This is a genomic window from Aeromonas sp. S2(2024), from assembly GCF_041402505.1.
Lineage (GTDB): Bacteria > Pseudomonadota > Gammaproteobacteria > Enterobacterales > Aeromonadaceae > Aeromonas > Aeromonas media.
Genome location: NZ_JBGLRL010000017.1, coordinates 1 through 92,878 on the forward strand (window position 1 = coordinate 1; position 92,878 = coordinate 92,878).

Here is a 92,878-nt window from a genome sequence, read left to right on the forward strand (position 1 = left end):
TGATGGATTACTACAACTGGCGGCGTCCACATCAACACAATGACGGGATCGCGCCAGCAAAAGCCGAGGATCGGCCTAACCAAGTGTCCGGATTTAGTTGACCACTACAGGTGCTGACAGCCGCGGCCCTGTCTGACAGTGTCGGTGGCGTGGATCCTGAGCTGCTGATCCTGGACGATATCAGCAGCAAATGATGACCCTCTGCTAGTCAACTGACTCGCAACCTGACCCAGACTGAGCCCTTCAGTTTGGGTCTTTTTATGGCAGGAGATCTGGGAGGCGGAAGTCCGGGTCTCCCATCTTTTTGAACAGGAAATCTGGGACACCCATCTTGTTGTGCGTGTCGCAGTGGTTGGCGGTCGAGCTCAAAAAGGTGGGTGTCCCAAGATGAAGAGTGTCGGCGAGGCGTTCGCCGACAGGTCAGTCAACGGCAAACTGCCCAGTCACCGGCGAGATCAGGCCCCCCGCCAGCGCTTGAACAGCACGCTGGCATTCACACCGCCAAAGCCAAACCCATTGGAGATGGCGTGCTCGATCCCCATGTCACGGGCCGTGCCCCGCACTATGTCCACGCCGTCGGCGAACGGGTCGGGTTGCTGCAGGTTGCGGGTGGCAGGCACTCTCTGGTCGCGAATGGCCAGGGCGGTGAAGATGGCCTCTATCCCCCCGGCGGCCCCCAGCAGATGGCCGGTGGCGGACTTGGTGGAGGTCACCGCTATCTGGTTGTTGTCACCAAATACGCGCTTGATGGCGGCGAGCTCCCCCCTGTCACCCACCGGGGTCGAGGTGGCATGGGCATTGAGGTGCTGGACATCCGCCGCCTGAATGCCGGCCTGAGCCAGGGCCGCCATCATGGCGCGGCGTGCGCCGTCGCCATCTTCGGGACCGGCGGTGAGGTGATAGGCGTCGGCACTGGTGCCATAGCCCACCAGCTCCACTATGGGGGTGGCGCCCCGGGCCAGGGCGTGTTCCAGGGATTCAATCACCAGGATCCCGGCCCCTTCGCCCATGACAAACCCATCGCGGTCGACATCGAAGGGGCGGGAGGCCGCTTCGGGGTCATCGGCATAGGCTGAGGACAGCGCGCGAGCAGCGGCAAACCCGCCCAGACTGACGCGGTCAATGGTGGCTTCGGCCCCGCCACAGATGGCGATGTCGGCCTCACCGCAGCGAATGAGGCGGGCGGCGTCGCCAATGGCCTGCACCCCTGCGGCGCAGGCCGTGACCGGTGCCCCGAGCGGCCCTTTGAAGCCGAAGTTGATGGAGACATGGCCCGCCGCCATGTTGACCAGGAAGGAGGGGATGGTGAACGGGGACAGGCGGCGCGGTCCCCGTTCATCCGTGGTGCGCACCGCATCGACGATGGCGGGGAAGCCGCCGATGCCCGAGGCGATGATGGTGGCGGTGCGCTCCTGCTCAGCCGCCGTCCTGGGGACCCAGTTGGCCTGCAGCAGGGCCTCCTTGGCCGCGGCAATGGCAAAGAGGATGAAGCGATCCATCTTCTTCTGCTCCTTACTCGGGACCACAGCATCAGGATCAAACCCGGCCAGGGGATCTTCTGTCAGGGAGGGCACCATGGCGCCCACCTTGGCGGCCAGCCCTTCGGTGAAGGCCTCCGGCAGGCGGCGCAAGCCGGACTGGCCCGCCAGCAGCCGCTGCCACACTGTTTCCACCCCATATCCAAGCGGAGTCACCGCTCCCATTCCTGTCACCACGATGCGAGTTGAGCTCATGATTCTGATTCCTGTTTTGAAGGGTTATCGCCGCTCATCACGCCATTGGCATGGCACAGACGCTGCTTCATGCCGTCACTGGCGGCCGGTCCCGGCACCAGGGTGTGGCGCGAGGGTGAAATCTCCTGACCCGTGCGCTTGTCCACCAGCATGGGCTCGACCAGTTCGCCCGTCTGGGCATCTCTCAGCTGGATGCTGGCCCCCTCGGGCGCCAGGTGGTTGTTGCCCCAGGTGAGCAGCGCGATCAGCACGGCGCTGAGATCCTGGCCGCGGGGGGTGAGTGCATATTGATAGCGAGGGGGGCGCTCGGAGTAGAGCCGCTTCTCCATCAGGCCCCCCTCGACCAGGGCGGTCAGGCGTCGGGTCAGTATGTTGGGGGAGATGCCAAGGCTCTTTTGAAATTCATCGAAGCGCGACAGGCCATGCATGGCATCGCGGATAATCAGCAGACTCCACCATTCGCCGACGTGATCCAGGCTGCGGGCGATGGGGCACTGCTGTTCACTCAGACTCTTCTTGCGCATGTTGTGCCATCAGGTTACTTGCATAATGGAAGTAACCATACGACCCTTACTTCTATTATGCAAGTGACTCGTGCCGTCCGGTGGCGGGCGACATCTTGGGGAGCGGGGAAGCTGGGGCCTCCACTCTGTTGGATAAGCCATCGACGCCAGATAACGGGGAGATGACGCGAGCACATCTCGAAGAAACAGATGGGAGTCAGAAACCCGGCCACAGACAGAGCGCGGCGGCCGGGTGAATTGTAAAGAGTAGGGTGACGGAAAGCGGGATCAGCCTAGTCTAATCAACTCGATGGGGGCGTAACGCTCCTGGTTGTTCGCCAGCAGCACGCACTTCTCATGCTCCGCCTCATAGGGGGTCAGGTTGTCGGTGTGCGCCTCCTTCAGGGTGTCGACCGCACCGGTGGCGGCAATCATCACCCGTTGGCCCAGGGTCAGCACATTGCGGTTTCGATCGTAGATCTTCATGGCATTCTCCTTGTGGGATTGGCGCCCCGGCCCGTGCCGGGGCAACGGGCTCCAGACTACGCCCATCGAAAAACGAGATGCCTGTCACAGATCAAAAAAAGGGGAAAGAGGGACTCGGGGTGGCGGGCAGCCCGGGTGCGCTGGCAACGGGTGCCTCGCCGAGGCCGCCACTGCCTGTCGCAGGGCGGGGAGGGGGCCCCCGCTTTTCATCTCTCCGGGCTCGAACTGCAAGGGGGATGCGCTATAGTGGAGCCGCTCGTTTTACCGCCTTCAACCAACCGAGAGTGCATTATGAATCGTGATATCGCCGCCCAGTTCATCAAGATGCTGACCAACCTGGACCAGTGTCTGGCCAAGGCCGAGGCCCACGCCGAGGCGAAGAAATTCAATGTGGACAACTTCTTCAATGAGCGCCTCATCGTCGACATGCTGCCGCTGGCCAAGCAGGTGCTGATCTGCTGTGATAGCGCTCGCGCCGTGGTCGCCACCGCCAGCCTGAGCGAGCCGCCGGTGCTGGGGGATGATCCCAAAACCATGGCGGATCTGCGCGCCCACGTGGCCAAGACCATCGTCTATCTGCAGAGCAAGCTGGACGCCGATTTCAGCCAGTATGCAAGCGGTCACTACTACCCCTACTGGGCCGGTGGCAAGGGGATGGACGGCCACACCTGCGTCCATGAATACGGCATTCCGAACTTCTACTTCCACCTGACCATGACCTATGCCCTGCTGCGCCAGGCCGGGGTGGATCTGGGCAAGCGGGATTACCTGGGTGGCCTGAACCTGCAATGAGTGCTGGGCATTGCACATGAAAAGAGCCTGCCATCCGGCAGGCTCTTTGCTTTTTCGCGGGCCCGGCATCCCCGGGATGGTGCCGGGTTATTCGTTCGGGATCTCGGGTTCGACCAGGGCGGCGAGCTGGGTCAGGGACTCCTGCCAGCCGAGGTAGCACATCTCGACCGGGATGGCTGCCGGGATCCCTGCCTGTTCGATGGCGAGATCGGTGCCGCACAGCACCTGGGTGAGGGTGATGGTGACGTGCATCTCCCCCGGCAGATTGGGGTCGTCGAAGCGATCCGTATAGCGGATGCGCTTGCCCGGTTCCAGCTCGAGATACTCGCCGCCGAAGGCATGGCTGTGGCCGTTGCCGAAATTGAAGAACGCCATCCTGAAGGTGCCGCCGACGCGGGCCTCCAGCTGCTCTACCCGGCAGGTGAAGCCATGGGGCGGCAGCCACTTGGCCAGGGCGTCCGCCTCGATAAAGGCTCTGTACACCCGCATCGGCGGGGCCTTGAGTACGCGGTGCAGGGTCACAATTCCTGTCGTCATGAGGGGCTCCTCCTCGGTTGGTCCGCAGCAAGAATAGTCGCCCATGCCGAAGTTGGCCGCTGGCCGGATGGGGAACAAGGGGCAAGCCTCCCGCCGCGCGTCTCCTCAACCGCCCAGGGCGATGGTGAGCAGTACGATGGCGACGCCCGCGACTGCGAAGATCACGCCGATAAGCCAAGGGCGTGGTGAACCGGCATAGCGGGCCAGCCCGTAGCCAATTCCCATCAGCATCAGCAGGGCGATGGTGTGTGAGAGGCGCAGGGCCGGAACGGGATCCTGCATGAAGAAGAAGGGCAGCAGCACGGGGAAGGTGGAGAGGAACACCATGAAGAAGACCCCCAGGCTGTTGAGCAGGTCATTCCAGCGCCAGATGCCCCCCTGGCCCAGTTCGGGGTGTTGCTGCAGACGCACCTGCCAGTCCCTGAGCTCAGGGTCGCGGCAGATCGCCGCCAGCGGGCCGGGCAGGGCGTCTCGCAGTGCCGTTATACCCCTCTCATCACCGGGTGTCAGCAGGCGCAACTGTTGCAACAACCGCAGGGCTCGGCCCCGCTCGGTCAGGGTGGTGATGAGGTAGACGATGGCATCGATAATGCCCCAGGCGATGTTGCAGCCGATGCCGGCGATCAGCAGATCCCTGACCTCGGCGCGCCCCGCCTCGAACGCATTGAAGCAACCGGTGAAGGTGAGCACCATCAGCAGGCCGAACAGGATCTCCGAGTAGCGGGAGATGGGATCTATGGGGGAAAAACGGGGTGAGTTCATAGGGGGTTCTCTGGATGCACGTTGAGACATGAGCATGGAAGCGGCCCAGGGCAAGATCAAGGAGACCCGATGCGCCAGTCAGCCACCGTCAAGTCTGGCACAGCGGAGCGTTCTCAGCGGGGACAAACGGCGTAAGGTGACAGGGGGAGGGGGACGTTTCGGGCTCTGGCCTTGCCGTGGCCATGATCGCGGTCCTGCGTCGCACTTCTTCGCTAACACAGTGATTTTTCAGCGTATTGGCAAGGAGTTGATCAAGGTTGAGGTTATTGTCGCCGTTCGCTCATATAATCGCCGCCATGCAAGCGACTCGGAAGGATTCGATGACAAAGCTGATGGTGGCCCTGCTGGGGTTGTTTTACGCCTGCCTGGTGTGGGCCAACCCCGTTCCCTTCGTGGCCAGTTCGTCGCCGGTGCAGGGGAAGATGGAGCCGCTGCTCTCCTGGTTCACCGGCGAGTTCTCCAGCCAGGAGCAGGCCGGTTACGACCCGCGTTTCACCAGCGCCGAGCTGCGTCTGGTGGAGATCTGGCCCGGAGAAGGCCCCTTTCGCTGGGTCTATGCCGAGCAGTTCCTGAGCGAGCGGGCGGTGCGCCCGTTCCGTCAGCGCATCTACCGTTTCACCCCGCTGCCCGATGGCCGCATCCTGATGGCCGAGCTGACCATGCCGAGGGCCACCGACTTTGCCGGCGCCTGGCGTCAACCCGAACTGCTCGACTCCCTCACCCCGCAACAACTCTCCCTGCGCCAGGGCTGCGAGATCTGGCTGACCCGCCAGGCCAGCGGAGAGTACGCGGGCCACAGCAAGGTCGGCAGCTGTGCCACCGACTTTGGCGGCGCCACTACCCTGGTGCAATACCTCTGGATAGGCCCCAACAGCGTCAGGCTGCTGGACAGGGCCTATGACAACGGCGCCCGCCAGCGCTGGGGCAGCCCGGGAGAGGGGTATCTCTACCTGCGCAAGGTGAAGCAACGGGGGGAGTGAGCAGGGCGGCGTGTCCAGCGTCTGGCGGTGCAATTGGCGGGATAAAGGGGAGGGAGATTGACGGGATGGCGTCTACCGCGCCATCCCGTTACTGCATCAGAGTTTGAACAGCGGCCGCAGACGTATGCCTATGATGCTGCCCGCCAGGGCCATCAGCATCCAGACCCAGCCGTGCAGGCTGCCCGACGCCGTGCCGTCGAAGAAGCCGCCCAGGTTGCAGGCGCTGTACATGGCCCCCATCCCCATCAACAGACCACCTATGATGGCCGCCAGGCTGTTGCCTATGCGGATCGGGGTGTGATTGCCGCCGCCGCTCAGGCAACGGGCCAGCGCCGCCCCCAGGATCCCCAGCCAGAACATGCCGACCATGGGGTTGATGAACAGCGGTTGGGCCAGCTTGGGGTTACCCTCGAACAGGCCGAACAGGGAGGCGCCGCATAGCGCCATGTCATAGACGGCGCCCGTGATGGTCCAGGCCGAACCGTGCAGGGCCACCACGGCAGAGTTGAGCAGGGCGATAAGGATGCCGCCGGTCAGCACTGTGAAGCGGCCATCGCGCCAGAACAGGTTGCTGCCGCTGAAGATGGGCTTCACCTCACCGGTGCGATTGAGTTCGCTCTTGCGAAACAGCAGGAAGAGCAGGGCGACCAGCGCCAGGTTGAGCAGCATGCCGCTCCAGAGATTGCCGGTCAGATCCCGGGCCAGCACCACCTGGCTGGAGAAGCTGGCCTCCAGCTCGGGACGAAACTGGTTGCTGATGAGGGTGCCTATGCCGTAGCAGACCAGCACCAGCCAGAAACGGGGTTGCCCCTCGCCACAGCAGTAGAGGGTGCCGGTGGCGCAGACCCCCGCCAGTTGCATGCCGATGCCGAACAGGAAGGCACCGACGATGAAGGGGACGCCAATGGCCATGACGTTGCCCACCATGGCATCGCCAAAGAGGGCGTGAGTGAAGGAGAGGAAGGTGGTGAACAGCAGGATCTCGATGGCGATGGTGAGCAGGTGCACCCGCACGTAGTAGCTGTTGCGCCTGGTCAGCATCTCGCGCCAACCGAAGACGATGCCGAAGCGGCTGAAGGAGAGGGTGAAGCCGAAGCCGAATCCGATCAGGGCCATCAGGGCCCACTTCATGCCGAAGGTGGTGCCGAGCCAGAGCAAGGCTCCCCCCGCGAGTGCCACTATGGGGAGCGACCATTGTCGAGTCATGCCGATACATCCGTAACGTTATTGTGGTGAAGGCGTGCATCCTAATCCCACAATGAGTCCGATACCACCCCGCTTGACGGCGGGCTTGGCCCGCATGGCTCAGATGTAGGCGCTCGCCTACCCGGCCAGTTCTTCCAGGATGGAGAGACTGGGCCGGTGATACCGAACAGCAGGCCGTTGTACTCGGCCGAGCCGCTGCTGGGCCCGCTCGGGGATGGGTGTGGCTTGCATTGCTGCTCAGATGTAGGCGCTCGCCTCCCCGGCCAGCTCCACCAGGATGGAGAGGCTGACGGCGCCGAACAGCAGCCCAGTGACCAGGTTCAGGGGCCGTTGCACCCGGCTTAACAGGTGCTGGGCCCGGGCGGTGGAGAGGCTCCAGGCCAGCAACCCGAACCAGGCCAGGGAGAGCAGGAAAAGCTCCAGGATCAGCAGGCCCCGGGTCAGGCCATCCACCTGGGGCGTCACCATGGCCGCCAGCAACCCCATGAAGAACAGCAGCGCCTTGGGGTTGAGCAGGTTGGTGGCGATCCCGGCTCTGAGCCCCCGGTTCCAGCCCTGCAACTCACCGCCAGCCCGCAGTGCCTGGGTGGCGGAGCCGCGGCGCGCCGCCTTGATAGCCCCCCAGCCGAGCCAGCCCAGATAGAGGGCACCCACCACCTTCACCGCCAGGAACAGCCAGGGTTGGCTCGCGATCAGCAGGCTGATGCCGGTGAGGCTGAGGGTGGCGTGCAGCAGGATGGCAATGGCGATGCCAAGCGCGGCCCCGAGCGCCGTGGGCCTGTGCAGGCTGGTGCGCAGGATGAGCGCGAAATCCGGGCCCGGGCTCGCCAGAGCGATCAGGTGGATGAGACCTATGGTCAGAAACAGGCTGGTGAACATGGCATACCTCGCTACAAAGATGAGGCAGCAGCATGGGGGATGGGGGCAGGGTCTGGCTTGTAAAAGATTGCAGTGGGGTTGGTCAGCTGGGGAGCATCTGCTGACGGTAGTCCGCCGGGGTCAGCCCGAACGCCTGGCGAAAACCATGGTGGAAGTGGCTCTGATCGAAGAAACCGACCGCCAGCGCCACCTCGCTCACCGGCAGGCCACGGGCGAGCAGGAGCTTGCCGCGCTCGAGACGCAGCCGCTTGAGCCAGGCGTAGGGGGTCATGCCGGTCTTTTTCTTGAACTGACGCAGGAAGGCGAAGCGATCCAGCCCGAACAGGGCGGCCAGATCCTCCAGGCTGTGGTGCCCGTCCAGCTGGCCCAGCAGATGGTCGCGCAGGAACCTTATCTGGGGATCCGCCAGGGCATGGCGCTCCGGTGCCAGGTGCAGCAGCTCGCCGAGCAGGGCCAAGAGTTGGCTCTCCGCCAGCAGGGCATCGGGCTCGGGTTGATCCAGATACATGTGCAGCCGGGCGAAGCCCTGATAGAGGTCGGGTCGGCGCTGCAAGCCCTGGTCGAAGAAGGGCTCCGGGCTGTCCGGCAGCCAGCGGGCCAGCTGCTCCGGGGCGATGGCGAACACCCGTACCTCGTACCCTTCCGGCAGCAGGCTGAGGCCGTCGTGCATCTCGTCAGGGTTGACGGTGGAGAGCTGGCCGCGCACCAGGTTGTGGCTGCTGCCCTTGTGGATGAACTTCTGGCCGCCCTGCTGCACCAGACCTATGTGGTAGTCCAGGTGCACGTGGCGGCCATAGCTGAACTCCCTGTGATGGGAGTGGGAGAGTTCAACTCCCGGCAGCAGCCGGGATTGCCAGTAATGGATGCGGGATGGAGAGGCGCTCATGGCCTATTGATAACCCGAAAGCCGACTCCTGGCTTGTAGATTATTGCAGTGGCCGGGCATTCGGCTGCTCAACCGGCCCCCTGACGCCGCTTGCCGCTGCGCAATCCGTCCAGGCTGAACAGCACCAGAGCGCTCCAGATGCAGCCGAAGGTGATCATCTTGTCCAGCGCCAGCGCCTCCCCGTAGAGGGTGACCGCCAGGATGAACATCAGGCTGGGGCCTATGTACTGGAAGAAGCCCAGGGTGGAGAGCTTGAGCCGGGTGGCGGCGGCGGTGAAGCAGAGCAGGGGCGCCGTGGTGACGGCCCCGGCGGCGATCAGCAGCAGGTTCAGGTGCCAGTCGTTTTGCGTGAGGTGGCTGGTGGGACTGTCGGCGAATCCCCAGAGGTAGATGGCGGCCGGCGGCAACATTATCATGGTCTCGATCAGCAGGCCGGTGAGGGCATCCAGGGCCAGCTTCTTGCGGATCAGGCCATAGATGGCGAAGCTCGAGGCCAGCACCAGGGCTATCCAGGGCAGGGAGCCGAAGGCGATGAGCTGGACGGCAACCCCTATCACCGCCAGTCCCACCGCCCACCACTGCAGGCGGCGTAGCTTCTCGCTCAGAAACACCATGCCGAGCAGCACGTTGAACAGGGGGTTGATGTAGTAGCCGAGGCTGGCATCCAGCATGTGACCGTTGTTGATGGCCCAGATGAACAGCAGCCAGTTGCCACCGACTGTGACCGAGGTGAAGGTCAGGGTGAGCAGCACCCTGGGTTGGCGCAACACCGTCTGCACCTTGTGCCACTGGCGGCCGATCAGGGTCAGCACCATCAGCAGGGCGCAGGACCAGATCATGCGGTGGGTCAGGATCTCGGCGGCCGGGACGGCGGAAATGGTCTTGAAGTAGATGGGTGCCAGGCCCCAAAGGGTATAGGCGCACAGGGCATAGATGATGCCCTGGCGCTGGATCTGTTGCTGCATGCGGATAACCTTCACTGGAGAGTCGGATGTTGGAAAACATCGCAAAAGTGCAGTGTAGCCATCCTTTTGGGGGGAAAGAAGTTAATAAATGCCGTTTGGCGAGATTTTTACAGCATGGAATCGACTCAGCGCCGACCGCCGCGACGGATCTTCTCTACATCCATGAGCAGCCACAGCATGAGTGCGATGGCGGAGATCCAGGGACCCCAGGTCACATAGGCCTCACCCTCGCCCAGCATGAAGAAGAGCAGCGGCAGGCCCACCACCAGAAACAGTACACTTCCCAGAAAAAACAGCATTTTTATCTTTATATTTAAGGGCTTGTCTATTTGATGATTATATCGATTGAGGCTGTTGAGGAAAGGGTAAAAATGAAAAAGGGGGATTTCTCCCCCTTTATTGCCTGATCTCGTCATATTCGACGTTAATCGAGCTGGATCCAGGTACTTTTCAGCTCGGTATATTTCTCCAGCGCGTGCAATGACTTGTCGCGCCCGTTGCCGGACTGCTTGAAGCCGCCGAACGGCATCGTCATGTCGCCCCCATCCCAGTTGTTGACGAACACGGTGCCGGCGCGCAGGGCGCGGGAGCCCTTGACCGCCTTGTTGAGATCCGCCGTCCAGATCGCCGCCGCCAGGCCGTAGTCGGTGTCGTTGCCGAGGGCGATGGCCTCTTCGAGGGTGTCGAAACCGGTCACCGCCAGCACAGGGCCGAAGATCTCCTCCCGGAAGATGCGCATCTGCGGGGTTACGTCGTCGAAGATGGTGGGCTCGATATAGAAGCCGCCGCTCTCTGTGTGGGTGCGTTTGCCCCCCAGCAGCAGCTTGGCGCCCTCCTGCTGGCCGATGGCGATGTAGTTCAGCACCTGCTCCATCTGGATGCCGTCCACCATGGCGCCGATGCGGGTGGCGGGATCCAGCGGGTTGGCGGCTATCCACTCGCGGGCATGGGCCAGCAGGCGCTCCATGAACTGCGGCTTGATGCTGTTTTGCACCAGCAGGCGGGAGGCAGCGGTGCACACCTCGCCCTGGTTGTAGAAGATGGCGCCCACGGCACTCCTGGCGGCGGCGTCCAGATCCGGCGCGTCCGCCAGTACTATGTTGGGGCTCTTGCCGCCACACTCCATAAAGGCGCGCTTGAGGTTCGACTTGCCGGAGCACTGTACCAGATGCTTGCCGATTTTTGTGGAACCGGTGAAGGTGATGCAGTCCACGTCCATGTGCATGGCCAGCGCCTCGCCCACTGTGTGGCCAAAGCCCGGCAGCACGTTGAAGACGCCGTCCGGGATGCCCGCCTCTTTGGCCAGACCCGCGATGCGCAGGGCGGTGAGGGGGGATTTCTCGGAGGGCTTGAGGATGACGGAGTTGCCGGTGGCGAGCGCCGGGCCCAGCTTCCAGCAGGCCATCACCAGCGGGAAGTTCCAGGGCACTATGGCCGCCACAACCCCGAGCGCCTCCCGGGTCACCAGGGCCAGGGCGGACTCTTCCACCGGGGCGACCTGATCGTAGATCTTGTCGATGGCTTCGGCGTTCCAGGCGATGCAGTTGGCGGCGGCCGGGGCGTCATAGCCCATGGCATCGCCGATGGGTTTGCCCATGTCCAGGGACTCCAGCAGGGCCAGCTCCACCTGGTTGAGGCGCATCAACTCGGCGAAGCGCTGCATGATCAGTTTGCGCTGTTTCGGGGAGAGCCCGCTCCAGCGCTTGTCATCGAAGGCGGCGCGGGCGGCCTGCACCGCCAGCTCGGCGTCGGCGGCGTCGCAGGAGGCCACCTTGGTCAGCAACTGGCCGTTGGCCGGGTTGATGCAATCGAAGGTGGCGCCGTTGATGGCATCCCGGTAATTGCCATCGATAAAGGCTTGCGAGGGCAGGGTCAGATGGGCGGCCTTGTGTTGCCACTGGGCCAGGGTCAGGTCACTCATGTTCACTCCTTGAACCGGCAAAAAACGTCTTCGCGTATCAATATGCTAAACATCCTGCCGCTTGTAAATCCATCTTGTAACAATTCATTAAACACTTGCCGCTCCGTGCCCGAGTCCAGACCCCGATCTGCGGCTGACCTTAACCAGGCTGCAGGGCCGCTTCGTGGAGGAGCGAGCGGCCCTGGCCACCCATGGGGATCAGAAGCTGGCCGGCGTGTTGGCAGAGATCAGCACGCACTCCTGCTCCCCCACGTTGCGGAAGCGGTGCGGGGTGCGGCTGTCGAAGTAGTAGCCATCCCCTGGGGCCAGCAGATGTACCTGCTCGCCGACGGTGACTTCTACCTGACCCCGGATGACGATGCCGCACTCTTCCCCTTCGTGACTCAGCATGTCGTCACCGGTGTCGGCACCCGGGGGCAGTATCTCCTGCATCATGCCGATGGCGCGGTTGGCGCGGCTGTGGCCCACCAGACGGTAACTGATGGGGTGGGTGCCGAGATCTGGCATGTCATCCGCGCGGAAGATCACCTCGGAATCCATCTCCGTCTCATCGGTGAAGAAGCTGGCGAGCGACATGGGGATGCCTTCCAGCACCTTGCGCAGCGACGCGACCGAGGGGCTCACCTGATTTTTCTCGATCTGGGAGATAAAACCGTTGGTCACACCGGAGCGCTTGGCCAGCTCGCGCTGGGAGAGGGCCGCCTTGGTGCGAACCGCCTTGAGGCGGTGACCGATATCCATCGATAGACACTCCTTGACTGTTTACTATTATTAAAATTGTGTTAAATATCTTATACCACCCCGAGGGGGTGACACCAAGCAGGGGCGATAAACCGCCCCTTTTTAGGAACTCAGGTGTTTAATTTAATAGGCATCAGCCAAGTGTTACTAAACGCCTTAAGGATGAGGTGACCATGAAACCGATTAGCGACATCAATACCCCCGACATGTCCGCCTTCTGGATGCCCTTCACCGCCAACCAGCAGTTCAAGGCGGCGCCGCGCATCCTGAAGTCGGCAGAGGGGATGTATTATCACTCAGAGGATGGCCGCAAGATACTGGATGGCACTGCCGGGCTCTGGTGTTGCAACGCGGGCCATGGTCGACGCGAGATTGCCGAGGCGGTCTCCCAGCAGATCTCCCACCTCGATTTCGCCCCCACATTCCAGATGGGACACCCTCTGCCGTTCGAGCTGGCCAACCGGCTGGTGGAGATAGCCCCCAAGGGTTTCGGCCACGTCTTCTATACCAACTCTGGCTCCGAATCTGTCGACACGGCGCTCAAGATAGCGCTGGCCTGGCAGCGGGCCCGCGGTCAGGGCACCCGCACCCGGCTGATCGGTCGTGAGCGCGGTTACCACGGGGTCGGCTTCGGCGGCATCTCGGTGGGGGGCATTCCCGGCAACCGCAAGTGGTTTGGCTCCCTGCTTGGGGGGGTGGATCACCTGCCCCACACCCTCAACATAGGGAAAAATGCCTTCACCAGGGGCTTGCCCGAGGAAGATCTCACCCTGGCCGACGAGCTGGAGAAGATCGTCTTCCTCCATGATGCCAGCAACATAGCGGCCGTCATCGTCGAACCCATCGCCGGCAGCACCGGCGTCATCATGCCGCCAAAGGGCTACCTCAAGCGGCTGAGGGAGATCTGCACCAAACACGGCATCCTGCTGATCTTCGACGAGGTGATCACAGGCTTCGGTCGCCTGGGCTCCGCCTTTGCCGCCCAGGAGTTCGACGTCATCCCCGACCTTATCACCTGCGCCAAGGGGCTCACCAACGGCGCCATTCCCATGGGCGCGGTGTTGGTCCAGAACCACATCTATGACGACATGATGGCCGCAGGCAAGGGGGCCATCGAGCTGTTCCACGGATACACCTATTCCGGTCACCCTGTGGCCGCCGCCGCGGGTCTGGCGACGCTCGAGATCTACCGCAACGAGAATCTGCTGACTCGCGCCGCCGATCTGGCCGGCTACTGGGAGGAGGCGGCCCATTCCCTCAGGGGCTGCAAGCATGTGAAGGATGTGCGCAACTACGGTCTGGTGGCGGGCATAGAGCTCGAATCCCTGCCAGACGCGCCGGGCAAGCGGGCCTACGAGGTGTTCGTACGCTGCTTCGAGAAGGGGGCACTTATCCGGGTGACCGGCGACATCATCGCCCTGTCACCCCCCCTCATCATCGAGCGCAGCCAGATTGACGACCTCTTCACTCTGCTGCAGGACGTGTTGCAGACCCAGGAATAACGTTTCACCCGATTGCATGGCGCCCGTCGGGCGCCCTCTTCCTGTGCCTGATGCCCACGGCCGCGCGCAGGAATGACGCGAATGACCCATCACGGAGGATTTATGAGTTACAGGATCGACAACTTCATCGACGGTGAAACCACAGAGAGCCGCAGCGAGCGTTTCGGCGCCATCTTCGATCCGGCCACCGGCCAGCAGCAGGGCACTGTGGCCCTCTCCACCGCTGCCGAGTGCCTCGATGCCATCGCCAGCGCCGAGCGCGCCTTCGCCGATTGGTCCCAGACCCCGCCGCTGGTGCGGGCACGGGTGATGTTCCGCTTCAAGGAGCTGATGGAGCAGCACAGGGACGAGTTGGCCCGCCTCATCAGCCGCGAGCACGGCAAGGTGTTCTCCGACGCCCAGGGGGAACTGACCCGGGGGCTGGAGGTGGTGGAGTTTGCCTGCGGCATTCCCCATCTGCTCAAGGGGGAGCACTCCCTCAACGTGGGCCGGGGGGTGGACAGCCACTCCATGATGCAGCCGGTGGGGGTCTGCGCCGGCATCACGCCGTTCAACTTCCCGGCCATGGTGCCGCTCTGGATGTTCCCGGTGGCGCTGGCTTGCGGCAACAGCTTCATCCTCAAGCCGTCCGAGAAGGATCCCTCTCTGGCCCTGCGCATGGCCGAACTGCTCAAGCAGGCGGGTCTGCCGGACGGGGTGCTTAACGTGGTCAACGGCGACAAGGAGGTGGTGGATGTGCTGCTGACCGACCCGCGGGTACAGGCGGTGTCTTTCGTCGGCTCCACCCCCATAGCCCAGTACATCTATGCCACCGCCTCGGCCCACGGCAAGCGGGTGCAGGCCCTGGGCGGTGCCAAGAACCACATGCTGGTGATGCCGGATGCGGATCTCGATCAGGCGGTCTCTGCCCTGATGGGAGCGGCCTACGGCGCGGCCGGCGAGCGCTGCATGGCGATCTCGGTGGCTCTGGTGGTCGGCGATGCCACCGCAGATGCGCTGGTCGCGAAACTCTCGCCCCTGGTGGCGGCGCTGCGGGTCGGGCCCGGTCTGGGTCAGAGCCCGGAGAACGAGATGGGGCCGCTCATCAGCCGCGAACACCTGGCCAAGGTGCGCGGCTACGTGGATCAGGGGGTGGCAGAGGGGGCCGAACTGGTGGTCGATGGTCGCGGTGTCAGCCACGGTGAGGGCTACTTCATCGGGGGCAGCCTGTTCGACCGGGTCGGCCCCGAGATGCGTATCTACCGGGAGGAGATCTTCGGCCCCGTGCTCGCCATCGTGCGGGCGCCGGACTACGAGACGGCCCTGCGCCTCATCAACGAACACGAGTACGGCAACGGCACCGCCATCTTTACCTGCGACGGGGATACCGCAAGGGACTTCACCACGAGGGTTCAGGTCGGTATGGTAGGGGTGAACGTACCCATCCCTGTGCCCATGGCGTTTCACAGCTTCGGTGGCTGGAAGCGATCCATCTTCGGGCCGCTCAACATACACGGGCCGGACGGGGTACGCTTCTATACCCGGATGAAGACGGTGACTGCGCGCTGGCCCCAGAGCTTGCGGGCCGGCGCCGAGTTCTCCATGCCGACCATGAAATGATCAACATGCAGCAGCTAGCCCTGGCATGGCCCGGCGGAAGGAGTCCGCCGGCGTGTCCCGCTATCCCTGTGAAGGAGTAACAGATGCGACTGGGAATTCTCGATTGTGACCGGCTGGACCCCGACTTGGTTGGGAGTTTTGGCCCCGTTTACTCCGAGATGTTTATCAAGGGATTCCGGGCCCTGGCCCCGGCGTTGGAATACAGGGTCTGGTCGGCGCTCGACGGCGAGCTGCCGAGCGACTTGAACGAGTGCGATGCCTGGCTCATCACAGGCTCGCGCCACGATGCCTACAGCGACATCCCCTGGATCCTGGCGCTGCGCGACTGGATCCGGCGGGCCCACGATGCCAACGTCAAGCTGGCCGGCATCTGCTTCGGCCATCAGGTGATCGCCCAGGCGCTGGGGGGAGAGGTGGTGAAATCCACCAAGGGCTGGGGGCTGGGGGTCTCGGTTCACCCCATGCAGGAGGCGAAACCCTGGATGCAGCCGGGGCTCGAGACCATACGGATCCTGGCCAGTCACCAGGATCAGGTGGAGCAGTTGCCCCCGGGGGCGACCCTGCTGGCGGGCAACGACTTCTGCCCGAACTTCATGTTCCTGCAGGGGGATCACATAGTCGCCATCCAGGGTCATCCGGAGTTTTCTGTGGAGTACAACCGGGCACTGATCGAGCGGCGGCGGGATCGGTTGCCCGACGAGGACTACCAGAGCAGCCTCTCCTCCCTGGAGGGGGAAGTGGACTCGGCCACCATGATGCAGTGGCTGCTGCAGTTCCTCGGCATGCTGCCGGTCGGGCCTGCCGTGCGCTGAGCGTCCGTTTGTCATATCCACCCTGCAGATGCTAGATTTTGTAGCAAAATTAAGGATCAAGCGGTGATATGCCGAGTTCGGATGGTACACTGGCCGCCATTTGTGGCGGCCTTGTCCATCTGACGACAGCCGCGCCAGCCTGTGAGGGTGCAACCTTGAAACTACAGCAGTTGAAGTATCTGATCGCGGTGCGGGACCACAATCTCAACGTCTCCGTCGCTTCCGATGCGCTCTATACCAGCCAGCCTGGGGTGAGCAAGCAGATCGGCTTGCTGGAGAGCGAGCTGGGGGTACGCATCTTCGAGCGTCGCGGCAAGCACCTGCACAGGATCACCCCTGTGGGGGAGGAGATCATCAAGTGTGCCGAGGCCATGCTCAACATAGAGAGCAAGATCAAGGCCATCTCCCGGGAGTACCTGGACCCGACGGTGGGCACCCTCAACATCCACACCACCCACACCATAGCCCGCTACCTGCTGCCGAAAAGCGTCACCTATTTCACCAAGAAGTACCCCAAGATCTCGTTCCACCTGCACCCCGTGATGTCGGCTACCAAGGAGCAGATCAGCAAGGGTTACTCGGATTTTTCCATCGTGGCCCACGAGATAGGCTTCGACAAGGAGCTGATCGCGCTGCCCGCCTACCTCTGGACCCTGTCGCTGGTGGTGCCCCAGGATCACCCCCTGGCCAAGGTGAAGAAACCGACCCTGGAGCAGCTCTGCCAGTACCCCATCCTCAGCTACGAGAGTGGCGCCACCGGGCGTCAGGTGCAGGACCGGGTGTTCCAGGCGGCCGGCCTCAGCCCCAACTACTACATGACGGTGATGGATGCGGGCGTCATCAAGCGCTACGTGGAGCTGGGCTTTGGCATCGGCATCATCTCGTCGCTGGTGGCCAACGACACCGATGCCCCCGGCCTGGTGGCCATCAATCTGGAGCACCTGTTCGAGCCCTGCCCGGCCCAGCTCTGCTTCAGCAAGAGCATACTCTTGCAGAACTACATGTATGACTTCATCAGTTCCTTCTCCCCCCATCTTACCAAGGAGATGATCCAGAACGTGATGCAGCAGCCGACCCAGGCGCGCATCGACGAACTGCTGGTCGGGGTGGAGCTGCCCGTCTACTGAGTCGTCTTCCGTGACAGATCCGGTGCCGCTGGGTGCCGGATCCTGCCCGCCCTGCCGAGGTCCCCATGTCCCGCATCCTGCTGCTTGCCAATCTCAACTGTGATCATGTGCTCTCCCTGGCCGAACCCCTGGTGGCCGGGGCGCGCCTGCAATACGTGGATCAGGGGCGCAGGCTCGGCGGCGGTGCCGCCAACACCGGCATAGGGCTGGTGTGGGCGGGGCACGAGGTCATCATTGCCTCCCGCATCGGGCTGGACGAGACCGGCGACTGGCTGCTGGAGCAGGCGGCGGGCCATGGGCTGGACTGCTCCCACGTGGAGCGCTTCGGCGGCGAGACGGGGGAGCTGCTGGTGCTGGTGGATTCCACCGGGGAGCGCACCATTCTGAGACGGCCACGTCGCCCGGATCTGCCCGGCGATCTGCCGCTGGAGGGGGTGGACTGCCTCTATGTGAACTACCCCGGCACCGCCATCATCGGCTACATGCGCCAGATGCTGGGCAAGAGTTTCGTGGTGGCCCAGTATCCCAAGGGCGGGCAGGCTCGCCGCCCCTGCCACGTGCTGGTGGCCTCCCGCGCCGATCTCGCCGAGGTGGGCGACCCCTGGCAGCATGCCCGCCAACTCGCAGGGGATCAGCTCGAATGGCTGGTGCTGACCGAGGGCAAGGCGGGGGCTGTGGCCATCCACGGTGAGGAGCAGGTGCGGGTGGCGGCGCGGCCTGTGTCCGTGGTCGACACCACGGGGGCGGGGGATGCCTTCGCCGGCGGCCTTATCCACGGTCTGGCCCGCGGCATGGCGATGAGGGATGCCCTGCAGTGCGCGGTGGACTGGGGCGCCTTCGCGGTCGCCTCCGAGAGTTCCATCCCCTCCCAGGCCCTGAAAACCTGGCTGAAGCATCCCCACTGACAGCCGCAAACCGTCCCGTTCGCCGGACTGTAGCCCTGTGCCTGCCAATGGAATTTAGCCGCCGGAAATGGCCAAAACCCCGCCCCGAGCCGGCAAGTTTGCGATCAATCAAAGAAAGTGTCGATTTATGTACATCTTCGTCGACACCCGCCAGAGCTGCTCTTAACCTTGTCACTCCACGACCCGGCTGAAGAAGCGACACCTGTGCGGGCGCACGTGCAGTCTCACCTCTCTGGCCACTGGCTGTCGTCCTGATTTCTGGCTTGTAGTAAGAGGCAAGTGCGACCATGCAACTGACACGATTTACCGACTATGCCCTGCGTACCCTGACGTTTCTGGCGATCCAGCCCGGTGATCGCCTGTCGACCATCACGGAAGTGGCCGACACCTTCGCCATCTCCCGCAACCACGTGGTCAAGATAGTGCATCAGCTCGGCATCAAGGGGTACATCGAAACGGTTCGTGGCAAGCATGGCGGCATCCGTCTCGGCCGCTCCGCCGTCTCCATCAACCTGCGCGATGTGGTGATGGACATGGAGCACGTGCTCTGCCCGGTGGACTGCAAGCGCGAGAACTGCCGCCTCTCCGGCGGCTGCCGCATTCAGGGCATCTTGCGCCGCGCCATGAACGCCTTCCTCGAAGTGCTGGGGGAATACACCCTGGCGGATGCGGTGCGGGATCCGACCCGGCTGTGCCACCTGCTGGGGATAGAGCAGGATAATATCCTGACCATGGCCTGAGGGTCATGACGGTGAAAGGGCCCCGAGGGGCCTTTTTGCTGTCTGGCATGCATGCTGGGGACGGATGTGGGGGCGTCGGGATGCCGGAGCCGTCAGAGCTGGGGGATCAGAGTGATGGCGCCGTGCAGGCAGGCGAGGCCGCAGGCACCGCAACCGTCGCAGGCCGCCATGTTGACGCTCACCCCCTCGCTGCTGGCCTTGATCGCCTGCTGGGGGCAGGCATCCTCGCACAGCAGGCAGTAGAAGCCTTTACGGGCCTGACAGCTCGCCTCGATCCGCACTCGGGTCTGCACCTGGCGGCCGAGGCGCAGATCCAGCGCCCCGGTGGGGCAGGCTCTGGCGCAGCTGCCACAGTAGCTGCACTGGCCACAGGCGAGATCCAGCACAGGGGTGCCGGCGATGGGGGTGCCTGCATATTCGGGCTGGTCGGCAGGCTTGAGCAGGCCGTTGGGGCAGGCCTTGAAACACTCGCCGCAGCGGCGGCAGAGAGAGAGGAATTGCGACTCTTCGATGGCCCAGGGCGGGCGCGCCTCGTGGCAAACCATGTCCGGTTTGCGGGAGCCCCCCAGTGCGTGCGTCAGCCAGCGACAGAAAAAATGAGTCATGCCCACCCCTATACCTATTAGGGGTTAATTTTAGCCAGTTTTCCGCCAGCAAGCCAGAGAATAGCGCTGGCCAGGATCGCAAGCCGGGTTGCCCTTGTGTAAGCTAGGCGAGTCTTTTTGCGGGATCTGATGAACTCATGTGGTTATTTCTGTGGCGTGCTTCTCTGCTCTATGTCTTCCCCCTGCTGATGTGGGCCTACTGCCGCATCAAGGAGATCGAGTTCGCCGAGCTCGACACCGGGGTCAATAGTCACAAGTGGGTGGTGCTGGCCGCCTATCTCATCTATGTCCTGTTCTGGTTGCTGCTCAACCGTTACCTCGAACTCTTTCTGCGTCAGCGGAGCCGGCGATGATCCCGATGACGACCTGGCTGCCTGCGTTGCTGGCGGGTCTGCTCGCCCTGCTCCTCGGCTGGCTGGCGGGGCGTCGCGCAGCCCGTGAGGAGACCCTGCTGACCGAGGAGCGTCATCAGGCGCTGCAGGACAGGTTCGACGAACTGCAGGATGAGAAGATGCTGGGCCAGCAGAAGCTGGAGCAGCAGCAGGCCTTGCTGCTCAAGCTCACCGCCCGCCTCAAGGATGCCGAAGCCACCCTGCGCAGCGAGCGCATCGCCAGCGCCGAGAAGCTGCAACTACAGCAGCAGGCGGAGGCTCGCCTCAGCCAGCAATTCGAGAACCTCGCCAACCGTATCTTCGAACAAAACTCAGGTAACTTCCGCGAACTGAACCAGAACAGCCTGGATTTGTTGCTGACACCGCTGAAAGAGCAGCTCGAGGGCTTTCGTCGCCAGGTGGGGGAGACCCATGCCCAGGAGACGGCCCAGCGTCACAGCCTCAAGTTCGAGCTGGAGCGCCTCGCCGAGCTTAACGCCCGCATGACCGAAGAGGCGGCGGCCCTGACCCGGGCGCTCAAGGGGGACAGCAAGCAGCAGGGCAACTGGGGGGAGGTGGTACTGGCGCGGATCCTCAGCGAATGCGGCCTGCGGGAGGGTCACGAGTATCACACCCAGGTCAACATCGAGGTGGACAAGGGCAAGCGCTATCAGCCGGACGTCATCGTCCACCTGCCCCAGGACAAGGACATCATCATAGACGCCAAAGTGTCGCTGACCGCCTATGAGCGCTGGTACAACTCGGATGACGAGCTTGAGAAGGCGGTGGCGCTCAAGGAGCACGTCACCTCGGTGCGAAACCACATCCGCGAGCTGGGCCGCAAGGATTACCAGCAACTGCCCGGGGTGCGCACCCTGGACTATGTGTTGATGTTCGTGGCGGTGGAGCCTGCCTTCCTCACCGCCCTCGAAGCGGACCCCTCCCTGGTGCGCTATGGGCTGGATCACAACATCCTGCTGGTGAGCCCCACCAACCTGATGGTGGCGCTGCGCACCATAGAGAACCTGTGGCGTTACGAGCGGCAGAACCAGAACTCGCGCCAGATAGCGGAGCGGGCCAGTCGCCTCTACGAGAAGCTGCGGCTGTTCGTGGAGGAGATGCAGCAGATGGGGGGCAGCCTGCACAAGGCGCAGGAGAGCTACGACAAGGCGATGGGGCGACTGGTCAACGGCCGTGGCAACCTGATCGCCCAGGCCGAGCGTTTTCGCGAGCTGGGAGTCGAGGTCACCAAGCCCCTGCCTGAGTCCTTGGTCAACCGTGCGCTGGAGCGGGAAGAGTCCGCCGATTGAGGTGGTCGAAAGCAGACAAAAAGGGCAGCCTGCGGGCTGCCCTTTTTGTCGTCCCGTACCGGTGAGGTCCTACTGCTTCCAGAAGGAGGGGAAGAAGATCACCGCCACGGTCAGGATCTCGAGTCGTCCCAACAGCATGCCGAACGACAGTATCCACTTGGCCGAATCCGGCAGGCTGGCGAAGTTGGTGCTGGGACCGATGACCGGTCCCATGCCGGGGCCCACGTTGGCCACCGCCGTGATGGAGCCCGAGATGGCGGTGAGGGGATCCAGGCCGATGGCGGCCAGCAGGGCGGCGATCAGCAAGATGATGGCGAAGTAGGCCAGCACGAAGGAGATCATGGAGCGGATGATGGCGTCGTTGACCGGGCGGCCGTTGTATTTTTGCGGGAACACGGCTGAGGGGTGCATCAGCTGGCGCATCTGCTTCTTGAACAGGGCGAAGGCCACCTGCACCCGGAAAATCTTGAGGCCGCCGGAGGTGGAGCCGGAGCAGGCACCGAGCGCCAGCAGGATCATGAAGATGATACTGGTGAGGGGCCCCCAGGTGCCGAAGTCGCCGAGGCCATAGCCCGTGGTGGTGAGCACGGAGACTATGTTGAAACTGCTGATGCGCAAGGCATCCATGAAGCCGTAAATATCCCTTACCCAGAGATAGAAGGTGACGACGACCGTCACCCAGACGATGAGCCAGAAGAAGCCCTGCACCTGTGCATCCCGCAGCAGGCTGTTGTCACGGCGCGACAGCGCCTGCACATAGAGCAGGAAGGGCAGGCCGCCGAGGAACATGAAGAGGGTGCCGATCCAGTGCGCCGAGTTGGAGAAGTGGGACATGGACTGATCCGAAGTGGAGTATCCCCCGGTGCTCAGCGTCGTCATGGCGTGGTTGACCGCCTCGAACAGCGTCATGCCGCTCACCCAGTAGGCGAGAAAGCAGAGCATGGAGAGCACCAGATAGACCACCACTATGTTGTTGGCGACCGTCTTGGCGCGCGGCGCGCTCTTGTCGGACCAATCGGAGCTCTCGGTCTGGAACAGCTTCATGCCGCCGACGTTTAAGTAGGGCAGCACGGCCACCGCCATCACGATGAAGCCCACGCCCCCCAGCCACTGCAGGATGGAGCGCCACAGCAGTATGCTGTGGGCCATGCCGTCCAGCCCTGACAGTACGGTAGATCCCGTGGTGGTGACGCCGGACATGGTCTCGAAGTAGGCGTCGGCAAAGTTGATGTGCGTGATGAAGACGAACGGCAGAGCGCCGAAGATGCAGGCAACCACCCAGACCGAGGTGGTGAGCAGGAACATCTCCCGTACCCCGAGATGAAACTCCACCTTGCGCCCGTAGTGCAGGCAGATCAGGGCGGCGCCATGGGTGATCAGCACGGATTTGAGAAACTCGACGAAGCCTTCTGAGCCGGTGAGCAGTGCCAGCAGGGTGGGCAGCCACATGAACAGGGCCAGTTTGGAGAGCACCAGCCCGAGGGTGAAGACGATGGGACGCAGCTTGATCATGCAAGATAACCTGGTCGTTGATTGAAAAAAGACCCGGACCTTCCCTCTGGGAAATGTCCGGGTCTGAATGTCGTTGCCTGTTGCATGTAGGGCTTACAGGAAGAAAGGGCTGGGTTGGAACAGGCGTTCCACTTCCGGGATGTACTTCTTGTCCACCAGGAACATCACCACATGGTCATCCTGCTGGATCTGGGTGCGATCGTGGGCGATCAATACCTCATCTCCGCGCACGACGGCACCTATGGTAGTGCCGGGCGGCAGTTTGAGCTCACCCACCGTCTTGCCCACTACCTTGGAGGTGTTCTCGTCACCGTGGGCGATGGCCTCGATGGCCTCGGCGGCGCCGCGGCGCAGACTGTAGACGTTGGCGATGTCGGCACGGCGCACGTGGGTCAGCAGGGCCGAGATGGTGGCCTGCTGGGGCGAGATGGCGATGTCGATGGAGCCTCCCTGCACCAGGTCAACGTAGGCGCCGCGCTGGATCAGCACCATTGTCTTCTTGGCACCCATCTTCTTGGCGAGCAGGGCCGACATGATGTTGGCCTCGTCCTCGTTGGTCACCGCGATGAAGACGTCGATCTGGTCGATATGCTCCTCCGCCAGCAGCTCCTGATCCGCCGCGTCGCCACAGAAGACGATGGTGTTCTCCAGGATCTCCGAGAGCTGCTCCGCCCGTTTCTGGTTGCGCTCTATCAGCTTGACGCTGTAGCGCTTCTCCAGCTGGCGGGCGAGGCCGGCACCGATATTGCCGCCACCGACGATCATGATGCGACGGTAGGGGCTCTCGAGGCGTTGCAGCTCGGACATCACGGCGCGGATGTGACCGGCGGCGGCGACGAAGAACACCTCGTCATCCGCTTCGATGATGGTGGTGCCCTGGGGGCGGATGGAGCGGCCCTGGCGGAAGATGGCGGCCACCCGGGTCTCGATGTTTGGCATGTGATCCCGCAGGGTGGAGAGGGCATTGCCCACCAGCGGGCCGCCGTAGTAGGCCTTGACGGCCACCAGACCCACCTTGCCACCAGCAAAGTCAACTACCTGCAGCGCGCCCGGATACTCGATGAGGCGACGCACATAGTCGGTCACCAGCTGCTCGGGGGCGATCAGGTGATCTACCGGCACGGATTCCGGCAGGAACAGGCGATCCCGTTCCACCAGATAGGCGGGGGAGCGGATGCGAGCCACCTTGTTCGGGGTGTTGAACAGGGAGTAGGCCACCTGACAGGCGATCATGTTGGTCTCGTCACTGTTGGTGACGGCGACCAGCATGTCCGCATCCTGGGCCCCCGCCTCGCGCAGCACCCTGGGGTGGGCGCCGTGGCCGTTCACCACCCGCAGGTCGAACTTGTCCTGCAGCTCCCGCAGGCGGTCGCTGTCGGTGTCGACTATGGTGATGTCGTTGTTCTCGCCGGCGAGGTTTTCCGCCAGGGTGCCACCCACCTGACCTGCGCCAAGAATGATGATTTTCATAGAGAAATCTTGCCCAAGGTTGCTTCGAAACGAGGGCGCCCGATACGGCGTCCCGACCCCTTATCTGCAGCTTACTGCTTGATCAGCTTGGCATAATAGAAGCCGTCCATCTCCGCCTCGCCTGGCAGGAACTGGCGACCCGGGCAATCCGGGTTGTCTTGCTGGTGCAGCGGCACCAGACGGGCATCCTTGGTGTCAGCCAGGAAGGCGCGGATCTGGTCGCGGTTCTCTTCCGGCAGCACCGAGCAGGTGGCATAGAGCAGGGTGCCGCCGCTTTTGAGCTTCGCCCAGAGGGCGTTCAGAATGCGGCGCTGGAGCTCAGCCAGCTCGCGGATGTCCTGATCCCGGCGCAGCCACTTGATGTCGGGGTGGCGGCGGATGACGCCGGTGGCGGAGCAGGGGGCATCCAGCAGGATGCGGTCGAACTGGCCCTCGGGCCACCACAGATCCGGTGTACTGGCATCCCCGTGGATCACCCGGGCGGTGAGGCCGATGCGATCCAGGTTCTCCTGCACCCGCTTGAGGCGGTTCTCGTCGGCATCCACGGCGACCACACCGGCGAGGGCGGGTTGCAGCTCAAGCAGGTGGGCGGTCTTGCCACCGGGGGCGGCGCAGGCATCCAGCACCCACTCACCCGGCTGGGGATCGAGCAGGCGGGCGGCCTGCTGGGCGGCGCCGTCCTGTACCGAGCAGTCACCGGTTTCGAAACCGGGCAGCTTGGCCACATCGCAGGGGCGCTCCAGCAGGATGCAATCCTCCCCCTCTTCGCCTGCCACCGCATTGATGCCCACTTCGGCCATGCGGGCCAGCATCTGTTCGCGGCTCTGGCGTTGGCTATTGTTGCGGATCCACATGGGAGGGCGCTGGTTGTTGGCCTCCATAATGAACTCCCAATCCTCGGGATAGGCCTGACGCAGGCGCTTGGTGAGCCACTCGGGGTGACCAAGACGAATGCTGGGAACCCGGTCGATGCGCAGCAGTATGACTTCGGCGCTGCGCTGGAAGTTGCGCAGCACGCCGTTGATGAGGCCGCGCAGTGAGGTGCCCTTGAGCAGCTTGACGGCATTGACGGTCTCGGCCACGGCGGCATGAGCCGGAATGCGGGTGTAGATGAGCTGATAGAGACCGACCAGGATCAGATAGTGAAAGATGCGACTCTTGTTCTTGAGCGGCTTGTCCATCATCTCGCTCACCGCCGCATCGAGGCGGGGCAGCCAGCGCAGGGTGCCGTAGCAGAGTTCTTGCAGGAGGGCGCGATCGCGAGGCGCCACCTTCTCCTGGGCAGCAGGCAGAACAGCGGAGAGGGATTGGCCCTGATCCAGCACCTGTTGAATAACGAGAGCAGCCTGTGCACGTGTTTTCATAGCGTTACCTTAGATGCGCAAGTCGGGACCTGGGCCCCGCTTGTGTCAATTCAATCCAGTTCAATGCAATTGCGTGCCGGGTTCAAACCAGTCGCGGCGAGAGTTGAGCAGATCCGGGACGGACATGGCCTTCTTGCCGGGCGGTTGCAGGGTCAGCAGACGCAGCACCCCCTTGCCGGTGGCGACGTCGATCCCCTGCTTGTCGGCCTTGAGCAGGGTGCCGACGGGTTGGCCATGGTCGCTGTCGATGACGGTGGCTTGCCATACCTTGATGGTCTGTTCCGCGACCTCGAACCAGCTGATGGGCCAGGGATTGAAGGCGCGAATGCAGCGTTCGATGGCGACGGCCTCCATGGACCAGTCGATGCGGGCCTCTTCCTTGGAGAGCTTCTGGGCGTAGTTGGCCAGCGCGTCGTCCTGCACCTCGGCCGCGGTGTTGCCGGCGGCCATGGCATCGAGGGTGTCGACCAGCGCCTGCGGGCCCAGCTCGGCCAGCTTGTCATAGAGGCTGGCGGAGGTTTCATCACTGGCGATGGTGCAGCTCACCTTGCGGATCATGGCGCCGGTATCCAGCCCCACATCCATCTGCATGATGGTGACGCCGGTTTCGGCATCGCCCGCCCAGATGGCGCGCTGAATAGGTGCGGCACCACGCCAGCGTGGCAGCAGGGAGCCGTGCACGTTGAGACAGCCCAGCCGCGGGGTGTCGAGTACCGCCTTGGGCAGGATCAGGCCGTAGGCCACCACCACCATGAGGTCGGCGCCGAGGGCGGCCAGCTCGACCTGCGCCTCTTCATTGCGCAGGGACGCCGGCTGGTAGACAGGCAGAGCGTGGGCCAGCGCCAGTTCCTTGACCGGGCTGGCGGTCAGTTTCTGGCCACGGCCAGCCGGCTTGTCGGGCTGGGTGTAAACGGCAACGACCTCATGGTCGGAAGACAACAACGCCGCCAGGTGACGGGCGGCGAAGTCGGGGGTGCCGGCAAAAATCAGTTTCAGCTTGTTCAATGGTGCAGATCCTCAGAGGACTTTGCGATCTTCACGGGCCATTTTTTCCAGCTTCTGACGGATGCGCTGGCGCTTGAGCGGGGACAAGTAATCCACAAACAGCTTGCCGACCAGATGATCCATCTCATGCTGTATGCAGATGGCGAGCAGATCGTCCGCTTCCAGCTCGAATGGCTTGCCGTGGCGATCCAGCGCCCGTACCTTGACCCACTCGGCGCGTGGCACCAGTGCGCGGCTGCCGGGCACGGAGAGGCAACCCTCTTCGATACCGGTGCTGCCTGACTGCTCCAGAATCTCGGGGTTGATCAGCACCAGCTGATCTTCACGGTCTTCAGAGATGTCGATGACGATGATGCGTTGATGAATGTCGACCTGAGTCGCGGCCAGGCCGATGCCTTCCTCCGCGTACATGGTTTCGAACATATCATCTACAATCTGTTGTAACTCGGGTGTAATGGTCTCGACAGGGGCTGCGACTGTACGCAGGCGCTCATCGGGGAAACGCAATACATCTAGAATGGCCATAGTTTTTTCTTTAGTTTCATATAAACGCAGTCAATATTGACGTAATTCTAGTCATTTACGTCGACAAAAAACAGCAACACTTTGCGTGCAGAAGTAACAGGGAGTGTTATGCATCTGAAGCAAATCATCCTCGCCTGCCTGGCGACAGCCTTGGCCAATGGTGCCATGGCACAGCAGTTGACACTGAAATCCGGCTATCCCGAGAGTTATGTGGTGCAGAAGGGGGATACTCTCTGGGATATTTCGGGTCAGTATCTGGCCGAACCCTGGCTCTGGCCACGGCTATGGAACATCAATCCCCAGATTGCCAATCCACACTGGATTTACCCAGGTGACGTGCTGCAACTGAGCTGGGTCAATGGCGAGCCGCGTCTGGGCAAGGCCAACCAAGGCGGCAAGCAGGTCATTCACCTGTCTCCCAAGAATCGCTACGAGAACAAGGCCAACCCCATTCCGACCCTGCCTCTCAGCGAGATAGTGCCCTTCCTGCAGACCGATCACATTCTGGCCGACAGCCAGCAGAGCAAGGATCTGCCCTATGTGCTTGGCAATAACGACAAGCATATCGGCATGCTGGAGGGGGACACCCTCTATGTGCAGGGGGCGCTGAATCCGGGTCAGAGTTACGGCATCTATCGCCCTGGGGTGACTTACAAGGACAAACTGACCGGCGAGCAGCTCGGTCAGGAGGCGATTTTCGTCGGTACTGTGCGAGCGGAGGACCGCTTGGCGAACGACAGCACCAGAGTCACTCTGACGCACAGCAGGCGCGAGGTGTATCAGGGAGACAAGGTCATCCCGTTGCCACCGCAGGAGAGCCTCTCTGCAGTCTTTATGCCAAAGGCGGCGCCGGTTATTTCCCCCGGTTATGTGATCGAGTTGCCGAGCAAGGTGCGTGGGGGAGGCAAGTTTGACATTGTCCTCATCAACAAGGGGTCGCGCGATCAGATAGCTCCTGGCGATGTGCTCGAGATCCTGCGTCCCGGTGCCGAGATGGTGGACAAGAATGGCAAGGTTTCATATCGGGAATATGCTTCCGTCTATGACAAGGCGTTTCACTCAGCTGGCAAATCGACCCTGCCTGCCGAAGCGATTGCCCGGGTCATGTTGTTCAAGGTGTATGACAAGCTGAGTTATGGCCTCATCCTGCAGAGCCAGGATCTGGTCAGCTCGGGTTATCAGGTCAGCAATTTCTGACGTGCCACTTCCACTCGGGCGGCTGTCGCTGTCGCTGTGGCTGACGCTGGATGCGGTGACCGGCATAGGTCCGGTTACCGCCGCGCGTCTGCTAGCGCATTTCCACGGCGACATCGACGCCCTGTTTGGCTGTGATGATGGTGTACTGAGATCGCTTGGCCTGCAATCTGCCCAACTCCGGCAGCTGAGATGGCCGTCACCCATGGTGGAGCAGGGGCTGAACTGGGCCGAAGCGCCTGGCAATCACCTCCTTTGTCTCGATGACCCCGCCTATCCTGCTTTGCTCAAAGAGATCCCCGCCGCCCCCTTGCTGCTCTATTGCCGTGGGGATCTCGCAGCCCTTTCCCTGCCACAGTTGGCGATGGTAGGTACCCGTCATCCTACCTATGCAGGCAAGGACAACGCCGCCCGTTTGTGCGCCAAACTGGTGGAAAACGGCCTGGCGATCACCTCCGGATTGGCACTGGGCATTGATGGAATCTGTCACCAGCAGGCCTTGGCATCGGGCGGTGTGACGTTGGCGGTGCTGGGCTCCGGGCTTGACTGTCTCTATCCAAAACGCCATCAGGGCCTGGCGATGCAGATCCTCGAGCATGGCGGTCTGCTTGTCTCCGAGCTGGCGCCTGACCAGGGACCGCTGGCTGAACATTTCCCTCGCCGCAATCGCATCATCAGTGGCCTGTCGCTGGGCACGCTGGTGGTGGAGGCGGCCGAACAAAGCGGCTCACTCATCACGGCCCGCTATGCGTTGGAGCAGGGCCGTGAGGTCTTTGCCGTACCGGGTGCGCCGCAAAATACCCAGGCCGCGGGGTGCAATCGTCTGCTTCAGCAAGGGGCCAAGCTGGTATTGAATGCGGCTGATGTCATGGAAGAGCTGCCTGCCCTTGTGCCATTAAAGAGGCTGGCGAACCCTTCTCCCGAGCCATTGCATAATAGCGAATTGCCTTATGCCGATTTGTTGGATAACGTAGATTATGAGACCACGAGCGTGGATACCGTTGCCGAGCGGGCCCAGCTTCCTGTCGAAGTGGTATTGGGCAGGTTGGTAGAGCTGGAGCTGGCCGGTGCAGTGATGGCGGTAGCCGGTGGATACGTCAGAGCGAGGAGGGCGAATCATGTTTGATGTATTGATGTACCTTTTCGAGACCTACATCCACAGCGATGCAGATGTGATGGTCGAGCAGGATGAACTCACCGACGAACTCAGCCGGGCCGGATTCAATCAGGAGGAGATTGAAAAGGCGCTCAACTGGCTGGAACGACTGGCCAATCTGCATGATAGCGAGCGGGAGGTGTATGTCACCGCCAGTGCGCAAGGTTCGATGCGGATCTACGCCCCGCAAGAGCTGGCTCGCCTCAGCACCGAGTGCCGTGGTTTCCTGCTGTTCCTGGAACAGGCCCAGGTGCTTAACGCCGAAACTCGCGAGATCTGTATCGAGCGCTTGCTGGAGCTGGACAAGCCGGATATCGAGCTGGATGACCTGAAGTGGGTCGTCATGATGGTGCTGTTCAACGTCCCGGGCAGTGAGAATGCCTACCAGCAGATGGAGGAGCTGGTGTTTGACGAGTCAGACGGTGTCATTCACTGACAGTCCGGTGCCGCGCTGGTAGAATTCAGGCCATCTGGATTCCAAGGCGCGGCCCATGTCAAAAATCGATCATCACCTCTTTTCTGCCCACGAACATGAATTCGAGCGCGAGCCGTGCCCGCAGTGTGGTGCCGAGCTGGTGATCCGTCAGGGCAAGCATGGCCCCTTCCTGGGCTGTTCGGCCTACCCCTCCTGTGATTTTATTCGTTCCCTGACGTCCTCCGGCCGCGACATCGAAAAGGTGCTCGAAGGATCGGCCTGCCCAGATTGTGGCCAGCCACTGGCAATCAAGAAGGGGCGCTACGGCCTGTTCGTGGGCTGTACCCAGTATCCGGCCTGCCAGCATATCGAGTCCCTGCAGGAGAGCGACGATACCCAGATCCTCTGCCCAGAGTGTGGCAAGGGCCATCTGGTGAGCCGCACCTCCCGTTATGGCAAACAGTTTTACTCCTGTGATGGCTATCCCCATTGCAAATATGTGGTGAACGACAAGCCGATCCCTATGCCCTGTCCCGCATGTGGCTGGGGCATCATGATCGAGAAGAAAGTGAGAGGGAGTCTGCGCTGGGTCTGCCCGCAAAAGAAATGCTGTCATCAGATTGAGCGGGTATAATCCTGCCGCCATAAGCCCGCAGGCAGCTTGCTGGCAAGGGAGTGTTTCATCTGGATTTATCACCTTGCCGTGAACCGCCCCTTTACGGCCGTGTCGTTGGGCGCCGATCCTCGCCGCCAGCCTCTTGGCCTGCGCATGTGGCTCGGTATCACAGGCGTTGCAGTGGCCGGTGATGAGCTGGCGCTCTGGCGGGTCAGACGTCCGAATGTACTGAAGAGGTGAGGGCACCAGGGTGCCCTCATGTCGGTTCAACTTACAACCCAGTGATGAGAGGTGGCAGCCCGGCTGTCGCATTTTTTCTATGCCAAACGAATTTGAACAAGCGATGGCCGCCCTGCACCGCGAAGGGGTGATCGCCTATGCCACCGAGGCCGTCTTTGGTCTGGGATGTGATCCCGACTCCGAGGCTGCGGTACGGCGCCTGCTGGCCATCAAGCAGCGTCCAGTGGAGAAGGGCCTGATCCTGATCGCCGCCGATCTGACCCAACTGCAGGATTACATCGATCTGAGCCAGATCAGCAACGAGCAACTTGCTCGTGTGCAGGCGAGCTGGCCCGGCCCCTTCACCTGGATCATGCCTGCCCGTGCGACCACGCCGGCCTGGCTGACCGGGCAGTTCGATACCCTGGCTGTGCGCGTCACGGCCCATCCTCAGGTGCAGGCCCTGTGCCGTGCCTTTGGCAAACCACTGGTTTCTACCAGTGCCAACCTGACCGGCGAGGAGCCTGCCCGTCGGGTAGCCGAGATAGGTGAGCTGCTGGCAAGCCAGCTGGCCTATATCCTGCCTGGTGAAGTCGGGGGACAAGCCAATCCATCCGAGATCAAGGACGCCCGTACCGGCGCCATCATTCGTCCCTCCTGAGGGGCGGCAAGTACCTGATTTGCAGTCATGACGGGCGATGTGCTCATGGCGTGACACCACAATATAAAATGGACGGGACGATCAAGATCCTGCCTGACTGGAGACAAGATGAGCAAACCGGATGTAGCCCAGGTCAAGGCCTTCCTGCTGCAGTTGCAGGACGAGATCTGTCGGGGACTGGAGCAGGCTGACGGCGCCGGACACTTTGTGGAGGATGCCTGGCGCCGCGAAGGCGGTGGTGGAGGCCGTACCAGGGTGCTACGCCATGGTGCTGTGATCGAGCAGGGCGGGGTCAACTTCTCCCATGTCTATGGCGATGCCATGCCGGCGTCGGCGACCGCTCACCGCCCCGAACTGGCTGGCCGCAAGTTCGAGGCCATGGGGGTCTCGCTGGTGATCCATCCACACAACCCCTATGTGCCGACCAGCCATGCCAACGTCCGTTTCTTCATCGCCGAGAAAGAGGGCGAGGCGCCCATCTGGTGGTTTGGCGGCGGTTTCGATTTGACACCCTTCTATCCGTTTGCCGAGGATGTGCAGCACTGGCATCAGGTCTCCCGTGATCTCTGCCATCCCTTTGGTGCGGAGATCTATCCCGAGTTCAAATCCTGGTGCGATCGCTACTTCTTCCTCAAGCATCGCAACGAGACCCGGGGGGTGGGTGGCCTCTTCTTCGATGATCTGAACCGCTGGCCCTTTGCCGACTGCTTCGCCTTTATGCAGGCAGTAGGTCGGGGTTATCTCGATGCCTATCTGCCCATCGTCGAGCAACGCAGGGCGCTGCCCTATGGCGAGCGAGAGCGGGCGTTCCAGCTCTATCGCCGCGGTCGTTACGTGGAGTTCAATCTGGTGTATGACAGGGGCACCCTGTTCGGGCTACAGACTGGTGGACGCACCGAGTCGATCCTGATGTCGATGCCACCCCTGGCCCGCTGGGAGTATGACTGGCAGCCGGAGGCGGGCAGCCCCGAGGCCTTGCTCTATACCGACTACCTCACACCACGAGAGTGGCTGTGACTCAAGGGGCCATGACGGGCCCCTTTTTACTGGCCGATATTCGGCTTGTTCCCGACTGAGAAAACCCGTTAAATCGGGTGATGACCCTCTGATGGAACTCTTTGATGGATCGTTATCTGGTTTTTGGCCACCCGGTGCGCCACAGCAAGTCCCCCTTCATTCATACCCTGTTCGCCAGACAGACCCAGCAAGAGCTGGAGTATGGGCTGGCCGAGCCCGCCGTCGACGAGTTTGCTGCTACCCTGCGCAGCTTCTTTGCCCAGGGAGGCAAGGGGTGCAATGTCACAGTGCCCTTCAAGGAGCAGGCATTCGCCCTGGTCGATCGACTCAGTCCAAGGGCCAAGCGGGCAGGAGCGGTCAATACCATCAAGCTGACGGATGATGGTGTGCTGCTGGGGGACAACACCGATGGCGCCGGGCTGGTAGCCGATCTCAAATCCCATGGGGTGACGCTGGCAGGCAGCCGGATCCTGTTGCTGGGGGCCGGCGGTGCGACTCGCGGTGCACTGGCGCCACTGCTGGCGGAGAGGCCGGGCGAGTTGGTCATCGCCAACCGCACGCACGCAAAAGCGGAGCAGCTGGCTGCCGAATTTCACGATCTGGGGCCCGTGACCGCCCAGACCTATGAGCAGTTGACTGGGCCGTTCGATCTCATCATCAATTCCACCTCCGCCAGTCTGCAAGGGGAGCTGCCACCGCTGGCGCCTGCCCTGATCCACGTTGATATCGCCATTTACGACATGATGTACGGTGCGACGGACACGGCCTTCATCGGTTGGGCCAAGCAGCATGGTGCCCGTCAGACCATGGATGGGCTCGGCATGCTGGTGGAACAGGCCGCCGAAGCCTTTACCGTGTGGCGCGGCATCCGGCCTGGTACCAAGCAGGTGTTGAGAGAGCTGAAGCGCAACCTGGGCACCTTGTAGGTCGGTTCGCTTATCAATCCGGTGGGGAGTGGAACAACCGTGAATGTGCAGTCCGGCAGACGGGCTCTGGCAACTTCACCCTCTGGTTTCTGAACAGAACATCTCTCTTCCTCGGGGAGAGTGCTCCCCGCAGGTAGGGGCGTGAAGTTGTCACCATTTTAAGTGGGATTTAAATCGATAAATAACAATGGGTTACTGTGCTTTCAAGCTTGCATCGTTCGCGGTTATCAAGTTTTTTCTCAAAGCAGCGGAACTTGTGCGAAATGGTGCTGACTAACTAGATAGTTGAGGAAGTGCTAGCTAGTCACCTTTATAACTCCCCGGTATTTATACTGGGGATTTTTTTATCCATTTGAAAAATATAGAAATTTACCCCGCCCATTTTAAGTGAAACTAAATTACATAAATTACTTTCACTTTCTGCTGCTTTGCTGTACAGTTATCAGCGTAGGGTACAGAGGTAAGATGTTCTATCTTTCAGACCTTTTATTTCACGTAATTGAATGTGGCTGAATAGCAGCCCCGATGAGTCATCGTCGGGGTGTTTTTTTATGCAAATCTTTTAGAGTAAATGCTTTAAATTGAGTAATCTTTTGTTAGAATAGGGATGTTTCTTGAGGGAAACCAATCGTCTTTGTTCTCGAGAACTCGCTTTTTCCCAATTTTTTGAACTCATTTCTTCAGGCCGGCCCGCGACAGCGAGACTGGCCTCATTTTTATCCCTTCCTATTCCTTTCTTGTAATAAATTTTCAGTTTTGTTGATGCTCGGTATTATTCCCGGCTTGTCTGGCGGGAACAAAGAAAACGGTGTCAAGGAGGGGGAAAGTTAATTTTTACAACAGCCTAATTTCTATCTCTCTGATTAAAAAGACTTATAAGCTATAGGGATGGGTTGTAACAGAAGGGGACGTGGGGGCTAGCCCGGGCAGGAGAAAACTGAAAGTCTTTCAATCAGCGGAGGGCCAACTCCGCTCATTGCAGCAAGAAGAGGAGTGACTTACTCCTCGATCTGGTGGTCTTCTTCTATGTCGGTCTGAGTGGTTTCGGCATTGGACAGATACCAGCCGCTCAGAGTCTGGGCCAACTTCTCGACACCTATGTTGTTGAGGGAGGAGAAAGCTTCAACCTGGATCTGCGGACCCAGTTCGGCTACTGCCTGGCGCACCTTTATCACCTGATTGTTGCGGGGACCCGGGCTCAGTTTGTCTGCCTTGGTCAGCAGCAGCATCACCGGCAATTCGCGGTGTGAGCTCCATTCCAGCATGTTCATGTCGGTCTCTTTGAGCGGATGGCGAATGTCCATCAGGATCACCAGACCTTTCAAGGATTCGCGGCGCTGCAGGTATTCAGCCAGTGACTTCTGCCACTTGAGCTTCATTTCCAGCGGAACCTGCGCATAACCGTAGCCCGGCAAGTCGACCAGGCGCTTGCCCGGCTCCAGTTCAAACAGGTTGATCAGCTGGGTACGACCCGGTGTCTTACTGGTCCGTGCCAGGTTCTTGTGTTTGGTCAAGGTATTCAATGCAGATGATTTACCGGCGTTGGAACGCCCGGCAAACGCAATCTCGACACCCCCATCATTTGGCAGGTGACGGATGTCGGGTGCGCTGGTCACAAAATGCACCTTATTGAAATTCAGAGTTTGTGTATCCAACGTAAATTCCCCATAGAGATAGAGGGTTATAGAGTTACTTTTTTGTGAAATCGTGTAAAATGGCGTCGCTTAAACGCGTTTATTTTAACATGCCTTCAGCGGCATGGGATCTGGAAGTCTAATAACGAGAAAGTTGGAACGCCATGAAGAACCTAGTCATTACACTTGCTCTGATGGTTGGCGTAACTGGGATGGCACAAGCCAAGGGCGATGCCGCTGCGGGACAAACCAAGGCTGCCGTCTGTGCGGCCTGTCATGGACCGGACGGCAACAGCCCAGTCGACATGTATCCCAAGATTGCTGGTCAGCACGCATCATATATCAAAAAACAATTAGTTGAACTGAAGGCTGCAGCTTCTGGCCAAACTGGTCGGGTTGCTCCCATCATGGGACCCATGGCGTTGCCTCTGTCCGATCAGGACATGGACGACCTGGCCGCCTACTTCTCCAGCCAGAAGGTGACTCCGGTTGCCGTGCCCGATGACGTGGTTGCCGCAGGCAAGGCGCTCTATATGGGAGGCGACATGGAACGTGGTCTGGCCGCTTGTACCGCCTGCCATGGTCCGCGCGGTTCCGGCGTCGAGCAGGCCAAGTATCCCAGCTTGTCGGGGCAGCACCCTGCGTATATCAAGGCGCAGCTCACTGCCTTCCGTGCGGCAGCCCGTGACAATGACCCCAATGGCATGATGCGGGATGTGGCCAAGAAGCTGACGGATCAGGACATCGAGGCGCTCTCCAAATACGTGGCGGGTCTGCACTGATAGGGTCCTGAATCTATCTTGTTGAAAATAACAGGGAACTATCAAGGTTCCCTGTTCTTTTTTGGGGCTTCCGGCGCCATGTCTGCAAATGCCCTGCATTGTTGTAAGAGATCCCCCATTTTCGAGTCCGGTCGGGGCTGAAACAGCGTTCAGCCTTCGATGCGGAAGCTATAACTTTCAATACGTTAAAAATGAGATGGCCACTTATCTTCGTTTGAAAGAATGCCGAGTGGATTGAGCCCCGCAGCGAAATTGTTACAGTGAGCCCATGGAATGACCGGGCGAGCTGTTGGCGTTCGGGTGGACAGGGAGTCGGCTCAGCAGGCAAGTGATGAGCAGGAGAGTCAAAGACCAGGATGGTGACCGCCAGGGATGAGCGGGGCTGCGGGAGGCAACCACCCCAGAAAGATGACCGGATGTTGTCAGCATGGGTTAGACAAGCACACGCACATTCAGGATCGAGCAACAAGGGTCAGGAAGACCCAACGACATGATGCGCAGAGTTAGGCCAAGGGATAAGGCGATTTGCAGCCAGGGAATGGGACTCGCATGACAGGATCAAGGCAGCTTAGGCTGCCTTTTTTCTGTTGAGTCATTAACCCGCCAAGGCATTCTGTGTCAAAATACCAGCAACATGCCCAGAGGATGCCGATCCTGCGGTGTTCAGCGACCCAATATGGTCGAATTGGTGCGGGATCCCACGCTTGTTCCAGATTTACTGTTCCCCGCTTCAGCATCCTCCCCGGACGAAACAATCCCGGGGGTTTCAATCCAGTTATTTGTCGGAGTCATTCATGTCGGCCAAACAACCCACCCGCAAGCCTACCGGCAAGCGCAAAGAATCAGATGCCAGTGCCCTGGAAGGTCGTGAGCGCAAACGCGCCGCCAAGCGCAAGGGCTTGAAGGCGGGTTCCCGTCAGCAGGTCGAGCAGGGCAGCAAGGGCGGCAATGGCAAGCAGGCCAAGGATCCGCGTATCGGCTCCCGCAAGCCGGTTGTGCTGATCGTGGAAGAGAAGCAGAGCAAACCGGTGGCGCCCAAGCCGCAAAAAGAGAAGAAGTTGGTGATGACACCCGAGCAGGAGCTGGCCTCCATCGAGAATGATGATCGCCTGAACGACCTGCTGGATCGACTGGATGCCGGTGAAACCCTGGAAGCGGCCGAGCAGGCCTGGGTCGATCAGCGTGTCGATCGCTATCAGGAGCTGATGGACGAGCTCGGCATCATAGACACCGACGAAGATGACGACGGTGATTTTGATGACGTCGAGTATGAAGAGCCGAGACAGCCGGCCTCCGAGGAGGAGCTGTGGGAGCGTTTCAGCCAGGTTGACTATCAGCCTGAACCCAAGCCCGAGCCGAAGAAGAAGTGATGAGTGGATGGATGCTGGCCGCCCTGCTGGGGGGCCTTGTCTTGCTGGGGCTGGCTGTCTATGCCGGCACCCTGCTGGCGCGTCTCAAGCGTCAGCACGACATGCAGCGACAGGCCATTGCGGCCCGCAACGAGCGCATCCTCGACAGCGTCAGGGTGATCGCCCATGCGGTACGGGATGGTCAGTGCGACTACTCGGAGGGGGCCATCCGGCTGACCAACCTGCTGGATGCCTTGCAGATCAAGGAAGGGCGAGCCTTCGCCAGTGAATTCCCCGGTCTCTATGGCCTCTACGAGAAGGTGAAGGAGATGCCGACTCACGAGGCGAGGCGAGCCCTCAAGCGCAACGAAGTGATGAAGATGGATCTCGAGCGCAGCGGCTACGAGGCCGAGCTGGAGGCGCAGATCCTCAAGGATGTCGCCCGACTGAAGGACTTTCAGTTAAGCCGGTGAGCCCTGGATAACTAAGAAAGAGGAAGCAAGCGTGCAAGCAGAACAGATTGTGTGGGATCAGGCCCTGATCGAGAAATATAACTACAGCGGCCCACGTTACACCTCCTATCCCACCGCATTGGAGTTCAACGAGGGCTTCGGTTATCCGGACTTCGTCCAGGCCGCGGGCCAGTATCCGGCGCGCAATTTGTCGCTCTACGTGCACATCCCCTTCTGCCACAAGCTGTGCTACTACTGCGGCTGCAACAAGGTGATCACCCGTCACCAGCACAAGGCCGATCAATACCTCGATTACCTCGAGCAGGAGATCAAGGCACAGGCCCCCCTGTTCAAGGACCGGCTGGTGACCCAGCTGCACTGGGGCGGCGGTACCCCCACCTACCTGAACGAGGGGCAAACCCGTCGCCTGATGGCCATCTTGCGGGAGCACTTCCAGTTTGCGGACGCAGGGGAGATCAGCATCGAGGTCGACCCGCGCGAGATCGAACTCTCCATGCTGGATGTGCTGCGGGAGCTCGGTTTCAACCGCATCAGCCTCGGCGTGCAGGATTTCAACAAGGCGGTCCAGGTCGCGGTCAACCGTGAGCAGGACAACGACTTCATCCGCGCCATGCTGGAGCGCGCCCGATCATTGGGGTTTCGCTCCACCAATCTCGACCTCATCTACGGCCTGCCGCACCAGAACCGGGAGAGCTTCCACCACACCCTGGAGGAAGTTCTCAAGACGGATCCAGCCCGTCTCTCCATCTTCAACTATGCGCACCTGCCGAGCCGCTTTGCCGCCCAGCACAAGCTGAAGGAGGAAGACATGCCGGCCCCTCGGGAGAAGCTGGCCATGCTGCAGGACACCATCGCCTTCCTCACCGGTCAGGGTTATCAGTTCATCGGCATGGATCACTTCGCCAAGCCCGATGACGAACTGGCGGTGGCCCAGCGCGAGGGCAAGCTGCATCGCAACTTCCAGGGCTATACCACCCAGGGGGATTGCGATCTGCTGGGGTTGGGGGTCTCTTCCATCAGCATGATGGGGGATGCCTACTCCCAGAATCAGAAGGATCTCAAGACCTATTACGCCCAGGTGGAGACGCTCGGTCATGCCCAGTGGAAGGGGTGCTCCCTCAACCGGGACGATCTGATCCGCCGCGAGGTGATCAAGCGCCTCATCTGCGACTTCTCCCTGAACTTCGCCGCCGTCGAGCAGGCCCATGGTCTGGTCTTCAAGGAGTATTTCGCCGAGGACCTCAAGCTGCTGCAGACCTTCATCGATGATGGCCTGGTGCGTATGAACGACGACGGGCTGGAGGTGGTCTCCACCGGTCAGCTGCTCATTCGCAACATCTGCATGTGCTTCGACGTCTACCTGCGCAGCAAGGCGCGTCAGCAGCAGTTCTCCCGGGTGATCTGAGCCGTCGGTCGGCGCTGAACATAAAAAAACCGCCTCTCGGCGGTTTTTTTATTTGGCTTGCCAGCACTCAGCGCTGAGCCGCGCGGGCGCTCAGTTCGGCCTTCTCGGCCTCGCTCAGGAAGGCCAGCATCAGACCATTGCGCTGTGCGGTGCGGATTTCATCCGCAGTCATACCGGCGGCCGGGGCGGCCACCTCGTATTCGTGGGGCAGGTCGATGCCTTCCACTGCGGGATCGTCTGTGTTGAGGCAGGCCAGCACGCCGGCGGCCAGGAACTGGCGGATCGGGTGATCGCTGAGGCTGGCGACCGTGGTGGTCTGGATGTTGGAGGTGAGGCAGGACTCGATGCCGATGCGGTGCTCCGCCAGATAGGCCATCAGAGCCGGATCCTGGATCGCCTTGACGCCGTGACCGATACGCTCGGCGCCGAGATCGCGAATGGCCTGCCACATGCTTTCGGGGCCGGCCGCTTCACCGGCGTGCACCGTCACTCGCATGCCCGCATCCCGCACCTTGCGGAAGTGGTCGGTGAACAGTTCCCCCGGGAAGCCCAGCTCGTCACCGGCCAGATCGATGGCGACCAGCTTGTCGCGATGGGCCAGGCAGGCTGCCAGCTCCTTGTTGCACTGCTCGGTGCCGAAGGTGCGACTCATGATGCCGATCAGGTTGGTCTTGATGCCGAAGTCGCGGCTGCCAGCGGCCACGCCGTCTATGATGGCTTCCACCACCCCCTGCGGGTGCAGTTTGTGGGCCATCGCCATGTAGGCGGGGCTGAAGCGCAGCTCGGCATAGTCGATACCCGCATGCAGCAGATCTTCCACGTTCTCGTATGCGACTCGGCGGCAGGCTTCGTAATCGGCCAGCACGGCCACGCCCCAGTCCAGTTTCTTCAGGAAGGCCACCAGACTCGGCTCGTTCTCGACGATCTGCACGTGAGGGCGCAGGGCTTCCAGCTCATCGGCTGGCAGCGGGATGTTGTGCAGGCGACCCAGCTCGAGAATGGTCTGCGGACGGATGTTGCCATCCAGATGGCGGTGCAGGTCGGTCAGGGGGAGGGATCTGTCAATCATGGTGGCGCCTTCTGCGAGTCGGGTTGGAAAGCCTGTCATTCTAGGCGGGGATCTTGAAAAAGATACCCCGTTTGCGGGCAAACGGGGTGTGATTGGTCAGGCTTTCCCTCAAGGCGTGATGGGAATCGTTTTTCCCGAGAACTCAGGGAATGTCGAGTTCCTTGAGCTTGCGGGTCAGGGTATTGCGACCCCAGCCGAGCAGGCGGGCGGCCTCCTGCTTGTGGCCATGGGTGTGCTCCAGCGCCGTCTCCAGCATGATCCGCTCGAATTGGGGCATGGCATCGGCCAGGATGTCGGTCTCCCCCAGCGCCAGCTTGGCGCCCACCCAGTCTTGCAGTTGTTGCTGCCAGCCACCGGTCAGCGCGGGCTGGCCGGGCTCCGCCGTGCTGGTGATGGGGGTCAGCAACTCGGTGGGCAGATCGCCGACCAGCACCTCCTGGCCCGACGCCATCACGGTCAGCCAGCGGCAGACGTTCTCCAGCTGGCGCACGTTGCCCGGCCAGGGCAGGCGGCTGATGTAGGTCTGGGTATCGGGGTGCAGGCTCTTGGCCTCCACGTTCAGCTCCTTGGCGGCTCTGAGCAGGAAGTGCTGGGCCAGCTGAGGTATGTCCTCCCGTCGCTCCTTGAGAGCGGGGATATGGATGCGGATGACGTTGAGGCGGTGGAACAGATCCTCCCGAAATTCGCCGTCGGCGACCCGTTTCTCCAGATTCTGGTGGGTGGCGGCGATGATCCGCACATCCACCTGCACCGGCTGATGGCCGCCGACCCGGTAGAACTGGCCGTCGGCCAGTACCCGCAGCAGCCGGGTCTGCACATCCAGCGGCATGTCGCCTATTTCGTCGAGAAACAGGGTGCCGCCGTCGGCCTGCTCGAAGCGGCCGTGACGTATGTTGTTGGCGCCGGTGAAGGCCCCCTTCTCATGGCCGAACAGTTCGGATTCGATAAGATCCTTCGGGATGGCGGCCATGTTGAGGGCGATGAAATTCTTGTGGGCGCGCGGGCTGTGCTTGTGCAGAGCATGGGCGACCAGCTCCTTGCCGGTGCCGCTCTGGCCGTTGATCAGCACCGAGATACTGGAGCGCGACAGTCGGCCGATGGCGCGAAACACCTCCTGCATGGCGGGGGCCTCACCGATGATCTCCGGGGTGGTGGTGGCCTCCTGCTGGCGCGCCTTGCGCTTGGTGCGCTGCTCTTTCAGATGATTCTCGGCGCGGCGCACCAGGGTGACCGCCTCGTCGATGTCGAACGGCTTGGGCAGGTATTCGAAGGCGCCGCGCTGGTAGGCGTTGACCGCGCTGTCGAGATCCGAGTGGGCCGTCATGATGATGATGGGCAGATCGGCCTGGCGGCGATGGATCTGCTCCAGTAGGCTGAGGCCGTCTATGCCCGGCATGCGGATATCGGAGAGGATCACGTCCGGTGAGCGCATCTCCAGCGAGCTCAGCAGGGCTTCGCCGTCGGCAAAGCTCTCGCATTCGAAGCCTTCGCTGCCAAGGGTGCGCTCCAGGACCCACCGGATGGAGCTGTCGTCATCGACGATCCACACTTTTGCTGTCATGAGGTTCCCTTACTTGCGAAGTGGTAGATAGATGGTGAATTCGGTGTGGCCGGGCCAGCTGATGCAGTCGATGCGTCCCTTGTGTTGATCGATCAGATTCTGGGCGATGGAGAGGCCAAGGCCGGTGCCACCCTCCTTGCCAGTGATCATGGGGTAGAAGAGGGTGTCGCGAATGGCATCGGGAATGCCGGGACCGTTGTCGATGATCTTGATCTCGGCGGCCAGGCGGTAGCGCTGACCGTGGATGGTGATCTGGAAGGCGGTGCGGGTCTTGATGCGGATGAGCCCGGTCTGATCGCCGAGGGCCTCGGCGGCATTGCGGACTATGTTGAGAAACGCCTGCTGCAGCTGGTCCGGCTCCATTTCGAACTCGGGAATGCTGGGGTCGTAATCCCGCTCGATGCGGATCTGGGGCGGCAGTTCCAGATCCACCAGGCGGCGCACCTGCTCCAGCACCGAATGCACATTGTGCATCTGATGGCGTCCCGGCCGCTGGGGGCCGAGCAGACGATCGACCAGCACCCGCAGGCGGTCGGCCTGCTCTATGATGATGCCGGTGTATTCGCGCAGAGCGGGGTCCGGCAACTCCTTTTGCAGCAACTGGGCGGCGCCGCGCAGGCCCCCGAGGGGGTTCTTGATCTCGTGGGCCAGCCCGCGCACCAGCTCCTTGGCGGCTTGCTGCTGGGCATGTTGCTGCAGCTCCTGGCTGATCTTCTTCTGCTGATCGATCTTGCGCAGCTCCACCACCATCAACCGCTGCTCGTGGTCGGCCATGGGGCTTACGCTGATCTCCACCAGCCTGGGCTCTCCCTCCACCACCAGGGTGACTTCGCTGTCGGTGAAGCCCTGCCCTGAAATGAGGCACTGCTTGAATCGTTGCAGGTCGAGGGAGATGTGCTCCAGCAGATGGGGCAGTTCGATCCCGATCAGTCGCCGTTCGCTGAGAGAAAGCAGCTGTTCGGCCGCCGGGTTGACGAATTGAATGCAGAGCCGTTCATCCATCAGGATGACGGCGGTCAGCAGGTTGTCCAAGAGTGTCTTGGCGTGATCCAGGCGGGTTGGCACAGGTTTCTCCCTAAAACGGTGCTTTACACCTATTGTGCACCGATATGGTGCATTGAGTTTACCCGCATCGGTGCGTCACATCACCCCTAATTGGCCTTGGGGGTGGCTTTGGGAGCCTGATTCACAGTCGTTCTATGCAGGTAAAAGGTGGCTGCTTTGGATTTAGCAAGGATCGTACCGTCTTTGGCGAGCAGCTCGAGCCGCGCCTCGTAGGCGCCACGATCCAGGTTCTCCACCCGGATGGCCAGGCTGTTGTGAACGAGGGGAATGGCCTTGTCGTTCAGCAGCAGGCGTACGTCATATTGCACCGGCGCCTGGGGATGGACCTGTGCCTGGAAGACGATGTTGCCCGTGTTGTCGCGCAGTGTGCTGCCCGGCTCGGGGGAGAGCAGCTCTATCTCCAGAGGGGCGGCTTCCAGGGCCTTCCTTGCATCGACACCGGTCAGATGGTTGAAATCATCAACCTGAACCGAATGGGGTGAGGTGCCGATGAGGGGGGAGACCCGCAGGTCGATTTCCCTGGCGTTCTTGCCGGGGGGAGGGGCGTCTGTGTAATGGGTCACCCCTTGGGAGTCTATCCAGGAATAGACTCTGGCCGCCTGGGCGGTGCAGGAGATCATCAGCAAGAGGCCCAGCGTCCATGTCGGGTGTACTTTTTTCATCCATCTCTCCTTGACGGGGTTCACCTTAATCCTATCAGAGAAAAAAATGTCGGGCCTATTGTCGGATGTGCGGTGAAGCATGGACTCGATGAGCCGGACGACTCTGAGGCATCATGCCATGAGTCATGATATTTCAGCCCCTTAGATAAAAAACCCGCCAGATGGCGGGTTTATCATGATGAAGCAAGGACACCGGATTAGACGGAGTAGTACAGCTCGAACTCCAGCGGGTGCGGGGTCATGCGGACACGATCCACGTCATGCTGTTTCAGCTCCAGGTAGGAGTTGATGAAGTCGTCGCTGAACACACCGCCACGGGTCAGGAACTCGCGATCAGCATCCAGTGCGGACAGGGCTTCGTCCAGGGAACCGGCAACGGTCGGCACTTCTGCGGCTTCTTCCGGCGGCAGGTCATACAAGTTCTTGTCCATGGCATCGCCCGGATGGATCTTGTTGATGATGCCGTCCAGACCGGCCATCAGCTGGGCTGCGAAGGCCAGGTAGGGGTTGGCAGCCGGATCCGGGAAGCGGACTTCGATGCGGCGAGCTTTCGGGCTCGGCACCACCGGGATACGGATGGAGGCAGAGCGGTTGCGGGCAGAGTAGGCCAGCATCACAGGGGCTTCATAGCCCGGCACCAGACGCTTGTAGGAGTTGGTGGTCGGGTTGGCGAAGGCGTTGATGGCCTTGGCGTGCTTGATGATGCCGCCGATGTAGTGCAGTGCCATCTCGGACAGACCGCCGTACAGGTCGCCGGCGAACAGGTTGACGCCGTTCTTGGCCAGGGACTGGTGGCAGTGCATGCCGGAGCCGTTGTCACCGAACATGGGTTTCGGCATGAAGGTGACAGTCTTGTTGTAGGCGTGGGCCACGTTGTGGATCACGTATTTCAGCACCTGCACTTCATCCGCTTTCAGCGTGAGAGTGTTGAAGCGGGTTGCGATCTCGTTCTGACCGGCAGTGGCCACTTCGTGGTGGTGAGCCTCAACGACCTGGCCCATCTCTTCCAGCACCAGACACATGGCGGCACGGATGTCCTGGGAGGAGTCAACCGGCGCAACCGGGAAGTAACCACCCTTGACGAAGGGGCGGTGCCCCTTGTTGCCGTGCTCGTACTCGGTACCCGAGTTCCAGGCAGCTTCTTCGGATTCGATCTTCACGAAGCTGTGGCCCATGGTGTTGGAGAAGGTGATGTTGTCGAACATGAAGAATTCCGGCTCCGGCCCGAACAGCACGGTGTCAGCGATGCCGCTGGCTTTCAGGAAATCTTCGGCACGCTTGGCGATGGAGCGCGGATCGCGGTCATAGCCTTGCATGGTGGCAGGTTCAAGCACGTCACAGACGATGTTCAGCGTGGTCTCTTCGGTGAACGGGTCCAGTTTGGCGGAGGCCGGATCCGGCATCAGCACCATGTCAGACTCGTTGATGCCCTTCCAGCCGCCGATGGAGGAGCCATCGAACATCTTGCCGTCTTCGAAGAAGTCTTCGTCGACCTGGTGGGAGGGAATGGATACGTGCTGCTCTTTACCCTTGGTGTCGGTAAAACGCAGATCAACAAACTTGACTTCGTGTTCCTGGATCAGGGCCAAAACGTTCTGGGCTGACATGCTAAGTAACCTCCGGTGTTAAAACTCTTTGGGTGAATGCGTCATCACATTCACATAAGCCAGTATCGTGCCAAGTTTGTGACAGCTTGATTTCAGGGCATTTGCACCGTTTCAGGCTGCCGGGACACCCGCTTTCATGCTTGGTTGCGCTTCAAAGTGGTGCAACCTTGGATCGTTTTGGTGCACCATCATGGTGCGCCAGCACGATCAGCCACCATCTAAGCAGGCTTTCAGCATGGGGTCTATGATCCTGATCCCCTGTTGTGCGCGAATGGTCTGCAATTATGCTAGGCAGATCACAAAGGCGAGAGTACAATTAGCGCCCAATTTTACCCGGTGATTGAGGCGAGAATGTTAGAGAATTTACGCAATATTGCGATTATTGCGCACGTAGACCACGGCAAAACTACCCTGGTTGATAAGCTGCTGCAGCAGTCTGGAACCCTGGACCGTACCACTGATGGTCAAGAGCGTCTGATGGATTCCAACGATCTGGAAAAGGAACGTGGTATTACCATTCTCGCCAAGAACACTGCGATCCGCTGGAATGACTACCGCATCAACATCGTCGATACCCCGGGTCACGCCGACTTCGGTGGTGAAGTTGAGCGCGTCATGTCCATGGTTGACTCCGTGCTGCTGCTGGTCGACGCCGTTGACGGTCCGATGCCGCAAACCCGTTTCGTGACCCAGAAAGCCTTCGCCCAGGGTCTGAAGCCTATCGTTGTCATCAACAAAATCGACCGTCCGGGTGCGCGTCCTGACTGGGTAATGGACCAGGTATTCGACCTGTTCGACAACCTGGGTGCCACTGATGAGCAACTGGACTTCAAGGTTGTTTACGCCTCTGCACTGAACGGTTGGGCCACCCTGGACCAGAGCGTCGAGTCCGATAACATGGAACCCCTGTTCCAGGCCATCGTTGACAACGTCGAGCAGCCGAAGGGTGACCCCGCCGGTGGCTTCCAGATGCAGATCTCCCAGCTGGACTACAACTCCTACGTGGGTGTTATCGGTATCGGCCGCATCACCCGTGGTCGCGTCAAGACCAACCAGCAGGTCACCATCGTCGGTGCCAACGGCAAGAACCGTACCGGCAAGGTTGGTCAGGTGCTGGGTTACCTGGGTCTGTCCCGTACCGAAGTGGCCGACGCGCAAGCTGGCGACATCATCGCCATCACCGGTCTGGGCGAGCTGAAGATCTCCGACACCATCTGTGACAACAATGCCGTCGAAGCCCTGCCGCCGCTCTCCGTTGACGAGCCGACCGTGAACATGACCTTCCAGGTCAATACCTCACCGTTCGCCGGCAAAGAAGGCAAGTTCGTGACCTCCCGCAACATTCTGGAGCGTCTGAACCAGGAGCTGGTCCACAACGTGGCTCTGCGCGTGGAAGAGACCGAAGATCCGGACAAGTTCCGCGTCTCCGGCCGTGGTGAATTGCACCTGTCCATCCTGATCGAAAACATGCGTCGCGAAGGTTACGAGCTGGCGGTATCCCGTCCGGAAGTTATCCTGCGCACCGTTGACGGCGTTCTGCACGAGCCGTTCGAAACCGTTACCGTGGACGTAGAAGAGATCCACCAGGGTTCCGTCATGGAGCAACTCGGCCTGCGTAAGGGCGAGATGACCAACATGACCCCGGATGGCAAGGGTCGTGTCCGTCTCGACTTCATGATCCCGAGCCGTGGCTTGATCGGTTTCCAGACCGAGTTCCTGACCATGACTTCAGGTACCGGTCTGCTGTACCACACCTTCGACCATTACGGTCCGCACAAGGGTGGCAGCATCGGTGAGCGTCAGAACGGCGTGCTGATCTCCAACGCTACCGGCAAGGCCCTGACCTTCGCCCTGTTCGGTCTGCAAGACCGTGGTCGTCTGTTCATCGGTCACGCGACCGAAGTGTACGAAGGCCAGGTGATCGGGATCCACTCCCGTTCCAACGACCTGACCGTCAACTGCCTGAAAGGCAAGCAGCTGACCAACATGCGTGCCTCCGGTACCGACGAAGCCCAGGTGCTGACTCCGCCGATCCGCATGACCCTGGAGCAGGCTCTCGAGTTCATCGACAACGATGAGCTGGTTGAGATCACTCCGAAGGCCATCCGTATCCGCAAGAAACTGCTGACCGAGATGGATCGCAAGCGCGCCGGTCGTGCTTGATCGATAGCTGTTCATCGACAGACCAAAGAGAGGCCTTATGGCCTCTTTTTTTATGGTCGCGTGGTAGCTTCTCGCCTCCGGGATGGCACCGAACCGGCTCATGGGTGGTCAGATGGGCACCCTATCTGACACAATATCTGCATGATGACGCTTACGAGAATCAAGATGCAGCAGCAAATCCGCGGCCGCCTGGCCCACGCACTCTCCTTCTTGCGCCACGATGGTGCCCATTTCGCCCAGTTTGTCTGGGGTCGTTTCCAGCAGGACAGGCTGACGGTCACCGCCGGCTACCTGGCCTATGTGACCCTGCTCTCTCTGGTGCCCATGGTCGCCGTGGTGTTCGGCATGATGTCGGCCTTCCCGGTGTTCCAGACCCTGAAACAGCAGGTGGAACAGTTCGTCTATCACAACTTCGTACCCACCGCCGGCGAGATGCTCAAGGAGTACATAGACGGCTTCGTGGCCAATGCCACCAACACCACTGCGGTCGGCATAGGCGCCCTGATAGTGGTGGCCCTGATGTTGATCTCGGCCATCGACAAGAACCTCAACTACATCTGGCGTTCGACCCAGAATCGACCGCTGGCCCAGGCCTTCGCCATGTACTGGATGATCCTGACCCTGGGGCCCGTGCTCATCGGTGCCAGCCTCGCCATCTCCTCCTACATACTGTCGCTGAAGCTGTTTGCCGCGGACAGCCTGTTTGGCGCCGGCTATCTGGTGCTGCGCAGCCTGCCGTTCCTGTTCTCGGTGTTCGGCTTCCTGCTTATCTATACGGTGGTGCCCAACTGCAAGGTGCGGCTGACCCACGCCTTGATCGGCGCCCTGGTGGCGGCCACCTTGTTTGAGCTGGCCAAGCGCGGCTTCGCCATCTACATCACCAACTTTCCCTCCTATCAGGCCATCTACGGCGCCCTGGCGACCATCCCCATTCTGTTCGTCTGGGTCTATCTGAGCTGGTTGGTGGTGTTGCTCGGCGCCGAGACCACCGCCTGCCTGGGGGAATACGAGAAACCGGGGGCAGAGGAGCTGGCCTGAGGCCTGCCTTCCATCGTGTGCCGGACCCCGGGTGGGAAAGGCGTTGGCCCGGGCAGGGCATTTATTGGTAGCATCAACGACCGCTCCCGTCATGACGACGGCGGCGGTCGTTCTGTTTTGAGAGGAGAGGGATGTGATTGCATTGATTCAGCGGGTATCCGAGGCCAGCGTGACCGTCGAGGGAGAAGTGACCGGGGCCATAGGGCAAGGGCTGCTGGTACTGCTCGGGGTAGAGCAGGGGGACGATGAGGCCAAGGCCGACAAGCTGCTGCACAAGGTGAGCGGCTATCGCATCTTCTCCGATGCAGAGGGCAAGATGAACCTCAATGTGGGCCAGGTCGGGGGCAGCTTGCTGGTAGTCTCCCAGTTCACCCTGGCGGCGGATACCGGCAAGGGGATGCGACCCAGCTTCTCCGGCGGTGCCCACCCGAGCGATGCCGAGCGGCTCTACGACTACTTCGTTGCCCGGGCCAGGGAGAGCGGCGTGCCGACCGAGACGGGACGCTTTGCCACCGACATGAAGGTCAGGCTGCTCAACGACGGCCCCGTGACCTTCTGGCTGCAGGTGTAGGCGTCATTGCTGGCGCCCGGGTTGCGCTAGCTGTTCACCCTGTCGAGGGCTCTCGCGGCGACCCGCCAGCAAGAGTGAGGGGCCCGCAGCAGGTCCTAGGCGCTCAGATTGGTGGCGTGCAGTATGACGTTGCGATAGCCCGGCACCCCGTGGGCCGTGGTGGGGCCTATCCACTCCTCGGCCAGCTTTTTGGCCTGCGCCAGTTCGAGATGGGTCCGTGGCAACAGATTGATGATGAGGGTGCCATGCAGGCAGTTGGCCAGCGCCTGATAGATGGGAGCCTGGAACAGCAGCAGGGGATTGCCGTCCTGGCTGAACAAGTCCAGCAGCACCAGGTCGTACTGCTCCCGACTCTCCAGCAGGAAGTGCAGTGCATCGGCGTGGTGCAACCGTGGCGCACCTCCAGTCGAGGGCTGGAAAAACTGCTGGAACAGGGTGAGGATCTCGGCGTCCAGATCCACGCAGTCGTGGCGGGCTTCGGGCCAGCGCGCCCCCAGATGACGGGTGAGATCCCCCCCTCCCAGCCCCAGCTCCAGGATCCGGCTCGCCTGTGCGGGCAGCCGCTCGGCGATGCTCTGCTGATGGGGCAGGCAGAGGTGTTCCGGCTGGCTCAGGCTCATGGCGGATTGCACCACGCCGTCCATTTCCAGCCAGCGGTGGCGGGCATTTTCCAGGATGGAGAGGCGGCGTTCGGGTTTGGCGCTGAGGTGCAATAAGTGATCGGCTTGGTACGCTTGCAGATTGAAGTCCATGAATTTGCACGGCAAGATGGCTTTCGACCAGTGTAACTCAAGGATGTCGCTATGTACCGGGTGGTCACCCCTCAAACACCAGCGGAGCTGGATGCCAGCTACCCGCTGCGCCGGGAGGCATTGGTGCGCAAGCCCTTCAATCTGCCCGTCGGCGCAAACTCAAGGATCTCTTTATGTATCGGGTAGTCACCCCAGAAACACCAGCGGAGCTGGATGCCTACTACCAGTTGCGCTGGGAACTACTGCGCAAGCCTTTCAATCTGCCCGTGGGCTCCGAGCGTGACGAATACGATACCGTCGCCATTCATCGGCTGATGCTGGCCGAAGACGGTACCCCCATCGCCGTCGGCCGCCTCTTCATCGGGGGTGACGAGGCCCAGATCCGCTTTATGGCGCTGCGCCCTGAGTTTCGCGGTCAGGGGCTGGGAGCCCGCATGGTGGAGGATCTCGAACAGCTGGCCCGTGACGAGAAGGTGAAACGGCTGGTGATGAACGCACGCCAGGAGGCGGTGGAGTTCTATCGCAGGTGCGGTTTTCTCGAGGTGGGTGAGGGGCCCGTCTCCTTCGGCCGCATTCCCCATCGTCAGATGATCAAATCCATCAGTCCGCTGCAGACCATACAGTATCGCCCCGAGTGGTGTCAGGATCTCACCACCCGCTGGTCGAGGGGGATCCCCATCAGCGAGAAGATGGGGGTGCACATCACCCACTACGATGGCCAGACCTTCCACCTCAAGGCCAACCTGGCGGCCAACCTCAACGTCCACGACACCATGTTTGCTGGCAGCATTTACAGTCAGTGCGTGCTGGCGGGCTGGGGCCTCATCTGGCTGCAACTCAAGGAGGCCGGTCTGGGCGGGGATACTGTGCTGGCGGAGGGCAACATCAAATACTACAGACCCGTGAGCGAGGAGCCTGAGGCCAGGGTCGCCCGGGAGGGGATGCCCGCCGTGCTGGCGCCGCTGAAGAACGGGGAGTCCGCCAAATTCAGCCTGCGGGTGCAGCTGTTCAGCGGCCGCAAGCTGGCGGTTGAGTTTGTCGGTCAGTACGTGGTGCTGCCCATCAAGCGGGCGGGGCACTGACCCCGTCGTCCGGCATCCGATAGCAACAAGGCCTCATGATGAGGCCTTGTTCGTTATTGCGCTGCCGGCTTGGGCTGTGGTGGACGCCAGAGCGGGCCGCTGCGCCCCTGGGCCGGGTAGCGTACGCCAGTCTCCCAGTCGCAAGTGGTTTCCCCGCTCGGGAAGCGCCATTCAAGGGTCGGGCTCTCAAGGGGGCCGCGCCAGCGCGCCAGCAGCTCGGCACAGCGCCGCTTGTTCAGCACGCCGAGATCCAGCTGCCACTGGTCGCTGGCGAGATCGACCCCGCCCTGCAACCCGAGCAGGTGGGTGATGGTGGAAGCGCCGCCCTGCTCGATCTGCAGCTTGCCCTGCTCAGCCCTGGCCTTCAGCCTGATGTGGTAGAAGGGGGTATCCCCCTGCTGCATCGCCTGCCACAGGGTCTCGGGAGTCAGGGTGGGCGGGGTCGCCTCCTTGAACCAGTTGTCCAGCAGCGGGTCTATCCCGACCTTGTCCCAGAAGGGATCCCTGGCCTCCAGGCTCAGGCTGCCCTGCAGGGTGCGGCGCCAGTTGCCGAGGGCCTGCTCCGGCTGCGGGGCCAGATCGGCCTGCAAATCCGTCTCCAGATCCACCTTGCCCGCCAGCGAGACAGGTGCATGCAGCAGTTCGCCCCACTTCTCCAGATCCAGCTGCTTGCCCTGCAGTTGCAGGCGGCTCTCCTGCCCGGGCACCTTGCCCCATTGGCCGCTGAGGCTGAGAGAGCCCTCATCCGGCAGCTCGCTGCTTAGCCTGTTGAGCTGCCAGGTGCTGGAGGTCAGCTCCCCGTCCAGCACGCCGTTGCGGGCACTCAAGCCGTCCCACACCAGCTCGAACCACTTGCTCTCGATGCGGGTACGGCCGAGCAGCGGACCTGGCTGATTGCCTCGCAGGCTGAGATCGCTCAGATAGAGCTGCCAGCCGGTCAGGGAGAGGGGCAGGGCGTCGTCGAAGGAGAGCACCTTGAGCTTGTCGAAGGCCAGCTTGCGCACGTCGATCTGCTGGGGGCGCCAGCCCTTCCACTCCTGCCACCACCCTTCCGGCAGGCTGATGTCCATGCCGCTCAGGGCCATGTCCTTGAGGGTCAGCTTTTGCAGTTGGGTGTCGAGGGCAAATTCGACATTGAACTCCCCTTCGTATGCCTTGCCCTGCAGCTCGGCATCGATCTGTCGGGGGGAGAAGGCGAGCTTGCTCTCGATGGCTTCCAGCTGGAACAGGCCGCGGCCGAGATCCGCCAGGGTGCCGGAGAGATAGCCGCTTGGCTGGTTGCCCGCCTGCCAGTCGAAGGCGGTGAGCTGACCGCTGAAGTTGTTGAGGGAGAGCTCCTGCTCTATGGCATTGACGCTGATCCGATCGAGCTGGCCCCGATCCAGGGTGATGCGGCGCAGGGGGAGCTCGCCAGGGGGTATGTCACCGAGCTCGACCCGCATGCCACGGGCCTTGAGAGCGTGCAGTTGCAGGCTGCGCTCCGGCCAGTTCAGCACCATGCCGGTTTCCAGCAGACCCTCGAACAGGTTGGTGGTCAGCTTGTCCGTGCTCAGCACCTGCCCCTCCAGCCGCCCCTTGAGGCTGAGGCGGGCCAGGGTGAGCTGCGGCGTCTCCAGCTGGTTGATGCCCAGCGTCAGGTTGGTCTGTGGCTGGCGTTTCGGATCGATCAGCTCCCAGTCGCTCAGGGTGGCGCTCAGGCCGCGCAGGTTCAGGGCCTCGCTGTACAGGCTCAGGTTGTCTATGGTGCTGTCGCTGATGGTGAGGGAGTGCACCGGCAGGGTCGGCAGCTGGTTCGGCAGCGGCAGCTTGATGACGGGGCGGATGAGATCCAGGTGGGCGATGCGCACGTCCCGGTTCAGCCAGTCGATGTTGTCTATCTCCAGATAGATCTTCTCCAGCTGCACCGCATCCCCGTATTGCACCTGCTCCGCCAGCAGGGTGTAGGGGTGAAGCGGGTTGAACACCAGCCGGCCTATGGTGACAGGCACGCCGGTCTGCTGGCTGATCCAGCCGGCGATGGGGCCCTTGGCCCGTTCGGCGTCGAACAGACCGAGGCCGACCCAGACGAATAGCAGCAGGAAGGCAAACAGATAGAGCAGGGCGCGTAGCCAGGAATTCATGGATGCTTTCCTCCTGTTTTGGGGTGTGTTGTCAGGCGTTTGAGTAGTGATCCCGCAGGCCGAGCCAGCGGCGGATCAGCGGTTCGACATGGTTGGGATGACGGTCCATGAGGAAGCGTGCCATCTTCTGCACCTGGGGAATAAGCGGCTGATCCCGCACCAGATCGGCGATCTTGAGATCCGCCAACCCGGTCTGGCGGGTGCCGAGCAGTTCCCCCGGGCCGCGCAGCTCGAGATCGCGCTGGGCGATCAGGAAGCCGTCGTTGGTCTCCCGCAGCACCCCGAGCCGGCTCTGGGCCGTCTTGGAGAGGGGGGCATGGTAGAGCAGCACGCAGTGGGAGGCCACAGACCCCCGGCCGACCCGGCCGCGCAACTGGTGCAACTGGGCCAGCCCCAGCCGCTCCGGGTTCTCGATGATCATCAGACTGGCATTGGGCACGTCCACCCCCACCTCGATGACGGTGGTGGCGACCAGCAGTTGCAATATGCCCGCCTTGAACTCCTCCATCACCCTCTGCTTCTCGACCGGGCGCATCCGGCCATGGACCAGGCCTATGTGCAGGCCGGGCAGCCTGGCTTGCAGCTCGGCGGCCGTGTCTTCGGCGGCCTGGCACTCCAGCACCTCTGACTCCTCGATCAGGGTGCAGACCCAGTAGGCCTGCTTGCCCTCCTCGCAGGCGAGCTTGACCCGCTCGATCACATCCTGACGGCGGCTGTCCGGCAGGGCGACCGTGGTGATGGGGGTACGGCCGGGCGGCAGCTCGTCGATGACGGAGGTGTCGAGATCCGCATAGGCGGTCATCGCCAGGGTACGGGGAATGGGGGTGGCAGTCATGATGAGCTGGTGGGGATGCACCCCCTCCCGCTCCCCCTTCTCGCGCAGGGCGAGGCGCTGGTGCACCCCGAACCTGTGCTGCTCGTCGATGATCACCAGGGCCAGGCGCTGGAACACCACCTGCTCCTGGAAGATGGCGTGGGTGCCCACCACCATCTTGACGCTGCCGTCGGCAATGGCGGCCAGCGCCTCCTCCCGCGCCTTGCCCTTCTGCTTGCCCGCCAGCCAGCCCACCTTGATGCCGAGTGGTTCCAGCCAGTGGGCGAAGTTGATGGCGTGCTGTTCGGCCAGCAGCTCGGTCGGCGCCATCAGCCCCACCTGGCAGCCGTTGCCTATGGCTTGCAGCGCTGCCAAGGCCGCCACTAGCGTCTTGCCGGAGCCCACGTCCCCCTGCACCAGCCGCATCATGGGGTGGCTGCGTTGCAGATCATGGCTTATCTCCGCCACCACCCGGTTCTGGGCGCCGGTGGGGGTGAAGGGCAGGGCGCTTAGCAGCTTTTCCACCAGAGCCGGGGCCGGCTTGAGGGTGCGGGCCAGCTGGGTCTGTGCCTGGGCCCGCACCTTCAAGACCGAGAGGTTGTGGGCCAGCAGCTCTTCCAGCACCAGTCGCTGCTGGGCCGGATGCTGGCCGCTCTCCAGCAGGGCCAGCGCCACCGAGGGGGGCGGGCGGTGGAGCAGACGCAGGGCGGCGGCCAGATCGATCTGCTGGGGGTAGAGACCGGCGGGCAGCAACTCCTCGACACCATAGAGGTCGAGCTGGGCCAGCGCCTGATCGGTGAGGCTGCGCAGAGTCAGCTGGCGCAAGCCTTCGGTGGTCGGGTAGACGGGGGTGAGCGCCTCTTCGGTCTGGCCGGCCTGCTCCTCGCCGAGCAGCTTGTACTCGGGGTGGGCCATCTCCAGCCCGTACTTGCCGGGGCGAGCCTCGCCGAAGCAGCGGATCAGGCGGCCCTGGGCCAGGCTGTTTTTCTGGGCGGCGGTGAAATTGAAGAAACGCAGGGTCAGGCTGCCGGTGCCGTCGCTGATGCGGCACACCAGCATGCGGCGGCGCCCCATGACCAGCTGGGTGTCCTGGATTTCGCCCTCGACGGCGCCGTGCAGCCCGGGGGGCAGATCGCCGATGGGCCACACCTGGGTGCGGTCCTCGTAGCGCAGGGGGAGGTGGAACAGCAGATCCTGTACCGTGGCCAGCCCCAGCCGCTCGAGCTTCTCCAGCATCTTGCTGCCGACGCCCTTGAGGCTATCGAGAGGAATTTTATCCAATTTCATCAATTAGATGCCCGAAAACACTGTAAATATGTCCAGATGATAGGGGTTGTTGCTGCCTCGATGCAAGCCGCGTTGCAGCGGCAGGGGCTCCCCGGGCGGGGCGAGAGGGCGCATACGACAAAGGCCTGCCGAACACGGGAGGCCTTTGGAGGGGCAGACAGGGGAGGCGGACAGGGCTTAGATGATCCGCTTGAGCAGGATATGGGCCCTGACCCTGTGGATCCTGGCAAGCAGCTTGCGCACCTGCTCGGGGTAATCCTTGATCTGCTCGATCTGATCGAAATGGCTGATGCGACGGGTGTGGGCCAGGATGCAGTCGCGCTCCTCCTGGAAGCGCTCGCGCAGATGGTTGTGGCGGTCATGGACCAGCAGGCCGTTCTCCAGATCCAGCGCCCAGGCACGGGGATTGAGGTTGTTGCCGGTGAGCAGGGCCCACTCCTGGTCCACGAAGATCCCCTTGAGGTGATAGGAGTTCTTGTCGCAGCACCAGAGCATCAGGTTGAGACGGCCGCTGTCGATGTGGTGCTGGTTGCGCTCGGCAAACTTGCGCAGGTTGGTCTCGTAGAGATAGGGCAGGCCGCCTATGGTGGAGAACTTCTCCTCCGGCGGGATGAAGAAGTCGTTGGCTGTCTTGTCGCCAACCACTATGGTCACCTTGCAGCCGCGCTTGAGCAGGGCTTCCACGTCCTTGTTCAACTCCTTGGGGGGGTTGAAGTAAGGGGTGCAGATGAAGATCTCCCGCTCGGTGGCCCGCACCAGGTTGCGGATCATCCGGTTGAGCTGGTTGCCGCGCTTGCCCAGGCCCACCATGGGGGTGATGGCGATCTCCTGGCTGTTGGCCGGTATGCTCTCGAATCGGTACTGGCTGGTGCGCAGGTTGTGCTTGAAGTGGCGGATCTGCCCCTTGAGCTGCTTGGCACCCGGGATGCCGGGGCGATCCAGCCGCTGCACGGCCTCGCTCTTGAGGAAGACGTCATCCACGTAGTTGACCATGCTGCGGGTCAGGGCCTGGCTGTGGATCTGGTGATAACGATCGAAGCGGTAGCGCTCCTGCTGGTGCAGGTAGATGTCGTTGAGGCTGGCACCCGAATAGAGCAGGATGTCGTCGAAGATGAAGCCCTTGAGGTGCAGGACGCCGAGCAGCTCGCGGCCCTTGACCGGCACGCCGTAGATCTCGATCTGGTGTTCATGGCGGGCGGCCATGGTCTGATACATCAGGTGGTTGCCCCCCTGTTTGCCCTTGCCGATCAGGCCGCGCTGGGCGCGGTGGAAGTCGACGAAGACCTTGATATCGAGGGCGGGGTTGCGCTGCTTGGCGGCGTAGAGGGCAGAGAGGATCTCCCGTCCCGCCTCGTCATCCTGCAGGTAGAGGGCGATCAGATAGATACGCTGGGTCGCGCCCGCGATGAGCGAGAGGATACGGCTCTTGAAATCCTTGGCGCTGTTGAGTACCTGGAACTGATCTGCGGCAACCGCGATCTGGGGTAAACGTGCCAGCAACTGTCGATAATGTGCCGATGAATGCATAGAGAAGCCTGAAATCACGGGATGAAGCGTTCCACTCGGGGCGATGAATAGGCAATTCTAGCAATCTGTGGCGACGGGCCCAAGCAAGAATCCGTAAAAATGTCGATGTGACGCCATATCGGGGCCGCCGGATGGGGCCCCGAGATGGGGGTGTTAGAAGACGATGCTTGCCATGGCAACGATGAGGAAGGCGATGGTACCGAGCAGTGTCTCCATCACGGTCCAGGTCTTGAGGGTGGTCTTCTCGTCCATGTTGAGGAAGCGGCTGACCAGCCAGAAACCGGAGTCGTTGAAGTGGGAGAGCACGGTCGCCCCACCGGCGATGGCGATGACGATGAAGGTCAGGTCCAGATCGCTCAGCCCGGCCGTGGCCGCGACCGTCGGCGCCATCAGGGCGGCCGTGGTGGTCAGCGCCACTGTGGCAGAGCCCTGGGCCACCCGCAGGGCGGTGGAGACCAGGAAGGCGGCCAGGATCACCGGCATGCCGGTGTCGGAGAGCACGTCGGCCAGGGCCGTGCCGATACCGCTGGCACGCAGCACGCCGCCGAACATGCCACCGGCACCCGTCACCAGGATGACGGCGCAGACCGGGGCCAGGGCGTCGTTGCAGAACTTCTCGAGCTGCACCTTGCCCTGGGTCTGACGGAACAGCCAGAGGGCATAGAGCACAGTGATGAGCAGGGCCACCGGGGTCTTGCCGACCATGCGCAGCACGTTGACCCAGTCCGCACCCTTGTCGATGACACCCATGACGCCCAGGGTGTTGAGGCCGGTATCCATGAAGATGAGCACCAGCGGCAGCAACAGGATGGAGATCACCTGGGCGAAGCTCGGCGCCTTGTCGGAGAGTCGCTCTGCGGTCTCGGTGAAGCTCGGGGGCAGGGGCAGCTCAAACTTCTTGCCGGACCAGAGCCCGAACAGATAGGCACCCAGGTACCAGGTCGGCAGCGCGACCAGCAGACCCACGACGGTGAGCAGCCCTATGTTGGCACCCAGCAGTTCGCTGGCGGCCACCGGGCCCGGGTGGGGCGGCAGGAAGGCGTGCATCACCGCGAAGGCACCGGCGGAGGGCAGGGCATATTTGAGGACTGAGCCGCCGAACTGCTTGGCCACGCTGAAGATGATGGGCAGCATGACGATGAGGCCGGCATCGAAGAAGATAGGGAAGCCGAACAGCAGGGAGGCGATCCCCAGCGCGAAGGGGGCGCGGTGGGAGCCGAAGCGGTTGATCAGGGTGTCGGCAAGCACCTTGGCGCCCCCCGTCATCTCCAGGATCCTGCCTATCATGGCCCCGAGGCCAACCAGCAGCGCGACCGAGGCCAGGGTGCCGCCGAAACCGGTCAGCATGGTGGGGATCACCTGGTCATAGGTGACCCCGGTGGCCAGGGCTGTCAGCATGCTGACCAGGGTCAATGCCACGAAGGCATGTACCTTGAATCGCATGATCAGCACCAGCAGCATGACGATAGCGCCAGCGGCTACCGAGAGCAGGTAGGCGACATCGGGTGTGTTCATCGCTCCGTCCATAAAATGTCCTCAAATGGTTCTAGTAGTTGTTCTGCACATTTCTGTGCTCCACTTCACATTGCGCAACGTTACCGGTAACATGTTACCGGTAACGTGCTAACTTAGAACCCATCAGGTAAACGTTTTTTGAAAAGTGAGAGAGAGGTCAAATAATGGCGGGCAAGAGCATTATCGTGATGGGTGTGTGTGGCAGTGGCAAGTCCAGCATAGGCCTCAAGGTGGCCAGCGCCCTGGGCGCCAAGTTCATCGACGGTGATGATCTGCACCCCCGCGCCAACATCCAGAAGATGGCGGGCGGCAACCCTCTCAACGACGAAGACAGGGCGCCCTGGCTGGAACGGATCCGCGATGCGGCCTACAGCCTGGAGCAGAAGAACGAGCTGGGCGTCATCGTCTGCTCGGCCCTCAAGAAGCAGTACCGCGATCAGATCCGCGAGGGCAACGAATCGGTGCACTTCCTGTTTCTGGACGGCAGCCAGTCCCTCATTCTCGACCGGATGCGGGCACGGCAGGGCCACTTCATGCGGGAAGGCATGGTAAAGAGTCAGTTTGAGACCCTGGAACGGCCGGATGGCGAGGCCGGTGTGTTTCGCGTCGACATAGATGGCACCTTCGAGCAGGTGGTCGACCGCGCCGTCACCGCCCTGGCGCAGGTGCAATGAGCCATTTCGCGCGCCCGGCCCCTGTCGATCGCGCCCGTATTTCCGTGTTGGAGACAATCCTATGACCCATCCCGTGATCACCGAAGTGACCAACCGCATCCGCGAGCGCAGTGTCGCCCGCCGCCAGACCTTTCTGGCTCGCATCCAGCGCCAGGCCGAGCAGGGCAAGACCCGCGCCTCCCTCTCCTGCGGCAACCTGGCCCACGCCGTGGCCGCTTCCAGCTGTGATGACAAGGGGCGCATCCTCGACATGACCCGCGCCAACGTGGCCATCGTCACCGCCTACAACGACATGCTGAGCGCCCATCAGCCCTATCAGGGCTACCCGGACATCATCAAGGGGGCGCTGGCCGGACTCGGCCACAGCGCCCAGGTCGCCGGCGGCGTGCCCGCCATGTGCGACGGCGTGACCCAGGGCCAGCCGGGGATGGACATGTCCCTGTTCTCCCGGGATCTCATCGCCCAGGCCACCGCCGTCTCCCTCTCCCACAACACCTTCGACGCCACTCTGCTGCTCGGCATCTGTGACAAGATAGCCCCGGGCCAGATCATGGGGGCCCTCTCCCACGCTCACCTGCCCACCGCCTTCGTGCCCGCTGGCCCCATGGCGAGCGGCATAGGCAACGACGAGAAGGTCAAGGTGCGCCAGCAGTACGCCGCCGGCGAAGTGGGCCGCGATGCCCTGCTCAAGATGGAGTGCGGCGCCTACCATTCGGCCGGCACCTGCACCTTCTACGGCACCGCCAACACCAACCAGCTGGTGTTCGAGGCCATGGGGCTGATGCTGCCGGGCTCCGCCTTCGTCCACCCCCACAGCGAGCTGCGCCACGCCCTCACCGAGGAGGCGGCCCGCCGCATCAGCGCCATGATCCCGGGCTCCCCGGCCTACCGCCCCCTGAGTGAGGTGCTGGACGAGCGCGCCCTGGTCAACGGCCTGGTGGCCCTGCTCGCCTCCGGTGGCAGCACCAACCACAGCATCCACATGGTGGCGCTGGCCCGCGCCGCCGGCCTGGAGCTGACCTGGGACGACTTGAGCGATCTCTCCGACGTGGTGCCGCTGCTGGTGCGCATGTACCCGAACGGCCCGGCTGACGTGAACGCCTTCGAGCAGGCGGGTGCCGTGCCTGGCCTGATGCGCCGTTTGGCGGAGGCGGACCTGATCCACCTGGATGCCACCCCGGTGTTTGGCGAGATGCAGGATTACCTGAGCCGCCCCGCGCTGGTGGATGGCAAGTTGGTGTGGCAACCGGTGGGGGAGAGTACGGATCCGAGCGTGTTGTCCGTCGCTGGCAGCGTGTTCCAGGCCACAGGTGGCACCAAGCTGCTCAGTGGCAACCTGGGCCGCGCCGTGGTCAAGGTCTCAGCGGTCGCCCCCGAATACCGGGTGATTGAAGCGCCGGCCCGGGTCTTCTCCTCCCAGCACGCGGTGGAGGCGGCCTACAAGGCCGGGGATCTCAATCAGGACGCCGTCATCGTCGTGCGCCACAACGGCCCGGCTGCCAACGGCATGCCGGAGCTGCACAAACTGATGCCGGTGCTCGGCAACCTGCAGAAGGCGGGTCACAAGGTGGCCCTGGTCACCGATGGCCGTCTCTCCGGCGCCTCCGGCAAGATCCCGGCCGCCATCCACGTCACCCCGGAAGCGTTGCACGGCGGGGCCATAGGCCTGCTTGCCGATGGCGATCTGCTGCGGGTGGATGCCGAGTCCGGTCGCCTCGACTGCCTGACCGATTTGAGTGGCCGTACCCAGGCCGAGATCGATCTCACCCTGGAACAAGAGGGGTGGGGCCGTGAACTGTTCAGCGTGATGCGTCGCGCGGTATCGAGCGCCGAGTGCGGCGCCACCATCTTTGACTGAGGAAGAGCTATGCAGAACTGGAAAGTGACCCCTGCCGAGGTGTTTGCCGCCTCCCCCCTGGTGCCCGTGATGGTCATCAACGACCTGGAGCAGGCCCTGCCGATGGCCAAGGCGCTGCTGGATGGCGGCATCTCGGTGTTCGAGATCACCCTGCGCACCCCGGTGGCCCTCGAGGCCATCGCTCTGATCGCCAAGGCGATGCCGGATGCCATGGTGGGGGCCGGTACCGTGCTCAACTGCGCGCAGTTTGATGCCGCCGTTGCCGCCGGTGCCCGCTTCGTCATCTCCCCGGGGATGACCCCGGCCCTGCTGGCCCACGCGGCCAAGAGCACGGCGCCGCTGATCCCGGGAGTTGCTACGCCGTCCGAGGTGATGCAGGCGCTGGAAGCGGGTTACGACCACCTCAAATTCTTCCCGGCCGAGGCGAACGGCGGCACCAAGGCGCTCTCCGCCATTGCCGCCCCTCTGCCCCAGGTTCGCTTCTGCCCCACCGGCGGCATAGGCCCGAAAAACGTCGCTGACTACCTGGCGCTGAAATGCGTGGCCACGGTCGGCGGCTCCTGGATGCTGCCCGCCGATGCGGTCAAGAGTGGCAACTGGGACGAGGTGACCCGTCTCTCCCGTGAAGCGGTTGAAATGGTTAAACGCTAAGCATCAGTTGTGCAGAAAAACCAAACAGGCCACCTTCGGGTGGCCTGTTTGCTATCGGCGTGGCTCTAGTCTGTGAGGGAGGAGATTATCCCAGACTCTCCCCAATATAGAGGGAGAAGCCCATGTCCTTGCGGTGCTCGGCCTGGGGTTGCCCATTGAGCCGGGCCAGCAGCATGGCGGCCGCCTCGCGGCCGATGGCCTCGCGCGGAGTGCTGATGCTGGCGAGCTTGGGGGTCATGGCGTGGCCGATGTCGAGGGCGTTGCAGCCGGCGATGGCAATCTGCTGGGGTACGGGTATCCACCTGGCCTGGCACTGCAGCAGGGCACCGACCGCCACGTCGTCGTTGGTGCAGAACAGGCCGTCCAGATCGGGGTAGCGGGCCATGGCCTGCTCCAGCAGCTGGCCCCCCAGGGTGAAGCTGGAGGACTGCTCGGTCAGCAGGTGCTGGCCATCCAGGCCGAAGTCCGCCATCGCTTGGTAGTAGCCCTCCATCCGCAACTGGGTACGCACATCGAGGCGCGCCCCCAGGTAGACCACCTTGCGCCGTCCCCGGCGCAGCATCTCTGTTACCATGGCCCGGGCGGCGGCCCGGTGATCCATGCCGACCACCATGTCGATGGGGGAGAGCGGCAGATCCATGGTCTCCACCACCGGGATGCCGGCGGTGGCGATCATCTTGCGGGTGCGATCCGTGTGCTGGGTGTCGGAGAGGATGAGGCCATCCACGTTGTAGGAGAGCAGGGAGGCGACCTGCTCCTCCTCCCGCTCCGGGCTGTAGCCATAGTGGGCCAGAAGAGTCTGGTAGCCGGCGGGCCGGGTCACCGCCTCTATGCCGTGGATCACCGCCGAGAAGACCTGGTTGGAGAGGGAGGGGATCAGGATGCCGATCGCTTTGCTGGTAGCGTTGGAGAGCATGTCCGGTGCCCGGTTCGGGATGTAGCCGAGCTCCTCCACCGCCGCGGCGATCCGCTCACGGGTGCCTTCGGCCACGGCGGACGGGTCACGCAGGTAGCGGCTGACGGTCATCTTGGTGACCCCGGTCAGGTCGGCGATGTCCTGCAGTGTGGGGCGGCGCTTGCGGGTGTCGTTCATCTCGGGATCCGGCAAAGAATGTTACAGGTAACATTACCGTTTTTGCGCAAAAAAGTCAGCATATGACGCCATCACAGGAGAGGCTGGGGATGATCAAGGGCAAGTGCTTCGAGAGGAAAAGGTTCGAGCAGCAGGAGGTGGAGGGGCAATCGTTCTCGGAGTGCCGCTTCGTCGGCTGCAATTTCTCCTGGCTCGATCTGGCCGAATGCCGCTTTGTTGACTGCAGCTTCTATGAGCGGGAGCGCGAGCTCGGCTGCCAGTTGCAGGGCTGCGATTTGCGGGAGGCGAGCTTCCTGCGCTGCGACCTCACCCTGGCTGACTTTAGTCGCAGCCAGTGCCTGGGGTTGGAGATGCGCGACTGCCAGGCCATGGGCATCAACTTCGCCCACGCCAGCTTTGCCAACCAGATCACCGTCAAGAGCTACTTCTGCGAGGCCCATCTGACCGGCAACAACTTCAGCTACGCCAACTTCGACGGCTGCCTGCTGGAGAGGTGCGAGCTCGGCGGCAACCGCTGGCAGGGGGCCAGCCTGCTGGGGGCCTCATTGGCGGGATCCGATCTGAGCGGCTCCGAGTTTGGGCTGATCGACTGGACCAGCTTCAACCTGCAGGGCTGCGATCTGCGCCAGTGCGACCTGCCCGGGCTGGATCTGCGCCGGGTCAACCTGGACGGCGTGCAGATCAATGAAGAGCAGCAGCAGGGGCTGCTGGAGCAGATCGGGTTGGTGGTCTTCCCCTGAGCGGGGTGGAAAAGAGGTAAGTTTTCATCAACGGGGGTGGGCGGCGTTGCTCTTCCCCTGCAAAGCAAAAAGCCTGCACGATGCAGGCTTTTTGCTAGGTGAAGTGGTAAACGAAGCGGTGTTGCCGCCTTTTGCACCCTTCTCCCCTCGCGGGAGAAGGGCTGGCTCAGCATCTGGCCAGCTGTTGTTGGCCGGGTTGATGGCCCCGTCAGCAGGGACTCAGCGTCTGGCCAGCCACTTGGTAGGGTTGATGGCCTCGCCCTGGTAACGGATCTCGAAGTAGAGACCGGGTCTGTCCTGACCGCCGCTGTCGCCGACCAGGGCCACGGGTTCGCCCTGTTCCACGCTCTGGCCCACCTGACGCAGCAGCGACTGGTTGTGACCGTAGAGGCTCATGTAGCCGCGGCCGTGATCGATCACCAGCAGCATGCCGAAGCCGTCGAGCCAGTCCGCATAGACCACCTGGCCAGGGGCGACTGCCTTGACCTGGGTTCCCTCGCTTGCGCCTATCAGGGTGCCCTTCCACTTGAGCTCGGCGGTGCGCGGCGAGCCGTAGGAGATGAGGATGGGGCCCTGTACCGGCCAGCGCAGGCTGCCGTTGGTGCTGAGGCCGTTGTAGCTGCCACTTGCCTTGGTGCTGCTGCGTGCGGCGGCTTGTTGCTTCGCCACCCGGTTCTGCTGTTCGGTGACTCTCTGCTGCTCGGCGGCGAGCCTTTGCTGTTCGCCGGCCTGCCGCTGCTGTGCCGCGATCCGTTGTTGCTCGGCAATCCGCTTCTGCTCCGCGGCCAGTCGCTGTGCCTCCAGGCGGCGTTGGCGCTCCTGCTCGGCCTTGATCTTGGCGAGGCGCTCCCGCTCGGCCCTTTCGCGGCGTTCCTGCTCTTCCCGCTGACGGCGCAGCTCTTCCAGCCGCGCCTTCAGGGCTTTCTCCGCCTTGACCAGCTTGGTGAGCTTCTGTTCGTCGTTTTGCACCGATTGCTGCAACTGGTTGCGCACCTTGGCGCGGCTCTGCTGGCTGGCCAGCAGGCTCTGGTGATGCTGCTGCTGTTCACTCAGCAGGGTCTGCAGCCTGGTCTCGGTCTCTTTGGTGGCCAGCTGGTTTTTCGCCAGCTTGTTGCGGGTGGCGCGCAGGGCGTCTATGGCCTCGATGCGAGCCTTGTTGAGATAGTCGTAGTAATCGAGAGAACGGCTCAGCTTGGCCGGATCCTGCTGGTTGAGCAGCAGCTTGAGGTAGTCGTGGTTGCCCGCCTGGAAGGCGCTTTCCGCCTGCTTGGCCAGCAACTGTTTCTGGTGTTTCGCTTGTTGTTCCAGCGCCAGCTTGTCCTGCTGCAGCTCGGCCAGCTTCTGCTGGTTCTGCTTCAGTTGCTGTCTGGTCTGATCCAGCTTGGCGGCGGCGGCCGAGATGGCCTGCTCGTCAGCCTTGAGCTGGGTGTTGAGCTTGGCAAGCTCTTGCTTGCTGAGCTTGAGGGTCTTCTGCTGTTCCTTGATCTCGGACTGCATGGCCCCCAACTGCTGGTTCGCAGCCTGGGCCGTGCCGGCACCGCCGATCAGGCAAAAAAACAGCGCGCCGGCCAACAGGCCGACGCGACTGGTTTTCTGTGAAATAACTTCGCATCCCCGCATGGGGCAGGATTATTTCAGAATCATCAGGGGCTTGCCAGTCATTTCCGGCGGGACAGGCAGACCCATCAGAGTCAGCATGGTCGGGGCCAGATCGGACAGTTTGCCGCCTTCCTGCACCTCGGCCTTGCGACCGAAATAGATGAGGGGAACCGGCAGATTGGTGTGGGCGGTGTGCGCCTGACCAGTCTCTTCGTCCAGCATCTTCTCGGCGTTGCCGTGGTCGGCGGTGATCAGGCACTCACCACCCACTTCGGCCAGGGCCTCGGTGACGCGACCGATACAGTGGTCAACGGCTTCGCAAGCCTTGACGGCCGCATCGAACACACCGGTGTGGCCAACCATGTCGCCGTTCGGGTAGTTGCAGATGATGACGTCGTACTTGCCGCTCTTGATGGCACCGACCAGCTTGTCGGTCAGCTCTTCGGAGCTCATCTCCGGCTGCAGGTCGTAGGTGGCCACTTTCGGGCTGGCGACGATCTCGCGATCTTCGCCGGTGAAGCAGGACTCTTCGCCACCGTTGAAGAAGAAGGTGACGTGAGCGTACTTCTCGGTCTCGGAGATGCGCAGCTGGGTCTTGCCCTGCTTGGCGAGCCATTCGCCCAGGGTGTTCACCAGCGCGGTCGGCGGGTAGGCACAGGCGGTTTTGATGTCGGCCGCGTACTCGGTCAGCATCACGAAGTTCAGGGCCGGGGTGGCGGCACGGGCGAAGCCGGTGAAGTCGCTGTCGACGAAGGCGCGGGTGATCTCGCGGGCACGGTCGGCACGGAAGTTCATGAAGATCAGCGCATCGCCGTCTTCCATCGGGGCGGCGTCACCGATGCGGGTGGCCTTGACGAACTCGTCGTTCTCGTCGCGGGCGTAGGCATTGGCCAGGGCTTCGCTGGCGCTGTCGGCGGTGAACTCGCCCTTGCCCTGGGTCATCAGGTCATAGGCTTGCTGCACGCGATCCCAGCGGTTGTCACGGTCCATGGCGAAGTAGCGGCCGATCATGGAGGCGAAACGACCCTTGCCCAGACGGGCGAACAGGGCGTCGAACAGCTCGATGGAGGACTGGGCGGAGCGCGGCGGTACGTCACGGCCATCCAGGAAGGCGTGGAAGTAGATCTTCTCGGCGCCACGCTTGGCGGCCATCTCGATCATGCCCATGATGTGTTCTTCGTGGCTGTGTACGCCACCCGGGGACATCAGGCCCATGATGTGCACGGCCTTGCCTTTGGTCACGGCGGTGTCAACAGCCTTGCCCAGTTCGACGTTCTGGAAGAAGTCGCCGTCCTGGATGTCCTTGGAGATGCGGGTCAGCTCCTGATAGACGATGCGACCGGCGCCGATGTTGACGTGGCCCACTTCGGAGTTGCCCATCTGGCCGTCTGGCAGACCCACATCCAGGCCGGAACCGGAAATCAGGGTGCTGGTGTAGTCACGGGCCAGGCGGTCCAGGTTCGGGGTCTTGGCGGCGGCAACGGCGTTGTGCTCTTGCTTGGTGCTGTAGCCCCAACCGTCCATGATGACCAGAACCAAAGGTTTCTTAGCTGTTGACATAAGACTATGTCCTCTCGGATAGGAATGAATTGCGGGAAGTGAAACTAGCGTAATATTACTACATCTGCCGAAATAGTCACCTGATAGCCAAGTCCCTCTTCCACCTCTGTTTTTACCTGTTATCCAGCTGTTTTCGGCATGTTGCCGGCTTGTCTTTGTGCAGGGTTCTCCCCCTGGCGCCTCCCTCCCGAAGCGGGTGGCAGCCCTTCCCCAAGCCGGTTTTGGGACGGGCAATCCCTGATGGGAGCTTGCTCTCGCTTTGCCGCCAAGATGGCTGATCTTATCAAGGGCCCCATGTATACTCGGGCCCTTGTCTTGGTCCCTGGATAGTAGAAGATGCAAGAGTATTTGGATTTTGCGGCCCGCAACCCGCTGCTGGCAGCAGCCTGGTTCGGCCTGGCAGGCACCCTGGTGTATACCACTGTGCGTGCTCGTTTTTCTCCGGTGAAGGCGGTGAACAATCACGGCGCCACCCTGCTGATCAACCGTGAAAATGCCACTGTGGTGGACATTCGCAGTCAGGATGAGTTTGCCAAGGGCCATCTGGCCGGCGCCCATCACCTTCCCCTCACCCAGATCCAGGCGAACAATCTGGGCCCGGTTGAAAAGCACAAAGATGCCCCCATCATAGTCGTGTGCGAGTCGGGGATGACCGCTGGTGGCGCGGGTCGCCAACTGAGCAAGGCCGGTTTTAAACAGGTATATGTGCTCAGCGGTGGCATGGCCCAATGGCGTGCAGATAATCTGCCGGTGACCAAAAAACGCTGATTTAAGGGCCTGCGCCCACCTATTTTCTTAAAAAGGAATCAAACGAAATGGCTGACGAAATCAACAATCAGGAAGTGCAACCGGAATTCCACATCCAGCGTGTCTACACCAAGGATGTCTCCTTCGAAGCCCCCAATACTCCGCACATCTTCCAGAAAGAGTGGCAGCCGGACGTCAAGCTGGACATGGACACCAAGACCAATGTCCTGGCTGACGGCGTGTACGAGGTCGTGCTGACCCTGACCGTGACCTGCAAGCTGGAAACCGAAACTGCCTTCCTGTGTGAAGTGCAGCAGGCTGGTATCTTCACCATCGGCAACCTGCCGGAGCCGCAGCTGGCACACTGCCTGGCTGCCTTCTGCCCGAACATTCTGTTCCCCTATGCCCGCGAAGCCGTGGCCAACCTGGTGAGCAAGGGTTCCTTCCCGCAACTGAACCTGGCTCCGGTCAACTTCGACGCCCTGTTCGCCCAGCACATGGCGCAGGTACAGGCCCAGCAGGCGACTGCGGAAGCCTGATAATGGCCGACCAGATCACAATCTCGGTCCTGGGGGCGGGGTCTTATGGCTCCGCCCTTGCCATTTCTCTGGCGCGCAATGGTCATCCGACCCTGCTGTGGGGTCACGACCCTGCCCATGTCGCCGAGCTGGAACAGGATCGCTGCAACAAGGCATTCTTGCCGGATGTCCCCTTCCCGGCCGATCTGCAACTGACGTCGGATCTACAGGCGGCGGTGCAAGCCGCTCCCGTGCTGCTGCTGGTGGTGCCGAGCCATGTGTTCGGCCAGGTACTGGCCCGGGTCAAACCCTTCCTGCGCCCGGATACCCGGATCGCCTGGGCCACCAAGGGGCTGGAGCCGGACAGCGGCCGTCTGCTGCAAGAGGTGGCGCGGGAGGTGCTGGGGGATGCCATTCCACTGGCGGTCATCTCGGGCCCGACCTTCGCCCGCGAGCTGGCTGCCGGTCTGCCGACCGCCATCTCGGTGGCCTCGACCCACGACGACTTTGCCGACGATCTCTCCCACCTGCTGCACTGCGGCCGCTCGTTCCGGGTCTATACCAATCCGGACTTCATCGGTCTGCAGCTGGGCGGGGCGGTCAAGAACGTCATCGCCATCGGTGCCGGTCTCTCTGACGGACTCGGCTTTGGCGCCAACGCCAGAACCGCGCTCATCACTCGGGGTCTGGTGGAGATGCAGCGCCTCGGCGCCGCCCTCGGGGCCGATGCCAAGACCTTCATGGGGATGGCGGGGCTCGGGGATCTGGTGTTGACCTGTACCGACAACCAGTCGCGCAACCGCCGTTTTGGTCTGGCGCTGGGAGCGGGCAAGTCGGTTGACACCGCCATGGCCGAGATAGGCCAGGTGGTGGAAGGCTATCGCAACACCAAGGAAGTACATCTGCTGGCGGCCCGCAGTGGCGTCGAGATGCCCATCTGCGAACAGATCTTCAAGGTGCTCTACGAGGGCAAGAATCCGAAAGAGGCGGCCATCGCCCTGCTGTCGCGAGACAAGAAGGACGAGTGATCTGCCAGCCGCAGAATGCAAAAGGCCCCGCCAGCTGGCGGGGCCTTTTCTTTGCCGCAAGGGGGCAAATCAGTAGTAGGAGTGGTCGCCGCGCTGGTGCTCGGTGGCATCCTTGACGCCGTTGAGCTCGCCCGGGAATTTCTCCAGCAACTGCTTCTCGATCCCCTCTTTCAGGGTGTAGTCGACCATGGAGCAACCGTTGCAACCGCCGCCAAACTGCAGGATGGCCAGTTTGTCGTCGGTCAGCTCGACCAGGGTGACCTTGCCGCCGTGACCGGCCAGCATGGGGTTCACCTCGGACATCAACACGTACTCGATACGGTCGATCAGCGGGGCGTCATCGGCCACCTTGCGCATCTTGGCGTTCGGGGCTTTCAGGGTGAGCTGGGAGCCCATCTGATCGGTGACGAAATCGATGGTGGCATCCACCAGGAAGGGGGCGCTCAGGGGATCGACCAGGCAGTCGAAGCCGCTGAACGGCAGGTGCTGATCTTCCGGATCGACCGCGTCGGGTGGGCAATAGGATACGCCGCACTCGGCATTCTGGGTTCCCGGATTGACCACAAACACCCGGATGTTGGTGCCATCAGGCTGCTTCTCCAGCAACTTGCGGAAGTGGGCCTGGGCGGTGTCGGAAATGCTGATCATCACTATCCTCATAAACCTGAGTGTACGACTAGGGTATTCATGATAACTCGCTTGGCGGGGCTTGGGTAGCGTGCCGATGGCGAGCCTGTGAGCCCGGGCGTATCGGAATCATGCCGCCAGCGGACTCCCGGGCCGGATCCCTGCCCGGTTATTTCAGGTGTCGGAGGGTACGGCAGATGGCCCACACCTCTACCGTGGTGACGCCGTGCTCATGGAGCAACCGGGTGAGTTGACCTGCGGTGGCGCCCGTGGTGACCACATCGTCGAGCAGTGCCACATGCCGGTAGTGGTGAGGTTCTATTTCGAAGGCGCCACGCAGATTGCGTCGCCGCTGGCCGGCACTGAGCCGGGTCTGTTGCGGGGTCGACCTTGTCCGGCGCAGTACGCGGGTGTCGCAAGGAATGCCGGTGAGTGCGCTCAGGGCATGGCCGATTTCTTCTGCCTGATTGAAGCCGCGCCACCACTGGCGCCACCAGTGCAGGGGAACCGGAATGATGACCTGCGGCGGACTGGCGAGGTCCAGATGGTCTGCCAGCAGGCGGGCAAGCAGCGGCGCGAGCAGGATCTGACCGGAATACTTCAACCGGGGGATGAGCTGGGCATAAGGTGCCTGATAATCGCCGATCACCTGCAAACGCTCCCAGGGGGCGGGTCTGCGCTGGCATCGTCCGCACAGCAGTTCGCTCTCGCGATGTTGCTCCGGCAGCGGTGCTGCACACATCAGGCATCGTCTGTCGTGTTGGCGCTGGGCGTGGCGGCACCAGGAGCACAACAAAGGCGTCTCGTCACAGGGCTGGCGACAGAGCAGGCACAGACCGAGCCAGTCGGACTGGGTGCCAAGGATCGGACTTGCTTTGGCGAGCAGCCGCTTTAACATGCAGGCTCCAAGCAGATAAACAGGGATCTTGAGTCTAGATGAGCGTATCGGTTGAGCGGTTTGGCCAGGGCCCGGACCTGGTGTTGTTGCATGGCTGGGGCATGAACGGGGCCGTCTGGCACGGTATTGCCCAAGAACTGGCTGCCCACTATCGGCTGCATCTGGTGGACCTGCCCGGATTTGGCAACAGCCCCCTGTACGAGGGGAGTGACTACTCCTTGCCCTGGCTGGCGGAGCAGGTTGCCACAGTCCTGCCGGAAAAATGCCATCTGCTCGGCTGGTCCCTCGGCGGTCTGGTGGCGAGCCAGCTGGCCCTGACCCGGCCTGAGCGCCTTCACTCCCTCATTACTGTCGCCAGCTCCCCCTGCTTCATGGCCCGCGAAGACTGGCCCGGGATAGCCCCCAAGGTGCTTGCTGGGTTCAACCAGATGCTGGCGGGGGACTTCATGCAGACCATAGAGCGCTTCCTGGCGATCCAGGCCATGGGCAGCGAGCATGCCAGAAACGACATTCGCCAGTTGCGCCACTGGCTGGCAGAGCGTCCGGCCCCCCGGCTTGCCGCGCTGGAGGCGGGTCTCGGCCTGCTGGCCGATGTGGATCTGCGGGATGAGCTGGTCGGTCTGGATCTGCCCTGGCTGCGCATCTATGGCAGGCTGGACTCCCTGGTGCCCAAGGCGGCCATACCGCTGCTGGACGAGCGTTATCCCGCGAGCCGCAGCCTGGTGCTGGAGAAGGCCTCCCACGCCCCCTTCATCTCCCATCCAGAGCCTTTCATCACCCTGTTGCGACAGTTCATTGGCTGATCCTTGAGCGACATGCTTCAATAACGCCTCAAGGTGGTGGATAATTAGCCAACCATGAAAGGAGTGAGCCGATGCGTATCGATTCTGCCATGACCACGGGCGTACAGGGATTCCAGCGGGCCGAGCAACTGGCCGGTCAGGCATCCGGCCAGCTCGCCCGCCTCAACACCCCGGCGGGTGACCAGGTACAGGTGACGGATGAACTGGTGAATCTCAAGGTGGCCGAGCTGCATGCCGGCGCCTCTGCCAAGGTGATCCAGACTGCCAGCGACATGCTGGGCACCCTGATCGACATCAAGGTGTGAGATGAACATCAACGTCGCTCTAGCATCCCTCATCCCCCATCAGATGCAACTGCAGGCTGATATGGGGGGGACCTTGCTCGACATCAGGGTGTGAGATGAACATCAACGTCAGCCTGCCGCCTATCATTCCGAATCAACTGCAACCGCAGACGGAATCGGCGCAGACTGACAACCGCCGTGCAGAACTGGTGGCTCCCAGCCGCCAAAGCGAGGCGTCCAACGCCGAGTCCGGTGTTGCCTCCCAGAAAGACAAGTCCAGAGCTACCCAGGCCAATCCCAATCCGCCCGCCGCTTCGACCCGGGATAATGCACAGACCAGCCCGACGACCCCGTCCCATCGCTTCGTCGAGGCCACGGGGGAGGAGAGCCAGCGCCGGCAGCAGCAGGATCCCGAGCAGCAGGAACAACAGAGGCAGCAACGCCAGCTGGCCGCACTGGTGGAGCGGGATCTCGAGGTGCGCAAGCACGAGCAGGCGCACCAGATGGCAGGTGGCGAGCATGCGGGCAGCCCCAGCTACCAGTTTTCCCAGGGGCCGGATGGCAAGCGTTACGCCACCGGGGGTGAGGTGGCCATCGACATCGGTGTTGTCCATGGCGATCCGGCGGCCACCCTCGCCAAGATGCAGCAGGTGCGTGCCGCCGCCCTGGCACCGGCGGAACCCTCGTCACAGGATCTGAGCGTGGCCCGCGCCGCCACCGCCAAAGAGGCTCAGGCCCGCAAGGAGCTGATGGATGTCAGAGGCGCTGCCATCGGGCCGCTTGGCGCCTACATGGACAGGCGCAATCAGGTGATAGCCCAGCACTACCAGCAGGCCGTCAGGCCAGCCCCTCGTCAGACCTTCAGCCAAGACATCTGAGAGGCCGGATCTGCCGGATTCAAAATCCGTCGCCTGCCTGACGCCCAGTAAAAAGCCCCTCGCGGGGCTTTTGTCATTCAGGATCGTCACTTCTTCAGCTTGGAGAGGGCGGCGGCGAAGGCGTTGCCCATGGCACCACCGGCAGGGGCGCCCTGTTTCGGCTCCTGCCTGGGTCTGGCGCTGCCTGTACCCGATGGGCGGGATTCCGTCGGCTTGCGGGCGGGTTGTCCCGCTTTCTCGTCGAGGCGCATGGTCAGGCTGATGCGCTTGCGCGGTGCATCCACCTCCAGCACCTTGACTCTTACTATGTCTCCCGCCTTGACCACCTCGCGGGGATCCTTGACGAAACGGTCGGTCAGGGAGGAGATGTGCACCAGCCCATCCTGATGGACGCCGATGTCGACGAAGGCGCCGAAGTTGGTGACATTGGTGACCACCCCTTCCAGTACCATTTCGGGCACCAGGTCGCTGATTTTCTCCACCCCCTCCTTGAAGGTCGCGGTCTTGAACTCGGGGCGCGGATCCCGGCCCGGCTTGTCCAGCTCGCCGATGATGTCGGTGACGGTGGGCACGCCGAATTGTTCGTCCGTGTAGTCGGCCGGCTTCAGGCTGCGCAGCAGGCTGCTGTTGCCGAGCAGGCTCTCCACTGTCTGTTCCAGCTTGGCGAGGATCCGCTCCACCACCGGATAGGACTCCGGGTGCACCGCCGAGCTGTCGAGGGGATTGCTGCCGCCGCGAATGCGCAGGAAGCCGGCGCACTGCTCGAACGCCTTGGGCCCGAGCCGGCTCACCTTCAGCAACTGCTGACGGCTATTGAAGGCGCCGTGCTCATCCCGGTAGGTGACGATATTCTGGGCCAGCGTCTGGGAGAGGCCGGAGACCCGGTTGAGCAGGGCGACCGAGGCGGTGTTCACGTCCACCCCGACCGCGTTCACGCAATCCTCGACCACGGCATCCAGTCGGCGGGCCAGCTGGTTCTGGCCGACGTCGTGCTGATACTGGCCCACCCCGATACTCTTGGGGTCGATCTTGACCAGCTCGGCCAGGGGGTCCTGCAGGCGACGGGCGATGGAGACGGCGCCACGGATCGAGACGTCGAGATCCGGGAACTCCTGGGAGGCGAGCTCGGAGGCGGAATAGACGGAGGCCCCCGCTTCGCTCACCACGATTTTCTGAGCCTTGGCGGCGGGGTAGCGCTCGAACAGATCGCTCACCAGGCGGTCGGTCTCCCGGGAGGCGGTGCCGTTACCTATGCTGATGAGCTCGACCTTGTGCTTCTGGCACAGCTCGCTCAGGGTCTTGAGGCTCTGATCAATCTGGCGTTTCGGTTCGAACGGATAGATGGTGGCGTGATCGACCAGCTTGCCGGTGGCATCCACCACGGCGACCTTGACCCCGGTGCGGATACCAGGATCCAGCCCCATGGTGCAGCGCATACCGGCCGGAGCCGCCATCAGCAGATCCTTGAGGTTCATGGCGAACACCTTGATCGCCTCGTCCTCTGCCGACTCGCGGATGCGGCCGATCAGTTCGGTCTCCATCTGGAGCGACAGCTTGATCTTCCAGGTCCAGCTCACCACCCCCTGCAGCCACTTGTCCGCCGGGCGGTTCTGCAGATTGAGCCTGAGGTGGTGGGCAATGATCCCTTCGCAGGGGCTGGCACTCTCATCGTCACCTGTGACCAGCGCGAGGTTGAGGATCCCCTCGTTGCGCCCGCGCAGCATGGCCAGCACCCGGTGGGAGGGGGCCTTGTGCAACGGCTCGTCGTGCTCGAAGTAGTCCTTGAACTTGGCCCCTTCCTGCTCCTTGCCCGCCACCACCCGGGCGCGCAGGGTGGCGTTCTGCCACAGGTAGTCCCGCAGCTTCTCAAGGAGATCCGCCTGCTCGGCGAAGCGCTCCATCAGGATGTAGCGGGCGCCGTCGAGGGCCGCCTTGCTGTCGGTGATCCCCTGTTCGGTATTGAGGAAGCGGGCCGCCGCTTGCTCCGGATCCTGCATGGGGTCGGTGAGCAGCAGGTTGGCCAGCGGCTCCAGCCCGGCTTCGATGGCCATCTGCCCCTTGGTGCGACGCTTGGGCTTGTAGGGGAGGTAGAGGTCTTCGAGCCGGGTCTTGCTGTCGGCACCCTTCAGCTCGCGCGCCAGCTCGGGAGTCAGCTTGCCCTGCTCCTCGATGGAGCGAATGATCACCTGACGGCGATCCTCCAGTTCACGCAGATAGCCGAGGCGGCTCTCCAGGGTACGCAACTGACTGTCGTCCAGACCGCCGGTCACCTCCTTGCGATAACGGGCGATGAAGGGAACGGTCGAGCCTTCATCCAGCAGGCGCACGGCGGCCTGCACCTGTTCCGGGCGGGCATTCAGCTCACCGGCAATCTGTCTCTCAATTACATGGCTGTGCATCTGTGGTCTCTGTGGTCGGGTCCTGGTCAACGGGCAGGCGCGAGGCGATGTCGCCGGTCAGGGGGTCTGTCCCGGCGGTACTCAAGGTACCAGCCGGGCCACTGTCGCGCGGGCCGGTTGGCGCCACAAGGCGCCGGGTGTGAGCACTATATGGGGTCGGGCTGCGGGATGCCACTCCGGCAAAAATGACACGAATCGCATCCGGTGGCCGAGCATGCTGTCCATCTTGGCCTCGTCAGCCGATTTGGCAGATTGGGCCAGCACTGGCTTACTTGGGATAGCTGATCTCATTGATGTACCAGCAGACGTCACCCACTGGCGTTCGCACCATGGCCTCGTCGCCCACCTCTTTCTTGAGCAGGGCGCGGGCCATGGGGGAGTCGATGGAGATGTAATCCTTGCGGCCGAAGATCTCGTCATAGCCGACGATGCGAAAACGCTTGGTCTCACCCTCGTCGTTCTCCACCTCGACCCAGGCGCCGAAGAACACCTTGCCCTCCTGGGAGGGGGAGTAATCGACGATGGTCAGCTCCTCCAGGCACTTGCGCAGGTAGCGGACCCGGCGGTCTATCTCCCGCAGCCGCTTCTTGTTGTACTGGTAGTCGGCGTTCTCGCTGCGATCCCCGAGGCTCGCCGCCCAGGCCACCTTCTTGGTGGTCTCGGGTCTCTCCTCGCGCCACAGGGTGTCGTGTTCCTGCCGGAGCTGGTTGTAGCCTTCACGGGTGATGAGTTTGGTTTTCATGGGCTTATCAGTCCCTGCTGCCTGGATGGCGGGTTGCGTCGTCTTGCTCGGGATCTTAGCCATTGTCGTCTGACTGTCGAGCAGAAACACATGGTGAGAGGCTCGTTGGGAGCCTTTCTGTCCCTGGGAACCCCCAGTCAAGGGTAATAACCGGTAACATATTTATGCTTTGTGGTTGCCAGAGCGGGCCCTAGTATTGGGAGGAGACAGAGAAGAGAGGTGGCAATGAGTCAGCAATACAAGGTCCTGGTGGTCGACGACGACCTGAAACTACGCTCCCTGCTGGAGCGTTACCTCACCGAACAGGGATTTGTGGTGCGGGGCGTTGCCAATGGTGAGCAGGCTGATCGCCTGCTGACCCGCGAGAATTTCAGCCTGATGGTGCTCGACCTGATGTTGCCGGGGGAAGACGGCCTATCCATCTGCCGCCGTCTGCGCGAGGCGGGCAACCAGATCCCGGTGCTGATGCTCACCGCCAAGGGGGACGAAGTGGATCGCATCGTCGGGCTGGAGATGGGAGCCGATGATTACCTGCCCAAGCCGTTCAATCCCCGTGAGTTGCTGGCCCGGATCCGCGCCGTGTTGCGCCGCCATACCGTCGAGCTGCCCGGTGCGCCTTCCGCCGCCGAGAAGATGGTGAGCTTTGGCGCCTATCAGCTCAACCTGGCGACCCGGGAGTTGAGCCGGGACGGCGAGCCGGTGGCACTGACCAGCGGCGAGTTCGCCGTGCTCAAGGTGCTGGTGAGCCACCCTCGCGAGCCGCTCTCCCGAGACAAGCTGATGAACCTGGCCCGTGGCCGGGAATACACCGCCACCGAGCGCAGCATCGACGTGCAGGTCTCCCGTCTGCGCCGCCTGCTGGAGCAGGATCCGGCCCAGCCCCGTTACCTGCAGACGGTGTGGGGCCTGGGCTATGTCTTCGTGCCGGACGGTGACGGGGAATGAAAAAAGTGGGTAGCATGTTCTCCCGCATGCTCTGGTTCCTGGCCGCCGTGCTGGTGGTCTATCAGGTTGTCTCCTACGCCACCTTCTACAACTATCTGCTGGCGCCCACCGTCAAGCAGATCAGTCATCTGCTGGCCAATCAGGTCAAACTCATCTTTCCGGTTGAAAGCAACCAGCTGGCGCTGAGCGAAGATGCCGAGGCACTGGTCTATGTGGCGACCGGCAGTGACATCTATACCCAGACAGAGGCGGAGCAGCACGGACTCAAGGAGTCCAAACCCTACCCCTATCTGGAGGAGAGCATCAGCCGCGAGCTGGGGGGGAAGACCAAGGTGAGGGTAGAGATTCAGGATCACTACATCATCTGGATCCAGCCACCCCAGGCCAGCCAGATGTGGGTCCGCATCCCCCTGACCGAGATCGAGGATGACGACATCGAGCCCCTCATCATCTACATGAGCGTGCTGCTGGTGGTGACCCTGTTTGCGGCATGGCGCTTTGCCCGCCAGCTGGTGCGACCGCTGGAAGATCTGGAGGCGGGGGCCGTGGCCGTGGCGCGGGGCCAGTTCCCCGATGCTCTGGGAGAGCACGGCTCGCGGGAGGTGCGCCGCCTGACCCGCACCTTCAACCACATGTCGCACTCCATCAAGGGCCTTATCGAAGAGCGCAACCTGATGATGGCCGGGGTCTCCCATGATCTGCGCACGCCCCTGACCCGCATCCGGCTGGCGACCGAGATGATGTCCTCCGGGGATGAGTATCTCAAGGAGAGCATCAATGCGGACATCGACGAGTCGAACGGCATCATAGATCAGTTCATCGACTACATACGCCCGAATGAGGGACTGGATGCCCATCCGATCGACCTGACCCAGCTCATCCACGATGCGTTGCTGATGCAGACCGATCAGGGGCTGGAGGTGGAGTTGCTACTGCCGGAGCAGGCGGTGCGGGTGGCTTGCCATCCCATCAGCATCCGTCGCATCCTCAACAACCTGTCGGGCAATGCGTTGCGTTACGGCGCGACCCGGCTGCAGGCCGAACTGAAGGACGATGGTCACTGGGTCCGGCTGCGGCTCTTTGACAATGGCCCCGGGATCGCGGAGCAGGACTACTCCCGTGTGCTCAAGCCCTTTACCCAGGGTAATGTGGCGCGCACCGGGGGCGGCAGTGGCCTGGGACTGGCCATAGTCGCCAAGATAGTGTCCCAGCACCACGGCACCATCAGGCTGGGCCGCTCCGAGCTGGGAGGCTTGCTGGTGGAGATCCGGCTACCCAAGCACCAGCCGCTGGAGTGGATGGATTGAACAAAGGGCGCATCCGTGGATGCGCCCTTCTGCATTGTCAGGCTTGTGGCTCGGCCGTCTTGCGGTAGCGCTTGCCGTATTTGAGTTGCTGGATCAGCAGGGCGGCGACGATCAGCGCCAACCCTATGGGGGTGGCGGGGTGGATGCTCTCACCGATCAACAGATTGAGCAGCACCAGCGAAGCAAACGGCGAGATGAAGATGAGGTTGCTGATGGGAGCCGTGTTGGTGGCGTGGCGCAGGGCCATCAGCCAGAGCACGAAGCCGAAGCCCATCTCGAACAGCCCCACATAGATGGCACCGAGCCAGCCCTGCCAGGCGGTCATGGCAAAGTCGGCGAGCAGCCAGGTCGCCACCACGATGAATGGCAGGCTGATGAGGAAGCCGAGCAGCAGGCTGACGATGGGGTCCCCCTGATTGCGGGTATTGAGGATCCAGTAGCCTGCCCAGATGAGGGTCGAGACCAGGGCCAGCGTCACACCGAGCGGGCTGTCAAACTGCAGGCCAAACACATCTCCCCTGGTGGCGATCACCAGGGCGCCGAAGTAGCCAAGCACTATGGCCACACCGTCACGACGACGCAGTTTCTGGCCGAGGAAGGGGACGGCTAGCAAGCTCAAGGTGATGGCCCAGGTGTAGTTGAGGGTCTGGGCCTGTTGCGCCGGCAGCAGATCATAGGCCTTGAACAGCAGCAGGTAATAGAGGAAGGGGTTCAGCACCCCCAGGGCCAGATAGTAGAAGGGGCGGGCCCTGAGATAGCTCAGCAGAAGGGGCAGCTTGCCCTGGATCGCAACGATGGACCCCAGAGTCAGGGTCGAGGTGATGGCGGCGACCAGCAGCAACTGCACCGGCTCGAAGTAGGCGAGGGATATCTTGAAGGCGGTGGCGACCGTCGACCAGAGGGCGACGGCGCAGAGTCCGTATTGATAGGCTTTCTTCTGATTCTTGAGCATCGGGGTCGTTCCGCTGACTGAGGCAAGGGGGCAGTCTATCAGCCTGTTTGCAACATTGTCGTTACCGCTTTGTGGCGGGCAAGGGAGCGATCGCCAGCGAGATCCATCCGCCACACAAAATTGCGCACAATCTGTCCGCTTTCTCTTGCGCGAATTGAAAAAATCCGTATAATCCCCTCCGCTTGCCCATGAGGCATGCCAGACGATATGTCTGCTTGCTGAGCTTCCCGTTTACGTGTCGCCAGCCATACAGTCCTCCCGATATGGGGGGAAACGTGAAAAATCGCACCTCTGGCGGGAGTAATCTCGGTCGGGCGGTGTTGATTTATGTTCTTTTATCTATTGGAGCTCTGTCAATGCAGAACCAAAGAATCCGTATCCGCCTGAAGGCTTTTGATCATCGCCTGATCGATCAATCCACTGCGGAAATCGTTGAAACTGCAAAGCGCACCGGCGCGCAGGTTCGCGGTCCTATTCCGCTGCCGACTCGCAAAGAGCGCTTCACCGTCCTGATCTCCCCGCACGTCAACAAAGATGCGCGTGATCAGTACGAGATCCGCACTCACAAGCGTCTGGTAGACATCGTTGAGCCGACTGACAAGACCGTAGACGCCCTGATGCGTCTGGATCTGGCAGCTGGTGTAGACGTCCAGATCAGCCTGGGTTAATTACGGAAAGAGGTTGATAACAATGACAATCGGTCTTGTAGGTCGCAAAGTGGGTATGACTCGCATCTTCACTGAAGATGGCGTTTCTATCCCGGTGACTGTTATCGAAGTTGAAGCTAACCGTGTAACTCAGGTCAAATCTGTAGAAACCGACGGCTACAACGCTATTCAGGTTACCACTGGTGCCAAAAAAGCCAGCCGTGTGACCAAGCCGGAAGCTGGCCACTTCGCCAAAGCTGGTGTAGAAGCCGGTCGCGGTCTGTGGGAATTCCGCCTGAACAACGGTGAAACTTTCACTGTTGGTAGCGAGCTGAAAGTAGATCTTCTCGCTGACGTTAAGATGGTAGACGTTACCGGTACATCCAAAGGTAAAGGTTTTGCGGGCACTGTAAAGCGCCACAACTTCCGCACCCAGGATATGACCCACGGTAACTCCCTGTCCCACCGTGTACCTGGCTCCATCGGTCAAAACCAGACCCCGGGCCGTGTATTCAAGGGCAAAAAGATGGCTGGTCACATGGGTGCTGAGCGTGTAACGACTCAGAACCTGGAACTGGTTCGTGTTGACGCTGAACGCAACCTGCTGCTCATCAAAGGCGCAGTACCGGGTGCAACCAACGGCAACGTGATCGTCAAACCTGCCGTCAAAGCGTAACGTCTGAGGAGATAGTAATGGAATTGGTAATGAAAGACGCCAAGAGCGCTCTTGAAGTTTCCGAGACTACCTTCGGGCGCGAATTCAACGAAGCTCTGGTTCACCAGGTCGTCGTTGCATATGCCGCTGGTGCCCGTCAGGGTACTCGTGCGCAGCTGACTCGCTCTGAAGTGTCTGGTGGCGGCAAAAAGCCGTGGCGTCAGAAGGGTACTGGTCGTGCCCGTGCTGGCTCCATCCGTTCGCCCATCTGGCGTTCCGGTGGTGTGACCTTTGCTGCTAAGCCGCAAGATCACAGCCAGAAAGTAAACAAGAAGATGTACCGCGGCGCTATCCGTAGCATCCTGTCCGAGCTGGTACGTCAAGAGCGCCTGATCGTTGTCGAGAAATTCGGCATCGAAGCGCCGAAGACCAAAGAACTGATCGCCAAGCTGAAAGAAATGGAACTGACTGACGTTCTGATCGTGACTGCTGAAGTCGATGAGAACCTGTTCCTGGCTGCTCGCAACCTGTACAAGGTCGACGTGCGTGATGTTGCCGGTATCGACCCGGTCAGCCTGATCGCTTTCGACAAGATTCTGATGACTGCTGACGCAGTTAAGCAAATCGAGGAGATGCTGGCATGATCCGCGAAGAACGTCTGTTGAAAGTTCTGAAGGCTCCGCACATCTCTGAAAAGAGCACCATGGTCGCAGAAAAGCAGAACACTATCGTGTTCAAAGTTGCTGTTGATGCCACCAAGGCGGAAGTCAAAGCTGCAGTTGCGAAACTGTTCGAGGTCGAAGTTGAGACCGTCCGTACCCTGAACATGAAGGGTAAGACCAAGCGCTCAGGTGCGCGTGTAGGCCGTCGTTCCGATTGGAAAAAGGCTTATGTGACCCTGAAAGCTGGTCAGGACATCGACTTCATGGGCGCAGCCGAGTAAGAGGAGTTCTCAAAAATGGCAATCGTTAAGTGCAAGCCTACTTCTCCGGGCCGCCGCCACGTCGTCAAGATCGTCAACCAAGAGCTGTACAAGGGCAAGCCCTTTGCCGCTCTGCTGGACAGCAAAAGCAAGTCCGGTGGTCGTAACAACAACGGCCGTATCACTACCCGTCATATCGGTGGTGGTCACAAGCAACACTACCGTATCGTCGACTTCAAACGCGACAAAGACGGCATTCCGGCCAAAGTAGAGCGCCTGGAATACGATCCTAACCGTACCGCAAACATCGCCCTGGTGCTGTATGCAGACGGTGAGCGTCGTTACATCCTGGCTCCGAAAGGCCTGAAAGCAGGTGATGCTATCGCTTCTGGTGCTGATGCTGCGATCAAGGTAGGTAACTCCCTGCCGATGCGTAACATCCCGGTTGGTTCTACCGTTCACGCCGTAGAAATGAAGCCTGGTAAAGGTGCTCAGCTGGCTCGTTCCGCTGGTACTTTCATCCAGATTCTGGCTCGTGAAGGTAACTATGTAACTCTGCGTCTGCGTTCCGGCGAAGTACGTAAAGTTCTGGCCGAGTGCCGCGCCACCATTGGTGAAGTGGGTAACTCCGAGCACATGCTGCGTCAACTGGGTAAAGCCGGTGCAAACCGCTGGCGTGGTATTCGTCCGACCGTTCGCGGTATGGCGATGAACCCGGTTGATCACCCGCACGGTGGTGGTGAGGGTCGTAACAAGGGCATGCAGCCTGTGTCCCCATGGGGCCAGAAGGCTAAGGGCTTCAAGACCCGTAAGAACAAGCGTACCGACAAGTACATCGTACGTCGTCGTAACAAGTAATTGTTAACATAGAGGAATCACCATGCCACGTTCTCTCAAGAAGGGTCCATTTATTGACCTGCACTTGCTGAAGAAGGTAGAGAAAGCGGTGGAAAGCGGGGATAAAAAGCCGGTTAAGACCTGGTCCCGTCGTTCAATGATCATCCCGAACATGATCGGTTTGACCATCGCTGTCCATAATGGTCGTCAGCACGTTCCGGTTTTCGTTACCGAAGAAATGATCGGTCACAAACTGGGTGAATTCGCACCGACTCGTACTTATCGCGGCCATGCTGCTGATAAGAAGGCTAAGAAGCGCTAAGGGATAAATGATGGAAGCTATCGCTAAACACCGTTATGCCCGTACTTCTGCCCAGAAAGCTCGTCTGGTAGCCGATCAAGTACGTGGTCTGTCCGTAGACAAGGCTCTGAACATCCTGACCTTCAGCCCGAAAAAGGCTGCAGTTCTGGTGAAGAAAGTGCTGGAATCTGCCATTGCAAACGCTGAGCACAACGAAGGCGCCGACATCGACGCCCTGCGTGTTGCCACCATCATGGTAGACGAAGGTCCCTCCATGAAGCGCATCCGCCCGCGTGCCAAAGGTCGCGCGGATCGTATCCTCAAGCGTACCGCTCACATCACTGTAGTGGTATCCGACGCTAAGGCTGGGAGATAAGCAATGGGTCAGAAAGTACATCCTAATGGCATTCGCCTGGGTATTACCAAGCCTTGGAATTCTACCTGGTTCGCGAACACCAAAGACTTCGCTGACAACCTGTACAGCGATTTCCAAGTACGCCAGTTCCTGACCAAGGAGCTGAAAAACGCTTCCTTGTCCAAGATCACCATCGAGCGTCCGGCCAAGAGCATCCGTGTGACCATTCACACCGCTCGTCCGGGTGTCGTGATCGGCAAGAAAGGCGAAGACGTTGAGAAACTGCGCAAAGCCGTAGCCGCTATTGCTGGCGTGCCTGCTCAGATCAACATTTCCGAAGTCCGCAAGCCGGAGCTGGATGGCAAACTCGTTGCCGACAGCATCACTTCTCAGCTGGAACGTCGCGTAATGTTCCGTCGCGCTATGAAGCGCGCCGTACAGAACGCCATGCGCCTGGGTGCCAAGGGCATCAAAGTAGAAGTGTCCGGTCGTCTGGGCGGCGCTGAAATCGCGCGTACCGAATGGTACCGTGAAGGTCGTGTGCCTTTGCACACCCTGCGTGCCGACATCGACTACGCAACTTCTGAAGCCCACACCACTTACGGTGTGATCGGCGTCAAAGTTTGGATCTTCAAGGGCGAAGTTCTGGGCGGTCTGGCTGCTGTTAACGCTGCCGCTGCTCAAGAGCAAGCTCCTGCAAAGCCCAAGCGTGACAACAAGCGCCGCGCTGCTAAGTAAGGAGATTCGGTAAATGTTGCAACCTAAGCGTACTAAATTCCGCAAGACCCATAAGGGTCGTAACCGCGGTCTGGCCAACTCTGGTAACGAAGTATCCTTCGGTACCTTTGGCCTGAAGGCGACATCTCGTGGTCAACTGACTGCTCGTCAAATCGAAGCAGCCCGTCGTGCCATGACCCGTCACGTAAAGCGTCAAGGTAAGATCTGGATCCGTGTGTTCCCGGACAAGCCCATCACCGAAAAGCCCCTCGAAGTTCGTATGGGTAAAGGTAAGGGTAACGTGGAATATTGGGTCTGCCCGATCCAGCCTGGCAAGGTTCTGTACGAGATGGATGGTGTACCTGAGGCTCTGGCGCGTGAAGCGTTTGCCCTGGCCGCAGCTAAGCTGTCCGTTCAGACCACTTTCGTAATTAAGACGGTGATGTGATGAAAGCCCAAGATCTGCGTCAAAAGAGCGTCGAAGAACTGAACCAGGAGCTGCTGGGTCTGCTGCGTGAGCAATTCAACATGCGCATGCAAGCTTCCACCGGCCAACTGGCTCAGACTCACACTCTGAAACAAGTGCGTCGTGACGTCGCACGTATCAAGACTGTACTGACTGAGAAGGCAGGTGCGTAATGACTGACAAGATCCGTACTCTGCAAGGTCGTGTAATTAGCGACAAGATGGACAAGTCCATCACCGTCGCTATCGAGCGCAAGGTAAAGCACCCGATCTACGGTAAGATCATCAAGCGCACTACCAAGCTGCACGTACATGACGAGAACAACGAGTGTAAAGCTGGCGATCTCGTGGAAATCCGCGAATGCCGCCCGCTGTCCAAGACCAAGTCCTGGACCCTGGTTGCTGTCGTAGAAAAGGCCTAATTCGGTACTTTTTAGCCCAAACGGCCCCCCATCGGGGCCGTTTGTTTTTTAGGCTACCTTTTCAAAAATACCTGTGTTATAGTTTCGCGCCTTTTGAAGGCAGCCAGATCCCATCAGGGATAAGAAGTAAACAAAGCGGAGCACTAAGATGATCCAGATGCAAAGTATGCTGGGTGTTGCCGACAACTCCGGCGCTCGCAGTGTAATGTGTATTAAGGTTCTGGGTGGTTCGCACCGCCGTTATGCCGGCATCGGCGACATCATCAAGGTTTCCATCAAGGAAGCCATTCCTCGCGGTAAAGTGAAGAAAGGTGATGTGTATAACGCGGTGGTCGTACGCACCCGTAAAGGCGTTCGTCGTCCGGACGGCTCAGTCATCCGTTTCGACAACAATGCGGCTGTGTTGCTTAACAACAACCAACAGCCAATCGGTACTCGTATTTTTGGCCCGGTGACCCGTGAACTCCGTAATGAGAAGTTCATGAAGATTGTGTCCCTGGCACCCGAAGTACTGTAAGGAGTCGAACGATGGCAGCTAAAATCCGTCGCGAAGACGAAGTAATTGTTCTTACCGGCAAAGACAAGGGCAAGCGTGGCAAAGTCACTCAAGTCCTGATTGCAAAAGGTAAGGTAATCGTGGAAGGCATCAACCAGGTGAAGAAACACCAGAAGCCGGTACCCGCATTGGGTCAGGCTGGCGGTATCGTCACCAAAGAAGCCCCCATCGATGTATCTAACATCGCGCTGTTCAACTCTGCCACTGGCAAGGCTGACCGCGTTGGTTTCCGGATTGAAGACGGCAAGAAAGTCCGTTTCTTCAAATCCACCGGCGAACTTGTGAAGTAATTGGAGTTTAACGATGGCGAAACTGCATGATTACTACAAATCCGATGTAGTAAATGAACTGTCCAAGCAGTTCGGTTACAAGACTATCATGCAAGTCCCTCGGATCGAGAAAATCACCCTGAACATGGGTGTTGGTGAAGCGATCTCTGACAAGAAGTTGCTGGAAAATGCTGCTGCCGATATGGCTGCCATTTCCGGTCAGAAACCGCTGATCACCAAAGCACGCAAATCTGTTGCGGGCTTCAAGATTCGTGAAGGCTACCCGATAGGTTGTAAAGTAACCCTGCGTGGCGAGCGTATGTGGGAGTTCCTGGAACGGCTGATTTGCATCTCCGTACCGCGTATCCGTGACTTCCGTGGTCTGAACGCCAAGGCGTTCGATGGCCGTGGTAACTACTCCATGGGCGTGCGTGAGCAAATCATCTTCCCGGAAATCGACTATGACAAGGTCGATCGCGTCCGTGGTCTGGATATCACCATCACCACTTCCGCGAATACCGACGAAGAAGGCCGTGCTCTGCTGGCTGCCTTTAACTTCCCATTCCGCAAGTAAGGTTAGGGTTATGGCTAAAACATCCATGAAAGCACGTGAAGCAAAGCGTGCGAAGCTGGCAGCCAAGTTCGCGACCAAGCGTACCGAGCTGAAAGCTATCATCGTTGATATGAACGCTTCTGAAGAAGCGCGTTGGGATGCTGTCTTGCAACTGCAACAGCTGCCCCGTGATTCCAGTCCGTCCCGCCAGCGTAACCGTTGCAACATCACTGGTCGTCCGCACGGTTTCCTGCGGAAGTTTGGCCTCTCTCGCATCAAGGTGCGTGAGCATGCCATGAAGGGCGAAATTCCGGGCCTCAAAAAGGCCTCTTGGTAAGAATCTCGGGAGTTAGACTATGAGCATGCAAGATCCGATCGCGGATATGCTGACCCGCATCCGTAACGGTCAGGCGGCGAGCAAAGTTGCGGTTTCCATGCCTTCTTCCAAGCTGAAAGTGGCTATTGCCAAAGTGCTGAAAGAAGAAGGTTACATCGCTGGCTACAACGTAGCTGGTGATGTGAAGCCGGAACTGGAAATTGAACTGAAATATTTCCAGGGCAAGCCGGTTGTAGAACTGATCCAACGCGTGAGCCGTCCCGGCCTGCGTATTTACAAGCGCACTACTGATCTGCCGAAAGTCATGGGCGGTCTCGGTGTTGCTATCGTGTCCACGTCTAAAGGTGTGATGACCGACCGTGCTGCCCGCAAGGCAAGCATGGGTGGTGAGATCATCTGCTACGTCGCTTAATAGGAGGTCGGAAATGTCTCGCGTTGCTAAGGCACCCGTCACTATTCCTGCTGGCGTAGAGGTGACTCTGAACGGTCAGGAACTGTCCATCAAAGGTGGTAAAGGTTCTCTGGTTCGTTCCATCCACGCCGGTGTAGAAGTGACCAAAGAAGACAATGTACTGAAGTTCGCCCCGCGCGACGGCATCGCTGGTGCTGACGCTCAGGCCGGTACTGCCCGTGCATTGGCTAACAACATGGTAATCGGTGTTACCCAAGGCTTCGAGCGCAAGCTGCAGCTGGTTGGTGTAGGCTACAAAGCCTCCATCAAGGGCAATGCTGTCGCGCTGGCTCTGGGCTTCTCTCACCCGGTTGAGCATGCGCTGCCGGCTGGTGTCACCGCTGAATGTCCGTCCGCCACAGAGATCATTCTGCGTGGTGTGGACAAGCAGCTGGTTGGCCAAGTCGCCGCCGATATCCGTGCTTACCGCGCTCCGGAGCCCTACAAGGGCAAGGGTGTACGCTATGCCAACGAGCAAGTGCGTACTAAAGAAGCTAAGAAGAAGTAAGGTAACACTATGGACAAGAAAGCAGCTCGTCTCCGTCGTGCTACTCGTGCTCGGAAAAAGATGCAGGAACTGGGAGCTACCCGTCTGGTTGTTCACCGTACCCCGCGTCATATCTATGCGCAGGTTATCGCAGCCAACGGTTCCGAAGTTCTGGCCTCTGCTTCTACAGTAGAGAAAGCCATCAGTGAAGCGCTCAAATCTACCGGTAATGCTGATGCAGCTACCGCAGTAGGTAAAGCAATCGCTGAGCGTGCTATTGCCAAAGGCGTTCAGAACGTATCTTTCGATCGTTCCGGTTTCAAGTATCACGGTCGTGTAGCCGCTCTGGCTACCGCTGCTCGTGACGCTGGTCTTCAGTTCTAAGCTAGGAGTCGAAGATGGCTAAAGTCGAATCTCAAGCCGGCGAACTGCAAGAAAAGCTGATTGCAGTAAACCGTGTTTCGAAAACTGTTAAAGGTGGTCGTATCATGTCCTTCACCGCGTTGACCGTGGTGGGTGATGGTAACGGCCGTGTAGGTTACGGTTACGGTAAGGCCCGTGAAGTTCCGGCCGCTATTCAAAAAGCGATGGAACAGGCTAAGCGTAACCTGAACAAGGTTGAACTGAACAATGGCACTCTGCACCACCCGGTGCGCGGTGTTCACTCCGGTTCCACCGTGTTCATGAAGCCGGCCTCACAAGGTACTGGTATCATTGCAGGCGGCGCCATGCGTGCCGTGCTGGAAGTTGCCGGTATCCACAACGTGCTGGCCAAGACCTACGGTTCCACCAACCCAATCAACGTTGTTCGCGCAACTGTAGACGCTCTGGTTCACGGTCAATCACCGGAACAGATCGCTGCCAAGCGTGGTCTGCGCGTTGAAGAAATTCTGGGGTAATGCGACATGGCTAACACTGTAAAAGTAACTCAAACTCGCAGCTCTATCGGCCGTCTGCCAAAGCACAAGGCGACTCTGCGTGGTCTGGGTCTGCGTCGCATTGGTCACACCGTTGAGCTGGAAGATACTCCCTGCGTACGCGGTATGATCAACCAGGTTTATTACATGGTTAAGGTGGAGGGCTAAGCATGCGTCTGAATACTCTGTCTCCGGCCGCTGGTTCCAAGCGTGTTAAGCACCGTCCGGGCCGTGGTATCGGTTCTGGTCTGGGCAAGACCGGTGGTCGTGGTGTGAAAGGTCAAACTTCTCGTTCCGGTGGCGGTAAAGTCCGCAACGGTTTCGAGGGTGGCCAGATGCCTTTGAAAATCCGTCTGCCGAAGTTCGGTTTCTTCTCTCGTAAATCTTTGGTTTCTGCCGAAGTGCGCCTGAACGAAATCGCCCTGGTAGAAGGTGATGTGGTCGATTTGAGCACTCTGAAGCAAGCCGGTGTTGTTACCAAGAACATCGTTTTCGCTAAAGTTGTTCTGTCTGGCAACATTGACCGTGCTGTGACCGTTCGTGGTCTGTCCGTCACCAAAGGTGCACGTGCAGCCATCGAGGCCGCTGGCGGTAAAATCGAGGAATAATCAGTACAATGGCTAAGAAACCAGGATTGGATGTTAAAGCACAAGGTGGTCTGAGTGAACTGAAGAGCCGTCTGCTCTTCGTTCTCGGGGCAATTATCGTGTTCCGCGCAGGCTCTTATGTGCCGATTCCTGGTATTGACGCCGCCGTACTGGCCGAGTTGTTCCAACAACAGAAGGGCACCATCATTGAGATGTTCAACATGTTCAGTGGTGGTGCACTCTCGCGTGCTTCTATTCTTGCGCTGGGGATCATGCCGTACATTTCGGCGTCGATCATTATCCAGCTGCTGACTGTGGTTCATCCTGCTCTTGCTGAACTCAAGAAAGAGGGTGAATCCGGCCGTCGCAAGATTAGCCAATATACCCGTTGGGGCACGCTGGTTTTGGGAACGTTCCAGGCCATTGGTATTGCAACCGGTCTGCCGAATATGATGCAAGGACTCGTGACTCATCCGGGTTTGGGCTTCTATTTCACAGCCGTTGTGAGTCTGGTCACCGGTACCATGTTCTTGATGTGGTTGGGTGAACAGATTACCGAGCGTGGGATTGGTAATGGTATCTCGCTGATTATTTTCACAGGTATCGTTGCTGGTCTGCCTCATGCCATTGGCGCTACGGCCGAACAGGCACGTCAAGGGGAATTGCACATCCTGCTGTTGTTGTTGCTGGGCTTGATTGTTTTCGCAGTGACTTACTTTGTGGTGTTCGTGGAGCGTGGTCAGCGTCGTATCGTCGTTAACTATGCCAAGCGTCAACAAGGCCGCCAGGTATTCGCCGCGCAAAGCACACACCTGCCGTTGAAAGTGAATATGGCCGGTGTGATTCCTGCGATTTTCGCATCCAGCATCATCCTCTTCCCAGGGACCATTACCTCTTGGTTTGGTCAGGGCGAGGGCAAGGTGGCTGATGTCCTGCAACAGGTCTCTATGGTCCTGCAGCCGGGTCAACCCTTGTATGAGATGCTCTATGCAGCAGCCATTATCTTCTTCTGCTTCTTCTATACCGCGCTGGTGTTCAACCCCCGCGAGACAGCAGATAATCTGAAGAAGAGTGGAGCCTTTATCCCGGGGATCCGCCCGGGCGAGCAGACAGCACGTTACATCGATAAGGTTATGACTCGCCTGACATTGGCAGGTGCGCTCTATATAACCTTTATCTGTCTGGTACCCCAGTTCTTGATGACTGCCTGGAACGTACAGTTCTACTTCGGTGGCACTTCGCTGCTGATTATTGTGGTAGTTATCATGGACTTCATGGCTCAGGTTCAGACCCATATGATGTCTCATCAATATGGCGACGTCCTGAGGAAGGCCAACCTGAAGGGCTACGGCCGCTAAAGGTCGGCGTAGTTACGGAGTTAAGCAATGAAAGTTCGTGCTTCCGTTAAGGCAATCTGCCGTAACTGCAAAATCATCAAGCGTCACGGTGTGGTGCGTGTGATTTGCAGCGAGCCAAAGCATAAACAGCGCCAAGGCTAATTTTTTACGGTTAGTACTTGCAACAAATAGTTGTGCTGGCTAATATAGCCAGCCAACTTTTGTTGTGTATTGGTTGACCGCCACGTATCCGCTCACGGGCTTTGTGGTGGTCGTTATCTACTATATGTAGGAGTGAATAGTGGCCCGTATCGCTGGCATTAACATTCCTGACCATAAGCATGCAGTCATTGCGTTGACTGCGATTTATGGCGTCGGTCGTACCCGCTCCAAGGCCATTTGTGCCGCAGCCGGTATCGCTGAGAATGTGAAAATTAAAGACCTGGACGAAGCTCAGATCGAGAGTCTGCGTGAACAAGTAGGTAAATTCACCGTTGAAGGTGACCTGCGTCGTCAGATTTCCATGAACATCAAGCGATTGATGGATCTGGGTTGCTACCGTGGTTTGCGTCACCGTCGTAGCCTGCCTGTTCGTGGTCAACGTACCAAGACCAACGCTCGTACCCGTAAGGGTCCGCGCAAGGCTATCAAGAAGTAACGGGAAGGTAGAAAATGGCTAAAACTCCGACTCGTGCTCGCAAGCGCGTTAAAAAGCAAGTGAGCGACGGTATTGCGCACGTTCATGCATCTTTCAACAACACAATCGTGACCATTACTGACCGTCAGGGCAATGCTCTGTCTTGGGCTACCTCTGGTGGTTCCGGTTTCCGTGGTTCCCGTAAGTCCACTCCGTTTGCTGCCCAGGTAGCTGCTGAGCGCGCTGGTGAGATCGCCAAAGAATACGGCGTGAAGAACCTGGAAGTCATGGTCAAAGGTCCGGGTCCCGGTCGTGAGTCTTCCATCCGCGCTCTGAACGCGGCTGGTTTCCGCATCACTAATATTACTGATGTGACTCCGATCCCGCACAACGGTTGTCGTCCTCCCAAGAAGCGCCGCGTATAACGCTGTAGCTACTTGGTCTAGGATTGTTGGAGAAAGAAGATGGCAAGATATATCGGTCCTAAGCTTAAGCTTAGCCGTCGTGAGGGCACCGACCTCTTCCTGAAGTCTGGTGTTCGTGCGATTGATTCTAAGTGCAAGATTGACACCGTTCCTGGTCAACATGGTGCGCGTAAAGCGCGTCTGTCTGACTATGGTGTGCAACTGCGCGAGAAACAAAAAGTACGTCGTATCTACGGCGTATTGGAAAAACAGTTCCGCAACTACTACCGCGACGCTGCCCGTCAAAAGGGTAACACCGGTGAAAACCTGTTGCAGCTGCTGGAAGGTCGTCTGGACAACGTCGTCTACCGCATGGGCTTCGGCGCCACTCGTGCTGAGTCTCGTCAGCTGGTGAGCCACAAAGCCATCATGGTAAACGGCCGCGTTGTGAATGTTCCTTCTTTCCAGGTATCCCCTGAGGACGTGATCTGCGTTCGCGAGAAGGCTAAGAAGCAAGCGCGTATCAAAGCTTCCCTGGAAGTTGCTGGTCAGCGCGAGAAGCCGACTTGGGTAGAGGTTGACGCTGCTAAGATGGAAGGTGCCTTCAAGCGCCTGCCAGAGCGTTCCGACCTGTCTGCCGACATTAACGAACAGCTGATCGTCGAGCTTTACTCCAAGTAAAGCTAGCTTCTAAAGAGAGGACACAATGCTGGGTTCTGTAACAGATTTTCTTAAACCGCGGCTAGTTGACATCGAGCAAGTTAGCCCGACTCACGCGAAAGTGACTCTCGAGCCGCTTGAGCGTGGCTTTGGTCACACGCTGGGTAATGCCCTGCGTCGTATTTTGCTGTCATCTATGCCCGGTTGTGCAGTTACTGAAGTCGAGATCGACGGAGTACTGCACGAGTACAGCAGCAAAGAAGGTGTACAGGAAGACATTCTTGAAATCCTGCTCAACCTGAAAGGTATCGCTGTGAAGCTGGAAGGCAAGGACGAGGTAACTCTGTCCCTGACCAAGTCTGGAACAGGCCCCGTTACCGCTGGTGATATCACTCACGGTGATGAAGTCGAGATCGTAAACCCGGAGCACGTAATCTGCCACCTGACAGGAGCCAATGCTGAGATCAGCATGCGTCTGAAAGTTCAGCGCGGTCGTGGTTATGTGCCTGCTTCTGCTCGTGTTCACAACGATGATGAAGAGCGTCCTATTGGTCGCCTGCTGCTGGACTCCGCGTTCAGCCCCATCGTTCGCATCGCCTACAATGTTGAGGCGGCACGTGTGGAACAGCGCACCGACTTGGACAAGCTGGTTATCGACATGGAGACCAATGGTACTCTGGATCCGGAAGAAGCCATTCGCCGTTCTGCCACTATTTTGGCCGAACAGCTGGAAGCCTTCGTGGATCTGCGCGATGTCAGCGTGCCCGAGAAGAAAGAAGAGAAACCCGAGTTTGATCCGATTCTGCTGCGTCCTGTCGATGATTTGGAGCTGACAGTTCGTTCAGCGAACTGTCTGAAGGCAGAAGCTATCCACTATATTGGTGATCTGGTACAGCGTACCGAAGTTGAGTTGCTTAAAACTCCTAACCTCGGTAAGAAGTCCCTGACTGAGATCAAGGACGTGTTGGCCTCCCGTGGTCTGTCTCTTGGCATGCGCCTTGAGAACTGGCCGCCCGCCAGCATCGCTGACGAGTAATCCAGATTACGGGTTTCACAGATTTAGTTAGAAGGATAAGGTCATGCGCCATCGTTTGAGTGGTCGTCAACTGAACCGGAACAGCAGCCATCGTCAGGCTATGTTCCGCAACATGGCCAGCTCCCTGGTTCGTCATGAGATCATCAAGACGACTCTGCCTAAGGCAAAAGAGCTGCGTCGTGTAGTTGAACCGCTGATCACCCTTGCCAAGACTGATAGCGTTGCTAATCGTCGCCTGGCATTTGCCCGTACTCGCGATAACGCGATCGTGGCTAAGCTGTTCAATGAACTGGGCCCGCGCTACCTGGAGCGCGCCGGCGGTTATACTCGCATTCTGAAATGCGGTTTCCGTGCAGGCGACAACGCCCCTATGGCTTACATTGAGCTGGTAGACCGCCCGGCCGCTGCTGAAGCAGCTGCTGAGTGATAAAGAAAAAGCCGGGCTTGTCCCGGCTTTTCTTTTAATTGATTCTGATACTGCCTCAACTGCCTCAACTGCCTCAACTGCCTCAACTGCCTCAACTGCCTCAACTGCCTCAACTGCCTCAACTGCCTCAACTGCCTCAACTGCCTCAACTGCCTCAACTGTACTGTGGCTATTAACTAGTCCTTCATCTACCTCTTCCTTATATAGATATTCCTCATCATCAAGGCGAGCCTTCATTTACCTGATGCAGTGATGTGAGCACCAACAAGATGCAGAGATCTATACAAGGAACTCTGCTAACTGTTCCTAATTTAGGTTCGCTTTGTGGATAAGTCTGTATAAAAGCTGTGCCTTGTTATGAATAACTAAAAAACTACCATTTTTTGCAATTTTATTGCTTTGAGGGGCTTGCCAGAAAGTTTCAGCTCCCTATAATGCGCCTCCATCGACAGGGCAAGCGGCAACGCAAACAACCTCGTCGGTAACCTCGAAAAGCCTTTGAAAATAAGGCTTGACTCGAGAAGGCGGTTGAGTAGAATTCCACTCCCGCAGCAACACACTGTTGCGTCGCTCTTTAACAATTTGAATCAAGCAATCTGTGTGGGCACTCACAGCATCGAACATCAAACAATTTTGTTGATTTTCAATGTCTGGTGAAGTGACCAAGACAACTTCGGT

At 60.7% G+C, this 92,878-nt stretch carries 103 protein-coding genes; 65 read left to right on the plus strand and 38 right to left on the minus strand.

Going from position 1 to position 92,878, the window contains the following annotated elements; all coding sequences use genetic code 11:
* Positions 1-455 precede the first annotated feature (455 nt).
* The 3 genes from fabF to ydfZ form a co-directional block, all read right to left on the minus strand.
* Positions 456-1,733, minus strand: a complete 1,278-nt coding sequence (fabF, locus tag ACB039_RS15810; protein ID WP_371166014.1) for a beta-ketoacyl-ACP synthase II — start codon at positions 1,731-1,733, stop codon at positions 456-458.
* The gene (locus tag ACB039_RS15815) at positions 1,730-2,257 is read right to left on the minus strand and encodes a helix-turn-helix domain-containing protein (RefSeq protein ID WP_171273014.1); all 528 of its coding nucleotides are present in this window, start codon (positions 2,255-2,257) and stop codon (positions 1,730-1,732) included. The genes fabF and ACB039_RS15815 overlap by 4 nt, the downstream gene beginning before the upstream one ends.
* A 267-nt stretch (positions 2,258-2,524) precedes the next feature.
* Positions 2,525-2,722 (minus strand): putative selenium delivery protein YdfZ, encoded by a 198-nt coding sequence (ydfZ, locus tag ACB039_RS15820; protein ID WP_371166015.1) that lies wholly within the window; start codon positions 2,720-2,722, stop codon positions 2,525-2,527.
* A 291-nt stretch (positions 2,723-3,013) separates the two neighbouring features.
* Here ydfZ and ACB039_RS15825 point away from each other — a divergent pair, with 291 nt between their 5' ends.
* A complete protein-coding gene (locus tag ACB039_RS15825) occupies positions 3,014-3,514 on the plus strand; it encodes a DUF1993 domain-containing protein (protein WP_043132239.1) in 501 nt (166 codons plus the stop codon).
* A gap of 87 nt (positions 3,515-3,601) precedes the next feature.
* Here the strand turns inward: ACB039_RS15825 and ACB039_RS15830 are convergent, their stop codons facing one another.
* On the minus strand, positions 3,602-4,051 hold the full coding sequence (locus tag ACB039_RS15830; protein ID WP_041206647.1) for an SRPBCC family protein: 450 nt from the start codon (positions 4,049-4,051) through the stop codon (positions 3,602-3,604).
* Between the two features lie 105 nt (positions 4,052-4,156).
* Positions 4,157-4,813 carry a VIT1/CCC1 transporter family protein gene (locus ACB039_RS15835; RefSeq protein ID WP_042650131.1) on the minus strand — a complete coding sequence of 219 codons (657 nt, stop codon included), beginning with the start codon at positions 4,811-4,813 and terminating at the stop codon, positions 4,157-4,159.
* Between the two features lie 320 nt (positions 4,814-5,133).
* On the opposite strand from ACB039_RS15835, the gene ACB039_RS15840 reads away from it, so the two are divergent.
* Positions 5,134-5,793, plus strand: coding sequence for a chromophore lyase CpcT/CpeT (locus ACB039_RS15840; RefSeq protein WP_171273016.1), 660 nt, complete (start codon positions 5,134-5,136; stop codon positions 5,791-5,793).
* A 96-nt stretch (positions 5,794-5,889) separates the two neighbouring features.
* Here ACB039_RS15840 and ACB039_RS15845 read toward each other — a convergent pair whose 3' ends face one another.
* The 7 genes from ACB039_RS15845 to ACB039_RS15875 form a co-directional block, all read right to left on the minus strand.
* Positions 5,890-6,999 carry a YeeE/YedE thiosulfate transporter family protein gene (locus ACB039_RS15845; RefSeq protein WP_371166016.1) on the minus strand — a complete coding sequence of 370 codons (1,110 nt, stop codon included), beginning with the start codon at positions 6,997-6,999 and terminating at the stop codon, positions 5,890-5,892.
* A 237-nt stretch (positions 7,000-7,236) separates the two neighbouring features.
* The gene (locus tag ACB039_RS15850) at positions 7,237-7,878 is read right to left on the minus strand and encodes a LysE family translocator (RefSeq protein WP_171273017.1); all 642 of its coding nucleotides are present in this window, start codon (positions 7,876-7,878) and stop codon (positions 7,237-7,239) included.
* 82 nt (positions 7,879-7,960) lie between these two features.
* Complete coding sequence (locus tag ACB039_RS15855) at positions 7,961-8,764, minus strand: AraC family transcriptional regulator (protein WP_042650129.1); 804 nt, start codon at positions 8,762-8,764, stop codon at positions 7,961-7,963.
* Positions 8,765-8,832: 68 nt separating this feature from the next.
* Entirely contained in the window at positions 8,833-9,729 is an 897-nt protein-coding gene (gene rarD, locus ACB039_RS15860; RefSeq protein WP_371166017.1) for an EamA family transporter RarD, read from the minus strand.
* Between the two features lie 125 nt (positions 9,730-9,854).
* Positions 9,855-10,028 (minus strand): hypothetical protein, encoded by a 174-nt coding sequence (locus ACB039_RS15865; RefSeq protein WP_163138165.1) that lies wholly within the window; start codon positions 10,026-10,028, stop codon positions 9,855-9,857.
* A 125-nt stretch (positions 10,029-10,153) separates the two neighbouring features.
* Positions 10,154-11,650, minus strand: coding sequence for an aldehyde dehydrogenase (locus ACB039_RS15870; RefSeq protein ID WP_371166018.1), 1,497 nt, complete (start codon positions 11,648-11,650; stop codon positions 10,154-10,156).
* 198 nt (positions 11,651-11,848) lie between these two features.
* Positions 11,849-12,391 (minus strand): cupin domain-containing protein, encoded by a 543-nt coding sequence (locus ACB039_RS15875; protein ID WP_161506759.1) that lies wholly within the window; start codon positions 12,389-12,391, stop codon positions 11,849-11,851.
* 173 nt (positions 12,392-12,564) lie between these two features.
* Between ACB039_RS15875 and ACB039_RS15880 the strand changes: the two genes are divergently transcribed.
* From ACB039_RS15880 to ACB039_RS15905, 6 genes are all read left to right on the plus strand, one after another.
* Positions 12,565-13,893, plus strand: coding sequence for an aspartate aminotransferase family protein (locus ACB039_RS15880; RefSeq protein WP_042650124.1), 1,329 nt, complete (start codon positions 12,565-12,567; stop codon positions 13,891-13,893).
* Positions 13,894-13,995: 102 nt separating this feature from the next.
* Positions 13,996-15,492 carry a CoA-acylating methylmalonate-semialdehyde dehydrogenase gene (locus ACB039_RS15885; RefSeq protein WP_371166019.1) on the plus strand — a complete coding sequence of 499 codons (1,497 nt, stop codon included), beginning with the start codon at positions 13,996-13,998 and terminating at the stop codon, positions 15,490-15,492.
* 83 nt (positions 15,493-15,575) lie between these two features.
* Positions 15,576-16,304, plus strand: a complete 729-nt coding sequence (locus tag ACB039_RS15890; protein ID WP_371166020.1) for a glutamine amidotransferase — start codon at positions 15,576-15,578, stop codon at positions 16,302-16,304.
* 155 nt (positions 16,305-16,459) lie between these two features.
* Complete coding sequence (locus tag ACB039_RS15895; protein ID WP_005326177.1) at positions 16,460-17,431, plus strand: LysR substrate-binding domain-containing protein; 972 nt, start codon at positions 16,460-16,462, stop codon at positions 17,429-17,431.
* Between the two features lie 65 nt (positions 17,432-17,496).
* A complete protein-coding gene (locus ACB039_RS15900) occupies positions 17,497-18,336 on the plus strand; it encodes a PfkB family carbohydrate kinase (protein WP_139437620.1) in 840 nt (279 codons plus the stop codon).
* 287 nt (positions 18,337-18,623) lie between these two features.
* Positions 18,624-19,076, plus strand: a complete 453-nt coding sequence (locus ACB039_RS15905; RefSeq protein WP_005326180.1) for an Rrf2 family transcriptional regulator — start codon at positions 18,624-18,626, stop codon at positions 19,074-19,076.
* 92 nt (positions 19,077-19,168) lie between these two features.
* Here the strand turns inward: ACB039_RS15905 and ACB039_RS15910 are convergent, their stop codons facing one another.
* A complete protein-coding gene (locus tag ACB039_RS15910) occupies positions 19,169-19,681 on the minus strand; it encodes a ferredoxin-type protein NapF (RefSeq protein ID WP_041206661.1) in 513 nt (170 codons plus the stop codon).
* 137 nt (positions 19,682-19,818) lie between these two features.
* Between ACB039_RS15910 and ACB039_RS15915 the strand changes: the two genes are divergently transcribed.
* Together ACB039_RS15915 and rmuC are read left to right on the plus strand one after the other, a co-directional pair.
* Positions 19,819-20,034, plus strand: coding sequence for a hypothetical protein (locus tag ACB039_RS15915; protein ID WP_005326182.1), 216 nt, complete (start codon positions 19,819-19,821; stop codon positions 20,032-20,034).
* Positions 20,031-21,362 (plus strand): DNA recombination protein RmuC, encoded by a 1,332-nt coding sequence (gene rmuC / locus ACB039_RS15920; RefSeq protein ID WP_371166021.1) that lies wholly within the window; start codon positions 20,031-20,033, stop codon positions 21,360-21,362. The genes ACB039_RS15915 and rmuC overlap by 4 nt, the downstream gene beginning before the upstream one ends.
* A 69-nt stretch (positions 21,363-21,431) precedes the next feature.
* Here the strand turns inward: rmuC and ACB039_RS15925 are convergent, their stop codons facing one another.
* The 5 genes from ACB039_RS15925 to def form a co-directional block, all read right to left on the minus strand.
* Positions 21,432-22,874 carry a TrkH family potassium uptake protein gene (locus ACB039_RS15925; RefSeq protein WP_005326184.1) on the minus strand — a complete coding sequence of 481 codons (1,443 nt, stop codon included), beginning with the start codon at positions 22,872-22,874 and terminating at the stop codon, positions 21,432-21,434.
* A gap of 93 nt (positions 22,875-22,967) precedes the next feature.
* Positions 22,968-24,344, minus strand: coding sequence for a Trk system potassium transporter TrkA (gene trkA, locus ACB039_RS15930; protein ID WP_005326185.1), 1,377 nt, complete (start codon positions 24,342-24,344; stop codon positions 22,968-22,970).
* Positions 24,345-24,415: 71 nt separating this feature from the next.
* A complete protein-coding gene (gene rsmB / locus ACB039_RS15935) occupies positions 24,416-25,708 on the minus strand; it encodes a 16S rRNA (cytosine(967)-C(5))-methyltransferase RsmB (RefSeq protein WP_171273024.1) in 1,293 nt (430 codons plus the stop codon).
* A gap of 60 nt (positions 25,709-25,768) precedes the next feature.
* A complete protein-coding gene (gene fmt, locus ACB039_RS15940) occupies positions 25,769-26,713 on the minus strand; it encodes a methionyl-tRNA formyltransferase (protein WP_171273025.1) in 945 nt (314 codons plus the stop codon).
* A 12-nt stretch (positions 26,714-26,725) separates the two neighbouring features.
* On the minus strand, positions 26,726-27,238 hold the full coding sequence (def, locus tag ACB039_RS15945) for a peptide deformylase (protein WP_161506766.1): 513 nt from the start codon (positions 27,236-27,238) through the stop codon (positions 26,726-26,728).
* Positions 27,239-27,346: 108 nt separating this feature from the next.
* On the opposite strand from def, the gene ACB039_RS15950 reads away from it, so the two are divergent.
* The 7 genes from ACB039_RS15950 (at position 27,347) to aroE (ending at position 33,442) form a co-directional block, all read left to right on the plus strand.
* Positions 27,347-28,435 (plus strand): LysM peptidoglycan-binding domain-containing protein, encoded by a 1,089-nt coding sequence (locus ACB039_RS15950; RefSeq protein WP_371166022.1) that lies wholly within the window; start codon positions 27,347-27,349, stop codon positions 28,433-28,435.
* 1 nt (position 28,436) lies between these two features.
* On the plus strand, positions 28,437-29,558 hold the full coding sequence (dprA, locus tag ACB039_RS15955; protein WP_371166023.1) for a DNA-processing protein DprA: 1,122 nt from the start codon (positions 28,437-28,439) through the stop codon (positions 29,556-29,558).
* On the plus strand, positions 29,551-30,024 hold the full coding sequence (locus ACB039_RS15960; RefSeq protein ID WP_041206662.1) for a DUF494 family protein: 474 nt from the start codon (positions 29,551-29,553) through the stop codon (positions 30,022-30,024). The genes dprA and ACB039_RS15960 overlap by 8 nt, the downstream gene beginning before the upstream one ends.
* Before the next feature lie 55 nt (positions 30,025-30,079).
* Positions 30,080-30,637, plus strand: coding sequence for a topoisomerase DNA-binding C4 zinc finger domain-containing protein (locus ACB039_RS15965; protein ID WP_371166024.1), 558 nt, complete (start codon positions 30,080-30,082; stop codon positions 30,635-30,637).
* A 301-nt stretch (positions 30,638-30,938) separates the two neighbouring features.
* Entirely contained in the window at positions 30,939-31,499 is a 561-nt protein-coding gene (locus tag ACB039_RS15970) for a Sua5/YciO/YrdC/YwlC family protein (protein WP_005326198.1), read from the plus strand.
* Positions 31,500-31,607: 108 nt separating this feature from the next.
* On the plus strand, positions 31,608-32,516 hold the full coding sequence (gene hemF, locus ACB039_RS15975) for an oxygen-dependent coproporphyrinogen oxidase (RefSeq protein WP_005326199.1): 909 nt from the start codon (positions 31,608-31,610) through the stop codon (positions 32,514-32,516).
* Between the two features lie 104 nt (positions 32,517-32,620).
* A complete protein-coding gene (aroE, locus tag ACB039_RS15980; RefSeq protein WP_171273028.1) occupies positions 32,621-33,442 on the plus strand; it encodes a shikimate dehydrogenase in 822 nt (273 codons plus the stop codon).
* Between the two features lie 998 nt (positions 33,443-34,440).
* Here aroE and yihA read toward each other — a convergent pair.
* Entirely contained in the window at positions 34,441-35,097 is a 657-nt protein-coding gene (gene yihA / locus ACB039_RS15985; RefSeq protein WP_043132202.1) for a ribosome biogenesis GTP-binding protein YihA/YsxC, read from the minus strand.
* 143 nt (positions 35,098-35,240) lie between these two features.
* On the opposite strand from yihA, the gene ACB039_RS15990 reads away from it, so the two are divergent.
* The 4 genes from ACB039_RS15990 (at position 35,241) to hemN (ending at position 39,085) form a co-directional block, all read left to right on the plus strand.
* On the plus strand, positions 35,241-35,858 hold the full coding sequence (locus tag ACB039_RS15990; protein WP_041206664.1) for a cytochrome c: 618 nt from the start codon (positions 35,241-35,243) through the stop codon (positions 35,856-35,858).
* 794 nt (positions 35,859-36,652) lie between these two features.
* Positions 36,653-37,228 (plus strand): Der GTPase-activating protein YihI, encoded by a 576-nt coding sequence (yihI, locus tag ACB039_RS15995; RefSeq protein ID WP_005326203.1) that lies wholly within the window; start codon positions 36,653-36,655, stop codon positions 37,226-37,228.
* A gap of 11 nt (positions 37,229-37,239) precedes the next feature.
* On the plus strand, positions 37,240-37,680 hold the full coding sequence (locus ACB039_RS16000; protein WP_005326204.1) for a DUF2489 domain-containing protein: 441 nt from the start codon (positions 37,240-37,242) through the stop codon (positions 37,678-37,680).
* 31 nt (positions 37,681-37,711) lie between these two features.
* Positions 37,712-39,085, plus strand: coding sequence for an oxygen-independent coproporphyrinogen III oxidase (hemN, locus tag ACB039_RS16005; protein WP_041206665.1), 1,374 nt, complete (start codon positions 37,712-37,714; stop codon positions 39,083-39,085).
* Positions 39,086-39,152: 67 nt separating this feature from the next.
* Here hemN and add read toward each other — a convergent pair whose 3' ends face one another.
* The 5 genes from add to glnA all read right to left on the minus strand — a co-directional run bounded on the left by add (position 39,153) and on the right by glnA (position 45,049).
* Positions 39,153-40,154, minus strand: a complete 1,002-nt coding sequence (gene add, locus ACB039_RS16010; protein ID WP_005328584.1) for an adenosine deaminase — start codon at positions 40,152-40,154, stop codon at positions 39,153-39,155.
* Between the two features lie 142 nt (positions 40,155-40,296).
* A complete protein-coding gene (gene glnG / locus ACB039_RS16015; RefSeq protein ID WP_041206666.1) occupies positions 40,297-41,715 on the minus strand; it encodes a nitrogen regulation protein NR(I) in 1,419 nt (472 codons plus the stop codon).
* A 9-nt stretch (positions 41,716-41,724) separates the two neighbouring features.
* Entirely contained in the window at positions 41,725-42,780 is a 1,056-nt protein-coding gene (glnL, locus tag ACB039_RS16020; protein WP_042648883.1) for a nitrogen regulation protein NR(II), read from the minus strand.
* A gap of 86 nt (positions 42,781-42,866) precedes the next feature.
* A complete protein-coding gene (locus ACB039_RS16025; RefSeq protein WP_226171043.1) occupies positions 42,867-43,442 on the minus strand; it encodes a DUF4124 domain-containing protein in 576 nt (191 codons plus the stop codon).
* 197 nt (positions 43,443-43,639) lie between these two features.
* Positions 43,640-45,049 carry a glutamate--ammonia ligase gene (gene glnA, locus ACB039_RS16030; protein ID WP_025325354.1) on the minus strand — a complete coding sequence of 470 codons (1,410 nt, stop codon included), beginning with the start codon at positions 45,047-45,049 and terminating at the stop codon, positions 43,640-43,642.
* 351 nt (positions 45,050-45,400) lie between these two features.
* Here glnA and typA point away from each other — a divergent pair, with 351 nt between their 5' ends.
* The 3 genes from typA (at position 45,401) to dtd (ending at position 48,821) form a co-directional block, all read left to right on the plus strand.
* Positions 45,401-47,212, plus strand: coding sequence for a translational GTPase TypA (typA, locus tag ACB039_RS16035; RefSeq protein WP_041206669.1), 1,812 nt, complete (start codon positions 45,401-45,403; stop codon positions 47,210-47,212).
* Positions 47,213-47,377: 165 nt separating this feature from the next.
* Entirely contained in the window at positions 47,378-48,250 is an 873-nt protein-coding gene (locus ACB039_RS16040; RefSeq protein WP_371166025.1) for a virulence factor BrkB family protein, read from the plus strand.
* Between the two features lie 133 nt (positions 48,251-48,383).
* Positions 48,384-48,821 (plus strand): D-aminoacyl-tRNA deacylase, encoded by a 438-nt coding sequence (gene dtd / locus ACB039_RS16045; protein WP_371166026.1) that lies wholly within the window; start codon positions 48,384-48,386, stop codon positions 48,819-48,821.
* A 95-nt stretch (positions 48,822-48,916) separates the two neighbouring features.
* Here dtd and ACB039_RS16050 read toward each other — a convergent pair whose 3' ends face one another.
* Entirely contained in the window at positions 48,917-49,573 is a 657-nt protein-coding gene (locus ACB039_RS16050) for a spermidine synthase (RefSeq protein ID WP_371166027.1), read from the minus strand.
* A 173-nt stretch (positions 49,574-49,746) separates the two neighbouring features.
* On the opposite strand from ACB039_RS16050, the gene ACB039_RS16055 reads away from it, so the two are divergent.
* The gene (locus ACB039_RS16055; RefSeq protein WP_161506778.1) at positions 49,747-50,655 is read left to right on the plus strand and encodes a bifunctional GNAT family N-acetyltransferase/hotdog fold thioesterase; all 909 of its coding nucleotides are present in this window, start codon (positions 49,747-49,749) and stop codon (positions 50,653-50,655) included.
* A 53-nt stretch (positions 50,656-50,708) separates the two neighbouring features.
* Here ACB039_RS16055 and ACB039_RS16060 read toward each other — a convergent pair whose 3' ends face one another.
* From ACB039_RS16060 to ACB039_RS16075, 4 genes are all read right to left on the minus strand, one after another.
* Positions 50,709-52,775: an AsmA-like C-terminal region-containing protein gene (locus tag ACB039_RS16060; protein ID WP_371166028.1), complete on the minus strand. Its 2,067-nt coding sequence runs from the start codon at positions 52,773-52,775 to the stop codon at positions 50,709-50,711.
* A gap of 31 nt (positions 52,776-52,806) precedes the next feature.
* Complete coding sequence (gene recG / locus ACB039_RS16065; protein ID WP_371166029.1) at positions 52,807-54,876, minus strand: ATP-dependent DNA helicase RecG; 2,070 nt, start codon at positions 54,874-54,876, stop codon at positions 52,807-52,809.
* Positions 54,877-55,053: 177 nt separating this feature from the next.
* On the minus strand, positions 55,054-56,403 hold the full coding sequence (gene pssA, locus ACB039_RS16070) for a CDP-diacylglycerol--serine O-phosphatidyltransferase (RefSeq protein WP_371166030.1): 1,350 nt from the start codon (positions 56,401-56,403) through the stop codon (positions 55,054-55,056).
* A gap of 153 nt (positions 56,404-56,556) precedes the next feature.
* Positions 56,557-57,918, minus strand: a complete 1,362-nt coding sequence (locus ACB039_RS16075) for a GntP family permease (RefSeq protein ID WP_371166031.1) — start codon at positions 57,916-57,918, stop codon at positions 56,557-56,559.
* A 164-nt stretch (positions 57,919-58,082) separates the two neighbouring features.
* On the opposite strand from ACB039_RS16075, the gene ACB039_RS16080 reads away from it, so the two are divergent.
* The 3 genes from ACB039_RS16080 (at position 58,083) to ACB039_RS16090 (ending at position 61,101) form a co-directional block, all read left to right on the plus strand.
* A complete protein-coding gene (locus ACB039_RS16080) occupies positions 58,083-58,592 on the plus strand; it encodes a gluconokinase (protein WP_005328545.1) in 510 nt (169 codons plus the stop codon).
* Between the two features lie 61 nt (positions 58,593-58,653).
* Positions 58,654-60,450, plus strand: coding sequence for a phosphogluconate dehydratase (gene edd, locus ACB039_RS16085; RefSeq protein ID WP_182786867.1), 1,797 nt, complete (start codon positions 58,654-58,656; stop codon positions 60,448-60,450).
* A gap of 9 nt (positions 60,451-60,459) precedes the next feature.
* Entirely contained in the window at positions 60,460-61,101 is a 642-nt protein-coding gene (locus ACB039_RS16090; protein WP_182786866.1) for a bifunctional 4-hydroxy-2-oxoglutarate aldolase/2-dehydro-3-deoxy-phosphogluconate aldolase, read from the plus strand.
* A gap of 85 nt (positions 61,102-61,186) precedes the next feature.
* Here ACB039_RS16090 and ACB039_RS16095 read toward each other — a convergent pair whose 3' ends face one another.
* Positions 61,187-62,194, minus strand: coding sequence for a substrate-binding domain-containing protein (locus ACB039_RS16095; protein ID WP_182786864.1), 1,008 nt, complete (start codon positions 62,192-62,194; stop codon positions 61,187-61,189).
* Positions 62,195-62,283: 89 nt separating this feature from the next.
* On the opposite strand from ACB039_RS16095, the gene ACB039_RS16100 reads away from it, so the two are divergent.
* Positions 62,284-62,934, plus strand: coding sequence for a Qnr family pentapeptide repeat protein (locus tag ACB039_RS16100; protein WP_371166032.1), 651 nt, complete (start codon positions 62,284-62,286; stop codon positions 62,932-62,934).
* Positions 62,935-63,153: 219 nt separating this feature from the next.
* On the opposite strand, the gene ACB039_RS16105 is transcribed toward ACB039_RS16100, so the two are convergent.
* Positions 63,154-64,554, minus strand: coding sequence for a peptidoglycan DD-metalloendopeptidase family protein (locus tag ACB039_RS16105; protein WP_139750661.1), 1,401 nt, complete (start codon positions 64,552-64,554; stop codon positions 63,154-63,156).
* Positions 64,555-64,563: 9 nt separating this feature from the next.
* Complete coding sequence (gpmM, locus tag ACB039_RS16110; protein WP_171273038.1) at positions 64,564-66,093, minus strand: 2,3-bisphosphoglycerate-independent phosphoglycerate mutase; 1,530 nt, start codon at positions 66,091-66,093, stop codon at positions 64,564-64,566.
* Positions 66,094-66,429: 336 nt separating this feature from the next.
* On the opposite strand from gpmM, the gene ACB039_RS16115 reads away from it, so the two are divergent.
* From ACB039_RS16115 to gpsA, 3 genes are read left to right on the plus strand one after another with little or no spacing between them, the layout of a single operon-like run.
* Positions 66,430-66,861 (plus strand): rhodanese-like domain-containing protein, encoded by a 432-nt coding sequence (locus ACB039_RS16115; protein ID WP_106885241.1) that lies wholly within the window; start codon positions 66,430-66,432, stop codon positions 66,859-66,861.
* Positions 66,862-66,908: 47 nt separating this feature from the next.
* A complete protein-coding gene (secB, locus tag ACB039_RS16120; protein ID WP_005328525.1) occupies positions 66,909-67,379 on the plus strand; it encodes a protein-export chaperone SecB in 471 nt (156 codons plus the stop codon).
* Positions 67,380-67,381: 2 nt separating this feature from the next.
* Positions 67,382-68,386 (plus strand): NAD(P)H-dependent glycerol-3-phosphate dehydrogenase, encoded by a 1,005-nt coding sequence (gpsA, locus tag ACB039_RS16125; protein WP_371166033.1) that lies wholly within the window; start codon positions 67,382-67,384, stop codon positions 68,384-68,386.
* Positions 68,387-68,455: 69 nt separating this feature from the next.
* Here the strand turns inward: gpsA and nfuA are convergent, their stop codons facing one another.
* A complete protein-coding gene (nfuA, locus tag ACB039_RS16130; protein ID WP_010672549.1) occupies positions 68,456-69,034 on the minus strand; it encodes a Fe-S biogenesis protein NfuA in 579 nt (192 codons plus the stop codon).
* A 148-nt stretch (positions 69,035-69,182) separates the two neighbouring features.
* The gene (locus ACB039_RS16135; RefSeq protein ID WP_045522393.1) at positions 69,183-69,911 is read right to left on the minus strand and encodes a ComF family protein; all 729 of its coding nucleotides are present in this window, start codon (positions 69,909-69,911) and stop codon (positions 69,183-69,185) included.
* Between the two features lie 38 nt (positions 69,912-69,949).
* Here ACB039_RS16135 and bioH point away from each other — a divergent pair, with 38 nt between their 5' ends.
* The 3 genes from bioH to ACB039_RS16150 all read left to right on the plus strand — a co-directional run bounded on the left by bioH (position 69,950) and on the right by ACB039_RS16150 (position 71,876).
* Complete coding sequence (gene bioH, locus ACB039_RS16140) at positions 69,950-70,714, plus strand: pimeloyl-ACP methyl ester esterase BioH (RefSeq protein ID WP_371166034.1); 765 nt, start codon at positions 69,950-69,952, stop codon at positions 70,712-70,714.
* Between the two features lie 71 nt (positions 70,715-70,785).
* Complete coding sequence (locus ACB039_RS16145; protein ID WP_025325378.1) at positions 70,786-71,019, plus strand: flagellar hook protein FlgE; 234 nt, start codon at positions 70,786-70,788, stop codon at positions 71,017-71,019.
* A gap of 95 nt (positions 71,020-71,114) precedes the next feature.
* Positions 71,115-71,876 (plus strand): putative metalloprotease CJM1_0395 family protein, encoded by a 762-nt coding sequence (locus ACB039_RS16150; RefSeq protein ID WP_171273041.1) that lies wholly within the window; start codon positions 71,115-71,117, stop codon positions 71,874-71,876.
* 86 nt (positions 71,877-71,962) lie between these two features.
* On the opposite strand, the gene ACB039_RS16155 is transcribed toward ACB039_RS16150, so the two are convergent.
* Together ACB039_RS16155 and greB are read right to left on the minus strand one after the other, a co-directional pair.
* Positions 71,963-74,275: a Tex family protein gene (locus ACB039_RS16155; RefSeq protein ID WP_371166035.1), complete on the minus strand. Its 2,313-nt coding sequence runs from the start codon at positions 74,273-74,275 to the stop codon at positions 71,963-71,965.
* Between the two features lie 268 nt (positions 74,276-74,543).
* Positions 74,544-75,017, minus strand: coding sequence for a transcription elongation factor GreB (gene greB / locus ACB039_RS16160; protein WP_005328512.1), 474 nt, complete (start codon positions 75,015-75,017; stop codon positions 74,544-74,546).
* A 225-nt stretch (positions 75,018-75,242) separates the two neighbouring features.
* Here greB and ompR point away from each other — a divergent pair, with 225 nt between their 5' ends.
* Positions 75,243-75,962, plus strand: a complete 720-nt coding sequence (gene ompR, locus ACB039_RS16165) for a two-component system response regulator OmpR (RefSeq protein ID WP_005328510.1) — start codon at positions 75,243-75,245, stop codon at positions 75,960-75,962.
* Positions 75,959-77,269: a two-component system sensor histidine kinase EnvZ gene (gene envZ, locus ACB039_RS16170; protein WP_371166036.1), complete on the plus strand. Its 1,311-nt coding sequence runs from the start codon at positions 75,959-75,961 to the stop codon at positions 77,267-77,269. Before ompR ends, envZ begins: the two co-directional genes overlap by 4 nt.
* Before the next feature lie 37 nt (positions 77,270-77,306).
* Here envZ and ACB039_RS16175 read toward each other — a convergent pair whose 3' ends face one another.
* Positions 77,307-78,221, minus strand: a complete 915-nt coding sequence (locus tag ACB039_RS16175; protein WP_043133189.1) for a DMT family transporter — start codon at positions 78,219-78,221, stop codon at positions 77,307-77,309.
* Between the two features lie 356 nt (positions 78,222-78,577).
* Between ACB039_RS16175 and rpsJ the strand changes: the two genes are divergently transcribed.
* The 28 genes from rpsJ to rplQ all read left to right on the plus strand — a co-directional run bounded on the left by rpsJ (position 78,578) and on the right by rplQ (position 92,200).
* Positions 78,578-78,889: a 30S ribosomal protein S10 gene (rpsJ, locus tag ACB039_RS16180; protein WP_005307944.1), complete on the plus strand. Its 312-nt coding sequence runs from the start codon at positions 78,578-78,580 to the stop codon at positions 78,887-78,889.
* Positions 78,890-78,911: 22 nt separating this feature from the next.
* Positions 78,912-79,544 (plus strand): 50S ribosomal protein L3, encoded by a 633-nt coding sequence (gene rplC / locus ACB039_RS16185; RefSeq protein WP_025325385.1) that lies wholly within the window; start codon positions 78,912-78,914, stop codon positions 79,542-79,544.
* A 17-nt stretch (positions 79,545-79,561) separates the two neighbouring features.
* A complete protein-coding gene (gene rplD / locus ACB039_RS16190) occupies positions 79,562-80,167 on the plus strand; it encodes a 50S ribosomal protein L4 (RefSeq protein WP_025325386.1) in 606 nt (201 codons plus the stop codon).
* Positions 80,164-80,466 carry a 50S ribosomal protein L23 gene (gene rplW, locus ACB039_RS16195; protein ID WP_005331199.1) on the plus strand — a complete coding sequence of 101 codons (303 nt, stop codon included), beginning with the start codon at positions 80,164-80,166 and terminating at the stop codon, positions 80,464-80,466. Before rplD ends, rplW begins: the two co-directional genes overlap by 4 nt.
* Before the next feature lie 15 nt (positions 80,467-80,481).
* Complete coding sequence (gene rplB / locus ACB039_RS16200) at positions 80,482-81,303, plus strand: 50S ribosomal protein L2 (RefSeq protein ID WP_005331177.1); 822 nt, start codon at positions 80,482-80,484, stop codon at positions 81,301-81,303.
* 22 nt (positions 81,304-81,325) lie between these two features.
* Positions 81,326-81,604, plus strand: a complete 279-nt coding sequence (rpsS, locus tag ACB039_RS16205; RefSeq protein WP_005307960.1) for a 30S ribosomal protein S19 — start codon at positions 81,326-81,328, stop codon at positions 81,602-81,604.
* A gap of 10 nt (positions 81,605-81,614) precedes the next feature.
* A complete protein-coding gene (rplV, locus tag ACB039_RS16210; RefSeq protein WP_005319741.1) occupies positions 81,615-81,959 on the plus strand; it encodes a 50S ribosomal protein L22 in 345 nt (114 codons plus the stop codon).
* Between the two features lie 3 nt (positions 81,960-81,962).
* A complete protein-coding gene (rpsC, locus tag ACB039_RS16215) occupies positions 81,963-82,676 on the plus strand; it encodes a 30S ribosomal protein S3 (RefSeq protein WP_005331168.1) in 714 nt (237 codons plus the stop codon).
* 13 nt (positions 82,677-82,689) lie between these two features.
* Positions 82,690-83,103: a 50S ribosomal protein L16 gene (rplP, locus tag ACB039_RS16220; protein WP_005307963.1), complete on the plus strand. Its 414-nt coding sequence runs from the start codon at positions 82,690-82,692 to the stop codon at positions 83,101-83,103.
* Positions 83,103-83,294 (plus strand): 50S ribosomal protein L29, encoded by a 192-nt coding sequence (rpmC, locus tag ACB039_RS16225; protein ID WP_005307965.1) that lies wholly within the window; start codon positions 83,103-83,105, stop codon positions 83,292-83,294. The genes rplP and rpmC overlap by 1 nt, the downstream gene beginning before the upstream one ends.
* Entirely contained in the window at positions 83,294-83,542 is a 249-nt protein-coding gene (rpsQ, locus tag ACB039_RS16230) for a 30S ribosomal protein S17 (protein WP_005307966.1), read from the plus strand. Before rpmC ends, rpsQ begins: the two co-directional genes overlap by 1 nt.
* A 148-nt stretch (positions 83,543-83,690) precedes the next feature.
* Positions 83,691-84,059 carry a 50S ribosomal protein L14 gene (gene rplN / locus ACB039_RS16235; RefSeq protein WP_005307975.1) on the plus strand — a complete coding sequence of 123 codons (369 nt, stop codon included), beginning with the start codon at positions 83,691-83,693 and terminating at the stop codon, positions 84,057-84,059.
* A gap of 11 nt (positions 84,060-84,070) precedes the next feature.
* A complete protein-coding gene (gene rplX / locus ACB039_RS16240; RefSeq protein ID WP_025325387.1) occupies positions 84,071-84,388 on the plus strand; it encodes a 50S ribosomal protein L24 in 318 nt (105 codons plus the stop codon).
* A gap of 13 nt (positions 84,389-84,401) precedes the next feature.
* Complete coding sequence (rplE, locus tag ACB039_RS16245; RefSeq protein WP_005331162.1) at positions 84,402-84,941, plus strand: 50S ribosomal protein L5; 540 nt, start codon at positions 84,402-84,404, stop codon at positions 84,939-84,941.
* A 10-nt stretch (positions 84,942-84,951) separates the two neighbouring features.
* Positions 84,952-85,257 carry a 30S ribosomal protein S14 gene (rpsN, locus tag ACB039_RS16250; RefSeq protein WP_005331161.1) on the plus strand — a complete coding sequence of 102 codons (306 nt, stop codon included), beginning with the start codon at positions 84,952-84,954 and terminating at the stop codon, positions 85,255-85,257.
* A 19-nt stretch (positions 85,258-85,276) separates the two neighbouring features.
* Complete coding sequence (gene rpsH, locus ACB039_RS16255; protein WP_010672564.1) at positions 85,277-85,669, plus strand: 30S ribosomal protein S8; 393 nt, start codon at positions 85,277-85,279, stop codon at positions 85,667-85,669.
* A gap of 13 nt (positions 85,670-85,682) precedes the next feature.
* Positions 85,683-86,216: a 50S ribosomal protein L6 gene (gene rplF, locus ACB039_RS16260; protein ID WP_025325388.1), complete on the plus strand. Its 534-nt coding sequence runs from the start codon at positions 85,683-85,685 to the stop codon at positions 86,214-86,216.
* Between the two features lie 9 nt (positions 86,217-86,225).
* The gene (gene rplR, locus ACB039_RS16265) at positions 86,226-86,579 is read left to right on the plus strand and encodes a 50S ribosomal protein L18 (protein WP_033130012.1); all 354 of its coding nucleotides are present in this window, start codon (positions 86,226-86,228) and stop codon (positions 86,577-86,579) included.
* 14 nt (positions 86,580-86,593) lie between these two features.
* A complete protein-coding gene (rpsE, locus tag ACB039_RS16270) occupies positions 86,594-87,094 on the plus strand; it encodes a 30S ribosomal protein S5 (RefSeq protein WP_005340605.1) in 501 nt (166 codons plus the stop codon).
* Between the two features lie 6 nt (positions 87,095-87,100).
* Positions 87,101-87,280, plus strand: a complete 180-nt coding sequence (rpmD, locus tag ACB039_RS16275; protein ID WP_005307985.1) for a 50S ribosomal protein L30 — start codon at positions 87,101-87,103, stop codon at positions 87,278-87,280.
* A 2-nt stretch (positions 87,281-87,282) separates the two neighbouring features.
* Entirely contained in the window at positions 87,283-87,720 is a 438-nt protein-coding gene (gene rplO / locus ACB039_RS16280) for a 50S ribosomal protein L15 (RefSeq protein ID WP_025325390.1), read from the plus strand.
* 8 nt (positions 87,721-87,728) lie between these two features.
* Positions 87,729-89,057, plus strand: coding sequence for a preprotein translocase subunit SecY (gene secY, locus ACB039_RS16285; RefSeq protein WP_042652867.1), 1,329 nt, complete (start codon positions 87,729-87,731; stop codon positions 89,055-89,057).
* A 27-nt stretch (positions 89,058-89,084) separates the two neighbouring features.
* Positions 89,085-89,198, plus strand: a complete 114-nt coding sequence (gene rpmJ, locus ACB039_RS16290) for a 50S ribosomal protein L36 (RefSeq protein WP_005319705.1) — start codon at positions 89,085-89,087, stop codon at positions 89,196-89,198.
* A gap of 139 nt (positions 89,199-89,337) precedes the next feature.
* Positions 89,338-89,694, plus strand: coding sequence for a 30S ribosomal protein S13 (gene rpsM, locus ACB039_RS16295; protein WP_005307991.1), 357 nt, complete (start codon positions 89,338-89,340; stop codon positions 89,692-89,694).
* Positions 89,695-89,708: 14 nt separating this feature from the next.
* Positions 89,709-90,098: a 30S ribosomal protein S11 gene (rpsK, locus tag ACB039_RS16300; protein WP_005319702.1), complete on the plus strand. Its 390-nt coding sequence runs from the start codon at positions 89,709-89,711 to the stop codon at positions 90,096-90,098.
* Between the two features lie 39 nt (positions 90,099-90,137).
* Positions 90,138-90,758, plus strand: a complete 621-nt coding sequence (rpsD, locus tag ACB039_RS16305; RefSeq protein ID WP_010672568.1) for a 30S ribosomal protein S4 — start codon at positions 90,138-90,140, stop codon at positions 90,756-90,758.
* 25 nt (positions 90,759-90,783) lie between these two features.
* Entirely contained in the window at positions 90,784-91,773 is a 990-nt protein-coding gene (gene rpoA, locus ACB039_RS16310; protein WP_005307997.1) for a DNA-directed RNA polymerase subunit alpha, read from the plus strand.
* Between the two features lie 43 nt (positions 91,774-91,816).
* Positions 91,817-92,200, plus strand: a complete 384-nt coding sequence (gene rplQ / locus ACB039_RS16315; RefSeq protein ID WP_005307999.1) for a 50S ribosomal protein L17 — start codon at positions 91,817-91,819, stop codon at positions 92,198-92,200.
* Positions 92,201-92,629: 429 nt separating this feature from the next.
* On the opposite strand, the gene ACB039_RS16320 is transcribed toward rplQ, so the two are convergent.
* The coding region (locus ACB039_RS16320; RefSeq protein WP_371166037.1) for a hypothetical protein at positions 92,630-92,878 on the minus strand (249 nt) is incomplete at its 5' end.

What these genes read in the sequence shown, in the direction of transcription:
- glnG (WP_041206666.1), bottom strand. Translation starts at nt 41,715, where the DNA reads ATGACAGCAAAAGTGTGGATCGTCGATGACGACAGCTCCATCCGGTGG.
- rplP (WP_005307963.1), top strand. Translation starts at nt 82,690, where the DNA reads ATGTTGCAACCTAAGCGTACTAAATTCCGCAAGACCCATAAGGGTCGT.
- secY (WP_042652867.1), top strand. Translation starts at nt 87,729, where the DNA reads ATGGCTAAGAAACCAGGATTGGATGTTAAAGCACAAGGTGGTCTGAGT.
- ACB039_RS15825 (WP_043132239.1), top strand. Translation starts at nt 3,014, where the DNA reads ATGAATCGTGATATCGCCGCCCAGTTCATCAAGATGCTGACCAACCTG.
- ACB039_RS15925 (WP_005326184.1), bottom strand. Translation starts at nt 22,874, where the DNA reads ATGATCAAGCTGCGTCCCATCGTCTTCACCCTCGGGCTGGTGCTCTCC.
- typA (WP_041206669.1), top strand. Translation starts at nt 45,401, where the DNA reads ATGTTAGAGAATTTACGCAATATTGCGATTATTGCGCACGTAGACCAC.
- rpmC (WP_005307965.1), top strand. Translation starts at nt 83,103, where the DNA reads ATGAAAGCCCAAGATCTGCGTCAAAAGAGCGTCGAAGAACTGAACCAG.
- ACB039_RS15905 (WP_005326180.1), top strand. Translation starts at nt 18,624, where the DNA reads ATGCAACTGACACGATTTACCGACTATGCCCTGCGTACCCTGACGTTT.
- ACB039_RS15815 (WP_171273014.1), bottom strand. Translation starts at nt 2,257, where the DNA reads ATGCGCAAGAAGAGTCTGAGTGAACAGCAGTGCCCCATCGCCCGCAGC.
- gpsA (WP_371166033.1), top strand. Translation starts at nt 67,382, where the DNA reads ATGGCCGACCAGATCACAATCTCGGTCCTGGGGGCGGGGTCTTATGGC.
- fabF (WP_371166014.1), bottom strand. Translation starts at nt 1,733, where the DNA reads ATGAGCTCAACTCGCATCGTGGTGACAGGAATGGGAGCGGTGACTCCG.
- ACB039_RS16050 (WP_371166027.1), bottom strand. Translation starts at nt 49,573, where the DNA reads ATGGACTTCAATCTGCAAGCGTACCAAGCCGATCACTTATTGCACCTC.
- rpsN (WP_005331161.1), top strand. Translation starts at nt 84,952, where the DNA reads ATGGCTAAAACATCCATGAAAGCACGTGAAGCAAAGCGTGCGAAGCTG.
- ACB039_RS16025 (WP_226171043.1), bottom strand. Translation starts at nt 43,442, where the DNA reads ATGAAAAAAGTACACCCGACATGGACGCTGGGCCTCTTGCTGATGATC.
- ACB039_RS16055 (WP_161506778.1), top strand. Translation starts at nt 49,747, where the DNA reads ATGTATCGGGTAGTCACCCCAGAAACACCAGCGGAGCTGGATGCCTAC.
- rplR (WP_033130012.1), top strand. Translation starts at nt 86,226, where the DNA reads ATGGACAAGAAAGCAGCTCGTCTCCGTCGTGCTACTCGTGCTCGGAAA.
- ACB039_RS16135 (WP_045522393.1), bottom strand. Translation starts at nt 69,911, where the DNA reads ATGTTAAAGCGGCTGCTCGCCAAAGCAAGTCCGATCCTTGGCACCCAG.
- def (WP_161506766.1), bottom strand. Translation starts at nt 27,238, where the DNA reads ATGGCCATTCTAGATGTATTGCGTTTCCCCGATGAGCGCCTGCGTACA.
- ACB039_RS15900 (WP_139437620.1), top strand. Translation starts at nt 17,497, where the DNA reads ATGTCCCGCATCCTGCTGCTTGCCAATCTCAACTGTGATCATGTGCTC.
- rplO (WP_025325390.1), top strand. Translation starts at nt 87,283, where the DNA reads ATGCGTCTGAATACTCTGTCTCCGGCCGCTGGTTCCAAGCGTGTTAAG.
- ACB039_RS16100 (WP_371166032.1), top strand. Translation starts at nt 62,284, where the DNA reads ATGATCAAGGGCAAGTGCTTCGAGAGGAAAAGGTTCGAGCAGCAGGAG.
- ACB039_RS15875 (WP_161506759.1), bottom strand. Translation starts at nt 12,391, where the DNA reads ATGGATATCGGTCACCGCCTCAAGGCGGTTCGCACCAAGGCGGCCCTC.
- ACB039_RS16095 (WP_182786864.1), bottom strand. Translation starts at nt 62,194, where the DNA reads ATGAACGACACCCGCAAGCGCCGCCCCACACTGCAGGACATCGCCGAC.
- trkA (WP_005326185.1), bottom strand. Translation starts at nt 24,344, where the DNA reads ATGAAAATCATCATTCTTGGCGCAGGTCAGGTGGGTGGCACCCTGGCG.
- secB (WP_005328525.1), top strand. Translation starts at nt 66,909, where the DNA reads ATGGCTGACGAAATCAACAATCAGGAAGTGCAACCGGAATTCCACATC.
- add (WP_005328584.1), bottom strand. Translation starts at nt 40,154, where the DNA reads ATGATTGACAGATCCCTCCCCCTGACCGACCTGCACCGCCATCTGGAT.
- envZ (WP_371166036.1), top strand. Translation starts at nt 75,959, where the DNA reads ATGAAAAAAGTGGGTAGCATGTTCTCCCGCATGCTCTGGTTCCTGGCC.
- rplD (WP_025325386.1), top strand. Translation starts at nt 79,562, where the DNA reads ATGGAATTGGTAATGAAAGACGCCAAGAGCGCTCTTGAAGTTTCCGAG.
- nfuA (WP_010672549.1), bottom strand. Translation starts at nt 69,034, where the DNA reads ATGATCAGCATTTCCGACACCGCCCAGGCCCACTTCCGCAAGTTGCTG.
- rplN (WP_005307975.1), top strand. Translation starts at nt 83,691, where the DNA reads ATGATCCAGATGCAAAGTATGCTGGGTGTTGCCGACAACTCCGGCGCT.
- rpoA (WP_005307997.1), top strand. Translation starts at nt 90,784, where the DNA reads ATGCTGGGTTCTGTAACAGATTTTCTTAAACCGCGGCTAGTTGACATC.
- rpsE (WP_005340605.1), top strand. Translation starts at nt 86,594, where the DNA reads ATGGCTAAAGTCGAATCTCAAGCCGGCGAACTGCAAGAAAAGCTGATT.
- rpsC (WP_005331168.1), top strand. Translation starts at nt 81,963, where the DNA reads ATGGGTCAGAAAGTACATCCTAATGGCATTCGCCTGGGTATTACCAAG.
- ACB039_RS15890 (WP_371166020.1), top strand. Translation starts at nt 15,576, where the DNA reads ATGCGACTGGGAATTCTCGATTGTGACCGGCTGGACCCCGACTTGGTT.
- rplV (WP_005319741.1), top strand. Translation starts at nt 81,615, where the DNA reads ATGGAAGCTATCGCTAAACACCGTTATGCCCGTACTTCTGCCCAGAAA.
- edd (WP_182786867.1), top strand. Translation starts at nt 58,654, where the DNA reads ATGACCCATCCCGTGATCACCGAAGTGACCAACCGCATCCGCGAGCGC.
- ACB039_RS15910 (WP_041206661.1), bottom strand. Translation starts at nt 19,681, where the DNA reads ATGACTCATTTTTTCTGTCGCTGGCTGACGCACGCACTGGGGGGCTCC.
- ACB039_RS16000 (WP_005326204.1), top strand. Translation starts at nt 37,240, where the DNA reads ATGCTGGCCGCCCTGCTGGGGGGCCTTGTCTTGCTGGGGCTGGCTGTC.
- rplW (WP_005331199.1), top strand. Translation starts at nt 80,164, where the DNA reads ATGATCCGCGAAGAACGTCTGTTGAAAGTTCTGAAGGCTCCGCACATC.
- rplQ (WP_005307999.1), top strand. Translation starts at nt 91,817, where the DNA reads ATGCGCCATCGTTTGAGTGGTCGTCAACTGAACCGGAACAGCAGCCAT.
- ACB039_RS16060 (WP_371166028.1), bottom strand. Translation starts at nt 52,775, where the DNA reads ATGAATTCCTGGCTACGCGCCCTGCTCTATCTGTTTGCCTTCCTGCTG.
- ACB039_RS16040 (WP_371166025.1), top strand. Translation starts at nt 47,378, where the DNA reads ATGCAGCAGCAAATCCGCGGCCGCCTGGCCCACGCACTCTCCTTCTTG.
- rpsK (WP_005319702.1), top strand. Translation starts at nt 89,709, where the DNA reads ATGGCTAAAACTCCGACTCGTGCTCGCAAGCGCGTTAAAAAGCAAGTG.
- rsmB (WP_171273024.1), bottom strand. Translation starts at nt 25,708, where the DNA reads ATGAAAACACGTGCACAGGCTGCTCTCGTTATTCAACAGGTGCTGGAT.
- ACB039_RS15845 (WP_371166016.1), bottom strand. Translation starts at nt 6,999, where the DNA reads ATGACTCGACAATGGTCGCTCCCCATAGTGGCACTCGCGGGGGGAGCC.
- ACB039_RS15830 (WP_041206647.1), bottom strand. Translation starts at nt 4,051, where the DNA reads ATGACGACAGGAATTGTGACCCTGCACCGCGTACTCAAGGCCCCGCCG.
- rpsD (WP_010672568.1), top strand. Translation starts at nt 90,138, where the DNA reads ATGGCAAGATATATCGGTCCTAAGCTTAAGCTTAGCCGTCGTGAGGGC.
- recG (WP_371166029.1), bottom strand. Translation starts at nt 54,876, where the DNA reads ATGAAATTGGATAAAATTCCTCTCGATAGCCTCAAGGGCGTCGGCAGC.
- ACB039_RS16090 (WP_182786866.1), top strand. Translation starts at nt 60,460, where the DNA reads ATGCAGAACTGGAAAGTGACCCCTGCCGAGGTGTTTGCCGCCTCCCCC.
- greB (WP_005328512.1), bottom strand. Translation starts at nt 75,017, where the DNA reads ATGAAAACCAAACTCATCACCCGTGAAGGCTACAACCAGCTCCGGCAG.
- ACB039_RS15885 (WP_371166019.1), top strand. Translation starts at nt 13,996, where the DNA reads ATGAGTTACAGGATCGACAACTTCATCGACGGTGAAACCACAGAGAGC.
- ACB039_RS15915 (WP_005326182.1), top strand. Translation starts at nt 19,819, where the DNA reads ATGTGGTTATTTCTGTGGCGTGCTTCTCTGCTCTATGTCTTCCCCCTG.
- rplB (WP_005331177.1), top strand. Translation starts at nt 80,482, where the DNA reads ATGGCAATCGTTAAGTGCAAGCCTACTTCTCCGGGCCGCCGCCACGTC.
- ACB039_RS15970 (WP_005326198.1), top strand. Translation starts at nt 30,939, where the DNA reads ATGCCAAACGAATTTGAACAAGCGATGGCCGCCCTGCACCGCGAAGGG.
- ACB039_RS16115 (WP_106885241.1), top strand. Translation starts at nt 66,430, where the DNA reads ATGCAAGAGTATTTGGATTTTGCGGCCCGCAACCCGCTGCTGGCAGCA.
- ACB039_RS15965 (WP_371166024.1), top strand. Translation starts at nt 30,080, where the DNA reads ATGTCAAAAATCGATCATCACCTCTTTTCTGCCCACGAACATGAATTC.
- ACB039_RS15855 (WP_042650129.1), bottom strand. Translation starts at nt 8,764, where the DNA reads ATGAGCGCCTCTCCATCCCGCATCCATTACTGGCAATCCCGGCTGCTG.
- rpsH (WP_010672564.1), top strand. Translation starts at nt 85,277, where the DNA reads ATGAGCATGCAAGATCCGATCGCGGATATGCTGACCCGCATCCGTAAC.
- yihI (WP_005326203.1), top strand. Translation starts at nt 36,653, where the DNA reads ATGTCGGCCAAACAACCCACCCGCAAGCCTACCGGCAAGCGCAAAGAA.
- rpsQ (WP_005307966.1), top strand. Translation starts at nt 83,294, where the DNA reads ATGACTGACAAGATCCGTACTCTGCAAGGTCGTGTAATTAGCGACAAG.
- ydfZ (WP_371166015.1), bottom strand. Translation starts at nt 2,722, where the DNA reads ATGAAGATCTACGATCGAAACCGCAATGTGCTGACCCTGGGCCAACGG.
- ACB039_RS15850 (WP_171273017.1), bottom strand. Translation starts at nt 7,878, where the DNA reads ATGTTCACCAGCCTGTTTCTGACCATAGGTCTCATCCACCTGATCGCT.
- ACB039_RS15870 (WP_371166018.1), bottom strand. Translation starts at nt 11,650, where the DNA reads ATGAGTGACCTGACCCTGGCCCAGTGGCAACACAAGGCCGCCCATCTG.
- rpmJ (WP_005319705.1), top strand. Translation starts at nt 89,085, where the DNA reads ATGAAAGTTCGTGCTTCCGTTAAGGCAATCTGCCGTAACTGCAAAATC.
- ACB039_RS16080 (WP_005328545.1), top strand. Translation starts at nt 58,083, where the DNA reads ATGGCGGGCAAGAGCATTATCGTGATGGGTGTGTGTGGCAGTGGCAAG.
- ACB039_RS15835 (WP_042650131.1), bottom strand. Translation starts at nt 4,813, where the DNA reads ATGAACTCACCCCGTTTTTCCCCCATAGATCCCATCTCCCGCTACTCG.
- ompR (WP_005328510.1), top strand. Translation starts at nt 75,243, where the DNA reads ATGAGTCAGCAATACAAGGTCCTGGTGGTCGACGACGACCTGAAACTA.
- ACB039_RS15990 (WP_041206664.1), top strand. Translation starts at nt 35,241, where the DNA reads ATGAAGAACCTAGTCATTACACTTGCTCTGATGGTTGGCGTAACTGGG.
- hemF (WP_005326199.1), top strand. Translation starts at nt 31,608, where the DNA reads ATGAGCAAACCGGATGTAGCCCAGGTCAAGGCCTTCCTGCTGCAGTTG.
- rplF (WP_025325388.1), top strand. Translation starts at nt 85,683, where the DNA reads ATGTCTCGCGTTGCTAAGGCACCCGTCACTATTCCTGCTGGCGTAGAG.
- ACB039_RS15960 (WP_041206662.1), top strand. Translation starts at nt 29,551, where the DNA reads ATGTTTGATGTATTGATGTACCTTTTCGAGACCTACATCCACAGCGAT.
- pssA (WP_371166030.1), bottom strand. Translation starts at nt 56,403, where the DNA reads ATGCATTCATCGGCACATTATCGACAGTTGCTGGCACGTTTACCCCAG.
- ACB039_RS16155 (WP_371166035.1), bottom strand. Translation starts at nt 74,275, where the DNA reads ATGCACAGCCATGTAATTGAGAGACAGATTGCCGGTGAGCTGAATGCC.
- rplX (WP_025325387.1), top strand. Translation starts at nt 84,071, where the DNA reads ATGGCAGCTAAAATCCGTCGCGAAGACGAAGTAATTGTTCTTACCGGC.
- rpsJ (WP_005307944.1), top strand. Translation starts at nt 78,578, where the DNA reads ATGCAGAACCAAAGAATCCGTATCCGCCTGAAGGCTTTTGATCATCGC.
- ACB039_RS16150 (WP_171273041.1), top strand. Translation starts at nt 71,115, where the DNA reads ATGAACATCAACGTCAGCCTGCCGCCTATCATTCCGAATCAACTGCAA.
- glnA (WP_025325354.1), bottom strand. Translation starts at nt 45,049, where the DNA reads ATGTCAGCCCAGAACGTTTTGGCCCTGATCCAGGAACACGAAGTCAAG.
- rplC (WP_025325385.1), top strand. Translation starts at nt 78,912, where the DNA reads ATGACAATCGGTCTTGTAGGTCGCAAAGTGGGTATGACTCGCATCTTC.
- rpmD (WP_005307985.1), top strand. Translation starts at nt 87,101, where the DNA reads ATGGCTAACACTGTAAAAGTAACTCAAACTCGCAGCTCTATCGGCCGT.
- aroE (WP_171273028.1), top strand. Translation starts at nt 32,621, where the DNA reads ATGGATCGTTATCTGGTTTTTGGCCACCCGGTGCGCCACAGCAAGTCC.
- ACB039_RS16105 (WP_139750661.1), bottom strand. Translation starts at nt 64,554, where the DNA reads ATGCGGGGATGCGAAGTTATTTCACAGAAAACCAGTCGCGTCGGCCTG.
- ACB039_RS15865 (WP_163138165.1), bottom strand. Translation starts at nt 10,028, where the DNA reads ATGCTGTTTTTTCTGGGAAGTGTACTGTTTCTGGTGGTGGGCCTGCCG.
- rplE (WP_005331162.1), top strand. Translation starts at nt 84,402, where the DNA reads ATGGCGAAACTGCATGATTACTACAAATCCGATGTAGTAAATGAACTG.
- ACB039_RS15950 (WP_371166022.1), top strand. Translation starts at nt 27,347, where the DNA reads ATGCATCTGAAGCAAATCATCCTCGCCTGCCTGGCGACAGCCTTGGCC.
- rpsS (WP_005307960.1), top strand. Translation starts at nt 81,326, where the DNA reads ATGCCACGTTCTCTCAAGAAGGGTCCATTTATTGACCTGCACTTGCTG.
- bioH (WP_371166034.1), top strand. Translation starts at nt 69,950, where the DNA reads ATGAGCGTATCGGTTGAGCGGTTTGGCCAGGGCCCGGACCTGGTGTTG.
- ACB039_RS16175 (WP_043133189.1), bottom strand. Translation starts at nt 78,221, where the DNA reads ATGCTCAAGAATCAGAAGAAAGCCTATCAATACGGACTCTGCGCCGTC.
- ACB039_RS15840 (WP_171273016.1), top strand. Translation starts at nt 5,134, where the DNA reads ATGACAAAGCTGATGGTGGCCCTGCTGGGGTTGTTTTACGCCTGCCTG.
- ACB039_RS15880 (WP_042650124.1), top strand. Translation starts at nt 12,565, where the DNA reads ATGAAACCGATTAGCGACATCAATACCCCCGACATGTCCGCCTTCTGG.
- rarD (WP_371166017.1), bottom strand. Translation starts at nt 9,729, where the DNA reads ATGCAGCAACAGATCCAGCGCCAGGGCATCATCTATGCCCTGTGCGCC.
- gpmM (WP_171273038.1), bottom strand. Translation starts at nt 66,093, where the DNA reads ATGTCAACAGCTAAGAAACCTTTGGTTCTGGTCATCATGGACGGTTGG.
- ACB039_RS16075 (WP_371166031.1), bottom strand. Translation starts at nt 57,918, where the DNA reads ATGAACACACCCGATGTCGCCTACCTGCTCTCGGTAGCCGCTGGCGCT.
- rmuC (WP_371166021.1), top strand. Translation starts at nt 20,031, where the DNA reads ATGATCCCGATGACGACCTGGCTGCCTGCGTTGCTGGCGGGTCTGCTC.
- ACB039_RS16145 (WP_025325378.1), top strand. Translation starts at nt 70,786, where the DNA reads ATGCGTATCGATTCTGCCATGACCACGGGCGTACAGGGATTCCAGCGG.